Source organism: Pseudomonas japonica, assembly GCF_900188455.1.
GTDB lineage: Bacteria > Pseudomonadota > Gammaproteobacteria > Pseudomonadales > Pseudomonadaceae > Aquipseudomonas > Aquipseudomonas japonica.
In genome coordinates, this window is the sequence record NZ_FZOL01000001.1 from 1 (window position 1) to 115,343 (window position 115,343).

The 115,343-nt window shown below is 64.0% G+C and carries 90 protein-coding genes, 5 tRNA genes and 1 pseudogene (1 of these 96 running past the window's edge); 58 read left to right on the forward strand and 38 right to left on the reverse strand.

Features of this window, described 5'->3' with window-relative positions; all coding sequences use genetic code 11:
* Window positions 1–220 precede the first annotated feature (220 nt).
* Genes CHB99_RS00005 through CHB99_RS00015 form a run of 3 tightly spaced genes read left to right on the forward strand, consistent with a single transcriptional unit; the run spans window position 221 to window position 3,789 of the window.
* Complete coding sequence (locus CHB99_RS00005) at window positions 221–880, forward strand: paraquat-inducible protein A (RefSeq protein ID WP_042127480.1); 660 nt, start codon at window positions 221–223, stop codon at window positions 878–880.
* Entirely contained in the window at window positions 867–1,490 is a 624-nt protein-coding gene (locus tag CHB99_RS00010; RefSeq protein WP_042127408.1) for a paraquat-inducible protein A, read from the forward strand. The genes CHB99_RS00005 and CHB99_RS00010 overlap by 14 nt, the downstream gene beginning before the upstream one ends.
* The gene (locus CHB99_RS00015; RefSeq protein ID WP_042127410.1) at window positions 1,483–3,789 is read left to right on the forward strand and encodes a PqiB family protein; all 2,307 of its coding nucleotides are present in this window, start codon (window positions 1,483–1,485) and stop codon (window positions 3,787–3,789) included. The genes CHB99_RS00010 and CHB99_RS00015 overlap by 8 nt, the downstream gene beginning before the upstream one ends.
* Window positions 3,790–3,904: 115 nt before the next feature.
* On the opposite strand, the gene rpsT is transcribed toward CHB99_RS00015, so the two are convergent.
* Window positions 3,905–4,177, reverse strand: a complete 273-nt coding sequence (gene rpsT, locus CHB99_RS00020; protein ID WP_009403531.1) for a 30S ribosomal protein S20 — start codon at window positions 4,175–4,177, stop codon at window positions 3,905–3,907.
* Window positions 4,178–4,430: 253 nt separating this feature from the next.
* Between rpsT and murJ the strand changes: the two genes are divergently transcribed.
* The 6 genes from murJ (at window position 4,431) to ispH (ending at window position 11,766) form a co-directional block, all read left to right on the forward strand.
* Window positions 4,431–5,969 carry a murein biosynthesis integral membrane protein MurJ gene (murJ, locus tag CHB99_RS00025; protein WP_042127413.1) on the forward strand — a complete coding sequence of 513 codons (1,539 nt, stop codon included), beginning with the start codon at window positions 4,431–4,433 and terminating at the stop codon, window positions 5,967–5,969.
* Window positions 5,970–6,087: 118 nt separating this feature from the next.
* Window positions 6,088–7,038: a bifunctional riboflavin kinase/FAD synthetase gene (gene ribF, locus CHB99_RS00030; RefSeq protein WP_042127415.1), complete on the forward strand. Its 951-nt coding sequence runs from the start codon at window positions 6,088–6,090 to the stop codon at window positions 7,036–7,038.
* A complete protein-coding gene (gene ileS, locus CHB99_RS00035; protein ID WP_042127417.1) occupies window positions 7,035–9,866 on the forward strand; it encodes an isoleucine--tRNA ligase in 2,832 nt (943 codons plus the stop codon). The genes ribF and ileS overlap by 4 nt, the downstream gene beginning before the upstream one ends.
* Window positions 9,859–10,374 (forward strand): signal peptidase II, encoded by a 516-nt coding sequence (lspA, locus tag CHB99_RS00040; protein ID WP_042127418.1) that lies wholly within the window; start codon window positions 9,859–9,861, stop codon window positions 10,372–10,374. The genes ileS and lspA overlap by 8 nt, the downstream gene beginning before the upstream one ends.
* Complete coding sequence (fkpB, locus tag CHB99_RS00045; protein WP_042127420.1) at window positions 10,367–10,804, forward strand: FKBP-type peptidyl-prolyl cis-trans isomerase; 438 nt, start codon at window positions 10,367–10,369, stop codon at window positions 10,802–10,804. The genes lspA and fkpB overlap by 8 nt, the downstream gene beginning before the upstream one ends.
* 14 nt (window positions 10,805–10,818) lie before the next feature.
* A complete protein-coding gene (ispH, locus tag CHB99_RS00050) occupies window positions 10,819–11,766 on the forward strand; it encodes a 4-hydroxy-3-methylbut-2-enyl diphosphate reductase (protein WP_042127422.1) in 948 nt (315 codons plus the stop codon).
* On the opposite strand, the gene CHB99_RS00055 is transcribed toward ispH, so the two are convergent.
* Window positions 11,759–12,262: a GspH/FimT family pseudopilin gene (locus tag CHB99_RS00055; RefSeq protein ID WP_042127423.1), complete on the reverse strand. Its 504-nt coding sequence runs from the start codon at window positions 12,260–12,262 to the stop codon at window positions 11,759–11,761. The genes ispH and CHB99_RS00055 overlap by 8 nt on opposite strands.
* A gap of 106 nt (window positions 12,263–12,368) precedes the next feature.
* On the opposite strand from CHB99_RS00055, the gene pilV reads away from it, so the two are divergent.
* From pilV to thiO, 5 genes are read left to right on the forward strand one after another with little or no spacing between them, the layout of a single operon-like run.
* The gene (pilV, locus tag CHB99_RS00060; RefSeq protein WP_042127425.1) at window positions 12,369–12,722 is read left to right on the forward strand and encodes a type IV pilus modification protein PilV; all 354 of its coding nucleotides are present in this window, start codon (window positions 12,369–12,371) and stop codon (window positions 12,720–12,722) included.
* A gap of 8 nt (window positions 12,723–12,730) precedes the next feature.
* The gene (locus CHB99_RS00065; RefSeq protein ID WP_245655639.1) at window positions 12,731–13,369 is read left to right on the forward strand and encodes a PilW family protein; all 639 of its coding nucleotides are present in this window, start codon (window positions 12,731–12,733) and stop codon (window positions 13,367–13,369) included.
* Between the two features lie 5 nt (window positions 13,370–13,374).
* On the forward strand, window positions 13,375–13,857 hold the full coding sequence (locus CHB99_RS00070; protein ID WP_042127429.1) for a pilus assembly PilX family protein: 483 nt from the start codon (window positions 13,375–13,377) through the stop codon (window positions 13,855–13,857).
* Entirely contained in the window at window positions 13,857–14,267 is a 411-nt protein-coding gene (locus CHB99_RS00075) for a type IV pilin protein (RefSeq protein WP_042127431.1), read from the forward strand. Before CHB99_RS00070 ends, CHB99_RS00075 begins: the two co-directional genes overlap by 1 nt.
* Window positions 14,268–14,296: 29 nt before the next feature.
* Window positions 14,297–15,400 (forward strand): glycine oxidase ThiO, encoded by a 1,104-nt coding sequence (thiO, locus tag CHB99_RS00080; RefSeq protein ID WP_042127433.1) that lies wholly within the window; start codon window positions 14,297–14,299, stop codon window positions 15,398–15,400.
* A gap of 15 nt (window positions 15,401–15,415) precedes the next feature.
* Here thiO and CHB99_RS00085 read toward each other — a convergent pair whose 3' ends face one another.
* Together CHB99_RS00085 and CHB99_RS00090 are read right to left on the reverse strand one after the other, a co-directional pair.
* Window positions 15,416–15,646: a PP0621 family protein gene (locus tag CHB99_RS00085; protein ID WP_042127436.1), complete on the reverse strand. Its 231-nt coding sequence runs from the start codon at window positions 15,644–15,646 to the stop codon at window positions 15,416–15,418.
* A gap of 105 nt (window positions 15,647–15,751) precedes the next feature.
* Entirely contained in the window at window positions 15,752–16,768 is a 1,017-nt protein-coding gene (locus CHB99_RS00090; protein ID WP_042127438.1) for an outer membrane protein assembly factor BamD, read from the reverse strand.
* Between the two features lie 151 nt (window positions 16,769–16,919).
* On the opposite strand from CHB99_RS00090, the gene rluD reads away from it, so the two are divergent.
* The 8 genes from rluD (at window position 16,920) to CHB99_RS00130 (ending at window position 24,294) form a co-directional block, all read left to right on the forward strand.
* Window positions 16,920–17,882 (forward strand): 23S rRNA pseudouridine(1911/1915/1917) synthase RluD, encoded by a 963-nt coding sequence (rluD, locus tag CHB99_RS00095; protein WP_042127440.1) that lies wholly within the window; start codon window positions 16,920–16,922, stop codon window positions 17,880–17,882.
* Entirely contained in the window at window positions 17,879–18,619 is a 741-nt protein-coding gene (pgeF, locus tag CHB99_RS00100) for a peptidoglycan editing factor PgeF (RefSeq protein WP_042127442.1), read from the forward strand. The genes rluD and pgeF overlap by 4 nt, the downstream gene beginning before the upstream one ends.
* 125 nt (window positions 18,620–18,744) lie before the next feature.
* Complete coding sequence (gene clpB / locus CHB99_RS00105; protein ID WP_042127444.1) at window positions 18,745–21,309, forward strand: ATP-dependent chaperone ClpB; 2,565 nt, start codon at window positions 18,745–18,747, stop codon at window positions 21,307–21,309.
* Window positions 21,310–21,602: 293 nt separating this feature from the next.
* Window positions 21,603–21,678 (forward strand) — tRNA-Asn (locus CHB99_RS00110).
* 10 nt (window positions 21,679–21,688) lie between these two features.
* Window positions 21,689–21,765, forward strand: a tRNA-Pro gene (locus CHB99_RS00115).
* Window positions 21,766–21,770: 5 nt separating this feature from the next.
* Window positions 21,771–21,846: transfer RNA gene (locus CHB99_RS00120), tRNA-Lys, on the forward strand.
* Window positions 21,847–21,944: 98 nt separating this feature from the next.
* Window positions 21,945–22,021, forward strand: a tRNA-Pro gene (locus CHB99_RS00125).
* 248 nt (window positions 22,022–22,269) lie between these two features.
* On the forward strand, window positions 22,270–24,294 hold the full coding sequence (locus CHB99_RS00130; protein WP_042127446.1) for a multicopper oxidase family protein: 2,025 nt from the start codon (window positions 22,270–22,272) through the stop codon (window positions 24,292–24,294).
* A gap of 42 nt (window positions 24,295–24,336) precedes the next feature.
* On the opposite strand, the gene CHB99_RS00135 is transcribed toward CHB99_RS00130, so the two are convergent.
* From CHB99_RS00135 to CHB99_RS00145, 3 genes are all read right to left on the reverse strand, one after another.
* The gene (locus tag CHB99_RS00135) at window positions 24,337–25,632 is read right to left on the reverse strand and encodes an NAD(P)/FAD-dependent oxidoreductase (RefSeq protein WP_042127448.1); all 1,296 of its coding nucleotides are present in this window, start codon (window positions 25,630–25,632) and stop codon (window positions 24,337–24,339) included.
* Window positions 25,633–25,716: 84 nt separating this feature from the next.
* On the reverse strand, window positions 25,717–25,890 hold the full coding sequence (locus tag CHB99_RS00140; protein ID WP_042127450.1) for a DUF3094 family protein: 174 nt from the start codon (window positions 25,888–25,890) through the stop codon (window positions 25,717–25,719).
* 177 nt (window positions 25,891–26,067) lie between these two features.
* Window positions 26,068–26,697 carry a DUF1780 domain-containing protein gene (locus CHB99_RS00145; RefSeq protein WP_042127451.1) on the reverse strand — a complete coding sequence of 210 codons (630 nt, stop codon included), beginning with the start codon at window positions 26,695–26,697 and terminating at the stop codon, window positions 26,068–26,070.
* A gap of 139 nt (window positions 26,698–26,836) precedes the next feature.
* Here CHB99_RS00145 and CHB99_RS00150 point away from each other — a divergent pair, with 139 nt between their 5' ends.
* Window positions 26,837–27,520, forward strand: a complete 684-nt coding sequence (locus tag CHB99_RS00150; RefSeq protein ID WP_042127453.1) for an energy-coupling factor ABC transporter permease — start codon at window positions 26,837–26,839, stop codon at window positions 27,518–27,520.
* Here CHB99_RS00150 and yacG read toward each other — a convergent pair.
* The 4 genes from yacG to CHB99_RS00170 are packed head-to-tail and all read right to left on the reverse strand — an operon-like array spanning window position 27,517 to window position 30,420.
* Window positions 27,517–27,723, reverse strand: a complete 207-nt coding sequence (gene yacG / locus CHB99_RS00155; protein WP_042127454.1) for a DNA gyrase inhibitor YacG — start codon at window positions 27,721–27,723, stop codon at window positions 27,517–27,519. The genes CHB99_RS00150 and yacG overlap by 4 nt on opposite strands.
* Window positions 27,720–28,343: a dephospho-CoA kinase gene (gene coaE / locus CHB99_RS00160; protein ID WP_042127456.1), complete on the reverse strand. Its 624-nt coding sequence runs from the start codon at window positions 28,341–28,343 to the stop codon at window positions 27,720–27,722. The genes yacG and coaE overlap by 4 nt, the downstream gene beginning before the upstream one ends.
* A complete protein-coding gene (locus CHB99_RS00165; protein WP_042127457.1) occupies window positions 28,343–29,212 on the reverse strand; it encodes a prepilin peptidase in 870 nt (289 codons plus the stop codon). The genes coaE and CHB99_RS00165 overlap by 1 nt, the downstream gene beginning before the upstream one ends.
* A 2-nt stretch (window positions 29,213–29,214) precedes the next feature.
* Window positions 29,215–30,420, reverse strand: a complete 1,206-nt coding sequence (locus tag CHB99_RS00170; protein WP_042127482.1) for a type II secretion system F family protein — start codon at window positions 30,418–30,420, stop codon at window positions 29,215–29,217.
* Window positions 30,421–30,632: 212 nt separating this feature from the next.
* Here CHB99_RS00170 and CHB99_RS00175 point away from each other — a divergent pair, with 212 nt between their 5' ends.
* The 9 genes and pseudogenes from CHB99_RS00175 (at window position 30,633) to CHB99_RS30435 (ending at window position 44,916) form a co-directional block, all read left to right on the forward strand.
* Window positions 30,633–31,049 (forward strand): pilin, encoded by a 417-nt coding sequence (locus CHB99_RS00175; protein WP_042127459.1) that lies wholly within the window; start codon window positions 30,633–30,635, stop codon window positions 31,047–31,049.
* Between the two features lie 56 nt (window positions 31,050–31,105).
* A tRNA-Thr gene (locus CHB99_RS00180) sits at window positions 31,106–31,181 on the forward strand.
* A 164-nt stretch (window positions 31,182–31,345) separates the two neighbouring features.
* Window positions 31,346–32,674 (forward strand): tyrosine-type recombinase/integrase, encoded by a 1,329-nt coding sequence (locus tag CHB99_RS00185; RefSeq protein WP_042127461.1) that lies wholly within the window; start codon window positions 31,346–31,348, stop codon window positions 32,672–32,674.
* 896 nt (window positions 32,675–33,570) lie between these two features.
* On the forward strand, window positions 33,571–34,551 hold the full coding sequence (locus CHB99_RS00195; protein WP_042127463.1) for an integrase domain-containing protein: 981 nt from the start codon (window positions 33,571–33,573) through the stop codon (window positions 34,549–34,551).
* Entirely contained in the window at window positions 34,548–34,835 is a 288-nt protein-coding gene (locus CHB99_RS00200; RefSeq protein WP_042127465.1) for a hypothetical protein, read from the forward strand. The genes CHB99_RS00195 and CHB99_RS00200 overlap by 4 nt, the downstream gene beginning before the upstream one ends.
* Before the next feature lie 725 nt (window positions 34,836–35,560).
* Window positions 35,561–39,379: a nucleoside/nucleotide kinase family protein gene (locus CHB99_RS00205; protein WP_042127484.1), complete on the forward strand. Its 3,819-nt coding sequence runs from the start codon at window positions 35,561–35,563 to the stop codon at window positions 39,377–39,379.
* 549 nt (window positions 39,380–39,928) lie between these two features.
* Window positions 39,929–42,085, forward strand: coding sequence for an AAA family ATPase (locus CHB99_RS00210; RefSeq protein ID WP_042127467.1), 2,157 nt, complete (start codon window positions 39,929–39,931; stop codon window positions 42,083–42,085).
* An 833-nt stretch (window positions 42,086–42,918) separates the two neighbouring features.
* A pseudogene (locus tag CHB99_RS30430) lies at window positions 42,919–44,058 on the forward strand (methyl-accepting chemotaxis protein); the annotation flags it as partial.
* A 102-nt stretch (window positions 44,059–44,160) separates the two neighbouring features.
* Complete coding sequence (locus CHB99_RS30435) at window positions 44,161–44,916, forward strand: methyl-accepting chemotaxis protein (RefSeq protein WP_377697527.1); 756 nt, start codon at window positions 44,161–44,163, stop codon at window positions 44,914–44,916.
* 78 nt (window positions 44,917–44,994) lie between these two features.
* Here the strand turns inward: CHB99_RS30435 and CHB99_RS00220 are convergent, their stop codons facing one another.
* Both CHB99_RS00220 and CHB99_RS00225 read right to left on the reverse strand, forming a co-directional pair.
* Window positions 44,995–45,579 (reverse strand): hypothetical protein, encoded by a 585-nt coding sequence (locus CHB99_RS00220; RefSeq protein WP_042127471.1) that lies wholly within the window; start codon window positions 45,577–45,579, stop codon window positions 44,995–44,997.
* Window positions 45,576–46,355, reverse strand: coding sequence for a hypothetical protein (locus CHB99_RS00225; protein ID WP_042127473.1), 780 nt, complete (start codon window positions 46,353–46,355; stop codon window positions 45,576–45,578). The genes CHB99_RS00220 and CHB99_RS00225 overlap by 4 nt, the downstream gene beginning before the upstream one ends.
* Window positions 46,356–46,819: 464 nt before the next feature.
* Here CHB99_RS00225 and CHB99_RS00230 point away from each other — a divergent pair, with 464 nt between their 5' ends.
* The 3 genes from CHB99_RS00230 to CHB99_RS00240 all read left to right on the forward strand — a co-directional run bounded on the left by CHB99_RS00230 (window position 46,820) and on the right by CHB99_RS00240 (window position 65,738).
* Window positions 46,820–64,471 carry an autotransporter-associated beta strand repeat-containing protein gene (locus CHB99_RS00230; protein WP_042127475.1) on the forward strand — a complete coding sequence of 5,884 codons (17,652 nt, stop codon included), beginning with the start codon at window positions 46,820–46,822 and terminating at the stop codon, window positions 64,469–64,471.
* 146 nt (window positions 64,472–64,617) lie between these two features.
* Window positions 64,618–65,178 (forward strand): hypothetical protein, encoded by a 561-nt coding sequence (locus tag CHB99_RS00235; RefSeq protein WP_042127477.1) that lies wholly within the window; start codon window positions 64,618–64,620, stop codon window positions 65,176–65,178.
* On the forward strand, window positions 65,178–65,738 hold the full coding sequence (locus CHB99_RS00240; protein WP_042127478.1) for a nucleotidyltransferase family protein: 561 nt from the start codon (window positions 65,178–65,180) through the stop codon (window positions 65,736–65,738). Before CHB99_RS00235 ends, CHB99_RS00240 begins: the two co-directional genes overlap by 1 nt.
* Window positions 65,739–66,151: 413 nt before the next feature.
* Here the strand turns inward: CHB99_RS00240 and CHB99_RS00245 are convergent, their stop codons facing one another.
* The 4 genes from CHB99_RS00245 to CHB99_RS00260 form a co-directional block, all read right to left on the reverse strand.
* A complete protein-coding gene (locus tag CHB99_RS00245) occupies window positions 66,152–66,493 on the reverse strand; it encodes a HopJ type III effector protein (RefSeq protein WP_042122867.1) in 342 nt (113 codons plus the stop codon).
* Window positions 66,486–66,782: a DUF1244 domain-containing protein gene (locus CHB99_RS00250; protein ID WP_042122868.1), complete on the reverse strand. Its 297-nt coding sequence runs from the start codon at window positions 66,780–66,782 to the stop codon at window positions 66,486–66,488. Before CHB99_RS00250 ends, CHB99_RS00245 begins: the two co-directional genes overlap by 8 nt.
* 13 nt (window positions 66,783–66,795) lie before the next feature.
* Complete coding sequence (folM, locus tag CHB99_RS00255; RefSeq protein WP_042122869.1) at window positions 66,796–67,488, reverse strand: dihydromonapterin reductase; 693 nt, start codon at window positions 67,486–67,488, stop codon at window positions 66,796–66,798.
* Window positions 67,489–67,570: 82 nt separating this feature from the next.
* Window positions 67,571–68,152: a putative antibiotic biosynthesis monooxygenase gene (locus tag CHB99_RS00260; protein WP_042122870.1), complete on the reverse strand. Its 582-nt coding sequence runs from the start codon at window positions 68,150–68,152 to the stop codon at window positions 67,571–67,573.
* Window positions 68,153–68,368: 216 nt separating this feature from the next.
* Here CHB99_RS00260 and CHB99_RS00265 point away from each other — a divergent pair, with 216 nt between their 5' ends.
* Window positions 68,369–69,319, forward strand: coding sequence for a MerR family transcriptional regulator (locus tag CHB99_RS00265; protein ID WP_042122871.1), 951 nt, complete (start codon window positions 68,369–68,371; stop codon window positions 69,317–69,319).
* A 138-nt stretch (window positions 69,320–69,457) separates the two neighbouring features.
* Here the strand turns inward: CHB99_RS00265 and CHB99_RS00270 are convergent, their stop codons facing one another.
* The gene (locus CHB99_RS00270; RefSeq protein ID WP_042122872.1) at window positions 69,458–70,066 is read right to left on the reverse strand and encodes a hypothetical protein; all 609 of its coding nucleotides are present in this window, start codon (window positions 70,064–70,066) and stop codon (window positions 69,458–69,460) included.
* A 57-nt stretch (window positions 70,067–70,123) separates the two neighbouring features.
* Complete coding sequence (locus CHB99_RS00275) at window positions 70,124–70,585, reverse strand: PAS domain S-box protein (RefSeq protein WP_042122873.1); 462 nt, start codon at window positions 70,583–70,585, stop codon at window positions 70,124–70,126.
* Between the two features lie 124 nt (window positions 70,586–70,709).
* Here CHB99_RS00275 and CHB99_RS00280 point away from each other — a divergent pair, with 124 nt between their 5' ends.
* The 4 genes from CHB99_RS00280 to CHB99_RS00295 all read left to right on the forward strand — a co-directional run bounded on the left by CHB99_RS00280 (window position 70,710) and on the right by CHB99_RS00295 (window position 73,710).
* A complete protein-coding gene (locus CHB99_RS00280; protein WP_042122874.1) occupies window positions 70,710–71,165 on the forward strand; it encodes a flavodoxin in 456 nt (151 codons plus the stop codon).
* Between the two features lie 200 nt (window positions 71,166–71,365).
* A complete protein-coding gene (locus CHB99_RS00285) occupies window positions 71,366–72,271 on the forward strand; it encodes an alpha/beta fold hydrolase (RefSeq protein ID WP_042122875.1) in 906 nt (301 codons plus the stop codon).
* A gap of 109 nt (window positions 72,272–72,380) precedes the next feature.
* Window positions 72,381–73,295, forward strand: coding sequence for an SDR family oxidoreductase (locus tag CHB99_RS00290; protein WP_042122876.1), 915 nt, complete (start codon window positions 72,381–72,383; stop codon window positions 73,293–73,295).
* A 73-nt stretch (window positions 73,296–73,368) separates the two neighbouring features.
* Window positions 73,369–73,710, forward strand: a complete 342-nt coding sequence (locus CHB99_RS00295; protein WP_042122877.1) for a hypothetical protein — start codon at window positions 73,369–73,371, stop codon at window positions 73,708–73,710.
* A gap of 287 nt (window positions 73,711–73,997) precedes the next feature.
* On the opposite strand, the gene CHB99_RS00300 is transcribed toward CHB99_RS00295, so the two are convergent.
* The gene (locus CHB99_RS00300; RefSeq protein ID WP_042122878.1) at window positions 73,998–74,780 is read right to left on the reverse strand and encodes an IclR family transcriptional regulator; all 783 of its coding nucleotides are present in this window, start codon (window positions 74,778–74,780) and stop codon (window positions 73,998–74,000) included.
* Window positions 74,781–75,021: 241 nt separating this feature from the next.
* On the opposite strand from CHB99_RS00300, the gene hmgA reads away from it, so the two are divergent.
* From hmgA to maiA, 3 genes are read left to right on the forward strand one after another with little or no spacing between them, the layout of a single operon-like run.
* A complete protein-coding gene (gene hmgA / locus CHB99_RS00305; protein WP_042122879.1) occupies window positions 75,022–76,323 on the forward strand; it encodes a homogentisate 1,2-dioxygenase in 1,302 nt (433 codons plus the stop codon).
* Between the two features lie 2 nt (window positions 76,324–76,325).
* Window positions 76,326–77,618, forward strand: a complete 1,293-nt coding sequence (gene fahA, locus CHB99_RS00310) for a fumarylacetoacetase (RefSeq protein ID WP_042122881.1) — start codon at window positions 76,326–76,328, stop codon at window positions 77,616–77,618.
* 12 nt (window positions 77,619–77,630) lie between these two features.
* Window positions 77,631–78,266 (forward strand): maleylacetoacetate isomerase, encoded by a 636-nt coding sequence (maiA, locus tag CHB99_RS00315; protein WP_042122883.1) that lies wholly within the window; start codon window positions 77,631–77,633, stop codon window positions 78,264–78,266.
* Window positions 78,267–78,446: 180 nt separating this feature from the next.
* Here the strand turns inward: maiA and CHB99_RS00320 are convergent, their stop codons facing one another.
* Window positions 78,447–79,253 (reverse strand): transglutaminase family protein, encoded by an 807-nt coding sequence (locus tag CHB99_RS00320; protein WP_042122885.1) that lies wholly within the window; start codon window positions 79,251–79,253, stop codon window positions 78,447–78,449.
* Window positions 79,254–79,368: 115 nt separating this feature from the next.
* On the opposite strand from CHB99_RS00320, the gene CHB99_RS00325 reads away from it, so the two are divergent.
* Window positions 79,369–80,391 carry a Leu/Phe/Val dehydrogenase gene (locus CHB99_RS00325; RefSeq protein WP_042122887.1) on the forward strand — a complete coding sequence of 341 codons (1,023 nt, stop codon included), beginning with the start codon at window positions 79,369–79,371 and terminating at the stop codon, window positions 80,389–80,391.
* Window positions 80,392–80,394: 3 nt separating this feature from the next.
* Here CHB99_RS00325 and CHB99_RS00330 read toward each other — a convergent pair whose 3' ends face one another.
* Complete coding sequence (locus CHB99_RS00330; protein ID WP_042122888.1) at window positions 80,395–80,661, reverse strand: YebG family protein; 267 nt, start codon at window positions 80,659–80,661, stop codon at window positions 80,395–80,397.
* 242 nt (window positions 80,662–80,903) lie between these two features.
* Here CHB99_RS00330 and CHB99_RS00335 point away from each other — a divergent pair, with 242 nt between their 5' ends.
* The 9 genes from CHB99_RS00335 (at window position 80,904) to CHB99_RS00375 (ending at window position 91,181) form a co-directional block, all read left to right on the forward strand.
* Complete coding sequence (locus CHB99_RS00335; protein ID WP_042122890.1) at window positions 80,904–81,374, forward strand: phosphate-starvation-inducible protein PsiE; 471 nt, start codon at window positions 80,904–80,906, stop codon at window positions 81,372–81,374.
* A gap of 91 nt (window positions 81,375–81,465) precedes the next feature.
* Entirely contained in the window at window positions 81,466–82,407 is a 942-nt protein-coding gene (locus tag CHB99_RS00340; RefSeq protein ID WP_042122893.1) for a fatty acid desaturase, read from the forward strand.
* 12 nt (window positions 82,408–82,419) lie between these two features.
* Window positions 82,420–83,199 (forward strand): phosphate/phosphite/phosphonate ABC transporter substrate-binding protein, encoded by a 780-nt coding sequence (locus tag CHB99_RS00345; protein WP_042122894.1) that lies wholly within the window; start codon window positions 82,420–82,422, stop codon window positions 83,197–83,199.
* A 108-nt stretch (window positions 83,200–83,307) separates the two neighbouring features.
* Entirely contained in the window at window positions 83,308–83,820 is a 513-nt protein-coding gene (locus tag CHB99_RS00350) for a sigma-70 family RNA polymerase sigma factor (protein WP_042122895.1), read from the forward strand.
* A gap of 1 nt (window position 83,821) precedes the next feature.
* Entirely contained in the window at window positions 83,822–84,763 is a 942-nt protein-coding gene (locus CHB99_RS00355; protein WP_042122896.1) for a DUF4880 domain-containing protein, read from the forward strand.
* A gap of 116 nt (window positions 84,764–84,879) precedes the next feature.
* Window positions 84,880–87,555: a TonB-dependent receptor gene (locus CHB99_RS00360; RefSeq protein ID WP_052419394.1), complete on the forward strand. Its 2,676-nt coding sequence runs from the start codon at window positions 84,880–84,882 to the stop codon at window positions 87,553–87,555.
* Window positions 87,556–87,706: 151 nt separating this feature from the next.
* Window positions 87,707–88,711, forward strand: a complete 1,005-nt coding sequence (locus tag CHB99_RS00365) for an ABC transporter substrate-binding protein (RefSeq protein WP_042122898.1) — start codon at window positions 87,707–87,709, stop codon at window positions 88,709–88,711.
* Complete coding sequence (locus CHB99_RS00370) at window positions 88,711–89,730, forward strand: ornithine cyclodeaminase family protein (RefSeq protein WP_245655589.1); 1,020 nt, start codon at window positions 88,711–88,713, stop codon at window positions 89,728–89,730. The genes CHB99_RS00365 and CHB99_RS00370 overlap by 1 nt, the downstream gene beginning before the upstream one ends.
* Complete coding sequence (locus CHB99_RS00375; RefSeq protein ID WP_042122901.1) at window positions 89,727–91,181, forward strand: HAL/PAL/TAL family ammonia-lyase; 1,455 nt, start codon at window positions 89,727–89,729, stop codon at window positions 91,179–91,181. The genes CHB99_RS00370 and CHB99_RS00375 overlap by 4 nt, the downstream gene beginning before the upstream one ends.
* Before the next feature lie 9 nt (window positions 91,182–91,190).
* Here CHB99_RS00375 and CHB99_RS00380 read toward each other — a convergent pair whose 3' ends face one another.
* The gene (locus tag CHB99_RS00380; protein WP_042122903.1) at window positions 91,191–91,490 is read right to left on the reverse strand and encodes a DUF3509 domain-containing protein; all 300 of its coding nucleotides are present in this window, start codon (window positions 91,488–91,490) and stop codon (window positions 91,191–91,193) included.
* Window positions 91,491–91,615: 125 nt separating this feature from the next.
* A complete protein-coding gene (locus tag CHB99_RS00385) occupies window positions 91,616–92,074 on the reverse strand; it encodes a universal stress protein (protein WP_042122904.1) in 459 nt (152 codons plus the stop codon).
* A 153-nt stretch (window positions 92,075–92,227) separates the two neighbouring features.
* Between CHB99_RS00385 and CHB99_RS00390 the strand changes: the two genes are divergently transcribed.
* The 5 genes from CHB99_RS00390 (at window position 92,228) to CHB99_RS00410 (ending at window position 98,163) form a co-directional block, all read left to right on the forward strand.
* Entirely contained in the window at window positions 92,228–93,133 is a 906-nt protein-coding gene (locus tag CHB99_RS00390; protein ID WP_042122905.1) for a LysR family transcriptional regulator, read from the forward strand.
* A 106-nt stretch (window positions 93,134–93,239) separates the two neighbouring features.
* The gene (locus CHB99_RS00395; protein ID WP_042122906.1) at window positions 93,240–94,778 is read left to right on the forward strand and encodes an MFS transporter; all 1,539 of its coding nucleotides are present in this window, start codon (window positions 93,240–93,242) and stop codon (window positions 94,776–94,778) included.
* 26 nt (window positions 94,779–94,804) lie between these two features.
* The gene (locus tag CHB99_RS00400) at window positions 94,805–95,866 is read left to right on the forward strand and encodes an HlyD family secretion protein (RefSeq protein WP_042122907.1); all 1,062 of its coding nucleotides are present in this window, start codon (window positions 94,805–94,807) and stop codon (window positions 95,864–95,866) included.
* Window positions 95,863–97,311, forward strand: coding sequence for an efflux transporter outer membrane subunit (locus CHB99_RS00405; protein ID WP_042122908.1), 1,449 nt, complete (start codon window positions 95,863–95,865; stop codon window positions 97,309–97,311). The genes CHB99_RS00400 and CHB99_RS00405 overlap by 4 nt, the downstream gene beginning before the upstream one ends.
* Before the next feature lie 57 nt (window positions 97,312–97,368).
* Window positions 97,369–98,163, forward strand: coding sequence for an SDR family NAD(P)-dependent oxidoreductase (locus tag CHB99_RS00410; protein ID WP_042122909.1), 795 nt, complete (start codon window positions 97,369–97,371; stop codon window positions 98,161–98,163).
* An 86-nt stretch (window positions 98,164–98,249) separates the two neighbouring features.
* Here the strand turns inward: CHB99_RS00410 and CHB99_RS00415 are convergent, their stop codons facing one another.
* From CHB99_RS00415 to CHB99_RS00480, 14 genes are all read right to left on the reverse strand, one after another.
* On the reverse strand, window positions 98,250–99,074 hold the full coding sequence (locus CHB99_RS00415) for an SDR family oxidoreductase (protein ID WP_042122910.1): 825 nt from the start codon (window positions 99,072–99,074) through the stop codon (window positions 98,250–98,252).
* 52 nt (window positions 99,075–99,126) lie between these two features.
* A complete protein-coding gene (locus CHB99_RS00420; RefSeq protein ID WP_052419395.1) occupies window positions 99,127–101,916 on the reverse strand; it encodes an RHS repeat domain-containing protein in 2,790 nt (929 codons plus the stop codon).
* Between the two features lie 31 nt (window positions 101,917–101,947).
* Entirely contained in the window at window positions 101,948–102,295 is a 348-nt protein-coding gene (locus tag CHB99_RS00425; RefSeq protein WP_042122911.1) for a hypothetical protein, read from the reverse strand.
* Between the two features lie 78 nt (window positions 102,296–102,373).
* A complete protein-coding gene (locus CHB99_RS00430; protein WP_042122912.1) occupies window positions 102,374–102,838 on the reverse strand; it encodes a hypothetical protein in 465 nt (154 codons plus the stop codon).
* Window positions 102,839–102,910: 72 nt separating this feature from the next.
* Window positions 102,911–104,362 (reverse strand): mannose-1-phosphate guanylyltransferase/mannose-6-phosphate isomerase, encoded by a 1,452-nt coding sequence (locus tag CHB99_RS00435; RefSeq protein WP_042122913.1) that lies wholly within the window; start codon window positions 104,360–104,362, stop codon window positions 102,911–102,913.
* A 33-nt stretch (window positions 104,363–104,395) separates the two neighbouring features.
* The gene (locus CHB99_RS00440; protein ID WP_042122914.1) at window positions 104,396–105,052 is read right to left on the reverse strand and encodes an alginate O-acetyltransferase AlgF; all 657 of its coding nucleotides are present in this window, start codon (window positions 105,050–105,052) and stop codon (window positions 104,396–104,398) included.
* A gap of 13 nt (window positions 105,053–105,065) precedes the next feature.
* Entirely contained in the window at window positions 105,066–106,223 is a 1,158-nt protein-coding gene (locus CHB99_RS00445; protein WP_042122915.1) for an alginate O-acetyltransferase, read from the reverse strand.
* Window positions 106,224–106,234: 11 nt separating this feature from the next.
* Window positions 106,235–107,692, reverse strand: coding sequence for an MBOAT family O-acyltransferase (locus CHB99_RS00450; RefSeq protein ID WP_042122917.1), 1,458 nt, complete (start codon window positions 107,690–107,692; stop codon window positions 106,235–106,237).
* Between the two features lie 224 nt (window positions 107,693–107,916).
* Window positions 107,917–109,008 carry a mannuronate-specific alginate lyase gene (locus tag CHB99_RS00455; RefSeq protein ID WP_042122918.1) on the reverse strand — a complete coding sequence of 364 codons (1,092 nt, stop codon included), beginning with the start codon at window positions 109,006–109,008 and terminating at the stop codon, window positions 107,917–107,919.
* A 7-nt stretch (window positions 109,009–109,015) separates the two neighbouring features.
* A complete protein-coding gene (locus CHB99_RS00460; protein ID WP_042122919.1) occupies window positions 109,016–110,443 on the reverse strand; it encodes an alginate O-acetyltransferase in 1,428 nt (475 codons plus the stop codon).
* A 13-nt stretch (window positions 110,444–110,456) separates the two neighbouring features.
* Window positions 110,457–112,019: a mannuronan 5-epimerase AlgG gene (gene algG / locus CHB99_RS00465; RefSeq protein ID WP_042122920.1), complete on the reverse strand. Its 1,563-nt coding sequence runs from the start codon at window positions 112,017–112,019 to the stop codon at window positions 110,457–110,459.
* Window positions 112,020–112,037: 18 nt separating this feature from the next.
* Entirely contained in the window at window positions 112,038–113,516 is a 1,479-nt protein-coding gene (locus tag CHB99_RS00470; protein ID WP_042122921.1) for an alginate export family protein, read from the reverse strand.
* Complete coding sequence (gene algK / locus CHB99_RS00475; protein ID WP_042122922.1) at window positions 113,513–114,919, reverse strand: alginate biosynthesis TPR repeat lipoprotein AlgK; 1,407 nt, start codon at window positions 114,917–114,919, stop codon at window positions 113,513–113,515. Before algK ends, CHB99_RS00470 begins: the two co-directional genes overlap by 4 nt.
* Before the next feature lie 127 nt (window positions 114,920–115,046).
* Window positions 115,047–115,343: the final stretch of an alginate biosynthesis protein Alg44 gene (locus CHB99_RS00480; RefSeq protein WP_042122923.1), read on the reverse strand. It continues 870 nt past the right edge of the window; only the last 297 of its 1,167 coding nucleotides appear in the window; its start codon lies off the right edge, out of view; it ends in the stop codon at window positions 115,047–115,049.

The window sequence follows — 115,343 nt, forward strand, 5'->3', positions numbered from 1 at the left end:
GTAGTGAAACGACGCATCGCCGATGGTAGTGTGGAGCTTCTCCATGTGAGAGTAGGTCATCGTCAAGATTCAATTCCGAAACCCCTATCTGCTGATGCAGGTAGGGGTTTTGTCTTTGCTCGATATCATTTTCCTATCGGGTGCGGGCTCTGGTGGCGCTCCCACAAATCAGAGCAAGAGCACTAGAATAGAGCCCGACGCCGTTACTCAGAATTTTCCTATGTCCGACTCTGTTGATTCCCGGCCACTTGCGAACCTGCCGCTGGATGAGCTGGTGGCGTGTCACGAGTGCGACCTGCTGATGCGCAAGCCGGTGCTCAAGCGGGACGAGAAGGCTCATTGCCCGCGCTGTGGCTATGAACTGTATGCCCATCGGCACAACGTAGTGCATCGCAGCCTGGCCCTGGTTCTGGCTGCTCTGATGCTCTACGTCCCAGCGAACTTTCTGCCCATCATGCAGCTCCATTTGTTGGGGCAAAGCGCCAACGATACGGTGTGGGGCGGTGTGCTGGGCTTATATGACTCTGGCATGCGTGGCATCGCGGTGGTGGTGTTCCTCTGCAGCATGGCTATCCCGCTGCTCAAGTTGCTGTGCCAGCTTGCGGTGCTGTTGAGCATTCACTGGAATATCGGCAGGAGCTATGGATTGCTGCTCTATCGTATTTATCACCACCTTCGCGACTGGGGCATGCTCGAGGTCTACTTCATGGGGGTGCTGGTCGCGATCGTCAAGTTGGTGGATCTGGCGGAGCTTAGTCTTGGTCTGGGTCTGTTCTGTTTTATCAGTCTGTTGCTGGTCCAGGTGTGGCTGGAGGTGGTGATGTCGCCCCACCAGATCTGGGTGGCATTGTCGGGAGAAGATCTACGTGCGGGCGATTGATGCCGGAATCCTGATTTGCTGCGAGTGTCATGAGCTCAACCGGCAAGAGCCTGGCGCCACGGCACAAACCTGTACACGTTGCGGTGCAATCGTGCATGCGCGCCGGCCGAACAGTCTCGTCCGGACCTGGGCGCTGCTGATCACCGCGGCGATCCTCTACATCCCTGCGAACGTGCTGCCGATCATGACCGTCAGTGCCCTGGGCCAGGGTAGTCCTGACACCATCATGTCCGGTGTCATCACCTTGATGAAGCACGGCATGCTGCCGATTGCCGCGGTGGTGTTCATCGCCAGTATCCTGGTGCCGACCTTCAAGCTGGTCGGCATCGCCTTGCTGCTCTATTCAGTGCAGCGTCACCAACCCTTGTCCGCTCGCCAGCGTATCCTGATGTACCGCTTCATCGAGTTCATCGGGCGCTGGTCGATGCTGGACATCTTCGTCATCGCCATTCTCGTGGCGGTGGTGAATTTCGGGCGCATTGCCAGTGTCGAGGCCAATCTGGGGGCTGTCGCCTTTGCCAGTGTGGTGATACTGACGATGCTCGCAGCAGTAACTTTCGATCCCCGACTGATCTGGGATAACACGGAGTCGGACGACGACCATGAGTGATGATTTGCCTACGGCGAGAACCCGTCCAGCCTCGAACTGGTCGGCCATCTGGATTTTGCCCCTGATCGCGCTGGTGATCGGTGGCTGGCTTGGCTGGCAAGCCTACCGGGATTCCGGTGTGAACATCGAGGTTCGTTTCCAGAGCGGCGAGGGTATCGTCGTCAACAAGACCGAAGTGGTCTACAAGGGCATGCCGGTGGGCAAGGTCAAGCACCTGGTGCTGGATGCCGAGGGCAGCAATACCGGTGTGATTGCCACCATCGAGATGAATCCCGCGGCGGAACCTCACCTGCTGAGCAATACTCGCTTCTGGCTGGTCAAGCCCAGTGTGAGCCTGGCCGGTATCACCGGCCTGGAGACCCTGGTTTCCGGTAACTACATCGCGGTCAGTCCCGGCGATGGCGAGCCGACCAAACGCTTCGTCGCCTTGCCGGAGGCGCCGCCGCTATCCGATAGCGAGCCGGGCCTCCACGTCACCCTCAAGGCCGATCGACTGGGTTCGCTGAACCGCGACAGCCCGGTGTTCTACAAGCAGATCCAGGTCGGCCGGGTGAAGAGCTATCGCCTGGCCGAAGATCAGGGCACCGTGGAAATCAAGATCTTCATCGAGCCGGCCTATGCGTCCCTGGTGCGCAAACACACGCGTTTCTGGAATGCCAGCGGTGTCACTGTCGATGCCAGTCTGTCCGGTGTGAAGGTCCGCAGCGAGTCGCTGGCCAGTATCGTCGCCGGTGGTATCGCGTTCGCCACTCCGGAGCATCGCAAGGACAGCCCTCCCACTGATCCGAGCCTGCCGTTCCGTCTGTTCGAGGACTTCGACGCGGCTCAGGCCGGTATCCGGGTGAAGGTCAAGCTAAGCGATTTCGAAGGTCTGCAGGCCGGTCGTACGCCGGTGATGTACAAGGGGATTCAGGTTGGCACATTGAAGGCCCTGAAGGTCGAATCCGATCTGAACAGCGCCATGGCCGAACTGACCCTCGATCCATTGGCGGAAGACTACCTGGTCCAGGGCACCCAGTTCTGGGTGGTCAAGCCATCGATTTCCCTGGCCGGCATCACTGGCCTGGAGGCCCTGGTCAAAGGCAACTACATTGCCGTGCGTCCGGGCGACAAGGGGGAGGCACCACAGCGCGAGTTCGAAGCCAGGGCCAAGGCGCCACCCCTGGACCTGAAAGCGCCGGGCCTGCATCTGGTGCTGTTCAGTGACAACCTTGGTTCCCTGGAGGTCGGCAGTCCGATTCTCTATCGCCAGGTGAAGGTCGGTACCGTGCAGAGCTACCAGTTCTCGCGCAAGCACCAGAAGCGCCTGCTGATCGGGGTGCATATCGAGCCGGAGTACGCTGGCCTGGTCAACGGTTCCACGCGTTTCTGGAACGCCAGCGGTATCACCCTGACGGGAGGTTTGTCGGGCATCCAGATCAAGAGTGAATCGTTGCAGAGCCTGATGGCGGGCGGTATTTCCTTCGATACGCCAACGCCGAACGTTGCGCTCAAACGGCGCATTCCGACTTTCCGTCTGCATGAAAATCAGGAAGCGGCGAACCTCTCGGGCATTCCGATCACTATCAGGGTGGCGGATGCCGATGGCTTGAAAGTGGGAACGCCGATTCGCTTCAAGGGGCTGGATATCGGCAAGGTGGAAGGCGTCGATCTGAGTGCCGATCTGCAATCCGTGCTGCTCAAGGCACGTATCACGGAGGTTCCGGAACGCATCGCCCGGGTCGGTACGCAGTTCTGGGTAGTCAAGCCGGCACTGGGGATCGTCAAGACCGAGAACCTGGCGACACTGGTCACCGGTCAGTACCTGGAGGTGCAGCCCGCCGCGGTCAACAAAGGACCGCAACGTGATTTCACCGCCTTGCCCGAAGCGCCTGAGGTCATTGGTCCACCCGAAGGTCTGGCCTTGACGTTGAGCGCAGCGCGGCGTGGCTCGATCAAGGCGGGTGTGCCGGTTACCTATCGCGAGATTCCCGTAGGCAAGGTCACCGGCTTCGAGCTGGGGCAGACCGCCGACCGGGTGCTGATCCATGTCCTGATCGAGCCGCGCTATGCGCCCCTGGTACGTGGCGGTAGCCGCTTCTGGAACAGCAGTGGTTTCGGCTTCGAGTTCGGTCTGATCAAGGGGGCGACGATCCGCACCGAGTCCCTTGAAACCCTGATCCAGGGCGGTATCGCCTTCGCCACGCCGGATGGCGAGCAGATGGGCAAGCCGGCGCTGCCGCAACAGACCTTCGCCCTGTTCGACAAGGCGGAGGAGGAGTGGCTGCAATGGGCGCCGAAGATTCCGCTCGGTAAATAGACAAAAGGCCCGGGTGAGTGATCACCCGGGCCCTTGTCCTTGGCGTTGCCGCCAACGAATCGCAACCAATAAAAAACCGACCCTAAGGTCGGTTTTTCAACAACAAGCTTGTCGCTTAGGCAGCAGCTTTCAGCGCCTTGATGTGGCCATTCAGACGGCCTTTATGGCGAGCAGCCTTGTTCTTGTGGATGATACCCTTGTCGGCCATGCGGTCGATTACAGGTACAGCCAGGATGTAAGCAGCTTGCGCTTTTTCGGCGTCTTTTGCGTCGATGGCTTTGACTACATTCTTGATGTAGGTGCGAACCATGGAACGCAGGCTGGCGTTGTGGCTGCGACGCTTCTCAGCCTGTTTTGCACGTTTTTTGGCGGAAGGTGAGTTGGCCACCGTCGAGCTCCTCGAAAGACTTGGTAAATAGCAAACAAAATAGGCCGCGAATCATGCCGATGAGTTGACCGGTTGTCAAGGCCATGGACGGGGTTCCGCCCAGTGGTCAATCTCTCCATCGGGATGATTCCCTTCTGGTGCACGACCTGTAAACTCGGGAGCTTTTGCGCTGCCTGTTTTGCGCGGCGCGCATTATTGCATATCCGGATGACATTCGGCCTGCACTTCATCCCAACGGCGTGAAAAACTTTCGATGAATCTCCTCAAATCCCTGGCTGCGGTCAGCTCCATCACCATGGTGTCGCGGGTGTTGGGTTTCGTCCGTGACACCATCCTGGCGCGGATTTTCGGTGCCGGAGTCGCCACCGACGCCTTCTTCATCGCCTTCAAGCTGCCCAACCTGTTGCGACGGATCTTCGCCGAAGGCGCGTTTTCCCAGGCGTTCGTGCCAATCCTCGCCGAATACAAGACCCAGCAAGGCGAGGAGGCCACCCGCACGTTCATCGCCTACGTTTCCGGCCTGCTGACCCTGGTCCTGGCGCTGGTCACCGCCCTGGGCGTGCTGGCCGCGCCATGGATTGTCTGGGCCACGGCGCCGGGTTTTGTCGACAGCGAGGAGAAATTCCAGCTGACCACCGACCTGCTGCGGGTGACCTTTCCTTATATATTGCTGATTTCGCTGTCGTCCCTGGCCGGCGCCATCCTCAATACTTGGAACCGCTTCTCGGTCCCGGCCTTCGTGCCGACCCTGCTCAACGTTGCGATGATCTTCTTCGCGCTGTTCCTGACCCCGTACTTCGATCCGCCGGTGATGGCCCTGGGTTGGGCCGTGCTGGCGGGCGGTCTGCTGCAGTTGCTGTATCAACTGCCGCACCTGAAGAAAATCGGCATGCTCGTGCTGCCGCGGGTGAACCTGCGCGACACCGGGGTCTGGCGAGTCCTGAAACAGATGCTGCCGGCGATTCTCGGGGTTTCGGTCAGTCAGATCTCGTTGATCATCAACACCATCTTCGCGTCGTTCCTGGTGGCCGGTTCGGTGTCCTGGATGTATTACGCCGACCGCCTGATGGAGCTGCCATCCGGGGTGCTCGGTGTGGCACTGGGGACCATCCTCCTGCCGACCCTGGCCAAGACCTACGCCAACAAGGATCGCCAGCAGTATTCGCAGATTCTCGATTGGGGCCTGCGCCTGTGCTTTCTCCTGGTGCTGCCGTGTTCCCTGGCCCTGGCGATCCTCTCCGAACCGTTGACCGTGGCGCTGTTCCAGTACGGCAAGTTCAGTGCCTTCGACGCGCAGATGACCCAGCGTGCGCTGATCGCCTACTCGGTGGGCCTGCTCGGCATCATCATGGTCAAGGTCCTGGCGCCCGGCTTCTATGCCCAGCAGAACATCCGCACCCCGGTGAAGATCGCCATCTTCACCCTGGTTTCCACGCAATTGCTCAACCTGGTTTTCATCGGCCCTCTGCAGCACGCCGGCCTGGCCCTGGCGATCAGTGTCGGGGCCTGCCTGAATGCCGGGTTGTTGTTCTGGAAGCTGCGCCAACAACACCTGTTCGAGCCACAACCGGGCTGGACCGGCTTCCTGGTCAAGCTGGTGGTCGCGGTATTGCTGATGTCCGCCGTGCTGCTGGTCGGCATGCATTTCATGCCGCCCTGGGAGGACGGGCAGATGCTGATGCGCTTCCTGCGCCTCGGCGCACTGATTGCCGCCGGCGTCGTGACCTATTTCGGCAGCCTGTTCCTGTTCGGCTTCCGCCCCCGGGACTTCGCCCGCAAGGCGCTGCACTGACGGACGGCGCGGGCCGGGCGTCGGTTTTGCACAATCGACGTCCCGGCATCGCGCTGTTGCCTGTCGTCAGCGCCCGGGTGTGGTTATAATCGACCACTTTATGAGCAAGAAGCGCGTTATGCAGCTGGTTCGAGGCCTTCAAAACCTTCGCCCCCGGCACCGGGGCTGCGTTGCTACTATCGGCAACTTCGACGGAGTTCACCGCGGTCACCAGGCTATCCTGGCGCGTCTGCGTGAACGAGCGGCGGAGCTGGGCGTGCCCAGCTGCGTGGTGATTTTCGAACCACAGCCGCGCGAGTATTTCGCCCCGCAAAGCGCTCCGGCCCGACTTGCGCGCCTGCGTGACAAGGTCGCCCTGCTGGCCGCAGAAGGCGTCGACCGGGTCCTGTGCCTGGCGTTCAACCAGCGGTTGAGCAAGCTCAGCGCCGACGAGTTCGTCGAGACCATTCTGGTCGACGGCCTCGGCGTGAAGCACCTCGAAGTGGGCGACGACTTCCGTTTCGGCTGCGACCGCCTGGGTGACTTCGCCTTCCTGCAGAACGCCGGCCAGCGCCACGGCTTTACCGTGGAAGCGGCGCAGACCGTCGAGCTGGATGGTCTGCGGGTCAGCAGCACCCAGGTCCGCGATGCCCTGGCCGCCGCGGATTTCGCCCTGGCCGAGCGTCTGCTGGGGCGGCCGTTCCGCATCCGCGGGCGGGTTCTGCACGGCCAGAAGCTGGCCCGGCAGTTGGGTACGCCGACCGCCAACGTACAACTCAAGCGCCGCCGCGTGCCGCTGAGCGGGGTCTACCTGGTCAGTGCGCAGGTCGATGGCAAGGTGTGGCCAGGTGTCGCCAACATCGGCGTGCGCCCGACCGTTGCCGGCGACGGCAGCGCTCACCTGGAAGTGCATTTGCTGGATTTCGCCGGTGATCTGTATGGCCGGCGCCTGACGGTGGAATTCCACCACAAGCTGCGCGACGAGCAGCGCTTCGCCTCCCTGGAGGCGCTCAAGTCGGCGATCGATGCGGATATCGCCGCCGCACGTGCCCATTGGCACGCTCAACCGCTAACGAAGAGCCTGAAATGACCGACTATAAAGCCACGCTAAACCTTCCGGACACCGCCTTCCCGATGAAGGCCGGCCTGCCACAGCGCGAACCGCAGATCCTGCAGCGCTGGGACAGTATTGGCCTGTACCAGAAGCTGCGCGAAATTGGCAAGGATCGTCCGAAGTTCGTCCTGCACGACGGCCCGCCCTATGCCAACGGCAAGATTCATATCGGTCATGCGCTCAACAAGATTCTCAAGGACATGATCGTCCGTTCCAAGACCCTGTCCGGTTTCGACGCTCCGTACGTCCCGGGCTGGGACTGCCACGGCCTGCCGATCGAGCACAAGGTCGAGGTCACCCACGGCAAGCACCTGACCGCGGACAAGACCCGCGAACTGTGCCGCGCCTATGCCGCCGAGCAGATCGAAGGGCAGAAGGCCGAGTTCATCCGCCTGGGCGTGCTGGGTGAGTGGGACAACCCGTACAAGACCATGAGCTTCGCCAACGAGGCTGGCGAGATCCGCGCCCTGGCCGAGATGGTCAAGCACGGCTTCGTGTTCAAGGGGCTGAAGCCGGTCAACTGGTGTTTCGATTGCGGTTCGGCGCTGGCCGAGGCCGAAGTCGAATACGCCGACAAGAAATCCCAGGCCATCGACGTGGCCTTCAAGGTCGTCGACGAAGACAAGCTGGCTGCCGCGTTCGGCCTGTCGGCGCTGGCCAAGCCAGCGGCCATCGTGATCTGGACCACCACCCCGTGGACCATTCCGGCCAACCAGGCGCTGAACATCCATCCGGAGTTCGCCTACGCCCTGGTCGACGTCGGCGACAAACTGCTGATCCTCGCCGAGGAACTGGTCGAGTCCTGCCTGAAACGCTTCTCGCTGGAAGGTTCGGTGATCGCCACCGCGCCGGGCTCGGCCCTGGAACTGATCAACTTCCGCCACCCGCTGTACGACCGCCTGTCGCCGGTCTACCTGGCCGACTACGTCGAGCTGGGCGCCGGTACCGGTGTGGTCCACTCCGCACCTGCCTATGGCGAGGACGACTTCGTCACCTGCAAGCGCTATGGCATGGTCAACGACGACATCCTGACCCCGGTGCAGAGCAACGGTGTCTATGTCGATTCGCTGGAGTTCTTCGGCGGCCAGTTCATCTGGAAAGCCAACCCGCATATCGTCGAGAAGCTGACCGAAGTCGGCGCGCTGATGTTCACCGAGACCATCAGCCACAGCTACATGCACTGCTGGCGCCACAAGACCCCGCTGATCTACCGCGCTACCGCGCAGTGGTTCGTCGGTATGGACAAGCAGCCGGACAACGGCGATACCCTGCGCGAACGCGCGCTGAAAGCCATCGAAGAGACCAAGTTCGTCCCGGCCTGGGGCCAGGCGCGTCTGCACTCGATGATCGCCAATCGTCCCGACTGGTGCATTTCGCGTCAGCGCAACTGGGGTGTGCCGATTCCGTTTTTCCTCAACAAACAGACCGGCGAGCTGCACCCGCGCACCGTCGAGCTGATGGAAGCAGTGGCCAAGCGCGTCGAGCAGGAAGGCATCGAAGCCTGGTTCAAGATGGACGCCGCCGAGCTGCTCGGTGACGAAGCCGCGCAGTACGACAAGATCGCCGACACCCTCGACGTCTGGTTCGACTCCGGTACCACCCACTGGCACGTACTGCGTGGCTCGCACAGCATCGGTCACGAGACCGGCCCGCGCGCCGACCTGTACCTGGAAGGCTCCGACCAGCACCGCGGCTGGTTCCACTCGTCGCTGCTGACCGGTTGCGCCATCGACAACCACGCGCCGTATCGCGAGCTGCTGACCCACGGTTTCACCGTCGACGAAAACGGTCGCAAGATGTCCAAGTCGCTGGGCAACACCATCGAGCCGCAGAAGGTCAACGACACCCTGGGTGCCGACATCCTGCGCCTGTGGGTCTCCGCCACCGACTATTCCGGCGAGATGGCGGTGTCCGAGCAGATCCTTCAGCGCAGCGCCGATGCCTATCGCCGCATCCGCAATACCGCGCGCTTCCTGCTGTCCAACCTGTCCGGTTTCGACCCGGCTCGCGACCTGCTGCCGGCCGACGACATGCTGGCCCTGGACCGCTGGGCCGTCGACCGTACTCTGCTGCTGCAGCGCGAGCTGGAAGAGCACTACGGCGAATACCGCTTCTGGAACGTCTACTCGAAGATCCACAACTTCTGCGTGCAGGAGCTGGGCGGTTTCTACCTGGACATCATCAAGGACCGTCAGTACACCACCGGCGCCAACAGCGTCGCGCGGCGCTCCTGCCAGACCGCGCTCTACCATATCGCCGAGGCGCTGGTGCGCTGGATCGCGCCGATCCTGGCATTCACCGCCGACGAGCTGTGGCAGTACCTGCCGGGCGAGCGCAACGAGTCGGTGATGCTCAACACCTGGTACCAGGGCCTGAGCGAGCTGCCGGAAGGCACCGAGCTGGATCGCGCCTACTGGGATCGCGTGATGGCGGTGAAGGCGGCGGTCAACAAGGAACTGGAGAACCAGCGTTCGGCCAAGGCCATCGGTGGCAACCTGCAGGCCGAAGTGACCCTGTTCGCCGACGAGGCTCTGGGCAACGACCTGGGCAAGCTGGGCAACGAGCTGCGCTTCGTGCTGATCACCTCGGCCGCCAGCGTCGCACCGTTCGTCGAAGCGCCGGCCGATGCCGTGGTCACCGAAGTGGCTGGCCTCAAGCTGAAGGTGGTCAAGTCCGGTCACGCCAAGTGCGGTCGCTGCTGGCACTTCCGCGCCGATGTCGGCGTAAACCCGGAGCATCCGGAAATCTGCGAACGCTGTGTCGACAACATCAGTGGCAGCGGCGAGGTGCGTCACTATGCCTAATGTGGCTGCGGGGCGTTTCGGACGCCTTGCCTGGCTGTGGCTGAGCCTGCTGGTCCTGGTCCTCGACCAGGCCAGCAAGTTCTACTTCGAAGGTTCGCTGAGCCTGTACCAGCAGATCGTGGTCATTCCCGACTACTTCAGCTGGACCCTGGCCTACAACACCGGCGCTGCTTTCAGCTTCCTCGCTGACAGCTCCGGCTGGCAGCGCTGGCTGTTTGCCCTGATCGCCCTGGTGGTCAGCGTGGTGCTGGTGGTCTGGCTCAAGCGCCTGGGTCGCAACGAAACCTGGCTGGCCGTTGCGCTGGCCCTGGTCCTCGGCGGCGCCCTGGGCAATCTGTACGACCGTATCGTGCTCGGCCACGTGATCGATTTCATCCTCGTTCACTGGCAGAACCGCTGGTACTTCCCGGCCTTCAACCTGGCCGACAGCGCCATCACCGTCGGTGCGGTGATGCTCGCGCTGGATATGTTCAAGAGCAACAAGTCCGGAGAAACTGTCCATGAGTGACACCCGTATCGGCCAGAACACCGAAGTCACCCTGCACTTCGCGCTGCATCTGGAAAACGGCGATACCGTCGACAGCACCTTCGACAAGGCTCCGGCGGTGTTCAAGGTCGGCGACGGCAACTTGCTGCCCGGCTTCGAGGCGGCGATCTTCGGCTTCAAGGCCGGTGACAAACGCAATGTCACCGTTGCCCCGGAGAATGCCTTCGGTCAGCCCAACCCGCAGAACGTGCAGGTCATGCCACGCTCGCAGTTCCAGGACATGGAGCTTTCCGAAGGCCTGCTGGTCATCTTCAACGATGCCGCGAACGCCGAGCTGCCGGGTGTGGTGAAAGCCTTCGACGACGCTCAGGTGACCGTCGACTTCAATCATCCGCTGGCTGGCAAGACCCTGAGCTTCGAGGTGGAGATCCTCGAGGTGAAGGCCATCTGAGCCGGGAGTTCCTCATGCAGATCAAACTCGCCAACCCCCGTGGCTTCTGCGCCGGTGTGGACCGGGCGATCGAAATCGTCAATCGTGCGCTGGAGGTCTTCGGACCACCGATCTACGTCCGCCACGAGGTCGTGCACAACAAGTTCGTCGTCGAAGACCTGCGCGCTCGCGGCGCCATCTTCGTCGAGGAGCTGGACCAGGTGCCGGACGATGTCATCGTCATTTTCAGCGCCCACGGCGTTTCCCAGGCGGTGCGCCAGGAAGCGGCCGGTCGTGGCCTCAAGGTGTTCGACGCCACCTGCCCGCTGGTGACCAAGGTGCATATCGAAGTCGCGCGCTACAGCCGCGACGGCAAGGAGTGCATCCTCATCGGCCATGCCGGGCATCCGGAGGTCGAGGGCACCATGGGGCAGTACGATGCCAGTAATGGCGGTTCCATCTACCTGGTCGAAGACGAGGAAGATGTCGCCCAATTGCAGGTACGCAACCCAGAGAGACTGGCGTTCGTCACCCAGACCACCCTGTCGATGGACGACACCAGCCGCGTCATCGACGCCCTGCGCGCGCGCTTCCCGAGCATTGGCGGACCGCGCAAGGACGATATCTGCTATGCCACCCAGAACCGCCAGGACGCGGTCAAGCAACTGGCCGACGAGTGTGATGTGGTGCTGGTGGTCGGCAGCCCGAACAGCTCCAACTCCAACCGCCTGCGTGAGCTGGCGGAGCGCATGTCCACCCCGGCCTACCTCATCGATGGTGCCGAGGATCTGCAGCGCGCCTGGTTCGATGGGGTCGAGCGGATCGGCATCACCGCCGGTGCCTCGGCGCCGGAGGTGCTGGTGCGCGGCGTGATCCAGCAGTTGCGCGACTGGGGTGCCAGCGGCGCGCAAGAGCTGGATGGGCGTGAAGAGAATGTGACGTTCTCCATGCCCAAGGAGCTGCGGGTTCGTAACGTCAGTTGATGCGCTCGCACAGGGGCTTGTTCGTGGGCGCATGACGCACCCGGACCCGCCCGCTGGGTGACAGCACGACCTGATACAACCTGTCCTGGCCGGGCGCCGCGCACACATGCAGCGTCCCGGACAGGAAAGCGCCACTTTCACGCAGGGGCACCCCCAGCCCCGAGAAGCGCACTCGCTGCGCGACCGGTTGATTGCCCACCACCCTGATGTTTCCCCTTGCCGAATACTCTCGTAACAACGGCATGTCGCTACGCTCCAGCAGTATTTGCCAACCCTTGCTCCAGTCACCCTCGATCGCTCGCAGCATGACCACCTGGTTACGCAGCAAGGCCTCGCTGCGTGCGACGCGCAGGGCTTGGGCGAGGCTCTCCGCGATGGCTTGTTGCTGAAGGTCGTGGCTCATTCGGCTGTAGGTCGATGTTCCGAGCGATGTCAGTAAGGCCAACAGCCCCACGGCGAAGAGCATCTGGATCAGTGTTACTCCCTGTTGCTTCATCGTGCATTCCTCCCTGGAAGTGCTTCGCTTAGGTTCCGGCATGGCCTGACCGGCGTCGAGTCGGCCGGGTTGGCAGTGGGTCGAGGAAAATTCGCGGGAGGTGGGGATGACAAGGAAGGGGCAACGGGGCCTGAGTCTGCTCGAAGTGCTGGTGGCACAGGTGTTGATAGCGGTGGGGCTGATAGGCGCGGCGGGGCTGCAGATGCGTTCCCTGCAAGGGACCGATGGCGCCCGCATGGCCAGCCAGGCGGCCTGGATTGCCCACGGCATGCTGGAGCGGGCGCGTTCGACACGGGGTGTCGATGGCGCCGATCAGCTCGAGTTTCAGCGGCAGATCGAGTCCTTCGCCGGCGCTGCCGGGCGGGGCGAACTCCGGCAGGGTGGCCATCAGGTGAGGGTGGGCTGGAGCGATGAGCGAGCCGGCGGAGGTTCACGGGCCATCGAATTGGGGGCGCCATGATGAGGGCAATGGCGGGATTCAGTCTGCTCGAAGTGTTGCTCGCCATGAGCCTCGGGTTGCTGCTTCTGTTGGGTGGCAGCCGGATTTTCATCGGCGCGCTGCACAGTTGGCAGGCGCAGCAGGCGGCTGCCGGCTTGCAGGAAGATGCGCGCCTGGTCTTGCATCGGCTGGCCCGGGATATCCGCATGGCAGGCAGTTTCGGTTGCCTGCGGCAGGAGGCGACGACCTTCGCCGATGCGGCCACGGCCAGTGTGTTTGCCCAGCCGGTCGGGCTCGAAGTGGCAAGCGATGGCAATCTGCGCAGCCTGACCCTGGTCAGCGCGCAAGCGGGCGAGTTGGGAGGGCGGCATGACTGGACCCTGCTCACCGACTGCCAGACCCGGGCGCAGGTCGTCGCGGGGAATGCCAGCCCTGGTCCGGGCATGTTCGCGATTCCCGTACGCGAGCAGCTCTATCGGCTCGACGCGGACCGGTTGCGGTTGCGCAGTGGTGGTGCCAACGCCGTGCTGGTCGACAATGTGCGGCGATTCGAGGTCCGTCGGGACGATGACCGGATCAAGCTCGGCCTGACCCTGGGCGATCCCGGGCAGCGGGTGCGGGCCCAGACCTACGAACTGGTGGTTGCCTTGCGCAACCCGCGGCCATGAGGGGCATGAACAGGCAGCGCGGCGCGGTGCTCGCATTGAGCGTCATGCTCGTCGCGCTGCTGGGCTTGCTTGGTCTGCTGGCGCTGCAGGCGAGTACGCAGCAGACCCGCATGGCCGGCAACCTGCTGGCATCGCTGCAGGCACTGGAAACCGCTGAAAGCCTACTGCTGGCTGGGGAATCCCGGTTGCCTGGCGCAGCCCCTGGGCCATGCGGCTTTTGCCTGCCACCTTTCGATGTGGCGAACCCTGGCGCGGGACTTCCTTGGCAGCAGCAGGGTTCAGGGCGTTACCTGATCCAGAACCTGGGGCGGAGCGAGCGTGCCCGGGGTATGGCGGATGGGCTGCCGGTTACCCTGTTTCGCGTCACCGCCGTAGCCGAGGAGCGCCAGGCGCGGGTGGTGCTGGAAAGCGTCGTGGCCGTGCCGTTGCCACCGAATGATGGGCCTGCCCGGCGTATCGCCTGGCGCGAGATTTCCCGGGAGTCCTGATGCAGCGCACGCAGATTGGCCTGAGTCTGATTGAAATGTTGATTGTCGTGGCCCTGGTCGGCATGCTGGCGGGCATTGCCTACCCCAGCTACAGCGAAATGGTCCGCAAGGCCGCGCGCACGGAAATAGCCGGGATCCTGTACGAAAGCGCGCAGCACCTGGAGCAGCACCATTCCCGGACCGGTCGCTACCTCGACAGCGACGCGGCCACGGTCCCGCTGCCGGACGGCAACGTCCATTACAGCCTGCATGCCCGGCGCGAAGCCGACAGCTATCTGCTGAGTGCCACCCGGCGCCCTGGTGGTGCGATGGCCTTCGATGTCTGTGGCGATTTCGAACTCGATCACCGTGGCGTGCGTGCCAATCCAGGACGCGGCGCGGCAGCCGAGAGGGACTGCTGGGGCGGCTGAAGTCATTCATTCGGGTACTGGATCTACAGATGACCAAGCAAGTAGTGATTGTGGGTGGCGGTGTGATCGGTCTGCTGACGGCATTCAATCTGGCCGCGGAGGTCGATCGGGTGATCGTCTGTGACAAGGGCGACCTGGGCGGCGAATCGTCCTGGGCCGGTGGCGGTATCGTTTCGCCGCTCTACCCATGGCGCTACAGTCCGGCGGTGACGGCCCTGGCTCACTGGTCGCAGGACTTCTATCCACAGCTTGGCGAACGGCTGCATGCCAGCACCGGGATCGATCCGCAGGTGCATGTCACCGGTCTGTACTGGCTCGACCTGGATGACGAGGCCGAAGCCCTTGCCTGGGCGCAGCGGGAAGGGCGGCCGTTGAGCAAGGTGGCGGTAGCCGAGGCCTATGCCGCGGTGCCTGTTCTCGGTCCTGGTTTCGAGAGTGCGGTGTACATGGCTGGCGTTGCCAACGTGCGTAATCCACGCCTGTTGAAGTCGCTGAAGGCAGCGCTGCAGGCGCTGCCCAATGTCACCCTCAAGGAGCATTGCGCGATCACCGCATTCGTCCGCGAAGGCGAGCGGATTGCCGGTGTGCAGACCGACGAGGGCATCATCGAGGCTGATGAAGTGGTGCTGACCGCCGGTGCCTGGAGCGGCGACCTGTTGCGCTCGCTGGGCTTCGACTTGCCAGTGGAGCCGGTCAAGGGCCAGATGATCCTGTTCAAGTGCGCCGAAGATTTTCTGCCGAGCATGGTCCTGGCCAAAGGCCGTTATGCGATTCCCCGGCGTGATGGTCACATCCTGGTGGGCAGCACCCTGGAACATGCCGGCTACGACAAGACGCCGACCACCGAAGCCCTGGAAAGCCTGCGTGCCTCCGCGATCGAGCTGTTGCCGGCGCTGGCCGACGCCGAGCCGGTGGGGCACTGGGCCGGGCTGCGTCCGGGTTCGCCGGAGGGGATTCCGTACATTGGCCGCGTACCGGGTTGCGAGGGGTTATGGCTGAACTGCGGGCATTACCGCAATGGTCTGGTGCTGGCGCCAGCGTCCTGCCAGTTGTTCAGCGATCTGCTCGTTGGTCGTGAACCGATCATCGACCCGGCGCCCTACGCGCCCGCGGGTCGTCTGCAGGCACGCTGAGCGATGCTGGAGGCCTCAGTGCTTGTCGCTGGGGCCTTGTTCCAGATGAGCGGTACTGCAATACCACTCGTTACCGCGATGCAGGGCCCGGTCGTTCGGCAGGTGCACGCCGCAATGGGCGCAGCGCACCATCTTCAGCGTGGTGTCCTGCGACGGGGTGGATGAGGCGGCGTTGCCGGCCTTGAACTTGCGCCACAGCCAGAAGGCGGCGGCGATCAGGGCAATCCAGAAAAGTAGACGAACCATGGTGTCCAGCTTATTTCGATGAAGATGCGCCAGTGTAGAAGAGCGCTCATCCGCGGCCAATAAAAAAGGGAAGCCCAAGCTTCCCTTTTTTCGTTTTCGTCGCGGTCAGTCAAACACGCCAAAGGTCATGTAGCTGAACCAGGAGCGGTCATCGTTGTTGCCTTCCGCTTCGTGGTTTTCTTCCTGAACGGCGTCACCATCTTTCGGTAGCAGTTCTTCCGGGATGGCTTCCTTGGCGTCTTCGTACTGCTTGATCACGTCCTGGTTGGCGCGGGTTTCGCCCGGAGGCAGCGGCGTCGCGGTGTTGATCAGGCCCAGGGTGGCACGGGACAGCCAGCCGCGGTTGTCGGCTTCTTCCTGGCGCGGTACGAACTGGCCGTCGACCAGGCTCGGATGGTCAGGGTAGTTCAGCTTCAGGGTTTCCAGGCTGGTGGCAGCCAGTTCGTCCAGGTGCAGGCGCTGATAGGCCTCGACCATCACTGCCAGGCCGTCGCCGACGGATGGAGTTTCCTGGAAGTTCTCGACCACGTAGCGGCCGCGGTTGGCGGCGGCGACATAGGCCTGGCGGGTCAGGTAGTAGTCGGCGACGTGGATTTCGTAGGAAGCCAGCAGGTTGCGCAGGTAGATCATGCGCTGCTTGGCGTCCGGCGCGTAGCGGCTGTTCGGGAAGCGGCTGGTCAGTTGGGCGAACTCGTTGTAGGAGTCGCGGGCGGCACCCGGGTCGCGCTTGGTCATGTCCAGCGGCAGGAAGCGTGCCAGCAGGCCGCGGTCCTGGTCGAACGAGGTCAGGCCCTTCAGGTAGTAGGCATAATCGACGTTCGGGTGTTGGGGGTGCAGGCGAATGAAACGCTCGGCGGCGGACTTGGCGGCCTCCGGCTCGGCATTCTTGTAGTTCGCGTAGATCAGTTCCAGCTGCGCCTGGTCGGCGTAGCGGCCGAACGGATAGCGCGACTCCAGGGCCTTCAGCTTGGCCGTGGCGCTGGTGTAGCTGTTGTTGTCCAGGTCGGCCTGCGCCTGCTGGTACAGCTCGGCTTCGCTCAGGTTTTCGTCGACGACTTCCTTCGAAGAACAAGCAGCGGTCAGTCCGAGGATGGCGATCAGCAGCAGGTGTTTCACTTGCATGGCGGCTTGCGTCCCTATGACGGCCGCTGTCTTGGGCACGGCCGTCCTGTTATGATGAGCACCCCGCGGAGCACACCCGGGGTAAAAGACGCCGTATTTAACCACAAGCGCGCAGCCGAAACCAAAGGCTGTGCCGTCGCCTTGTCAGAGCATGTCCGAGATCATTCAACTTAGCGCAGAGGTGCCGTCCGAATTGGGCGGTCAACGCCTCGACCAGGTCGCCGCCCAATTGTTCGCCGAGCATTCGCGCTCGCGCCTGTCCGCCTGGATCAAAGAAGGCCGGCTGACCGTCGACGGCAACGTCATGCGGCCGCGCGATATCGTCCACAACGGTTCCGTGCTGGCCCTGCAGGCCGAGCAGGAGGCCCAGGGCGAATGGGTCGCGCAGGCGATCGAACTGGATATCGTCTACGAAGACGACCAGATCCTGGTGATCAACAAACCCGCCGGTCTGGTGGTCCACCCGGCGGCGGGGCATGCCGACGGCACGCTGCTCAATGCGCTGCTGCACCATGTGCCGGACATCGTCAACGTGCCGCGCGCGGGCATCGTCCACCGTCTCGACAAGGACACCACCGGGCTGATGGTGGTAGCCAAGACCCTGCAGGCGCAGACCAGCCTGGTCACCCAGTTGCAGAGCCGCAGCGTCAGTCGCATCTATGAATGCATCGTGGTCGGCGTGGTGACCGCGGGCGGCAAGATCGACGCGCCCATCGGTCGGCATGGCGGCCAGCGCCAGCGCATGGCGGTGACCGAGGGCGGCAAGCCGGCGGTCAGCCACTACCGGGTGCTGGAGCGCTTCCGTTCCCATACCCATGTGCGGGTCAAGCTGGAAACCGGGCGTACCCACCAGATTCGCGTGCACATGGCTCACGTCAATTTCCCGCTGGTCGGCGATCCGGTCTATGGCGGGCGTTTCCGCATTCCGCCGGCGGCCAGCCCGACCATGGTCGAGGCGGTCAAGACCTTCCCGCGTCAGGCTCTGCACGCGCGTTTCCTGGAGCTGGAGCACCCGGTGACCGGGGAACGCATGAAATGGCAATCGCCGCTGCCGGACGACTTCGTCTGGCTGCTGTCCCTGCTCAAGCAGGACCGCGAGGCCTTCATCGGATGAGCGACCTGAGCCCCAGCCTGCTGCTGCCGAACTGGCCCGCGCCGGCCGGAGTACGTGCCTGCGTGACCACGCGGGCGGGTGGGGTCAGCCAGTCTCCCTACGAGACGTTCAACCTCGGTGACCATGTCGGCGATGCGCCGGATGCGGTCGCCGAGAACCGTCGGCGCCTGACTGCTGAATGCGCCGCGCGCCCGGCCTGGCTCAAGCAGGTGCACGGCCTGGCAGTGGCTTACGCCGATCCCCAGGTGATCGCCGAAGCGGACGCCAGTTGGACCGACACCCCGGGCATCGCCTGCACGGTGATGACCGCCGATTGCCTGCCGGCACTGTTCTGCGACCGCGCCGGTACCCGCGTCGCCGCGGCCCATGCTGGCTGGCGCGGACTGGTTGGCGGCGTGCTGGAGGCGACCCTCGATTCCCTGGCGCTGGATCCGGCCGAAGTACTGGTCTGGCTCGGCCCGGCCATCGGCCCGCAGGCGTTCGAAGTCGGGGCCGAGGTGCGCGAGGCGTTCATCGCGGTTCACCCGCAGGCCGACGCCGCCTTCGTACCGGGCGCGCAGCCGGGCAAGTTCATCGCCGACATCTATGCCCTGGCCCGTATCCGTCTCGCGGCCCGTGGCGTCAACGCCGTATACGGTGGCGGTTACTGCACCGTCACCGACCCACGCTTCTTCTCCTATCGCCGAGCCGCCACCACCGGCCGCTTCGCCTCGCTGATCTGGCTTGCCCCCCGCTGACCTGAATCAACCCGGCTACGCTTGAATCTTCCAGAATGATCCACATCTATTGTGGTATCTCAGGCAGGCTTTTCTTCATCAGGTGTGTCCATCGCTCCGGCCTGCCCTTTAAAGGAAGGTAACTCATGCGTATAGACCGTTTGACCAGCAAACTTCAGCTGGCGCTATCCGATTCCCAATCCCTGGCCGTGGGTATGGATCATCCGGCCATCGAGCCTGCGCACTTGTTGCAGGCGCTGATTGACCAACAAGGCGGTTCGATCAAACCGCTGCTGATGCAGGTGGGCTTCGATGTTCCCAGCCTGCGCGCGGCGCTGAGCAAAGAGCTCGATCAACTGCCGAAAATCCAGAACCCCACGGGCGACGTCAACATGTCGCAGGACCTGGCGCGCCTGCTCAACCAGGCCGACCGCCTGGCCCAGCAGAAGGGCGACCAGTTCATTTCCAGCGAACTGGTGCTGCTCGCCGCCATGGACGAGAACAGCAAGCTGGGCAAGCTCCTGCTCGGACAGGGCGTGAGCAAGAAAGCCCTGGAGAACGCCATCGCCAACCTGCGTGGCGGTGAGGCGGTGAACGACCCCAACGCCGAGGAATCGCGTCAGGCCCTGGACAAGTACACCATCGACCTGACCAAGCGTGCCGAGGAAGGCAAGCTCGATCCGGTGATCGGCCGTGACGACGAGATCCGCCGCACCGTGCAGGTCCTGCAACGCCGTACCAAGAACAACCCGGTACTGATCGGCGAGCCGGGCGTCGGCAAGACCGCCATCGCCGAAGGCCTGGCCCAGCGCATCATCAATGGTGAAGTGCCGGACGGCCTGAAAGGCAAGCGTCTGCTGTCCCTGGACATGGGCGCGCTGATCGCCGGCGCCAAGTTCCGCGGTGAATTCGAGGAGCGGCTCAAGGCGCTGCTCAACGAACTGTCGAAGCAGGAAGGCCAGATCATCCTGTTCATCGACGAACTGCACACCATGGTCGGTGCCGGCAAGGGCGAGGGCTCGATGGATGCCGGCAACATGCTCAAGCCGGCCCTGGCCCGCGGCGAGCTGCATTGCGTGGGGGCCACCACGCTGAACGAATACCGCCAGTACATCGAAAAGGACGCGGCCCTGGAGCGGCGTTTCCAGAAAGTGTTGGTGGAAGAGCCGAGCGAGGAAGACACCATCGCCATCCTCCGCGGCCTGAAAGAACGCTATGAAGTGCACCACAAGGTGGCGATCACCGACGGTGCGATCATTGCCGCGGCCAAGCTCAGTCATCGCTACATCACCGATCGGCAACTGCCGGACAAGGCCATCGACCTGATCGACGAAGCCGCCAGCCGCATCCGCATGGAGATCGACTCCAAGCCTGAAGTGCTGGATCGTCTGGAGCGCCGTCTGATTCAGCTCAAGGTCGAATCCCAGGCCTTGAAGAAAGAGGACGACGAGGCGGCGATCAAGCGTCTGGAGAAGCTCACCGAGGAAATCGCCCGGCTTGAGCGCGAGTACGCCGACCTGGAAGAGGTCTGGACCTCGGAGAAGGCCGAAGTGCAGGGCTCGGCGCAGATTCAGCAGAAGATCGAGCAGGCGCGCCAGGAGCTGGAGTCCGCCCGTCGCAAGGGCGATCTGAGCCGCATGGCCGAGTTGCAGTACGGGGTGATCCCGGACCTGGAGCGCAGCCTGCAGATGGTCGACCAGCACGGCAAGTCGGAAAACCAGTTGCTGCGCAACAAGGTCACCGAGGAAGAAATCGCCGAGGTGGTGTCCAAGTGGACCGGTATTCCGGTTTCGAAGATGCTCGAGGGCGAGCGGGAAAAACTGCTGAAGATGGAAAACCTGCTGCACGAGCGGGTGATCGGCCAGGACGAGGCGGTAGTGGCCGTGGCCAACGCGGTACGGCGTTCCCGTGCCGGGCTGTCCGACCCGAACCGCCCAAGCGGCTCGTTCCTCTTCCTCGGTCCGACCGGTGTCGGCAAGACCGAGCTGTGCAAGGCGCTGGCGGAGTTCCTGTTCGACACCGAGGAAGCGATGGTGCGCATCGATATGTCCGAGTTCATGGAGAAACACTCCGTGGCGCGGCTGATCGGTGCTCCACCAGGCTATGTCGGTTATGAAGAAGGTGGCTACCTGACCGAGGCCGTTCGTCGCAAGCCGTACTCGGTGGTGCTGCTGGACGAGGTGGAGAAGGCTCATCCGGATGTGTTCAACGTGCTGCTGCAGGTGCTGGAGGACGGCCGCTTGACCGACAGCCACGGACGCACGGTGGATTTCCGCAATACCGTGATCGTCATGACCTCCAACCTCGGTTCGGCGCAGATCCAGGACCTGGTGGGCGACCGTGAGGCGCAGCGTGCCGCGGTCATGGACGCGGTGGGCGCGCACTTCCGGCCGGAGTTCATCAACCGGATCGACGAAGTGGTGGTGTTCGAGCCGCTGGGCCGCGAGCAGATCGCCGGCATCACGCAGATCCAGCTCGGCCGCCTGCGCAGCCGTCTGGCCGAGCGCGAGCTGAGTCTGGAGCTGAGCCCGGAGGCACTCGACAAGCTGATCGCTGTCGGCTACGACCCGGTCTACGGTGCGCGGCCGCTGAAACGGGCGATCCAGCGCTGGATCGAGAACCCGCTGGCGCAGTTGATCCTGGCTGGTCGCTTCCTGCCGGGCACCTCGATCACCGCGAAAGTAGAGGGCGAGGAGATCGTCTTCGCCTGAGTTTTCGCGGTCTGGAGATAAGGCCTCGAAATTCGAGGCCTTTTTTCTTTGCATTTTCTTTCGAGTGCTTGTAAAGTGCGCCCCGCTGTAGGTCATCCCGGTTTTCCAGCAGTTTTGGGAAATCTGAAAACAAGTTGCAAATCAGTAAGTTGAATGCAAATTTGGGGTTGACAAAGGTTTTGAAGGTTGTAGAATGACGCGCCTCAGAGACATGAACGCAGCGATGCACAAGGTCGAAGGGTTCGAAGCGGTAGTGATACAGCGTTCGAAATTGCAGTACTGAAATTGATAGTTCCGCGATAGCTCAGTCGGTAGAGCAAATGACTGTTAATCATTGGGTCCCTGGTTCGAGTCCAGGTCGCGGAGCCAAATTTCAAGCCGGGGTATAGCGCAGTCCGGTAGCGCGCCTGCTTTGGGAGCAGGATGTCAGGAGTTCGAATCCCCTTACCCCGACCATTTTTGGGTCGTTAGCTCAGTTGGTAGAGCAGTTGGCTTTTAACCAATTGGTCGTAGGTTCGAATCCTACACGACCCACCATTTTCGAATCCGGTTCGCTGGAATCGAATCTTAAAAGGCTGGAACGCCATTAGCGCCCAGCCAATGAAAAAGGCGCCTTATGGGTGCCTTTTTTTTACCGGGGTATAGCGCAGTCCGGTAGCGCGCCTGCTTTGGGAGCAGGATGTCAGGAGTTCGAATCCCCTTACCCCGACCATCTTCAGAAGAAGGGCACCTCACAAGGGTGCCCTTTTTCGTTTGTGCCTCGATCTTTTTCTGTTGCGCTCTAGCCCCTGTTTTCACTAGGGTTGGCTGCGCAGGGATAGCACTTAGCCACAGCATTCTCCGGCCCGGGTCCATGACTCGCGCTTTCCCCTGCGCCAATAGCGGCCATGACAGGCGGGGGAGCCTGCCCATGTCCGCTTCACCTTCGTTTCCCGACGAAATGATGCAGGAGCAATCGGCATGACAGGACTTCACCGACACCGGCCATTCTGCCTGAGCGCACTGGCACTGATGTGCGCCGCCGCTACGGTCCAGGCGGACGAGCAGGCCAGGACGTTCAGCAACCCGCCTTCCATCCAGCAGCTTGCGCCGACCCTCAAGGAGGCTCGCGGCACCCTGTTGATGAAATCCACGGCGCCGGCCAATGCGGTGCTCAATCCGCACGCGGGTCATGAGCGGCTGCTGGACCTGACCATCGAGTACACCAACAACTTCATCTACGATCCGGCCACCCAGCAGCAGGTGCCGGTCTATCTGCGCAGCTACCACGGTACCGACGTCGATCCGCGCACCCCCTTCGTCGCGCCGACCATCGAGGTCACGCCGGGCGATACCGTGCGGATCAATCTCGACAACCGCCTGCCGACAGACCCGAGCTGCCAGGTCAGCGGCCTGCCGGTCAACACCCCGCATTGTTTCAACGGCACCAACCTGCATTCCCATGGGTTGTGGGTCAGCCCGACGGGCAACAGCGACAACGTGCTGCTGAAGATCAAGCCACAGCAGAAATTCCAGTACGAATACAACATTCCCTCCGATCACCCGGCCGGTACGTTCTGGTACCACCCGCACCTGCATGGTTCCACCGCGTTGCAGGTGGGCAGCGGCATGGCCGGCGCCCTGATCATCCGCGGCGATCGCTTGCCGACTGACGCGTCCAACGGCGACATCGATACGCTGCTCAAGCCGATTGCCGGTCAGGACTTCATCGAGCGCCTGCTGGTTCTGCAGCAGATCCCCTACGCCTGTGTCGGTGCCGCGGGTCATGGTCCGATCAAGAAGAAAAAGAACGACAAGGGCGAGGACGTCGTCGACTGGAGCTGCAACAAGGGCGAGGTCGGTGTGGTGGAGTCCTACGACCAGTTCGGACCGGGTGACTGGGCAACCTCCGGCCGTTACACCAGCGTCAACGGCCAGGTGCAGCCGACCTTCGAAGCCCGTACCGGCGAAGTCCAGCGCTGGCGCGTCGTGCATGCCGGTGTTCGCGACACCGTCAATCTGCGCTTCGTCAAACTCAAGGACAGTGCCGTCCAGCAGAGCATCAAGGGTGTGGCGGCGGCCAAGGCGGCGGACTTCATCGCACAGAACTGCAGCGGCACTGCGCTGCCCTATGAAGTGATCGCAGCCGACGGCCTGACCTACGCCAAGGCGCAGCACAAGGATCAACTGACCCTGCAACCGGGGTATCGCAACGATCTGCTGGTGGCGTTCCCGGAAAAAGGCCGCTATTGCGTGCTTGACCTCGCCGAACCGCCTAGTGGTGGTGTGACCCAGCTCAGCAACGATCACCAGTTGCTCGGTTTCGTCGATGCCGAAGGCGGACAGCCGGTGACCAATCGCGACAACTACATCCGCGATACGCTGGTCGCCGCAGCGAAGGTGAACATGCCGGAAGGTAGCGTTCGCGACAAAGTGGTCGCTGATCTGCAGAAAGACATGTCGCTGGCCAGCTTCGTTCCCCACCGTACCATCGAGGACGGCGAGTTGGTCGGGGAAGAACAGCGTCTGGTGTTCAACATCTTCCAGAAGGACGGCCAGACCCAGTTCGCCGTGGGTACCACTGCCGACAATGCCGCGCCTTACGACCCGGCACAGGTCCAGCGTGAGCTGAAACTGGGTGACACGCAGCGTTGGGTGCTGCAATCGGCGGTGGCCGGGCATCCGTTCCATATCCACGTCAACCCGTTCCAGATCGAGAAGATCATCGGGCCGGACGGTACCGACCTGAGTGCGCCGGGCGCCAAGGACCCCGTGGATGGCGATACGCAGTACGCCGGTCTTCAGGGCGTGTGGAAGGACACCTTGTTCGTCAAACCGCTGAACAAGGACAGCAAAAAGTACTACACCGTCTACGTGAAGACCCGTTACCAGCGCTACATCGGTGAGTTCGTGCTGCACTGCCACATCCTTGACCACGAGGACCAGGGAATGATGCAGAACGTGCGGATTTCGCTGGATGGCAAGGCGGGTGACGCCCACCATTGATACAAGCAGTCGGGGCCGCACAGCGGCCCCGACCGGTTTACATCAATGCAGTTTCAGGCGTGGTTCCGTGCCACGTCCGATGCGGCTGCCGATCATCAGCATCAGGGTGCGGAAGGTGCCATACAACGCCATCTGGTGCATGCGGTACAGCGACACGTAGAACATCCGCGCCATCCAGCCTTCGAGCATGACACTGCCGGTCAGGTTGCCCATCAGGTTGCCCACCGCCGAGAAGCGCGACAGCGAAACCAGCGAGCCGTAATCACGGTAGGCGTAGCTTGCCAGTGGCTTGCCTTCCAGACGCGCCTTGAGGCTCTTCGCCAGCAGCGAAGCCTGCTGGTGCGCGGCCTGGGCCCGGGGTGGCACGTTGCGGTCGGTGCCCGGTTGCGGGCAGGCAGCGCAGTCACCGAAGGCGAAAATATTGTCGTCCAGAGTGGTCTGCAGTGTAGGACGTACCACCAGCTGGTTGATTCTGTTGGTTTCCAGCCCGTCGATATCCTTGAGGAATGCTGGCGCCCGAATACCCGCGGCCCAGACCTTCAGACCAGCCTCGATGACATCGCCGTTGGCGGTCTTCAGGCTGTCGGCGGAGACTTCACTGACCGCCGCGTTGGTCATCACCTTCACCCCGAGTTTCTCCAGGGTCTTGTGTACCGGCACGCTGATACGCTCCGGCAGCGCTGGCAGGACCCGCGGACCCGCCTCGATGAGGGTGATGTGCATGTCTTCCGGTTTGATCCGGTCCAGACCGTAGGCCGCCAGTTCATGGGCCGCGTGATGCAGTTCGGCGGCCAGTTCGACACCGGTGGCACCGGCGCCGACGATGGCGACGCTGATCTTTTCCTTGGCCTGGTCGCCGGCATGGGCGCGCAGGTAGTGGTTGAGCAGTTGCTGGTGGAAGCGCTCGGCCTGCTTGCGGGTGTCGAGGAACAGGCAGTGCTGCGCCGCGCCCAGGGTGCCGAAGTCGTTGGTGTTGCTGCCGACGGCGATGACCAGGGTGTCGTAGCCCAGGGTGCGCGCGGGCAGCAGCTCACGGCCCTCTTCGTCGAGGGTGGCGGCCAGTTGGATCTGCTTGCCGGCGCGGTCCAGGCCGCTCATGCGGCCGAGCTGGAACTGGAAGTGATTCCACTTGGCCTGGGCGACGTAGTTCAGCTCGTCTTCCGAGGAGTTCAGCGAGCCGGCGGCCACTTCGTGCAGCAGGGGTTTCCAGATATGGGTCAGGTTGGCGTCGACCAGGGTGATCTCGGCGCTGCCCTTCTTACCCAGGGTCTTGCCCAGGCGGGTCGCCAGTTCCAGGCCGCCGGCGCCGCCGCCGACAATCACGATACGGTGAGTCATGGGGATATCTCATAAGGTTTACGGAATTCGGGTCCTGAGTGGCCGGCCGCGCGGGGCGGGCGGAGCGGGCGAGCGCGAGGCAGCTCATAGCACCAACATACTCAGGAGGCGGCTCAACAGGCCCAGACCTATGGTCACGCCGACCACCAGAGCGAGGAGCAGCCATGGCCGGAAAGGCCTGCGCTCGACTCGATGGTGGGGGGCTTGCAGGTACTGGTCGACACGTCGCTGGTCTTCGGGGGTCAGGCGGCTGGTCATGGTGGCCTCGGCAAGTAGACGCTTGTGACTGTGGGAAAGCTACAGCGTTCACTGTAGCCGTTTGCCACTGGCGTACCTGCCGGCAAATGCCTGGTTCAATCACGAATGATTGCGCTTTTTATCACCGCTGGGGGATTTATGCCATCCCGCGTTGGCAGGACGGCAGCGAGCGCGGGGTCAGAGGCTGATGCCCACGTCGAAGACGATGCTGCGCCCCAGATTGCTGCGCAGAAACTCCGGCGCATCGGGGTGGGCGAAGATGACCCGGGCAAAGGTCGGTCCGACCAGCGACAGCGATCTCCAGCCCTGGCGCAGATACTCGGTGGGTGGCGGGAAGTGACTGTTCAGATCCAGCGTTTCCCTTTTCAGACTGGCGAAGGCAATGATGTCCAGCTCTCCCAGGTCCAGCCCACGTTCCCGGTAGTTGTGCGCCTTCTTGCGCAAGGTCGGCGCCAGGCGCTGCAACAGTTCCGGCGCGCCGATGCGCCGCGGACGCGCCTCGCGCCTGACCAGTTGCGCCAGGGAAAACGCACTGCGCCGCCGCTGCAGTTCCTCGCGCCATTCGTCGTTCAGGCGGCGCCCTTCGTCCAGCACGAAAAACACCTCGAACGCCGCGTCGCGAAACAGTACGTCCGGCGGCTCCTGCCCGGCGGCGGTGAAGTCCTCGCTGTGGTAGGGAATGTTCAAGCCTTGCAGCAGGCGCTGGCAAACCCAACGCTCGCGCTCCCATTTGCGGGCATTGGACAGGAACGCATTGGCTTGTTCGGCCTGAATCGTGAGCAGGCGCAGGTAGTCTGAGTCGTCCATGGGAACAAGCTTAGCGCTCAATCATTACATTCGGGGAGCAAGTGGCTGATTCTGGTCGACTTTGCTTGCGCCAGCGCAGGGCGGGCTGGTGGACGGGGTGTAGACTGCAGGGATTCCTCGTGAAGAAGGATTACCTGTCGTGATTGCCGCGCACCTGTTGTCGGATCTCAGCCTGACCCTTGGCTGGCTGCTCTTCGTGCCGCTGCTGGCGTGGGCGGCGGCGCGCGCGCCCTGGGTCGAACTGTGCACCGACAGTCGGCGTCAGCACCTGTTCTTCGGCACCGTATTCGCGTTGTTCGCGCTATGGCTGGTAAGGCGGGAGTTCGATACGGGGGTGTCGTTCCACTTCATTGGCATGACCGCCGTGACCCTGTTGCTGGACTGGCCGCTGGCGGTGCTCGGTGCGGGGCTTGCGCAACTCGGCCTGATCGCCCTCGGTCGCCAGGACCTTGCCGCCATGGGGGTCAATGGCGTGCTGCTGATCGGCCTGCCGGTGCTGGTCACCGAATGCTGCGCGATCCTCGTCGAGCGGGCGCAGCCGCGCAATCTGTTCGTGTATATCTTCTGTTCGGGCTTCTTTGCCGCGGCGCTGTCGGCATTGCTGTGCCTGCTGGCGAGCCTGGGCGTGCTGTGGCTGGACGGGCGTTTCGCCATGCCGGTCTGGCTGGAGGACTTCATCGGCTATCTGTGGCTGATCATCTTTCCCGAGGCCTTCATCAACGGCATGGTGGTCAGCGCGCTGGTGGTGTTCTGTCCGGAATGGCTGGAGACCTTCAACAGGACCCGCTATCTGCAGGCCCCGTGGAAAGACGACGAGCGTTAATGCGGCTCGCGCGGGATGAGTTCGCCGGAGAACAGTTCGTCTTCGGCATCCGGGGCGACCGGGATCTTGTGCTCCTCGGCGGCCCAGGCGCCAAGGTCGATCAGTTTGCAGCGATCGGAGCAGAACGGCCGCCAGGTGCTGGCGCTGGTCCATTCGACGGGGGCGCCGCAGGTTGGGCAATCAACGGTAACGGGCTGGCTCATTCGCGGCCTCCTCGCAAAGTCAGGTAGAAGTTGTGCAGGCGTTCGACCTCGCTGTGCAGCCAGGCGATATCGCGATCGTTGACCAGCACATCGTCGGCATGGCGCAGACGCTCTTCGCGACTGGCCTGAGCCTTGAGGATGGCCTGGACTTGTTCGGGGTCGGTCTGGTCGCGCAGCAGGGTGCGCTCGATCTGCAGGCTCTGCGGCGCATCGATCACCAGCAGGCGGTCGGTGCGTTGATACTGACCGGACTCGATCATCAAGGGCGAGACGAACACCGCGTAGGGCGACTCGGCCTTGGCCAGATAGCTGAAGATCTCCTGGCCGATCAGCGGGTGCAGCAGCGCCTCGACCCAGCGGCGTTGCTCCGCGTCGGCGAAGATCAGCGCGCGCAGGGCGGCGCGGTTCAACTGGCCGTCATCCAGCAGCACACCGGGACCGAAGCGCTCGACGATACTGGCAAGGGCCGGGCGGCCGGGCTCGACCACCCAGCGTGCGGCCTGATCGGCGTCCACCAGGTGCACACCCAGTTCGACGAAGCGTTGCGCGGCAGCGCTCTTGCCGCTGCCGATGCCTCCGGTGAGGCCGAGAATCCAGGGGGTGAAAGCAGGCGTTGTCATCAGGATCCAGCGAAATGCAGATAGGAAGTGGGTATTTGACCACCCCAGAGCAGCGCGATCCAGCCCGTGAGCGCCAGATAGGGACCGAAGGGAATCGGCGTACTGGTCTGTTTGCCGCTGACGCGCAGCAGGATCAGGCCGACGATGGCGCCGAGCAGCGAACTGAACAGCAGGGTGAACGGCAGAATCTGCCAGCCACCCCAGGCGCCGAGCATCGCCAGCAGCTTGAAGTCGCCATGGCCCATACCGTCCTTGCCGGTGACCAGGCGAAACAGCCAGTACACCGACCACAGGATCAGATAGCCGCCGACCGCGCCCCACAAGGCCTGGTCCAGCGGCACGAAGAGCCCGAAGGCATTGACGATCAGGCCCAGCCACAGCAAGGGCAGGACCAGCGCATCGGGTAGCAGTTGATGGTCGATATCGATCAGGCTCAGGGCCAGCAGTCCCCAGCTCAACAGCATGAACCCCGCCGCGCTGGCGCTGACCCCGAAGTGCCAGGCGGCGAACAGCGCCGCGCCGGCACCGGCCAGTTCCACCAGCGGATAGCGCGGGCTGATGCGCGTCCGGCAATGGCCGCAGCGTCCGCGCAGCAGCAGGTAGCTGAGCAGCGGGATATTGTCTCGCGGGCGGATGGGATGCCGGCAATGCGGACAATGGGACGACGGCAGAAAAAGATCGAAGCGCCCCTCCGCGGGTTGCTCCGGCAATGCCAGGACTTCGCGGGCCTCCTCTTGCCAGCGGCGCTGCATCATCAAGGGCAGGCGGTGCACCAGCACATTGAGGAAACTGCCGACGAGCAGGCCCAGGAGCAGGGCGCTGCCAAGGTAGATCGACGGCTGGCTGGCAAAAAGATCCCACAGGCTCATGGTCAGATCACATCCCCCAACTGGAAGATCGGCAGATACATGGCGATCACCAGGCTGCCGACCAGCAGGCCGAGCACCAGCACGATGACCGGTTCGAGCAGGCTGGCCAGGTTTTCCATCAACTGGTCGATGGCCTGTTCGTGGTGGTTGGCGATGCGATTGAGCATATCGTCGAGCGTGCCGGATGTCTCGCCGATGCCGCACATCTGCACGCAGAGATTGGGAAACAGCGGATTGGCGCGCATCGCCGTGCTCAATGCCAGGCCGTTGCCGAGATCCTGGCGCAGGCGGCGTATGGCCTGTTCGTACAGGGCATCGCCGCAGGCCCTGGCCACCGGCAGCAGAGCTTCCGCGAGGGGAATGCCGGCGGCGAAGCAGGTATGCAGGGTACGGGCGAAACGGGCCATCGCCGCATGCCGCAACAGCGTGCCCATCACCGGCAGGCGGTGGCCCAGGCGCAGCAGCCAGAGATGAAACAGGGGATTGTGGCGAAAGGCCTGGCGTACCCCCATGGCCGCCAGCAGCAGACTCAGGCTCAGGGCGAGCACATGTGCCGACAGCCAGTCCGCCAGGCCGATGACCATTCGGGTGAAGGCCGGCAGCTCCGAGCCCATTCCGGCGAACAGCACCTCGAATTGCGGCACCACCTGCAACAGGAGCAGGCTCGAGACGCCCAGCCCGACCATCAGCACCAGCAACGGATAGATCATTGCCTTGCGCATGCGTGCGCGCAGGGTGGCGCGTTTTTCCTGATAGGTCGCCAGTTGGTCGAGCAGTGTGTCCAGGCGCCCGGAGGCTTCGCCCACCGCGACCAGATTGCAGTACAGCGTGTCGAAGTAGCGCGGATGCTTGCGCAGTGCCTCGGCCAGGCTGTTGCCGGCGCTGATATCGCGCTTGAGGGCGTCGAGCAGGTGGAGCATCCGCGGGTGGCGGCTGCCGTCGGCGATGATGTCGAGGCCGTGGAGCAGGGGAATGCCAGCCTGGAACAGGGTGGCGAGATGGCGGCTGAGTTGAGTGAGCTGCGCCGCGTTGATGTCCCGCGACAGCTTGAGCGCCGCGAGCCGTCGCGAATGGCGGATGCGGGTGGTGCGGATACCGCGTTTGTGCAGCATGGCCTTGACCAGCGCCGGGCTTTGCCCGTCACTGCGGCCGCTGACCCGGGCGCCGTTACGGTCGACTCCCTGCCAGCTGTAGGTTCTGGTTTTCATGATGGTGGCGACGTCCTTGTTGCGATTGGGCAAGCACAATTTCCGTTACAGCTCCAGCCGGCAGCGTTGCCTGGCCCGCACTAGAGTAGACGAGCCATCCCGCCTGACCCGGTTCAGCGAGGTGACAAAAGATGTCGGTTCGGGCCTACTGGCGCGCCTGTCGGTATCACCGGCCGAAATGACTTGCGCAATCGTGAAACGGGAGTACGCCCATGCGGGTGCAACGCGGTATTACTTTGATCGAACTGATGATCGTGGTGGCCATCATTGGCCTGCTGCTGACCATCGCCTTGCCTCTCTACACCGACCATCAGGCGCGGACCAAGACCACCGCCGGCCTGGCCGAGATCAGTGCGTTGAAGAGCGCTTTCGAAATCCGTCTCGGCCAGGGCCAGGACATCACCAGCGCCACCCAGCTTGGCGGCCAGGAGAGCACCGCCAACTGCACCATCAGCGCCTCGGCGGTGGCTGCCAGCGGCACCGGCAGTCTCGTTTGCACCCTGCGAGATGCCCCGGCCCCGGTGCAGGGCAAGTCCCTCACCCTGAACCGTTCCGCCACGGGCTGGGCCTGCAGCACCGACGCCAGCGCCGACCACACGCCCAAGGGCTGCACCAGCACGGCCCAATAGTCTTTATGAAACAGTCAATTGCGTAAGCGTGTCGGCAGTGATAGCGTTGTCACCACGCCGGTGTAGCTCAGTCGGTAGAGCAGCGCACTCGTAACGCGAAGGTCGCAGGTTCGATTCCTGTCTCCGGCACCACATCCAGCTCCACTGCATTCCGCTGAATGCTTTGGAAGCCCTTTAAACCGGCCTTATGGCCGGTTTTTCGTTTCCACGACCCTCCGTCGGGAACCAACAAAATCCCCAATAACCGGGGGTATTTTTGGGGTACAGCGTCTTTCCTGAATGGAGAACGTACCCCTATGCCACGCCTAGCCACTCCGCTCAGCGACCTCAAATGCCGCACGGCCAAACCGCGTGAGCGCGCCTATAAACTGTTCGACGGCGGGGGCATGTACCTGTACGTCACGCCCAGCGGCTCGAAGACTTGGCGGCTGCGGTATTTCAAACCCAACGGCAAGGAAGGCACGCTGATCATCGGCAAGTACCCCATCGTTTCGTTGGCCGTCGCGAGGACCAAGCGCGATGAGGCCAAGGCCCTCTTGCTCGACAACCTTGATCCGATGGAAGAAAAGCAGAAGGCCAAGATCGCAGCCCAGCGGGCGAGCCTTCTCTTTGAAACCGTTGCCCTGGAGTGGCACGTCGAAATGTCCCGACGGTGGACTGAGAGCCATGCCAAGACGGTGCTGAGCAGGTTGCGCACCCATGTGTTTCCACTGATTGGTCAGCGGCCTATCGCTGAACTCGACACCCATGATCTGCTTGAGGTCACCCAGCGGATCAAGGATCGCGGCACCATGGATGTAGCGCTGCGTGTGCAGAACTATCTCTCCACGATCATGCGGGGTGCGAAGCGGGCGCGGCAGATCACTCAGAATCCGGCGCTCGATCTGGCCGGCTCGATTCAAGCACCGCGTACGGTGCACCGTCCTGCACTCTCGCTTAACCGCCTTCCTGAACTGTTAGATCGAATCGACAACTACACCGGTCGCGAACTGACGCGGCTCGCAGTGCTGTTGACGCTTCATGTATTCGTGCGCTCCAGCGAACTGCGCTTTGCACGGTGGGATGAATTCGACCTGCAACGGGCGATGTGGGAGATCCCCGATACCCGCAAGCCGATTGAAGGCGTCCGCTATTCCACACGCGGGACCAAGATGAGTGGGGACATTCAGATAGTGCCGCTGTCGCCTCAAGTCATCGAGATCCTTGAACAGCTGCGCAGTTTGAATCGCTTCTCTGAACTCGTGTTGCCCGGTGACCACAGGTATTGGAAACCCTTGTCGGAGAACACGGTTAACCAGGTGCTGCGCAATATGGGCTACGACACCACCAAGGACGTGTGCGGCCATGGTTTCCGGACCATGGCTTGTAGTGCTTTGCTCGAATCAGGGCTGTGGACGGACGCGGCGATTGAGCGGCAGATGAGCCATCAGGAGCGTAACCGCGTGCGCGCTGCGTACATCCACAAGGCCCAGTTTCTGGAGCAGCGTCGGTTGATCATGGCGTGGTGGAGTAACTACATCGATGCCAACAGAACGGGCCACGTCACCCCGCATGAGTTTGCCCATCCGGTAGGCGACAACGTCACCGCCTTACCAAATGGTCATGGCGCGTTCAATCGCGGGTGAGCCTGCAAGATCGGCGCTGGCTGCTCTTTCACCCGGGTCCATCCAAACAGGGCTGCAAAGCCGCCCTGTTTGGATGGACCTCACTTTGAAGAGCTAAAAGCCACCAAGTTGTCCAGGGTTTACCACGGAATGCCAGCGGTGGATAACCGTTCTTCAAGCACAAAGTGGAGCTGATTTCGAACCTTGACCGGGTTTATCCACAGGCGTAGAACTGGCCGTGCAAGCGCTGTCGATGACAGCAACCCAGGTGGCCCGAACCTTGAAGGTCACGCCGCTCCCGCGGTGGTTCTCCCCCCCAAATGGCGATTCGCGTCCGGCAGCTCGCCCGGTCACCATCCCCGGTGATGGATGCCTACTTCAGATCATGGCCCTCGTGCGCCAGACGACACTTCCAACTTCGCTGCCCAGCAGCAACCTATTCGCTTGGCCGAATCTTGCGCCAACCTGCGCTCGTCTCTTTCTCTGGAAAGAGACGGGCGCTTCTACCACTGCTGCAGCCCTCATAGCCCTTGGCTTTGCGGCAACTTCACTTGTGACAATCGGCGTGACAAACGCCGATGTCACCAGCAACAGAGCTGTAGATGATGGTGCCGCAGACCACGGAATGGACTGCACCTGACTGACCGTCAGGCATGCCCCCGTCATCGCATTGCTGCTTGCCACCTGGCTCAGGATCTCGCGGCACTGGTCTCGTCAGCCAATGCAGCCTCTACCCGCCCACCGGTAACGGTGCTCAGGAGGCCAGATCATGAGATGCCCTTGCTCCCGGTCGTAAGGAGCCGCCGGTCCCGCGTAGAGGACATTCCCCACAGGTCGCAGGGGCCTTGATCCCTGATAACACTAAGCATTCTTGGCGGGATTACGTGGGGCGAGGATCGGAAGATGAGGTGACAGGTATGGCATTGGTGGGTAGACGCGATGGTCGTAATTTCGGCTACGGCAGGCAGTTGAGCTACGCGGGGCCGCAAGCGCTGAAAGACATGTTCGGCGGTGGTCACTATGGCACGGTCAAGGCGCACTGTGATCGATGGCAGGCATTCGTGAGGTGGTGCCGCTCAGTTCAGGGGCCGGTTATCAATGATGCGCGGCAGATTGATCGGAAGGTGTTGGCCGACTATGCGGCGTATCTGCGTGACGTGGTTGGGCGCGGTGACCTTGCTGTCAGCACCGCACAAAATCGACTATCCAGCGTTAACAGGACCATGGCAGCGCTTCGCGGTGATCAGTGCGTGAAGTTGCCAAGTCCGAGCAGGGCGTTGGGTATTCAGCGCACCGGGGTTCGACAGTCGGTGCCGCAGGGCCAAGACCACGAACAGGTTAAGCAGATCGTCGATGCGCTTTGCAGCCAACATCAGCTACGAGCCGCAGCGATTGTTTTGTTGGCGCGAGCCACCGGCATGCGGTTGCGTGAGGCCATTTTGGCTGATCTGCCACGGCTACGCCGCGAGGCTAACGACCTAGGCAGGATTAACATTCAGGATGGCACCAAGGGCGGCCGCGCCGGCGCCTCGGCACCACGTTGGATTTCGATGGATGAGCATGTTTTAGGCGCGCTTAGATTCGCAGAGCAGGTTTCGCCTGAGGGCAGCCGCAACCTGATTGCGCCACACGAAAGCTACTTTGACGTTCTGCAGAGCATCGTCCGCCCGGCACGGCACATCCTGCATGCACAGAGTCTCAAAGGCTTCCATGAGCTACGAGCGGCGTACGCATGTGAGCGCTACGAGCAGATCACCCAACACCCCGCGCCAATCAATGGTGGCAAATGTTGCCAGGTAGATAGCAACCTTGATCGCGAGGCACGGAGGCGAATCAGTTACGAGCTTGGGCACGGTCGGATCGACGTGGTCGCGGCCTATATTGGGGAACGGACATGAGCAAGCCATTCGATATGGAGTTGTTCTTGGCTGGCGTGCTGACCGGGTCGCCCGCGACCCGGAAACGCCATCTGCGGCAGGCGAGAATCATCCAAGCTGAAATCTCCGAACGCTGGCAGCGACAGACGCCTTGGGCTTGGCAGAAAAAGCATGTGGCTTGGTTCCTAGAACATTGCCTAGATCGACACAGCAGAATGACGCGGTACTACTACTTTCTGACCGTGCGGTTACTCGTTCTTCGTTTACAAAAAACATGGGTGTTCAACCTCCGAGCGAGGATCTGATTTTGATAGGCACGATTGACAGCAATCGAACCGAAGTTGCCATTCGCGGAAATTGGCAATCGGGTAGAAGAGAGCTATATTTCTAGCTAAAAATTTCTGGGGGAAAGTTATGTTTTGGCTGCAGATTTGATGCGTATCTATTAATAAGATATACCAACTGATGGTCTACTATGTTGTGCTGCGTCGTCTGTTGATGAGTGCTATAAGAGCGATCTTAATGGTTATTTGCTTGTTCTATTTATCGGGTGACCGCATCTGGAAAGTGTTTTGGGTGCCATTATATCTGCAAGGGATTTTGGTGCGAACAATGGAAGGTTATCTGTGATGAGGTATTGGCTGATAGTGTTTTATGTTGTTGCGTAAGCAAAGCTACGCATGCAGGCTGATGTAATATAAATTATAAAAATGGCGACGATTTTTATTTAATTACACAAATGCTATGCTTATAGGTTGACGCAGAGACGCATTGGTATATGGCGCAGAGTAGAGGTTCCCATACTGTATAAGGTTACGGTATGCTTATGGTTCATCGTTAAGCTGCCACAAGGGGCAATGCAGGTTCGCATGTAAGGCGGTAAATCACGCTCTATTTAACCGTTCGCAAAGATTGCACCAATAATTACATGTATTCACCTTGATTCAATGTCCACAAATTGCGCCTAAAAAGTTAAGCTGCTTTGAGATTTTTAATTTTTAAGGCTAACTCAGAACTAATCGAGAATCCCATGCGATTTTATGAGCTTGAAAAAACTGACATATCTAATCTCAATGACGGTGATCTTAGGGAGCTAGTCGCTCGGCTATGCGAGGCGGAGTTAGCGCAGCAAGGAGTCGGGCCGGTTTGTGTGCTATGGGGGGGAGCACAGGAAGCTGCAGATGGTGGTTTGGATGTTCATGTGAAAAATGCGGGAAATCTCACGAGCTCAGGCTTTGTTCCTAAGGCGAACGTAGGCTTTCAAGTAAAGAAAAATAGTATGAGCAGAGCAGCTTGTACTAAGGAAATGTTAGACAAAACGGGTTTGCCTAAAGAGGTAATCTCCGAGTTAGCAAAAAATGATGGGGCATACATAATTGTTAGTGGGAAGGATGATTGTAGTGAAAAGATGCTTGTCGACCGAGTTTCAGGAATGCAAGCCGCAGTTGTAAGTTTGGTGGGTAAAAGCGATTTTCTAGTTGATTTTTATGGTAGAGACCGTTTATTGGCTTGGCTAAGACTGTATCCAGGTGTTGCTCTTTGGGTTCGTTCACGTCTAGGAAAGCCTTTAACAGGATGGAAACCTTTCGGACGGTGGGCTCAAACTCCAGTAGATAAAGACGACGAGTTTTTGTCGGACAGTCATCCCTGTGTAATCGATACAAGTTCAAAAAACAAAACTCCACTGGCAATGGCTGAGGGGATATCGCTACTGCGTGACAGGCTGCGTGAAGTCGGTAGCGCTATCAGGATTACCGGACTTTCGGGTGTTGGTAAAACTCGATTAGCCCAAGCTCTCTTTGAACCGAATGTGGCTGAAGGTGCGTTATCTGCAACAAACGTAGTGTATGCAGATTTGGGGGATGAGCTAACTCCGACAGCATCAGAATTTATATCCTATCTCATTGCGAATAATCTCTCCGTCAACGTAATTTTGGATAATTGCCCATCCGATGTACACGGAAAGCTACAAAGGCAGATATCTCAACACACGTCGAAAATTTGTCTTCTTACTATTGAATATGATATTTCAGATGATACACCTGAAGAAACGCATGTAATTCATATTGAGCCATGTAGCGAGGAAACTGTAGCGTCTCTAGTACGTAGGCGATTCCCTGAGCTCCAAGAAATTAACGCAAGGAAAATATCGGAATTTGCGGGTGGTAACGCAAGGGTCGCCTTGGCGCTTGCCAGCAGAGTGAAGCCCGACGAGACATTATCCAAGTTTACGGATGAAAGTCTATTTAATCGACTGTTTGAGCAGCGGAAGGGTAAGGCCGGGAGTTTATTGGATGATGCTGCAGTTTTGTCGCTTGTTTATTCTTTTAATGTTTCTCAAACAGAATTTCATGATGAGCTTGAAAAGTTATCTCTGATCAGTGAAATTCCACGTGCGAGGCTTTATCAGTCTCATGCTGAGCTATTAAGGCGTCAGTTGAGCCAAAAGCGTGGAGATTGGCGTGCAGTACTACCTCATGCTTTGGCAAATCGCCTTGCACGTAGAGCGCTTGAGAATATTACCCCGCATGACATCAACTCAGAACTATTCAAACCTGAAAGTTTTCGCCTTTTTAAGTCTTGTGCTCATCGCATCGGTTACTTGCATGATTTTGATTTCGCACAAAAATTAGCTTGGACATGGATACAGCCTGGAGCACCGTTGTATGATCTTACTGCTTGTAGTGATGAGCAGCTCCAGGTGGTCGATTATATAGCGCCAGTTTTCCCTGATGCCGTCATAAATGCTATCGAAGTTGCAGTCGATAGCCAAAGTTTCGAATCTGATGGCAAGGAGCATTTCGATAAATTTATTGATTTGCTTTGTAAGTTGGCCTACGAAGATCGTAATTTTGATCGGGTAATTAATATAATTTTTAGGTTTGCAACGCCAGCTTCTACTTTGGGTGACGATGCCATTTTTAATGGCGTGCGAGATCTATTCTCGTTGTACTTGTCGGGGACTCAAGCTTTGCCCAGTCGTAGGCAACATGCTCTCGGTCGCTTATTGATGTCAAGCAATAAAAGACATCAAGATATTGCAGTGCTGCTTTTTCAATCCGCATTTCAATCTGTGCACTGGTCATCCTCTAAAGGTTTTAATTTCGGCGCCCATATTAGAACATACGGATGGGAGCCTAAGACAAATCAAGACGCTTTAGAATGGTATGAGGGTTTTATCAACGTTTTACAACCTTGCTTACGCTCTGGCGAGCTTGATAGAAGATCTCGAGCACGGAAAATTATAGCTAGTCATTTTAGAGGTTTATGGTCTTTTGTAGGTTGCTATGATGTATTAGAGGAATTGGTGGTTTCACAATGCAAAATAGATCAGTGGGTTGAGATCTGGCAACCTATAAAGCAAACTATAAATTTTGATGGTAAGGCTTTTTCCCCATTGGTTCTCAGGCGTCTCGAAGCTTTAGAAACGCTTACCTATCCATCAGATTTGCGTGCTGAGATAGAAGCTTACGTGTTTCGTCCAATATGGGATCATCTATATCAGACCAATGAAGATTTTAATGAGGTAGAAAAGAGAGTAAGTGAAAAGATTGTTGAGCTTGGACGGCAGGTTTCTTCCGACCTCCGATATTTGGAGTCTCTTGGTAGTAGACTATATCAAAACGATAATGCACCTTTGTTTTTATTCGGGAGAGGTTTGGCCAAGGGCGCGCTGTCGCAAGGAGATATGTTCGACTTCCTGGTTAAGTTATTGCAGTCTCATGACTGTGAGCTGAAGAGGCCTCATATATTTTCCGGATTGATCAATGAAATTCATAGCTCTAACCAGGTATTAGCACGCCAGCTCCGAGAAAAGGTGGTAGATACTCCTAAGTTGTCATCGCATTTTGTTGAGTTGCTAATATCGACAGATCTTGAACCTTGGGGGGTTGAGCTACTTATTGAAATGGCTCGGAAAAAAGATCTAGCTGCATGGGAATTGCAGATATTAGGTCATGGCCGGGTTCACGCAAAAATATCCGATATGAAACTAGCTGAGCTCATTGAGGAAACTATCAATCTTGAGTTCGGTGCTTCTGTAGCTTTAGATATTTTGTCAATGCGTTTTTTCACTGAAAATAGAAGCGCTCCTCCAGATGATACGCTTATTGTTGCTGGTAGATCTGCGATCAGTCGTTATTTGGAAACTCATGCTAATGGTGCAAGTAGAGCTATTCCAAGTGGGATAGAGCGAGTGTTGCAAATTTGTATAAATCAAAATTCCCCTAAAGAATTCATATCTAGGGTGATTGAATGTATTGGCGAAGGTTTGAAAGTTGGCCGGTTTTACAGTCATGATGTTCCAAGTATTATAAAGGCAGTCGTAATCTCGTTTCCGGAAATGCTGTTAGATTATTGCTACGCTCCTGAAAACATCTCACGATTATCGACCAGGTTGTTTAAGGATGCGGGTGGAAGGGATCAGCCTTCTTTAAATTTGGTATCCCCCGAGCGTTTGATTGCTTGGTGTAATAGCGATCATAACAAAATCGAGTATCTGATTGGTGCGATTCAAATCTACGTGTCTTCCGATACTTCAGATGACATGCTCAGTGTTCCGAAAGAGGTAAACATTAGTCTTCATGCTCTAGAACTTCTTCGAGTGGCCGCGAATAAAGCCAAAGCTCTTGAGGTTTTCGTAAGAAGAATGATGCCAAGTTGTTGGTCTTCTCTAGCAGATATTCTGGAAGTAAGAACGAGAGCATTTGCTACGCTTGTAGATCATGACTTATCTGAAGTGCGTGAGTTTGTTCAAGCTAGGCTTCCAATAATTGAGGCATCAAATCAGCGGGAAAGAGAGTCTGAAGCTGTCAGGAATTCTGAAATGGAACAACGTTTCGAAAGTTAAATGATATTCGCTTTGTTTGCGCGCCTCAACACAACGCTGTGTTGAGGCTATTTATGTGAGTTTTCAATTTCCCTTGATGCTTTTTGATTAGCGATCTTCATGCGGGTATCGTGCGTCGGTCCTATCATTTCACTAACGTCACCGCTGCGAGAACCACCAGCGTCCCAGAACCACACACATTTCCAGCATTACTCCCTCCATGGGAGCTGCGCTTGCGGGTGGTGGGCTGCGAAGCAGCCCCAGTGCCCCTGACTGATAGGCACTGATGTGTACGAGCTTGATCAGGATGTCAGTCAGAATACTCATAGCCGTTGTGCGGAAAGTGGCCAGTGGAGGTGGGCTCGGGTGATTCGTCACGCTCAAGGCCAAGGCCTGCCCGCAGACGCCGGCCAAAGCTTCCCATCGGTTTCTGGGCTGCTCAGCGACGTAACACGAAGTGCTTTGATACCACTCGCCTAAGGTCGATGTGGCAGACGTTTCTGTGCTCGCCTATGCTCGTGGTCGCCGACAGAGATGGCGCAAAGCCACTTAACACTCAGGAGTCAGGTTGTGATCACGGAATTGAACATCGATGGCGTTACTAGCTACAAATCCAAATCTACCCTCTCACCTACCAACAAAACGTCCCTGATTTATGGGCTGAACGGTGCAGGAAAGAGCACCATCTCTGAGTATTTGTACAATCAAACTGATCCTCGGTTCGCTAAATGCAGCCTGAAAACTAGCCAGCCATGTGAAATTTTGGTCTATAACCAAAGCTTCCTGAATGACTACTTTTATGAGGAGGATAATTTAAGAGGCATTTTCACCCTCTCGAAAGAGAACAAGGTTGCACTCCAGCAAATCGAAGTTGAAACCAAAGAGCTGGAGAAGCATCTGGCTGCTCAGCAGGCCAACTCAGATCTTGCGACTCAAAATTCCACTGCACTCGACCAAGAAAAATCCAAGGCGAGCAAAAAAGTCTGGGAAATTAAAACTAATTTCGCAGGTGGTGACCGTGTTCTGGAATTCTGTTTGGATGGTTTGAAAAAGACGGAACCTCTATTTCAGCATATTATTGGTCTGCCGTTACCGGAGGCCGCACCTGGTTATACGGCAGATGATTTGAAGGCCGAGGCCTCGTCAATCGAGGGTGAGGGTGCAGCTCCGTTCGCAAAAGTCCCACCACTTTCGGCTGGCTGGTTTGGAATTGAAGAGGATTCGCTCTGGTCCAAGATCATCGTTGGTAGTCAGGAGGGTTCAGTTGCTCAGTTCATATCCAAGGCCGGAAACTCGGACTGGGTAAAGCAAGGGCTTCGGTACATTGAAGATGATCAGGGTCCTCAAGCCTGCCCGTTTTGTCAGCAGGAGACGATTACTCAAAGAGTCATCGACTCGATCAGACAAGTATTCGATGAGGCCTATGAACTGGATGTTAATCAGCTGGAGTCATACAAGACAAGATATGAAACGCTGACCTCCAGCCTGAACCTTTACGATATTTCAAACTCTCCGCTTGCCAGCAAGGAGCTTGTGGACGCTTGGAGCATCGCATGCGAAGCTCTGAAGGCGTCAATCCGCGAAAACGTTCTTCTCATCGGCAATAAACTCAAAAGTCCAAGCACGCCGGTTGCTCTCACAGATACACAGTCTACCGCCAACACGATTAATGAATTAATCGGCGGTCTGAACGAACTGATCGATGCCCATAACGCCAAACTGGCGAACAAGAAAAAGACTCTGGATGACATCAGTTCGCGGTTTTGGGCTCTGATGCGATGGGATTATGACCAAACAATTTCTGCTTATTCGCATTCAGCTTCTGAACTTAGCGTCAAGGCAAAAGAAATCCGTCAAGATGGCATTAAGATAAATTCAGATGTGGCGGTGGCTAATAGTAATCTTGCCGCTCTTAGGAAACAAACGGTCAATATTGAAGAATCGATTGAGAACATCAACGCTGGGTTAGTAGAGATAGGCATTGATGGTTTTTCTGTCGTGCCATACGGGGATGATTTTTATCGAGTTTCAAGGGCAATTGATCAGGCGAATGCGTTTCACTCGCTTAGCGAGGGCGAGAAAACGGTCATTAGCTTTCTATACTTCATGGAACTTTGCAAAGGGCAGAAGACCGCTGAAGCGGTACCTCAAGCCAAAGTCGTAGTAATTGACGACCCAATTTCCAGTCTTTCTCATCTCTATGTGTTCAATATCGGTCAATTGATTAAAAAGTACTTTATTAACGATAATCTCTACAAGCAAGTCTTCGTATTGACTCACAGCTTGTATTTCTTCTATGAGTTAACGCATACCAATAAGGAGAATCGTGCGAAAACTCAACATCTCTTTAGAGTCCTCAAAAATACGAATGGAAGCTCCGTGATTCCGATGAAGTATGAGGAGATTCAGAACGATTATCAATCATACTGGTCAATCATAAAGGATCAAGCCTCACCACCCGCGCTGATTGCGAACTGTATGCGGAATATTGTCGAGTACTTTTTCAATTTTGTTCAGAAGAAGGACTTTAACAACGTTTTCCAGAAGCCAGCCTTGTCGACGGATAAATTTACGACGTTCTACAGGTATATGAATCGAGAGTCTCATTCCTTGGGCCAGAATATTTTTGACATAAAGGAATTTGATCATGACGTATTCAAAGACGGCCTCAGGCTGATTTTTGAGGAGTGTGGATATGCTGAACACTACCAGGCTATGAGCAAGTAAAATTGTCTTGGGCCTGGCATTCGCAAATGAGGCGAATGCTCGGTCCCGTGGCTACTCACGCAAGTTCTGAGCGAGTGCCAGTCCAACCTGCATCATTCCTGAATTTTTTGAGAGCAGCGCAGGCGCTGAAAGTTGCCACTGGGGTATTGGTGGAGGGGAGTCTTGTTATTAGGCTTGTGCCGTCCCGTGATGCCAGATAGGGCGCGTTGGGCATGGCTTTTGTAGGCACCCATGTCCACTTCTGGCCATTTTCTGCCGTTCCTCACCTAGCATTTGAAGAAGGCGAGCTCAGCTCTCACTGGATCGTCACAAGTCCCGATTCGATTCCACTGAAAGCCATAACTAGCTGATTTGTTTATAGACACCCTATGAGGTACATCAAAAATCCACCAAATTCCAGCCCCGCGAAAACCGGGTCCTCACAACCAACAACCGTCCGTCTGTCTCCGCACCAAAAAATCAAGGCTTGCAGCGATGCAGGCCTTTTTTGTTTTTGGGACGGGCCAGCAGAAATCGACGTTTCTGTTTCACCGCGAACCTCAACGAGCAGAGACTGAGCACTCCGCCAAATCAGGACGTTTGTCCAGGATTTCCCTAAAGTTTTCGGGGAGATGACCCGATATCGCTGAACGAACCTGGCGTATCGAACCGCCAGGCTTAATAAGAAAAGCCGTCATCAGCGAGTGCACGCCATGTTCGACACGCTCTCTATCCGTCTGAAAATCGTCCTGCTGTCCGGGATCAGTCTGTTGGGCGTCGTCGCCCTGGTCGTCGGCATCAACCTCTACCAGTCACGCCAGAGCGACGCGCTGGTGGGCGAAGCCAGCAGCGCGATGCTCACGCGCAATGTCCAGGCCCTGCTGCTGGCCCGCGCCAGCGAGAAAGCCGAACAACTGCAACGCGCTTTCAGCGACAGCCAGACCGTGGTCACCGCCCTCGCCGACCAGGTGCTCGACCTCCGACACCTGGGCCAGCGCCAGTCGATCCCGGCCGGTGACCTGCGCCAAGCGGCCGACCAGGCCCTGCGCACCACCTTCGACCGCAATCCCGAACTGCTCGGCGTATGGATGGCCTTCGAGCCCGACGCCTTCGACGGAGACGACAGCCAGTTCGTCAACGACGAGGCGCACAAGGGCAGCGACAAAGGCCGTTTCGGCAGCTACTGGAGCCGGGCACAGGGCAGCGTCCTGAACACCCTCATCGGCAGCAACGAGTTGGACAACACTGCCCTGACCCTCAACGGTTCGCCGTTCAACATCTGGTACACCTGCTCGCGGGACAGCGCCAAGCCCTGCCTTCTGGAGCCCTACGCCGACACCGTCGGCGGCAAGACCGTGCTGATGACCAGCATCACCCTGCCGCTGCTGGAAAACGGCAAGGTCATCGGCGTCACCGGTGTCGATATCGCCCTCGACTCGCTGCAAGGTTCAGCGGTGAGCGCCCAGCGATCGCTGTTCAACGGTGCCGGGCAACTGACCATCGCCTCGTCCACCGGCGTGCTGGCGGCCAGCAGCAAAGATGCCGCCCTGGTCAGCAAGAAGATCGACGACGCCTTCGGTGCATATGGCAAGCCGCTGCTGCAAGCCTTCGCCAGCGGCCAGCCACAGGTGTTCGATCAGGAACAGAACGTTCGCGCCCTGTTCCCGGTGCAGCCCATCAGCGGCAGCAAGCCCTGGGGCATCATCATCGACCTGCCGCGCAACGTGCTACTGGCCGATATCATCAGCCTGCAGCAGACCCTCGACGACGCCCGCACCGCAGGCACCCTGAAGGTGCTGTTGCTGGCGACCCTCGCCGGCCTCGGCGGCCTGGCGCTGATGTGGCTGACCGCCAGCGGCGTGACCCGCCCGCTCAACAGCGTGGCGCACATGCTCGAAGACATCGCCAGCGGTGAGGGCGACCTGACCCAGCGCCTGAATTACACCCGCCGGGACGAACTGGGCCGCCTGACCCAGGGCTTCAACCGCTTCCTCGACAAGCTGCAGCCGACCATCGCGCAGATCAAGCAGAGCATCAGCCAGACCCGCGCCACCGCCGACCAGTCCTCGGAAATCGCCCGGCGAACCAGCGACGGCATGCACCTGCAATTTCGCGAAATCGACCAGGTCGCCACCGCGTCCAATGAAATGAGCGCCACCGCCCACGACGTCGCCAACAGTGCCGCCAGCGCCGCCGAGGCTGCCCGCGGTGCCGACCACTCGGCCCGCGAGGGCATGGCGATCATCGAGCGCAGCACCCGCGACATCGCCCAGCTGGCCGATACCGTCAGCCAGGCCGTCGGTGAAGTGGAAACCCTGGCCAGCACCAGCGAGCAGATCGGCTCGGTGCTCGAAGTGATCCGCAGCATCGCCGAGCAGACCAACCTGCTGGCCCTCAACGCCGCCATCGAAGCGGCCCGGGCGGGCGAAAGCGGGCGTGGGTTCGCGGTGGTCGCCGATGAAGTACGCAACCTGGCCAAGCGCACCCAGGACTCGGTGGAGGAAATCCGTCACGTGATCGAGCGCCTGCAAAGCCATACCCGCGACGTGGTCGCCAGCATGCACGCCAGCCACGGCAAGGCCCAGGAGAACGCCGACCAGATCACCCAGGCGGTGCACGCCCTGGACCGCATCAGCGAGGCCGTCACGGTGATCACCGACATGAACCTGCAGATCGCCAGCGCGGCCGAGCAACAGAGCGCGGTCGCCGAGGAGGTCAACCGCAACGTTTCGGCGATCCGCGGCGTCACCGAGACGCTGACGGGCCAGGCCGACCAGTCGGCGCAGGTGACCAGCCAGCTCAACAGCCTGTCGGCACAGCAGATGAAGCTGATGGATCAATTCAAGGTTTGACCGGCTGATCAGATTGCATCGAGTCCTGCCTCAACCTCTGGAACTCAACTAAAACCCGCCTTACGGCGGGTTTTATCGCTATGGCTCGTAAAAACACCCACCCAACGGATCAGTCCAGACCAGATCCCCAGTAGCGGGGCGTCTCATCAGATTGTCGAGCCTGGCGTCGACGCTGCATTCATGACGCTCGGCAAACTCCGCCGCGCTGGCCAGCGTCATCAGGACTCCCGCAAAGTCTGGATGCACATCGGCCAAGGCCAGGCATTGTTCGTAAAGGGCGTCGTTGGCCGGCAGTTCGTCATTGTCGTCGAGCAACCCCGACAACAATCCGGCAAGCACCGGCTCACTGGCCTCATCCACACTGACCAACCGCTCCACTTCGGCCAGCCAATAGAACTCGTCTTCGCTTCCCGGGAGTGAAGAATCAGAAGGGCCTACAGCGCCATAGTCATGAATGGTCTCGACAACGCTACGGTTGCCGTCGGCCCACTGCCGGGCGAGAAAGTTGTGGCCGCATCCTTCGATCGTCAGGCGATACAGACTGTCGCCGCGCTCGAACAACATGCTGTTCGAACCCTGGCAAAGGAACGTGGCCTGGTTCAGTGGTGCTTGTTCAAGCAGCGCCCGAAAGTTCGGTCCATTGAATATCGGTTGTTCGATCATGCTCGTCCCCCGACTCCCGACGCTGCGACCGCAGCCCTGGAGAGCAGGCCAAGTTCGCTTCTTGGATGAGGTTTTTCCCCCAGCCAGTTGGGAATCAGAGCACCCTGGGCCGCGAAATGTTCGACATGAACCACGGTGATTTTTCCATCGGTGTAGGCCACCGCGTTGAGCATTTTCCAGGCACCGGGGCGGGCGCGGCGAAACAGGCCGTAGGCGGACGCTACGTAGTTCAGGCCCGTGCCGAGTCCAAACATGACAATGAGCCGGGTTTCCTCCGGCAGATCACGAAGAAAAGCCGTGGTGCAGTTGGTCGCGACCAATGTGCCGAACGGGGTAGCGATGAATTTGTCCAGCATCCCGCCACCCGAGCCTTTCCAGGACGCTGAGTTGCGATCGTAGCGCTCCACACTGCAACGAACGAGTGATGCGAAATGAAATCGCCCGGACGTGTCCGCGATCAGGCGGTCTACCTGTTTCTTCAGCCTGCCGGGCTCGTCGGTGGGGATGAGGCCGACGTGGGCCAGAATCTTGCCGACGTTGAGACGACTGCCCTTGAACGCAATGTCGTCATGCGGTGTGGAGGCGAGGGCGCCAGCCTGGGTCGGCCCCTTGGAGAAGCCCAGTACCACGATCTCTGGCCGGGTGCTGCCCCAGGCCAGAGGGTTTGCCGTGATTCGCCAATCGCCTTCCGTGTGTCTGGACACATCGAACTGTGGCGCAGCATCACGATGGCACCGCGTGCAGGTGACGCGGCCATGACTCGGTAAGCAACTCATCAATCCTCCCGGGCTCCCGCGTCGCGCTGCGGAAAACTTGAATGGCAACCATCAATGCGATGGGTCAAGTGGCTTATAGAAAGGTAGACGCTCGCCTCTCGGGCAGCTCTGGCTTAAAGGTTTCACCCGGGTTCTTCGCATGATTGAAACAAATTGAAACAATCATTTTGATTCTATTGAGCGTAAAGAATTTTCCCCGGGTTGCTGACCGCTGGTCGCCTGAAAGCCATATGGCGCTTCGCCTTCATTGTCTTTTTCCGGGGATTATCACCAAAGAATTAATACTAAGTACATGTACGAATTGTCCGACGTGGATCCAATTTTTCCGCTACAAATCCCACCCAAATGGAACCTGTAGTCGCCAAGGTCAGGCTGTTCGACACAAGCAGTGTGTGTAGTTCCCGAGGGATAGACCCCGCACGCATCATCGCGCTTGAATTGCCTGATCCACGAAGGAGTCACCCGTGGACAGAAGATTCGCCAAGTCACTTTTTGTACGTCGTTCCACTCTGCCTCTGGCGATCAGCCTGGCGGCCGCCGGCCTGCTTTCGACGTTCACCGCTGAAGAGGCGCTTGCCGCGTGCCTTGTTGCGGCGCCAAACATCACCTGTGACGGGGTCATCCTCTCGACGTTCAACAGCGCGCTGACCAACCCGGTGGTGATTGTCAACAATGGTGCACAGATGTCCACGACACTGGGCGCCGTGCTGAACCTGAGCGGCAACGGCGTCAACCTCACCAACTCCGGCACCATCGGTCCGACCTTCCTGGGTTCGCTGGTCAACTTCACCTCCGGCGCGGTCATCGGCAACACCAACAACAGTTCGGTTGTGATCAATAACGCCGGGCTGATCAGGGCGGTCGGCGACACCCTGTCGAGCAACCTGCTCACCCTGACGGGCATGGCGCTGGAGGTGAAGAACGGCTCGAACGGCTTCGTCACCATCAACAACAACAGCGGCGGTGTCATCGACGCGGCGCCGCTGATCACCGCGGGGGTGCTGGCGGGCGCTGACATTCCCAGCGTGGTGGTCTACAACCCGTTGAACGGCGCGGCGGGTGTCGGCCCGAAAGTCACCTTCAGCAACGCCAGCACGGCCAGTATCACCGGGCGTATCGCCCTTCAGGGTTCATCGCTGGGCAACACCTTCATCAACGCCGGCACCCTCACCGGCAGCCTGGCGATGGGCGCTGGCGGCACCACCCCGAACACCTTCATCGCAGTGACCGGGTCGCAGGTGCAGAAGGGCGCGGGCATCGGCGTCGACCTGGGCGTGATCGGCAAGCTGGGGGTTGCCTTCGCGGCCGCGGGCATCGTCGACGGCGGTCTCAACGGCAGCAACACCCTGGTCCTGCAGAACACCTCTGATCCGCTCAACCCCGGCAGTGGTGCAAGTGGCAGCGGCAGTGTGTCCGTGGCCAACTACAAGAACTTCCCCAACCTGAAAGTCATCAGCGGCACCTGGAGCGTGTTCGGCAATCTGCTGGACGGGCTCGCCAGCCCTTCGGTCGAGCTGACCGGCGGTGTCCTGAGCATCGACGATTCCGCGGTCTTCGGCAGCGCTACCGTCGTGGCCAACGGCGGCAACCTGCGGTCCCTGGACTCGAGCGTCACCCTGAGCAACCTGATCACCATCGGTAGCAGCGGCCTGACCGTTTCCGGCATCCAGCAGTTGGCCATCTCCGGTCAGTTGACCGGCAGTGGCGCACTGACCAAATCGCAGGCCAGTACCCTGGTCCTGAGCAATGCCAGCAACAACTTCAGCGGCGGCGTCATCCTCGACGGCGGCACCCTGTCGCTGACCAACGCCGCGGCGTTGACGGGCGGCGCCGTGTCGGTGACCGGCGCATCGACCCTGCAGGCCAGCGCGCCGATGACCCTGAGCAACGGCATCAGCCTGGCGGCGGCGCTGGGCGTGAACGGCGGGGTGAATGCGCTGACCCTGAGCGGCAACATCACCGGCGCGGGATCGCTGAGCAAGATCGGCAGCGGCGACCTGACCCTCAGCGGCAGCAACAACTTCTCCGGTGGCTTCGCCCTGGGTGGCGGCAACGTGATCTTCGCCAATGCCGCGGCAATCGGCAGCGGTGGGCTGAGCCTGACGGCGAACTCCACCCTGACCAATACCGCCGCGGTCAGCCTGAGCAACAACATCGCCCTGAGCAACCGTGTCCTGACGCTCAGCGGCGGCAACGCCGTGACCCTGAGTGGCTCGATCTCCGGTAGCGGGAGCCTGATCAAGCAGGGGACCGCCGACCTGACCCTGACCGGCACCAACACCTTCGGCGGCGTCAGCCTGCAAGCCGGCAAGCTGATCATCGGCAGCAACAGTGCCCTCGGCGTTGGCACGTTCAATGTCTCCGGCGGTACCTCGCTGGACACCAACGCGACGCGTACCGTCACCAACAACGTGACGCTCGGCGGCACCGTCAGCGTGGCCGGGAGCAACGACCTGACCCTCGGCGGCTCGATCACCGGGGCGGGAGGCATCAGCAAGAATGGCAACTCGACGCTGACCCTCATCGGCAGTAACAGTGACTTCGTCGGCGGGGTGGCCCTCAATGCCGGTACGCTGCTGGTCGATAAAGCCGCGTCCCTGGGCGCGGGCGCGCTGACCACTGCCGCCGGTACCACACTGGGCGCCCGCAGCAACGCGACGGTGAGCAACCTGGTCAACCTCAACGGCGACCTGACCTTGAACGGCCCGGCCAACCTCGGCCTGAGCGGGGTGATCAGCGGCACCGGCAACCTGATCAAGAACGGCAGCACGGCTGTGCAACTGTCGGGGGCCAACACCTTCCAGGGCAACACCCTCCTCAATGCCGGCACCCTGTACTTCGGCAATGCCGGGGCGCTCGGGCAGGGCCGCCTGATTGCCGCCGGCGGTACGCTGGATACCTTCTCCGCCGTGGCGATCGCCAATGCCGTCACCCTCAACGGCGCGACCACTGTCGGCGGCACCGCCGACCTGTCTCTGCAAGGTGTCATCGACGGTACCGGCAGCCTGGTCAAGAATGGCAACGCCAACCTGACCCTGACCGGCACCAACGTCTACAGCGGCGGCACCACCCTGAACGCCGGTGGTCTGATCATCAACAATGCCAGCGCGATCGGCTCCGGCGACCTGACCGTCGGTGGCGCGGCCCGCCTGACCGTGGCGGCGCCGCTGACCTTGAACAACGCGGTGCACCTGACCGGCAGCCTGACGTTGCAGGGCAACAGCGCGCTGACCCTCGGCGGGCTGATCGACGGTTCCAGCGGCCTGGTCAAGTCCGGCACCGGTGTGCTGACCCTGAACGGCGCCAACACCTTTGGCGGTGGCACCACCCTCAACGGCGGGGGCCTGGTACTCGGCACCGGTACCGCGCTGGGCAGCGGCACCCTGAGCGCGGCCGCGGGCACTTCGCTGGACAACAGCAGTGCGCTGAGCCTGGCCAACAATGTCACCCTCGGCGGCAACCTCAACGTGCTGGGCAGCAACGACCTGACCCTTGGCGGCACCGTCAGCGGTGCCGGCGGCCTGACCAAGACCGGCGGCTCCAGCCTGATCCTGAACGGCAACAACAACTATCACGGCGCCACCCAACTCAATGGCGGCACCCTGATCCTGGGCAGCAACACCGCGCTGGGCGACGGCGCCCTGAATGCCGCGGCCAACGCCACGCTGGATGCCAACACCGCGGTGGCGATCAACAATCAGGTCAACCTCGCCGGCAACCTCAACATCGGCGGCAACGCCAACCTGGCACTGAGCAACATCGTCAGCGGACTGGGCGGCCTGACCAAGAACGGCCTGGCGACCCTGGCCCTGAACGGCGCCAACCTCTACCAGGGCGGTACCACCCTGAATGCCGGCGGCCTGCTGCTGGGCAACGACCTGGCCCTGGGCAGCGGTGCGCTCAATGTGGCGGGCGCCGCGACCCTGGACAGCGGCTCGGCGCGCAACCTGGCCAACGCCATCAACCTGGGCAGCGACCTGACCCTTGGCGGCAGCAGTGCCCTGACCCTCGGCGGCACCATCGGCGGTGCCGGCGGGCTGATCAAGAACGGTTCCGCCGACCTCACCCTCGGCGGGGCCAACAATTACCAGGGCAATACCCGGCTCGACAGCGGCAAGCTGATCGTCGGCAATGCCAGTGCATTGGGGCAGGGCGCGCTGATCGCGGCACAGGGCACCGTCCTGGACTCCAGCACCGTGCTGACCCTGGCCAATGCCATGACCCTGAACGGCGTGCTCAGTCTCGCCGGCAGCACCGACCTGACCCTGCAGGGCGCCATCACCGGCACCGGCGGCCTGATCAAGAACGGCAGCGGCAACCTGATTCTCGCTGCCAGCAATGGCTATGGCGGCGGAACCACGCTGAACGCCGGTACCCTGACCATCGCCGGCGCTTCGGCCCTGGGCAGTGGCGACCTGACGGTCGGTGGTAGCACCACCCTGGCCAGCAGCGGCGCGCAGTTGCTGGCCAATGCCGTGCATCTGAATGCCGGCCTGACCCTCAACGGCAGCGGCAACCTGACCCTCAATGGTGTCATCGACGGGGCGGCCGGCCTGACCAAGACCGGCAGCAGCAGCGTCACCCTCAACGGTGCCAATACCTACGCCGGGGGCACCAGCCTGAACGGCGGCACCCTGGTGCTCGGTGCGAACACCGCGCTGGGCAGTGGCACCCTGAGCGTCAACGGCGGTTCGCTGGATGCCAACAAGGTGCTCAGTGTCGGCAACGCACTCACGCTCAATGGCAACCTCACCGTGCTGGGCAGCCGCGACCTGACCCTGGGCGGCAACATCACCGGCGTCGGCGGCGTGAACAAGGCTGGCGGCGCGACCCTGGTGCTCAACGGCAACAACAGCTACCTGGGTAACACCAACCTCAACGCCGGTATCCTCGTGCTCGGCAGCAACAGTGCGCTGGGGCAGGGCGTCCTGAATGCGGCGGCCAACACCGCGCTGGATGCCAACACCGCGGTCAGCATCAACAACCAGGTCAACCTGGCCGGCAACACGCTGATCGGCGGCAGCGCCGACCTGACCCTGAACGGTACGCTCAGCGGTGCCGGCGGCCTGACCAAGAACGGCACGGCCAGCCTGGTCCTGAATGGCGCCAACACCTACGTCGGCGGCACCACCCTGGTGGGCGGCACGCTGTCGCTGGGCAACAACCAGTCGATCGGCAACGGCGCCCTGACGGTCGGCGGCAATGCCAGCCTGGACAGCAGCAGCGCGCTCAACCTGGCCAACCAGATCAACCTGGGCAGTGCCCTGAGCCTGGCCGGCAGCAACGACCTGATCCTCTCCGGCGTGGTCGGCGGCAACGGCAGCCTGATCAAGAACGGCGTGGGCAACCTGACCCTGAACGGCGTCAACGGCTATGTCGGCGGCACCACCCTCAATGCCGGTAGCCTGACCCTCGGCAATGCCGGTGCGATCGGCAGCGGCAAGCTGACCGTGGGCGGCGCGGCCAGTCTGAACAGCACTTCGCCGTTCGTCCTGGGCAATGCCATCACCCTGAATGCCGACCTGAACCTGGCGGGCGGTTCCGACCTGGGCCTGAACGGCGTCATCGACGGCAGCGCCGCGTTGCTCAAGAACGGCGCGGGCAATCTGTCCCTGAACGGCGTCAACAGCTACCTCGGCGGCACCACCCTGGCCGCGGGCAGCCTGACCCTCGGCAACGCCAACGCCATCGGCAGTGGCGCGCTGAACGTCAGCGGCGCGGCCACCCTGGGCAACAACGCGGCCTTCGCCCTGGGCAATGCCATCAATCTCGGCGCCGACCTGACCCTGGCCGGCAACAATGCCCTGACTCTCGGTGGCGTCATCGGCGGTAACGGTGGTCTGGTCAAGAGCGGCCTGGCCGACCTGACCCTGAGCGGCGCCAATACCTTCAGCGGCGCGCTGAACATTCTCTCCGGTAGCGTCAGCACCGTCGGCAGCGGCGCCCTGGGCAACACCTCCGGGGTCAATGTCGGCGCCGGCGCCAGCCTCAATCTCGGCGCCAGCGCGGCCATCGGCGGCCTGAGCGGCGCCGGTGCGGTCAACCTTGGCGCGGGCAGTGACCTCACGGTCGGCACCGGCAATGCCAGCAGCGTGTTCAATGGCGGCCTGGCGGGTGCCGGCGGTCTGATCAAGGTCGGCGGCGGCAGCATCGAGCTGGCCGGGGCCAATGCCCTCAGCGGCACGACCCGGATCGATGCAGGCGTGTTGAACGTCAGCGGCTCGCTGGCCAGCGGCCTGGTCCAGGTCAACAACGGCGGTACCCTGGGCGGTGGCGGCACGCTGAGCGGCGCGGTCAATGTGCTCGATGGCGGCCACCTGGCGCTCGACAGCGGCAGCACCCTGCGCGTCGGTTCGCTGACCCTGGGCAACGCCGCCAACCTGGATGTCGGCCTCGGCTCGCCGTCCACCGGCGGTACCGCGCTGCTCAATGTCGGCGGCAACCTGACCCTCGACGGCACGCTGAACGTCAGCGATATCGGCGGTTTCGGCGCCGGCATCTATCGCCTGGTCGACTACAGCGGCGTACTCACCGACAACGGCCTGGTGTTCGGCAGCCTGCCGGGCAGCGTCAGCGCGGCTGACCTGCAACTGCAGACCGCCATCGGCGCGCAGGTCAACCTGCTGGTTGGCGGTGCCAACGGCGCCGTGCTGTTCTGGGACGGCGGCAACACCGGCAGCGACGGCGTGATCCAGGGCGGCAGCGGTACCTGGGACAGCCTGAGCAACAACTGGACCACGGTGAACGGCACCGGCAACCGCGACTGGAGCGGCAACTTCGCGGTGTTCCAGGGCGCGGCGGGCGCGGTCTCGGTCAACGGCACCCAGGCCACCACCGGCCTGCAGTTCGTCACCGACGGCTACACCCTCGGCGGCAGCGGCCAGTTGCAACTGGTCAACAACGGCAGTGGCACCACGACCGTCCGGGTCGACCCGAATGTCACCGCGACCCTCGCCCTCGGCCTGAGCGGCAGCGGCACGCTCAACAAGGTCGACAGCGGTACCCTGGTGCTCACCGGTGGCAACAGCTACAGCGGCGGCACCCGGCTCAACGGCGGCACCCTGGTGCTGGGCAACGACGCGGCGTTGGGCAGCGGCGCGCTGATCGCCGCCAACAACACCACCCTGGACAGCAACAGCGCAGTGACGCTGGCCAACGGCATCAACGCCCTGGGCATCCTCAACCTGGCCGGCGGCAATGCCCTGACCCTGAACGGTGCGGTCACCGGCGGCAGCCTGGTCAAGAACGGCGCGGGCCTGCTGACCCTGAACGGTGCCAACGGCTACAGCGGCGGCACGACCCTGAACGCGGGCGGCCTGGTCCTGGGCAATGCCCTTGCCCTCGGCAGCGGCACCCTGCGTGTGGCAGGCGCGGGCACGCACCTGGACAGCAACGCCGCGCTGAGCCTGGCCAACCTGTTCGACCTGAGCTCGACCCTGACCCTCGATGGCAGCAACGACCTGACCCTGAACGGTACCGTCAGCGGTGCCGGTGGCCTGCTCAAGAACGGCGCGGGCACCCTGACCCTGAACGGCGTCAACAGCTACGTCGGCGGCACCACCCTGGCCGCCGGTGGCCTGGTGCTGGGCAACAGCGCCGCGCTGAGCAACGGCGCCCTCAACGTCAGCGGCGCGTCCAGCCTGGACGCCGGCACTGCGCTGGTGCTGAACAACGCCATCAACCTCGGTGCCGACCTGACCCTGCCGGGCACCGCGGGCCTGACCCTGAACGGTGTCATCGGCGGCAGCGGCGGCCTGAGCAAACTCGGTGGCGGCAGCCTGACCCTGAATGGCAGCAACACCTACCAGGGCGCCACCCAACTCACGGGCGGCACCCTGGTACTCGGCAACAGCGCCGCGCTGGGCAGCGGTGTGCTCATCGCCGGTGCCGGTACCACCCTGGACAACAGCACCGCGCTCAACCTCGGCAACGCCATCAACCTGCTCGGCGGCCTGACCCTTCGCGGCAGTGACAACCTGACCCTGAGCGGGGTCATTTCCGGCGCGGGCGGCCTGGTCAAGAACGGCGCGAGCGTCCTGACCCTGACCGGCGTCAACGGCAACCTCGGCGACACCACCCTGAACGCCGGTACCCTGGTGCTCGGCAATGGCGCCGCGCTGGGCAGTGGCGCCCTGAACACCGCCGATGGCACGACCCTGGACGTGCTCGGCGGCACCGTGCTGAGCAACGCGCTCAACATCGCCGGCAACCTGACCTTCACCGGCAGCAACGACCTGACCCTGATCGGCGCGGTGAATGGCGCGGGTGGCCTGACCAAGAACGGCAACGGCAACCTGACCCTCAACGGGCTCAATGGTTACCTGGGCAACACCAACCTGAACGGCGGCGGCCTGACCCTGGGCAACAGCCAGGCCATCGGTGGCGGTGCGCTGAATGTCGGTGCCGCCTCGACCCTGAGAAGCACGTCGGCGATCAGCCTGGGCAACCAGGTCAACCTGAATGCCAACCTGACCCTCAACGGCACGGGCGACATCGGCCTGAACGGCGTGGTCGCCGGCGCGGGTGCATTGAACAAGACCGGCAGCGGTGTGCTGACCCTCAATGGCGCCAACACCTACCAGGGCGGCACCAACCTGGCCGCCGGCACGCTGGTGCTGGGCAATGCCGGCGCGCTGGGCAGCGGTGCCCTGAGCGTCAGCGGTGCCTCGACCCTGGACAGCAACGCCGCGCTCAGCATCGCCAATGCCATCGCCCTGGATGCCAACCTCACCGTGGCCGGCAGCAACGACCTCGGCCTTGCCGGCAACTTCGCGGGCAACGGCAAACTGATCAAGAACGGTGTTGGCAGCCTGACCCTGACGGGCAGCAACAGCTACCGCGGCGGCACCGACCTGAATGCCGGCACCCTGGTGCTGGGCAATGCCGCCGCACTGGGCAGCGGCACCCTGAACGTAGCGTCCGCTACGCTGAGCAACAGCGCCGTGATGACCCTGGCCAACGCCGTGCAAGTGAGCGGCAACCTGACCCTGGCCGGTGCGCAGAACCTGGTACTGAGCGGCATCCTCGGCGGTGCCGGCAGCCTGACCAAGACCGGCGCGGCCGACCTGACCCTCACCGGGACCAATACCTATGGCGGCGGTACCCGCCTGGACGGCGGTCGTCTGATCCTCGGCAACAGTGGCGCGATCGGCAGCGGCGATCTGACCGCGGCGAACAACACCGTGCTCGACAACAGCACCAGCGTGACCCTGGGCAACGCGGTCCACCTGAATGGCGCGGTCGGCATCGGCGGCAGTGCCGACCTGACCCTCAACGGCGTGGTCGACGGTCCGGGCAGCCTGATCAAGAACGGCGCCGGCAGCCTGACCCTCAGCGGCGCCAACACCTACCTCAGCGGCACGACCCTCAACGCCGGCACCCTGGCACTGGGCAACAATGCCTCGCTGGGCGTCGGTGTCCTGACGGTCGGCGGCGCGTCCTCGCTGATCGCCAACGCTCCGGCCATCACCCTGGGCAACACCCTCGCGCTGAATGCCAACCTGACCCTGCCGGGTGCCAACGACCTGGCCCTGAACGGCGTGGTCAGTGGCGCTGGTCAACTGGTCAAGTCCGGCAGCGGTACCCTGACCCTGAGTGGCCCCAACAGCAGCTTCAGCGGTGGTGTGGCACTGAGCGGCGGCAGCCTGATCGTCGGCAACAACAATGCGCTGGGCACTGGCGCGCTGGTCACCAGCGGCAGCGCGACCTTGCGCGGCACGGGGGTGCTGACGCTCACCAACGACCTCGTCGTCAACGGTGAGCTGAACCTGGTAGCCAACGACACGGCGATGATGAGCGGCCTGCTCAGTGGCAGCGGTACCCTGATCAAGACCGGCATCGACGAACTGGCGCTCCTCGGCAGCAGCACGTTCACCGGCACCCTGGATCTGCGCGACGGTTTCGTCACCACCTTGAACCCTAACGCGCTGGGCAACCCGGGCAATGTCATCCTGGGCAGCGGCACCACCCTGAACATGAACGGCAACAGCAGCATCGGTGGCGTGGCAGGTTCCGGTGTGCTGAACATCGGCAACGGCAGCACCGTCTCCGTAGGCGGCAGCAACGTCGACAACGTGTTCAGCGGTGCGCTCCTGGGTGGCGGTACGCTGAGAAAAGTGGGCAGCGGCGTGCTGACCTACAGCGGGACCTCGGTCGCCAGCCACAACATCCAGGTCAATGGCGGTACGCTGAAGGTCGACGGCGTCCTCAACAGCAGCGGCAATAGCATTACCGTGAACAGCGGTGGCACCCTCACCGGCAGCGGTTCGGCCAACATGATGACCATCGTGCAGAACGGTGGCCACCTGGCCGGCACCAGCGGCAGCACGCTGACCCTGAAAGACCTGATCCTCAGCCAGAACTCCAACATCGACGTGGCGCTCGGCTCGCCGCTGACCGGCAACGTCCCGCTGTTCAACGTCACCGACAACCTGACCCTCGATGGTGTGCTCAACATCACCGACGACGGTGCCTTCGGCAATGGTGTCTATCGCCTGTTCGACTACACCGGCGGTCTCACCAACAACATCGTCGACTTCGGTCTCCTGCCGAGCAACGTGCTCACCACCGAGCTGAGCCTGCAAACCGTGACCCCTGGCCAGGTCAACCTGCAGGTCAACTCGCCGAACCTGATCATCCAGTACTGGGACGGCGCCAATATCACTGCCAACGGCGCGATCGATGGCGGCAGTGGTGTCTGGGACGCCGCCACCAACAACTGGGTGGCCCAGGATGGCAACGGCAACAGCGCCTGGGCCGATCAGTTCGCGGTATTCATGGGTAACGCCGGTACCGTCACCGTCGATAACGCGCAGGCCGTCAACGGCATGCAGTTCATGACCGATGGCTACCAGCTGGTGTCCGGCGGCAATGGTTCGCTGGACATCTCCAACCGCAACGACGGCAAGTTCGCCGTGCGGGTCGACCCCAACGTCACCGCGACCCTGGACCTCGACCTCAACGGCAGCGGTACCCTGCAGAAACTCGACCTCGGCACCCTGGTGCTGAACGGCAACAACGGCTACACCGGCGGCACTCTCCTGCGCAACGGCACTCTGGTGGTCGGCAGCGACAGCGCGCTGGGGACCGGCGCTCTGAGCACCGCCGCCGGCACCGTGCTGGACAGCAATACGGCGGTGACCCTGGGCAACAACATTGCGGTCACCGGCCAGCTGACGCTGCCGGGCAGCAACGACCTGACCCTCAACGGCAACGTCAGCGGCACCGGCAGCCTGCTCAAGGGTGGCGCCAGCCGCCTGACCCTGGGCGGCAGCAACAGCATCAGCGGTCCGCTGGCGTTGAACGCCGGTACCCTGGTGCTGGCGTCGACCGGCGCCCTCGGCAGTGCCACCCTGAACGCCGCCAACGGCACCAGCCTGGACAACGGCCTGGACCTGACCCTGAGCAATACCGTCAACCTGGCCGGCAACCTGACCCTGCTCGGCAGCAACGACCTGACCCTCAGCGGCCTGGTCAACGGTAGCGGTCGCCTGGTCAAACAGGGCGTCAACCGCCTTGCCCTGAATGGGGTCAACGGCTTCAGCGGCGGCGTCGAGCTGCAGTCGGGCACCTTGAGCCTGGGCAATGCCGGGGCGCTGGGCAGTGGCGCGCTGACCGTCAGCGGTACCTCCATACTGGCCAACAGCAATGCTTTCGCCCTGGGCAACGCGTTGCAACTGAACGCCGCGCTGATGCTGGCCGGCAGCAACGACCTGACCCTCAACGGCGTGATCAGCGGCAGCGCGACCGCGCGCCTGATCAAGAACGGCGCCGCGCGCCTGACCCTCAACGGCGCCAACGCCGCATTCAGTGGGGGGACCACCGTCAATGACGGCAACCTGACCCTGGGCAATGCCCTGGCTCTGGGCACCGGCGATCTCAGCGTCACCGGCACGACCCGCCTGGATACCAGCGCGCCGATGACCCTGGGCAACAACGTGGATGTCAGCGGTGTGCTGTCGCTGGCCGGCAACAACGACCTGACCCTGTCCGGCGTGGTCAGCGGCAATGGCACCCTGAACAAGGACGGCCTGGCCAGCGTGACCCTGAGCGGCAACAACAGCTTCGCCGGCATTCTCAACATTCTCTCGGGCACCCTGCGTACCTTGGGCGGCAACGCACTCGGCAACCCGTCGCAGCTCAACCTGAGCAGCGGCGCCAACCTCGACCTGGGCGGCAGCCTCGCCCTGGGTCAACTGGTCGGCAGCGGCGGCGTGATCATCGACGGCGCCAATACCCTGAGCGTCGGTGGCGGTACGTTCGCCGGCAGCCTCGGCGGCAGCGGCACGCTGGACAAGGTCGGCAGCGGCACCCTGACCCTCACCGGCAGCAACAGCCACAGCGGCAACACCCTGATCAGCGGCGGCAGCCTGATGGTCGATGGCAGCCTGGCCAGTGCCAGCGTGGCCGTGGGCAACGGTGCCAGCCTGGGCGGCAGCGGCAGCCTCGGCGGAACCGTGACCGTCGCCAATGGCGGCAACCTGACCCTGCGAGGCGGCACGACCCTGAGCGTCGGCGCGCTGCTGCTGAACGACACCGCCAACCTGAATGCCTCGCTCGGTAGCGCCATGGCGGGCGAACCGGCGCTGGTCGATATCGCCGGCAACCTGACGCTGGATGGCCGTCTCAACGTGACCGATATCGGCGGGTTCGGCGCCGGGGTCTATCGCCTGATGAACTACGGCGGCAGCCTGACCAACAATGGCCTGGTGCTCAACACCCTGCCGGGCTCCGTGCAGGTGGGCGATGTCAATCTGCAGACGGTGATCAACAACCAGGTCAACCTGGTCGTTGGCGGCGCCGGCAACGTCCTGTTCTGGGACGGCAGCCAGATCGTCGGCAACGGCGGCATCGAAGGCGGCTACGGGGTCTGGGACAACAGCAACAGCAACTGGACCAACACCAACGGTACGCTCAACGAGACCTGGAACGGATCCTTCGCGGTGTTCCAGGGCAACGGCGGCACGGTAACCGTCAACGGTGCGCAGAGCATCACCGGCCTGCAGTTCTCCGGCAACGGCTACACCCTCAACGGCGGCGTCGGCGGTCAGTTGCTCACTGCCGCGGGTGCCACCAGCGTGCGTGTCGACAGCGGCAATACCGCGACCCTCGGCGTGGCCATCAATGGCGCGGGGACCCTGACCAAATTCGACAGCGGCACCCTGGTGCTCAACGGCGCCAACGGCTACACCGGCGGTACCGTGCTGAACGGCGGCACCCTGGTGGTGGGCAACGACGCGGCCTTGAGCAGCGGCGCGCTGACCGCGGCCGGCGGCACCACGCTGGACAACAGCAGCGCCGTCACCCTGGCCAACAACGTCACGCTCAACGGCGCCCTGGCGATTGGCGGCAGCAACGCCCTGACCTTGAACGGCGTGCTCAGCGGTAGCGGCGGCCTGATCAAGAACGGTGCGGCCAACCTGACCCTGAACGGCGTCAACACCTACGGCGGCGCGACCTCGCTGGCCAGCGGCAGCCTGACCCTGGGTAACGACAGCGCGATCGGCAGCGGTCCGCTGAACGTCAGCGGCAATGCCACCCTGGCCAGTACTTCCGCCTTGCAACTGGGCAATGCCATCGACCTCGGCGCGGGCGCGCAACTGACCCTGGCCGGTGTTCAGGACACCACCCTCGGCGGCGCCATCGGCGGTACCGGCAGCCTGGTCAAGAACGGCAATGCCGCGCTGCGGCTCGGCGGCAACAACACCTACAGCGGCGGCACCACCATCAACGCGGGCAGCGTGACGGGCACGAGCGCCAGCCTGCAGGGCGCGATCCTCAACAACGGCGCGCTGACCTTCGAGCAGAACGCCGACGGCAGCTACACCGGCAACCTCACCGGCAGCGGCAGCCTGACCAAGACCGGCAGCGGCCAACTGCTGCTCACCGGCAACAACGGCCTGACCGGCAACACCCTGGTCAACGCCGGCAGCCTGGTCAACAACGGCACCCTGGCCAGCGTCAACGTACAGGTCGCCAGCGGCGCCAGCCTCGGCGGCAGCGGCACCTACAGCGGCACCGTCAGCCTCGCCGACGGCGCCAGCCTGAATGTCGGCAGCGCCACCGCGCCACTGTCGGTGGGCAACCTCAACCTGTCCTCGGGCAGCAACCTCAACGTCGCCCTCGGCGCTCCGGGCAGCGCCAGCACCGTGGTTCAGGTGGGCGGCAACCTGGTGCTGGACGGCACCCTGAACATCAGCAATGCCGGTGGCTTCGGGATCGGCGTCTATCGACTGTTCAGCTACGGCGGCAGCCTGACCGACAACGGCCTGGTCTACGGCAGCCTGCCGAGCGGTATCGCCGCCGGCGACCTGACCCTGCAGAGCGCCATCGCCAACCAGCTCAACCTGGTGGTCAGTGGCGCCGGCAACCTGCTGTTCTGGGACGGTAGCCAGACGGTCGGCAACGGCATCATCGACGGCGGCAACGGTGTCTGGGATGCCGTCGGCAGCAACTGGACCAACGCCAGCGGCAGCGTCAACGAAAGCTGGAACGGCACCTTCGCGGTGTTCCAGGGCAGCGGCGGCACGGTGACCGTCAACGGTGCGCAGAACATCACCGGCCTGCAGTTCGCCGGCAACGGCTACACCCTCAACGGCGGCGCGGGCGGTGAACTGCGCACTGCCGCGGGCGCCACCAACCTGCGTGTCGACAGTGGCAACACCGCGACCCTCGGCGTGGCGATCAATGGCGCCGGCACCCTGACCAAGCTCGATGGCGGCACCCTGGTGCTCAGCGGTGCCAACGGCTACACCGGCGGTACCGCGCTCAATGGCGGCACCCTGGTGGTCGGCAATGCCGCGGCCCTGGGCAGCGGCGTGCTGACCGCGGCCGGCGGTACCACGCTGGACAGCAACAGCGCCATCGCCCTGGGCAACGCCGTGGTGCTCAACGGCGCCCTGGCGATCGGCGGCAGCAACGACCAGACCCTCAGTGGCGTGGTCAGCGGCGCGGGCAGTCTGGTCAAGAACGGCAACGCTGCGCTGGCGCTCAGCGGTGCCAACGGCTACACCGGCGGCACCGCGCTCAATGGCGGCACCCTGGTGGTCGGCAACGCCGCGGCCCTGGGCAGCGGTGTGCTGACCGCGGCCGGCGGTACCACGCTGGACAGCAACAGCGCCATTGCCCTGGGCAACGCCGTGGTGCTCAACGGCGCCCTGGCGATCGGCGGCAGCAACGACCTGACCCTCAGTGGCGTGGTCAGCGGCGCGGGCAGCCTGGTCAAGAACGGCAACGCTGCGCTGGTACTCACGGCGGCCAACACCTACAGCGGTGGTACCACGATCAACGCGGGCAGCGTGCGCGGCACGACCAGCAGCCTGCAGGGCGCGATCCTCAACAACGGCGCGCTGACCTTCGAGCAGAACGCCAACGGCAGCTACACTGGCAACCTCACCGGCAGCGGCAGCCTGACCAAGACCGGCAGCGGCCAACTGCTGCTTACCGGCAATAACGGCCTGACCGGCAACACCCTGGTCAGTGCCGGCAGCCTGGTCAACAACGGTACTCTGGCCAGCGCCAATGTGCAGGTCGCCAGCGGCGCCAGCCTCGGTGGCAGCGGCACCTACAGCGGCACCGTCAGCCTCGCCGACGGCGCCAGCCTGAATGCCGGCAACACCAGCACGCCGCTGTCGGTGGGCAACCTCAACCTGTCCTCGGGCAGCAACCTGAACTTCGCGCTCGGCGCGCCGGGCAGCTCGACCACCGTGGTACGGGTGGGCGGCAACCTGGTGCTGGACGGCACGCTGAACATCAGCGATATCGGCGGCTTCGGGGTCGGGGTGTATCAACTGTTCAGCTACGGCGGCAGCCTGACCGACAATGGCCTGGTCTACGGCAGCCTGCCGGGTGGCATCAGCGGTGCCAGCCTGGCCCTGCAGAGCTCCATCGCCAACCAGCTCAACCTGGTGGTGGGCAGCGACAGCGATCTGCAGTTCTGGAACGGTGGCAAGACCAACCCGGACGGCACCATCGCCGGCGGCAGCGGCACCTGGGGCCCGGACACCAACTGGACCAACTCACGTGGCACCAGCAGCAGTGGCTGGGGCGGTACCTTCGCGGTGTTCGGCGGCGCGCCGGGCACCGTCACCGTGGCAGGACTGCGGACCTTCAACGGCCTGCAGTTCCTCAGCAGCGGCTATCAAGTGGTCGCCGGCAGCGGCGGGGCGCTGGCACCGGTCAACGGCAGCGCTGGCAGCCTGGCGGCGGTCCGCGTCAATGCCGGCGCCAGCGCCAGCATCGCGGCGCCGCTGGTGGGCACTGGCGGTATCGAGAAACTCGACACCGGCACGCTGATCCTCACCGGTGCCAACACCTACAGCGGCGGCACCACCGTCAGCGGCGGTACCTTGCAGGGCAACACCAGCAGTCTGCAGGGCCGCATCCTCACCAATGCGGGCGGCACCCTGGTCTTCGATCAGGGCAGCAACGGTCAGCTCATGGGCACCCTCAGCGGCACCGGTGCCATTGCCAAGCGCGGCAGCGGCAGCCTGCTGCTGACCGGCAACCAGCCGGCCAGCGGTACCTTCGCCGTCGATGCGGGCACCCTGATCGTCGGCAACGCGGCCAATCCGGGCAGCGTGCTCGGCTCGCAGGTCACCGTCGCCAACGGCGCCGCCCTGACCGGTACCGGCACGGTCGGCTCGCTGGTCAACCATGGCACCGTGGCCACCGGTCTCGACGGCGGCAACCTGAGCGTGGCGGGCAACTTCACCAACGCCAGCGATGGCACCCTGAGCGTGGCCATCACGCCGTCCCTGACCAACTACCTGAACGTGGGCGGCACCGCGAACCTGGGCGGCACCCTGCAGGTGCTGAACCTCGGCAGCTACACCGGCGATACCCGCTACACCCTGATCAACGCCGCCGGTGGCGTGACCGGCACCTTCGCCAACGCCAGCGGACTGTCGAGCCTGCTGTTCCTCGACTCGGCGCTGACCTACGGGGCCAACACTGTGACACTGTCGGTTGCGCGCAACGGGGTGGCCTTCGCCGACGTCGCCGAAACCAGCAACCAGCGCAACGTCGCGGCCGCGCTGGACACGGCGGCGGCACCGGCCAGCCTGCGCAGCGCGATCATCACGGCCGACCGCGCCACCGCGCTGGCGGCGTTCGACAGCCTGTCGGGCGAGATCCACGCCAGCACCGCCAGCGTGCTGATCGAGGATTCGCGCTATGTCCGCGATGCGCTCAACGACCGCATGCGCCAGTCCGGTTGCAGCAGCGACCAGGATCCGCGTCGCGCGCTGGCGCCGAGCGGCAACCAGCAGGCTACCAGCCAGGGTTGCCAGGGCGAGAGCGTCGGCTGGATCCGCGCGCTGGGCGGCTGGGGTGACTTCGAAGGCGGCCACGCCGCGGCCAATATCGATCGCGACCTGTCCGGTTTCATGCTCGGTATCGACAACAACCTCAACGACGAATGGCGTCTGGGGATCGCCGCCGGCTACAGCAACAGCAGCATCAACGCCAAGGGCCGCGGTGCCGACTCGTCGGTGGACAGCTATCACCTGGCGAGCTACCTGAGCTATCAGATGGACGCGTTCGCCGCGCGCCTGGGGGCCGCCTACACCTGGCACGACATCGACACCAAGCGCGACATCAGCGTGGGCAGCTACAACGACCGCCTGAAAGCCGGCTACAAGGCGCGCAGTGCCCAGGTCTTCGGTGAAGTGGGTTATGCCATCGATGCGGGCGGCGTGGCCCTGGAGCCGTTCGCGGGCCTGGCCTACGTCAACTACGACAGCGACACCGGCCGCGAGAAGGGCGGGGCGGGGCGGCTGGAGGCCAAGGCCGACCAGGACGTGACCTTCTCCACCGTCGGCCTGCGCGTGGGCAAGGCGTTCACGCTGGCCAACGGCGCGGAACTGACGCCACGCGGCAGCCTCGGCTGGCGGCATGCCTTCGGCGATACCAAGCCGGACGCGGACCTGACCTTCGTCGAGGGTGGCGCCAGCTTCAGCAGCCAGGGCGTCCCGATCGCCCGGGATGCCGCGGTGGTCGAGGCGGGGCTGGACCTGAGCATCGGCAGCGCCGGCAAGCTGGGCGTGGGTTACTCGGGGCAGTTGTCCAGCGAGAACCGTGACCATGCGGTGACGCTGACCTTCAGCATGGGCTTCTGATCCGTTGTAGCCTTCGCCGTGGTTCGGCACACCGACAAGCCAGTTCCTACGGGAACGAGCTTGTCGGTGCGCCGAACCACGGCGAAGGGCCGCAACGCGATGCCGATATACGGTATCGTCGCGAACTCACTTGTCCGAGATCGCCCATGGCGCGCTTCTACATCCCTCTTTCCCTGCTGTTCTATCTCCTGGCCCTGTGTTTCGACGCCGTCGAACTGAGCGGCGGCAGCCAGCTGTCGTCCCTGCAAGTGCTCCTGCAGGGCCCATGGGGCATCGTCTTCGGTCTGTTCGGCTGGTTCGCCAACCCGTTGTTCGGCCTGGCCCTGCTGGTGCGCCGGCGCTGGCGCTGGTTCGCGCTGGTCCTCGGCCTCTGCGCGTTGTACCTGGCCATTGGCAGCCATGCCATCGAACGTCTGCCGGACAACCAGAGCTACACCTTCCACGGCGTCCTGCACTTCGCGCCTGGCTACTACCTGTGGGTCTTCGCCATCGCCGTGTTCTGCGCCGGCCAGGCCTGGTGGTGCAGCCGCGGGCGCAACGTCGAGGTGCCGCGCTGGGGACTGGTCGAGGGTGGTTTGGCGCTGTTGCTGCTGGCGGTGGTGCTGATCGGTCTGCGCGACGAAAGCCTGCGCTTCGATATCGAGCGAGCCCTGGAGTGGCCCTCGGGGTGGGAGATGCGGCCACCCGTGCGCGGGGAGTCGATCTGATGAGCGTGCTGACTGACGAAGCGCTGGTCGCCATGGCCCTGAAGAACCCGGTCAATGTCGAGCTGCTGCGGGTGCTGGTGGAACTCGACCTGCCGCAGTGCATGCTGACCGCCGGTTGCCTGTTCCAGGCCCTGTGGAACCTCAGGAGTGGCCGCGAGCCGGACTGGGGGGTGAAGGACTACGACGTGATCTACTTCGACAGCGACCTGTCGTGGGAGGCGGAAGACCGCGTGATCCAGCGCGTGCGCCAGGCCTGTGGCGCGCTGGCCGACAAGGTCGAGGTGCGCAACCAGGCGCGGGTGCACCTCTGGTATGAGGACAAGTTTGGTGTGCCTTATACACCGCTGCTCAAGGTCACCGACGGCATCGACCGCTATCTGGTGCGCTCCACCTGCCTGGGGCTGGATGTGCGCAGTGGCGAGCTGTACAGCACCTGGGGGCTGGATGATCTGCAGCAGGGGGTGTTGCGCAGCAATCCGTTGAATCACCAGCCGCCGTTGTTCCAGGAAAAGGCCAGGAAGTACCAGGAGCGCTGGTCGTGGTTGACGATCGAGGATTGAGGGGGGGGGGGGCCAAGTGCTCGCCGTGACAGGTGCGGGGCCCTTGAGATCGAGCGCCGCCCGCGCGGCGCATCGCGGTGCATGACGATGCTCTTATAGCGCCCTTCAGATCGAGCGCCGTCCGCACGGCGCTTCGCGAGCAAGCTCGCTCCCACAGTTTGTTGCAACGCGCCATGGCTTGTGGGATTTGAGTTGTCAGCCCTTGGTGCTTGGCGATTTATTGCGGGGAGGCTGTTGGGCCCGACTTGATATCGCATCGTAAAAACAAGGCGGACAACCATGGCCTATCAGACATAGGTTCGTTGCAACAAACTGTGGGAGCGAGCTTGCTCGCGAAGCGCCGTGCGGACGGCGCTCGATCTCAAGGGCGCTGCAAGACTCAAGACAGGCAGCCGGTAGTTGCAACCGATCCCTCAAGCCTTGCGCTTGAGCGGTTCGCCGTCGAACTTCACCCCAGCCAGGCCATGGGCGATCAGTGCGCGGATATTGCCGTGGTCGCTGCCTTCGGGGGTGGCCAGCACCGAGCGGTAGTGCTCGCCGAAGGCCAGCAGGGTTTCCTGATCGCTCAGGCCTTCCAGCAGGGCCAGGCCGAGGGTCTTGCACGAACCTTCGTTCTGCCCGGCGGCGCTGGCCACGCCGCCGTTGTCGAAGGCGGTCTGCTGGTAGTCATAGTGTTCGGCGACGAAGGCCAGGGTGTCGGCGAAAACGTGTTCGCCGGTGTCGAGGCTGGCGCGCAGCCGGGTCAGGTCAGTCATGGGTTTTTCCTTTGGCGAACGCGGCCTGCTGCTCGGCGCTGGCCTCTTTCTGGTATTGGTTTTTCCACTGCTCGTAAGGCATGCCGTAGACCACCTCGCGGGCGTCATCCAGGCTGACGTCTATCTGGCGGTCGTCCGCGGCCGCCTTGTACCACTTGGACAGGCAGTTGCGGCAGAAGCCGGACAGGTTCATCAGGTCGATGTTCTGCACGTCGCTGCGCTGGCGCAGGTGTTCGACCAGGCGACGGAACGCCGCTGCTTCGAGTTCGAGTTGTTCTTGCGGAGTCATGGCTTTCTCGGTTTCAGGCGATTCGGTTCTTCAGGTGGCGGCCACCGTTGATGACCACGTTGCTGCCGGTGCTGTACTGACTTTCGAGGAGGAAGAACACCGCGTCGATCAGCGGCTGGGCGCCGGGCTCGAATTCCAGCAGGGCCTTCTTCAGGGTCTGCTGGCGGTACTGCTCGTCGCCGCCTTCCTTGAGGATCAGCAGCCCCGGCAGCACGGCATTCACCCGCACCGTGGGCGCGTACTTCTCGGCGAACGACAGCACCATGTTCTGCAGCGCGGCCTTGGTCGCGGCGTAGCCGATATGGCTCTTGCTGCCGCGCGACGAGGTCTCGTCGCAGATATGGATGATGTCCGCCTTGTCCAGCTTCAGCAACTGCTCGCCGAGGGCCAGGTTGAGGTGGTACGGCGCCTCGACGTGGAGCTTGAACATGGTGGTGAGGTTGTCCAGGTCGTCGTCGAGCCACAGCGAAGCGTTGTGGACGATCGCGCGCAGGCCATCGTAGTGGTTGCGCAGGTGCTCGATCAGGGCTTCGCGGTCGTCTTCGCGGCACAGGTCGGCCTGGAACGGGATGATGTTCGGATGCGCCGGAGCGGTGATCTTGCTGCGGCTGGCGCTGACCACCGTGTGGCCGGCCTGCGCCAGTTGCGTGGCCAGCGCCAGCCCGACTCGCTGGCTGCCACCGGTAACTAGGATTGGGCTGTTCATATGCGGGGACGATCAACTTTTTCAGGTTCGCGGTCAGTCGCCAGCATACCCGAACTCGCCTGGAATGACCGCCCCCGGCCGGTCAGCGGCTTTCCAGCGATTCGCCGGCGTTGCCCGGCGCCGGTGCCACCGCTGGGCGGGCATTGAGCCAGCCGGCCAGGCAGCGGGTCGACAGGGGAATGAACAGGTACACCATCAGCGGCGTCAGCCCCAGGGTGCTGAGCAGGATGCGCGGCAGCAGGCTCAGTTCCGCCAGCCAGTGGCCGAACAGCAGGTTGAACGCCAGCGACACCGGAAAGAACGCCAGCCAGATCGCCACCGCCTGTTTCCAGCGCGGCGGACGCTGCGCGGCGTCGTTGCCGAACCAGCCTTCGATACCGCTCACGCGTTTCTCCGTCGGCTGTTCGAACAACCCGTTGCCGCGGGCCAGCCAGGCGCTGCGCGAGGCGGAGAACTCCCAGGCATGCAGGGTCTTTTCGTCGACGAAGCGGAAGATGATCTGGAATTCGTCGCCCTGGGGCGGCGGGGCCAGCACGCCGGAGCCGAGGTAGCCGGGAAAGTCGGTGGCCAACTGCTCGCCTTCGTGCAGCCAGGCGATCATGTCCTGATAACGGCCCTCGGCAGCACGCCGGGCAAGCATCAGGGTAACGGGTGGGGTAGACATCGTGTATCTCCTGGCAACGGGTCGCGGCGGGTAGCCATGACCACGGATCGCCGCCCGGGGTGTTGGGCGGCGTCCGAAAACAAGCAAGGATTATTCCGTAAATATTGTGACTCGTCAGTGTCGGTTTTGACCTGGTTCACAGTGATGTTTGGTCCTGCTTCCTCTCGCCGGGCTAGAATGGTCATCCTTTTCCTACAACCTGCGGCGTGTCAGGCGATGATCGAGCTTTCCCCGGCTTCACTCAGCGAGCGTGGTCTGGACCATGAGGAGCTGTTTCCCATTCGTGAAGTGGCACGCCTGACGGGCATCAATCCGGTCACCCTGCGCGCCTGGGAGCGCCGTTATGGCCTGATCCAGCCGACACGCACCGAAAGTGGGCATCGCTTGTATTCGCGCTCCGATATCGACGACGTCCGCCATATCCTCGGCTGGATCGAACGCGGCGTGGCGGTGAGCAAGGTCGGCAAGATCCTCGCGCGCGACCGCGCGGCGCAGAGCCAGCCCGAGCAGAGCGTCAGCCCCGCGCCGGTCAGGGACCACGAGCAATGGCGCAATCAGCTGCGCCAGGCAGTGCAGGGGTTCGACGAAAGCCGGCTGGAGCGGGTCTACGGCCAGGTGTTCGCCAGTTATCCCCTGGCCGTGGTGTTCCAGGACATCCTCATGCCGCTGTGGCAGGAACTGCGCGTGGCCCATGACGGTTTCGGCCGCCTCAGCGAATGGCTGTTCCTCGATACCTTTCTGCGTGCCCGCGCCTGGCAGCGCCTGCAACTGGCGCGGGAAGAACAATCCACGCGAGTGCTGCTGGCCGCGCTGCCGGAGCAGTGCCGCGAGCTGGAACTGCTGGTCTGCGCTCTGTTGCTGGGCAGCAGCGACGTGGCGGTGAGCGTGCTGGCGCCGGGGCAGCCGCTGGAGGAGTTGAGCCTGGTCTGCGAACGCATGGCCCCCGATGCGCTGGTGCTGTTTTCCAACCACGCTCCCGCCGCCGACCTGGCCAAGCGTCTGGCACGCCTGGCGCTGGCCCTGGATTGTCCGTTGCTGTTCGCCGGCGAGGCGTCGGAAATGCTTCAGGACAACCTGGTCGGTTCACAGATCGTCTGTCTGGGCGGGGAAGGGCGCTTGATGCGCCGGCGTCTGCAGCAGTGCCTCGAAGGCCACCTCGACAGTTAGGCTCTGTACGAAATGCATCCGAGCTCGCCCATGCTGCGTTGAAAACGGGCTCGGAATGCTCATTTACTCCAGTAAACTCCGCTTCCTCGCCCGTTTTCGCCTTGCCTGGCCTTCGCTCGAATACATTTCGTACAGAGCCTAGCTGCAGTGCACTTGCGGATGGGTGCGGCGGTGCTGCTGCAACATGTACTGGCGCAAGCGCTCGATCTCTTCCGGCTGGCGCTGGCTCAGCTTGTAGGCGGCCAGGCCGTCCACGGTGAGCCGCTGCAGGGTGCCGCGCAGGGCGATGGGGGCGATGCCGTCCGGGGCGAACCAGAGATTGAAGGTTTTCGGCGCCTTGCGCCCTGACGGCAGTTCCAGCAGCACGCCCTTGAAGGAGATTTCCCGGACTTTCAGGCCGCTGCTCAGGCCCAGCTGGTCTTCCAGCATCACCGGCGTGTCCAGGCTCAGGCGCCAGGGCCGCACCACCGCGCCTTCTTCATAGATGCTCGGCGCGCCCACCTGCAGGTGCAGGGCGTGGAACTCGTCCTCCACCAGCAACAGCGGAAAACTCATCTGCTGGTTGTCCAGTTGTGCCTGCACGGTGACCTGTTCGTTGGCCACCAGGCGGGTGAGCAATTGCTGGACGTCGCTGCGACCGTTGAGGCGCAGCGTGGAATTGGGGTCCACGCGGTTGAGCTGGGGCGAGCGGTGCACGCTCTGGATGAAATCCAGCTCGTCCTGGGTCAGAAGGGCATCGGCTTGCATGATGATTACTGCTGCGATTTTTCCGGGTGATGAATGGACAGCGAATCGGTGCCTTTGTTAGGACCGTTGGTCGCTTTCCAACTGCTGGATGCGAGCCCGCGCTTCGGCCAGCTGTCGCTCCAGCTCGGTCACCCGCTGCTCGGCCTCGACCTGGCGGGTGACATCCTTCTGGATGCCGATGAAGTAGGTGAGCTGGTCCGCTTCGTTGAACACCGGGGTGATCGACAGCTCGTTCCAGAAAGCGCTGCCGTCCTTGCGGTAGTTGCGCAGGATTTCGCGGCACGGCTGGCGGCTTTCCAGGGCCCGGCGGATCAGCGCGCGGGCCGGCTGGTCGCGGTCGCTGCCCTGGAGGAAGCGGCAATCGCGGTAGAGGATGTCATTGGCGTCGTAGCCGCTGAGGCGCTCGAACGCCGGGTTCACGTAGATCAGGATGGTGTCCTCGTCGCCTTCCTGTTCGGCGACCACGATGCCGTCGTTGGAGGCATCGATCATGCGTTGCAGCAATGTGGCGTTGATCATCGGGGGAACCGGCGCGAGGGCTGTTGGGAGGGGCGATTCTAGTGCATGTCAGGCCAGCGGATAAGGCCTTTTGCCAGCCATCGGTGCTAGTATCCTACGCTTTTGCTCAGATACGGTATTCGTCATGAAAGTGGTCATCCTGTCCGGTTCGGTCTACGGCACCGCCGAAGAAGTCGCACGTCACGCCCAGTCTCTGCTCAAGGCCGCGGGTTTCGAGGCCTGGCACGCGGCTCGCGCCACGCTCGCCGATGTCCAGGCGTTCGAGCCCCAGGCATTTCTCGCCGTGACCTCCACCACCGGCATGGGCGAGCTGCCGGACAGCCTGGTGCCGCTGTTCAGCGAGATCCGCGACAGCCTGCCCGCGGCCTGGCGTGGCCTGCCGGGCGCGGTGCTGGCGCTGGGCGACTCCAGCTACGGTGACACCTTCTGCGGCGGCGGCGAGCAGCTGCGCGAGCTGTTCGCCGAGCTGGGGGTCGAGGAAGTCCAGCCGATGCTGCGCCTGGATGCCAGCGAGACGGTGACCCCGGAAGTCGACGCCGAGCCCTGGCTCGCCGAGTTCGCCGCCACGCTGCGCGGCTGATCGCCCCAGGCGGCGCGGCAACCCCAGCCGCGCCGCCGCCTGACCTTCGCGCCGTTCGGCGCCTGTCCTGCAAGGTCATCAAGCTGGCTGCCAAGGAAACTTTCGCTTCTTCCAGGGCTGACTATGCTGTCCCACAGAGCACGAAAATGTGCCGCCGTGACCAACACTTGAAACAATCCACCACCAGCCGAGATCTCCCAATGCCACTGGCAGAGATTCCTCTGTGCGTCTGGCGGACACGGAGCCTGGGATTCACGTTCCGCGGCCAGAGCATTCGCTACTGGACGGCAGGGCAGGGAGAGCCACTGCTACTCATTCACGGATTTCCAACCGCCAGCTGGGACTGGCACTACCTCTGGCAGCCACTGGCGCAGCGCTTTCGCCTGATCGCCTGCGACATGCTCGGCTTCGGCGATTCCGCCAAGCCGCCCGGGCACCACTACAGCCTGCTGGAGCAGGCCGATCTGCAGCAGGCCCTGCTGGGGCACCTGCAGGTCCGGGAGCCCGTGCATATCCTCGCCCATGACTATGGCGGCAGCGTGGCTCAGGAGCTGCTGGCGCGCCATCAGGAAGGGCGGATCGAGATCGCCAGTTGCGCCTTTCTCAACGCCGGGCTGTTTCCCGAGTGCCATCGTCCATTGCTGTTCCAGCGGCTGCTGCTCAGTCGCCTGGGTTGGCTGGTGGCGCGGACATTCGACCGCGACGGCCTGGTGCGCAGTGTCGGGCAGACCTATGGCCCCTCCACCCATCCCAGTGAAAGCGCGCTGGATGACTGCTGGAGCCTGATCGCCTCGAACCGCGGCAACCGCATCCTGCACCGCCTGTCGGGTTACCTGATCGAGCGCAAGGCGCATCGCCAGCGCTGGGTCGGTGCGCTGCAGACCGCGGGAATGCCGTTGCGCTTCATCAATGGCGCGGCCGACCCTGTTTCCGGCGCGCACATGGTCGAGCGCTACGAGGAACTGGTGCCGGAGCCCGACACCGTCCTGCTCCAGGGCATCGGTCATTACCCGCATACCGAGTCGCCAGGCCAGGTGCTGCGGCATTACCTGGATTTTCGCCACCGACCGCTGGCGTGGTGTCCGCAGAAGGTCGCCTGGTCCTGACCCAGGCCTGGCTTATCGCCTGCCATTCAGCGCCCACCCGGTTCGTTGTCCGGGGCCGGGCGCTGGCCGACACTGCCGCTTCCGTTCCCTGTTCAGTTGGAGTTGCGTCATGAGCGATTCGGTTCGCCTGGAAAATAGAGTGGTGATCGTCACTGGCGCCGGTGGTGGCCTCGGCCGCGCCCATGCCCTGTTGTTCGCCCGTCACGGGGCGAAGGTGGTGGTCAACGATCTGGGCGGTTCGACCCATGGCGAAGGCGCCAACGCTTCGGCCGCCGACCGCGTGGTCGCGGAAATTCGCGAGGCTGGCGGCGAGGCGGTGGCCAACCACGATTCGGTGACCGACGGTCAGCGCATCGTCGAGCAGGCCCTGGACAGCTTCGGCCGCGTCGATGTGCTGGTGAACAACGCCGGCATCCTGCGCGACAAGACCTTCCACAAGATGGAAGACGCCGATTGGGACCTGGTCTACAAGGTCCACGTCGAGGGTGCCTACAAGGTCACCCGCGCCGCCTGGCCACACCTGCGCGAGCAGAACTGGGGGCGGGTGATCTTCACCTCGTCCACGTCCGGGATCTACGGCAATTTCGGCCAGGCCAACTACGGCATGGCCAAGCTCGGTCTCTACGGCCTGACCCGCACCCTGGCCCTGGAAGGCCGCAAGAACGGCGTGCTGGTCAATGCCATCGCCCCGACCGGTGGCACGCGCATGACCGAAGGGCTGATCCCGCAGCAGGTGTTCGAACAGCTCAAACCTGAACTGATCAGCCCGCTGGTGGTGTACCTGGGCAGCGAGCAGTGCCAGGACAGCGGCAACCTGTACGAGGTCGGTGGCGGCTGGGTCGGCCAGGTGCGCTGGGAGCGCAGCCTGGGTGTCGGCTTCGACCCGCAGGGCGGTTTCAGTGCCGAGGATGTCGCGGCCAACTGGGGCCGGATCGGTGACTTCGACGGCGCCGAGCATCCGTCCGACAGCCTGCAGGCGATGCAGCAGATGCTGGCCAACCTGCAACGGTTCGCAAAACCCTGACACTGCGTTTTCTGTCGCGATCGGCGGATCTTTCCTAAGCTGGAAAGCTTTGATCGCGACAGGAGTGCGCAGCATGTACGAATCGAAGAACGACGAGGTCCTTTCCAGCGAAGCCTTCCGCAGCCGGCTGCTGCTGCATGCCTTGGGCGCGGTCCTGCTGCTGTTCGGCTCGATCCTGATCGGCGTGGTCGGGCACCTGCATTTCGAGGAAGGCGTGACCTGGTACGACGCGGCGTTCAACGCCACCCTGCTGCTGGGCGGCATGGGCCCGGTGAACCTGCCGCAGACCCATGGCGGCAAGCTGTTCTTCGCCGTGTATGGGCTGTATGTGGGGCTGGTGTTCGTCGCCAGTATCGGCCTGATCCTGGCACCGGTGGCGCATCGCTTGTTGCACCGGTTTCATTGCGACGACTGAGCGGGAATAAAAAAGGCCGCTGCACAGGCAGCGGCCAAGTAGACGCAGATCAAGGAGCTTCAAAATCAACGTCGGTGAACTGAAGGGTGGCGCTTCGAAACGACGATCGAGGAGCACTCTAGGGGGAGAGCATTAACCGACCGTTAAGGGGGCCGAAGCGTCAACTTCGCGCCTTGGCGAACACCGGGTCGTCAAGGCAGGAGAAGGATAGTCAGAGGCATCCCGCGGAAAAATAGCGCTTTCTGACATTCACTGTTGCATCGTCGGCAACAGTGCACCAATCCGGTTCACCGTGCCCCTTCGTAGCCCATTCGCCAGCTGATGGCCTCGGCCGCCGCCCGCAGGCGTTGCGCCGCCGGGCCCTGTTCATCGGCATGGAAGATCGAGGTCGGACCGACCACGGTGAGCACCGCGACGATCTGCCCCATGGCATTGAACACCGGCGCCGACAGGGCATCGACCCCCGGCATCAGCAGGCCGTGCACGTGATGCAGGCCGCGTTCGCGGATGCTGGCGAACAGCGCGTCGTAGTGGCTGGCGTCGTGATCCAGGTGCGTCAGTTCGCGGTCGCGCAGTTCGAGGGTTTCCCGTGCTGGCAGATAAGCGCCGAACACCAGCCCGGTGGACGAACTGAGCAGCGGCAGCACCGAGCCGATCTGGGTGACCACGGTCACCGCGCGCACCGCCGGTTCGATATTCACCACGGTGGCGCCCTGATTGCCCCATACCGCGATGAAGCAACTCTCGTTGAGCTGGTCGCGCAGTTCCGAGAGCGGTACCGCCGCCACCTTCAGCACATCCATCCCGCCCAGTGCCGCCAGACCCACGCGCAACGCTTCGCGGCCCAGGCCGTAGTGGTTGGTGGCCGGGTCCTGCTCGGCGAAACCGCTGGCGATCAGCGCCTGCAGGTAGCGATGCACCTTGCTCGCCGGCATGTCCACATGCTCGGCCAGGCGCGACAGCGACGTGGCCGGTGACAGTTGCGCCAGGGCCTTGAGGATATCGGTGCCGACCTCCGCCGAGCGGACCTTCTGTTTGCCGTTGTCGGCGGGGGGCGTGGCTTTGCTCATGGCTGCATTCACTGTGCGGGACGGGGGAGGAGGGTAAGGCCTGGCTGTGAGTGTTTCAACTTTTCGGAGCACTGGGTCTGTGGGAGCGAGCTTGCTCGCGAAGGACCGCAACGCGGTCCCGTTTACCTCTGATGGGTGTCAGCGGGCTTCTCTGGCGCTTGACGGTCCAGGTCAATCAAATTACGTTATACGTAATCGAATTACGCATAACAATAACCGGCCCACGCGGCCAGGAGGCTCGATGAACTCCGATTCCACTTCCGCCCTCGCTTACCAGAGCGGCTTCGGCAACGAATTCGCCAGCGAGGCGCTGCCCGGCGCCCTGCCGGTCGGCCAGAACTCCCCGCAGAAAGCCCCCTACGGCCTGTACGCCGAACTGCTCTCGGGCACGGCGTTCACCATGAGCCGCAGCGAGCAGCGGCGCACCTGGCTGTACCGCATTCGTCCCTCGGCGCTGCACCCGGCGTTCGAGCGGCTGGAGCGGCAGCTTGCCGGTGGCGGGCTGGGCGCGGTGACACCCAATCGGCTGCGCTGGAGCCCCCTGGAGATGCCGGGCGAGCCCACCGACTTCATCGATGGCTGGGTCACCATGGCGGCCAACTCGGCGGCGGAAAAACCGGCGGGCATCAGCATCCACTGCTATCGCGCCAACCGGTCCATGGAGCGGGTGTTCTTCAACGCCGATGGCGAGCTGCTGCTGGTGCCACAACTGGGGCGCCTGCGCCTGGTCACTGAACTGGGCGTGCTGGACGTCGAGCCGCTGGAAATCGCGGTGATTCCCCGTGGCATGAAATTCCGCGTCGAACTGCTGGACGGCGAAGCCCGCGGCTACATCGCCGAAAACCACGGCGCGCCGCTGCGCATCCCGGACCTCGGCCCGATCGGCAGCAACGGCCTGGCCAACCCGCGCGACTTCCTCGCCCCGGTGGCGCACTACGAAGAGCAGGATGGCCCGTTGCAACTGGTGCAGAAATTCTGCGGCGAGCTGTGGGGCTGCGAACTGCAGCACTCGCCGCTGGACGTGGTCGCCTGGCACGGCAACAACGTGCCGTACAAGTACGACCTGCGTCTTTTCAACACCATCGGCACGGTCAGCTACGACCACCCCGATCCGTCGATCTTCACCGTGCTGACCTCGCCGACCAGCGTGCCGGGCATGGCCAACATCGACTTCGTGATCTTCCCGCCGCGCTGGATGGTGGCTGAGAAAACCTTCCGTCCACCGTGGTTCCACCGCAACCTGATGAACGAGTTCATGGGCCTGATCAAGGGCGAGTACGACGCCAAGGCCGAAGGCTTCCTGCCTGGCGGCGCCTCGCTGCACGGCTGCATGAGCGCCCACGGTCCCGACGCCGAGACCTGCGCCAAGGCCATCGCCGCGGACCTGGCGCCGAACAAGATCGACAACACCATGGCCTTCATGTTCGAGACCAGCCAGGTGCTGCGTCCGACCCGCCATGCCCTGGACTGCCCGCAGTTGCAGAACGACTACGATAGTTGCTGGGCCACGCTGCCGAGCACCTTCACCCCGAATCGGAGATGAACATGAACCAGACCGCCATTGCCCGCAGTTGGGTCGATACCGCCAACGGGCATAGCGATTTCCCCCTGCAGAACCTGCCGCTGGGGATCTTCAGCCGCGCTGGCGGCGAGCGCCGTTGTGGCGTGGCCATCGGCGACGCCATTCTCGACCTGGAGGCGGTGCTGGCCGCCGGCCTGTTCGAGGGTGAAGCCCGGGTCGCCGTCGAGGCCACCCGTGGGGGGGCGCTGAACGCCTTCTTCGCCCTCGGCCGTGGCGCCCGCGTGGCGCTGCGCGAACGACTGCTGGAACTGCTCGCTGAAGGCAGCGAACACCAGGCCGCGCTGCAGGCGGCGCTGTATCCGGCCAGCGCCTGCGCGCTGCACCTGCCGGCGCGGATCGGCGACTACACCGACTTCTATGTCGGCATCGAACACGCGAAGAACGTCGGCAAGCTGTTCCGCCCGGACAACCCGCTGCTGCCGAATTACAAGTACGTGCCGATCGGCTACCACGGCCGTGCCTCGACCATCCGTCCGTCCGGCACCGACGTGCGCCGGCCCAAGGGCCAGACCCTACCGGCCGGGCAGAGCGAGCCGAGCTTCGGTCCGTGCGCGCGCTTGGACTATGAACTGGAGCTGGGCATCTGGATCGGCCAGGGCAACGAACTGGGCCAGTCCATCGCCGTGGGCGATGCCGCCGAGCACATCGCCGGTTTCTGCCTGCTCAACGACTGGTCGGCGCGGGATATCCAGGCCTGGGAATACCAGCCGCTGGGCCCGTTCCTGTCCAAGAGTTTCATTTCCACGGTCTCGCCGTGGGTGGTCACCGCCGAGGCCCTGGCGCCGTTCCGCTGCGCCCAGCCAGCCCGTCCGGACGGCGACCCGCAACCGCTGTCCTACCTGCTGGACACCCGTGACCAGGCTGCTGGCGCGTTCGATATCGAACTGGAAGTGCTGCTGCTCACCGAGCGCATGCGCGAGCAGAACCTGCCGGCGCATCGCCTGACCCTGAGCAACACCCTGAGCATGTACTGGACCGTGGCGCAGATGGTCGCGCACCACAGCGTCAACGGTTGCCAGTTGCAGTCCGGTGACCTGTTCGGTTCCGGCACCCTGTCCGGGGCCGAGCCGGGGCAGTTCGGCAGCCTGCTGGAGATCACCGAGGGCGGCAAGCACCCGGTGGAACTGGCGTCGGGCGAGGTGCGCAAGTTCCTTGAAGACGGTGACGAAATCATCCTGCGCGCCCGCGCCAGGCGCGATGGCGTGGCCAGCATCGGCTTCGGCGAATGCCGCGGCAAGGTCGTGGCGGCGCACTGAGAGGCCTGAAGCATGGAACTGTTCACCTATTACCGCTCCACCTCGTCGTATCGGGTGCGGATCGCCCTGGCGCTGAAGCAGCTGGAGTTCCAGTCGGTGCCGGTCAACCTGCTCAAGGGCGAGCAGCACGAGGCGCATTTCCTCGCGCTCAACCCGCAGGGCCGGGTGCCGGCGCTGAAGGCCGACTCCGGTGAACTGCTGCTGCAGTCGCCGGCGATCATCGAGTACCTGGAAGAGGTTTATCCACAGCCGGCGCTGTTGCCCCACGACCCGGTGCAGCGTGCCCGGGTCCGGGGGGTGGCGGCGCTGATCGGTTGCGATATCCATCCGCTGCACAACGTCAGCGTGCTCAAGCGCCTGCGCGAGCAGGGCCAGGATGAGGCGGCGGTGAACCAGTGGATCGCCCACTGGATCGGCCAGGGCCTGGCGGTGGTTGAGCAACTGATCGGGGATGAAGGTTTCTGCTTCGGCGAGGAACCGGGACTGGCCGATGTGTACCTGATTCCGCAGGTGTACGCGGCCCAGCGCTTCAATGTCGACCTCGGTGGTTTTCCGCGGATCCTGCGGGTGGTGGGGTTGGCGGAGGAGCATGCGGCGTTTGTCATGGCGCATCCCGCGCGGCAGGCGGATGCGCCGGCTGAAGGGTGAAGATGCCGGGGCCGCTTTGCGGCCCTAGGCTCTGTACGAAATGCATCCGAGCTCGCCCATGCTGCGTTGAAAACGGGCTCGGAATGCTCATTTACTCCAGTAAAGTCGGGCGCGACCCCGGCCGTTCCTCGCCCGTTTTCGCCTTGCCTGGCCTTCGCTCGAATACATTTCGTACAGAGCCTAATGCACCGACCTTTTCCCCACCGGCAAATGACTCAGGCGCTCGGTCAGGCGCAGGCGCTGGATCGGATCATCGGTCAGCAACAGTGCATGTTCCAGGTCGAAGCGCTCCGCCTGCGGGCATTCCAGATGCTGGTACAAGGTCGCTCGCGCCAGATAATCGCTGGCCAGCGCCGGTCCCAGTTGCAGCACGCGTTCGGCGTCCTTCAACGCTGCCAGGTCATCATCATGGGTCGAGTGCAACTGGCGCAGATTGCGTGACAGCCGCTGGATCATCTGCATCGGCGTAGCGGTCTGCAGATGCTCCCGGCTCAAGGCCACCTGCGGGCCGAACTGCCTGCCGAGCAATTCCCGGCAATCCGCCGGATACAGACGCCGTCCGCCACAGGGATCGAGCAGATGATCGGCACCCGGCACACGCAGCAGGAAATGCCCGGGAAAATTCACCCCTTCCAGCGGAATCGACAGGCCCCGCGCCAGCTCCAGACCGAGCAGGGCCAGCGCCAGCGGTTGGCCGCGACGCCGCAGCAGGAGTTGATCGAGCAGGGCGGCCTGGGGGCGCAGCGGGTGATATTCGTCTTCCTGGAAACCCAGCGCACACAGCTTGCGCAGCAGCGGCTGGGCCAGTTCGTGCAGCGGCAGCAGCGGCAGGTCGTTGCTGATCTCGTGCTGCAGGTCTTTCAACGCGCGCATCACCTGTGCCGGTTCGACCGCTTCGTCGTGCTCGACGGCAACCCACAACCCCGCCTCGAACAAGGCCGGGGGAGTGCGTTCGAGGCAGGCCAGGCAGGCTTGGCGTGGGGTCATGACGGTCTCCGCTGAGACTACTGTTTTAGACCTGGGGAATCGTTTCGTCCAGTGTCCGCGCAGGTGCCGGAGTGCCACCTATACTGGTGGAAGCACTCTGAACGAGGGCCCGCAGATGTTCGCTCTCATGCAAAGCACCCGCACCCAGTCCCTGCACCTGTGCATCGACCCGGCCACCGGCCTCAAGGCGGTGATCGCGATTCACAACGAACGGCTGGGTCCCGCGATGGGCGGTTGTCGTTACCTGGCCTATCCCGACGACGACAGCGCCATGACCGATGCCATCCGTCTGGCCCAGGGCATGACCTACAAGGCCGCCCTGGCCGGCTTGCCGCTGGGCGGTGGCAAGGCGGTGATCATCCGCAATCCTCATGTGGAAAACCGCGCAGCGCTGTTCGAGGCGTTCGGGCGTTTCGTCGACTCCCTCGAAGGCCGCTACATCACCGCGACCGACAGCGGCACCTCGACCCTGGACATGGACTGCATCGCCCAGTCCACCCCGCATGTCACCAGCACCACCCGCGCCGGCGATCCGTCGCCGCATTCGGCCATGGGCGTGTTCGCCGGCATTCGCGCGACGTCGATGGCACGGCTGGGCAGCGACAACCTGGAAGGCTTGCGGGTGGCGGTACAGGGCCTGGGCAATGTCGGCTATGCGCTGGCCGAGCAGTTGCATGCGGCGGGGGCCGAGTTGCTGGTCAGCGACCACGACCAGGGGCGGGTGCAACTGGCGATGGAGCAGTTCAACGCGCAACCGGTGGCCTCCGAAGCGCTGGTCGGTACGCCGTGCGATATCTTCGCCCCGTGCGGGCTGGGCTCGATTCTCACCGGGCAGAGCGTGATGCAGCTGCGTTGTGCGGCGGTGGCCGGTTCGGCGAACAACCAGCTGACCAGCCTGCAAGTGGCCGACCAACTGGAGAACCGCGGCATTCTCTATGCCCCGGACTACATCATCAATTCCGGCGGGCTGATCTACGTGGCCCTGACCCACCAGGGCGTCGAACCCGCCGCCATCACTGCGCACCTGGCGCGGATTCCCACCCGGCTGACCGAGGTGTTCGCCCACGCCCAGGCGGAAAAGCGCTCACCGGCGCGCGTCGCCGAGCAACTCGCGGAGCGCCTTGTATACGGCGGCTGAGGCTCACTCCTCGGCAGGCGACCCGTCGAGCAACTCGGACAGGGCATCCGGCTGGCTCTTGAACGCCTTGGCGAACACGTCGCGGTTTTTCGCCATGTAGATACCGATGTCGTCGACCTGCTGCTCATCCAGCGACGGCACGGCTTTCTTCAGGACTTCGGCGAGCATTTCCGCCAGCTCGAGCATCTTGTCGTGACGATCTGCTTCGGCTTTATCCATGAACAAACGCTCCAGGTCGCGGCTGCTGCGGTACACCACTTCGACGGCCATTCATCACCTCACGCCTTTTCGAAAAATTGAAGAATACGAATACTGGGTATTTATACAGTAATCATCCGGCATTGAATAGTGGCCTTTTTATAGCCCAGTTTTTTCGACCTGATACGGGAGACACGTGCCTTGCGGCAATCGGTCGCCTTCTCAAGCCTGGCCGCTGGCCTTTTTACTGCATGCAGGCAAAGCGTCATGTGTCTGCCGCATCCTCCTCCAGGCCGTATCAGGGAAATCGCATCGTGAACATCAAATGGGCTGAAAAACTGCGCAAGGGCCTGCACGGCACCGCCGACTCGCTGGGCAATCTGTGCGTCGAGTCGTTCCACTACCTGGCCCTGTTCGGCATCGGTGGCATCACCGCCTGGGCAGCGGTGACGACCTTCTTCGACATGCTCGGCAAGGGCGGGGTGAGCGTCGACGATATCCTGCTGCTGTTCATCTACCTCGAACTGGGGGCGATGGTGGGGATCTACTTCAAGACCAACCACATGCCGATCCGCTTCCTGCTGTACGTGGCGATCACCGCGCTGACCCGCCTGCTGATCGGCGACGTATCGCACCACAAGGCGCCGGACGAGGGGCTGCTGTACCTGTGCGGCGGGATCCTGCTGCTGTCGTTCTCGATCCTGGTGGTGCGCTATGCCTCGTCGCGCTATCCGTCGAGCCGGGCGATCGATGCCAGTGGCAAGGACGTGGACGACGGTCGCTGATTTCGGCATGACGCTATAACCAAACGATCTGCAAGATTCAGCCGCTTCAAGCCACAGGGGGTCACAGCCATGACTCGGGACCCCCACGCCAATGTCCAACTACCTCGACGACGCCCAGCGCGACGACGTGCTGCGCCTGCAGGCCAGCTTTCTCGGGCGCAGCGAGTGGCCCACCTGGTTGCTGCTGATCGGGGTGTATGGCGGCTGGTTCGCCCTGGTGCTCGGCAGTCCGCTGCTCGGCGCCTGGCCGACCACGCTGCTGCTGATACCGCTGCTGGTGCTGTGGCTGTCGCTGCAGCACGAACTGCTCCACGGCCATCCGACCCGCCTGCCGTGGCTGAACAAGCTGCTCGGCTACGCGCCCTTCGCCGTCTGGTATCCCTACACCCTGTACCGCGACAGCCACCTGCTGCATCACCGTGACGAAGACCTGACCCTGCCCGGCCGCGACCCGGAAAGCCGCTACCTCGACCGCGACCGCTGGCAACGCACGCCGCGCCTGGCCCGCGCCTTGCGCTGGCTGGACAAGACCGTGGCCGGGCGTCTGCTCACCGGCGCGCCCCAGGCCCTGTTCGGTCTGGCCCGCGAGGAATTCGCCCGGCTGCGCAAGGGCGACCGCCAGGCCTGGCGCATGTGGCTGACGCACGGTGTGTGTGTCGCGCTGATGTTGGCCTTCATCGCCGAATACAGCGCCCTGTCGATCAGCCAGTACCTGTTCTTCGCCAGCGTCCCGGCGCTGTCCCTGGCGATGCTGCGTTCCTTCTACGAACACCGCCCCGCCGAGCGCCCGGAACAGCGCACCGTGCTCAACGAAGCCGGCTGGCCCTGGACCTGGCTGTTCCTGCACCTCAACCTGCACCTGGTGCATCACGACCTGCCGGGCTTGCCGTGGTTTTTCCTGCCCACCGTCTACCGCCAGCGCCGCGAGCAGTGGCTGGCGCGCAGCGGCGGCTTTCTGGTGCGCGGCTATGGTGAGTTGCTGCGCCGCCACGGCCGGCGCCCCGTCGACAGTCCCGAACATCCCTTTGCCTGACCTGGAGTGCCCATGGCTTACGCCGAACTGTTGATGTACGTGGCGCCGCCACGGGTCCGCGAGGCCAGCGAGGCCTGGTTGCAGTCCACCCTGGAGCACCTGGGCGCGCGGCGCGAGGACGCCAGCCACCTGGACCTGGCGGCGCTGTGGCTGTCGCCGCACCTGCTGTTCACCCAGACCTGCGGCTATCCGCTGATGACCCTGTTGCGCGGCAAGGTGCGGGTCATCGGCCGCCCGCGTTACGAACTGCCCCACGCCAGCGCCGGCACGCATCGCAGCCTGCTGCTGGCCCGCGCCGACGATCCGCGTGACGAGCTGCACGCGTTCTTCGGCAGCCACGGCCTGGTCAACAGCCCCGACTCCAATTCCGGGATGAACCTGCTGCGCCACCGCCTCGCGCCCCTGCAGCGCGACGGCCGCTTCTTTTCCACGATCAGCTATACCGGCGGCCACCGCGACAGCCTGCGTGCCCTGCGCGAAGGGCGCGGCGACCTCGCGGCGATCGACTGCGTCACCCATGGCTACCTGGCCCGGGATCACAGCGAGGAAGTCGCGGGTCTGAAACTCGTCGCGCTCAGCGCGCCCAGCCCGAGCCTGCCGTTCATCGGCCCGGCGCATCTCGACGCGGCGGGCGCCGAGCGTATCCGCGAAGCCTTGAACCACACCTTGCCGGCGTTCGCCGAGACGCTGGCGATCGGCGAGATCCTCCCGGCCAGCGAAGGCGATTACCAGATCCTCCTGGATTACCAGGACGAAGCGGCACGCCGGGGATTGGCGCAATTAATTCCATAATCGAATAAATGAATGCGATTTAAATATTTTTAAAGAATAAGCAGTCCCTCTAGCATGGCGTCACCGGACCACCGGACATTTCACGCAATCCTCCTTCTGGAGTCATTCATGTCCGGTTTCGACACTTCGCACAGCGATTACGTTGGCGGTCTATTCCGCAGCCATTACTCGTGGTTGTGTTCACGCCTGCGCCGGCATCTGGGCGACGGCAGCGGGGTGGCGGAAGACATCGCCGCCGACACCTTCGTGCAACTGCTCAGCGCTCCCGCCGTGCAACCGATCCGCCAGCCGCGGGCGCTGCTCACCACCATCGCCCAGCGCCTGATGTACCAGCTCTGGCGACGCCGCGACCTGGAACGCGCCTACCTCGACGCCCTGCTGCATGACGACGAGGCCCAGGCGCCGTCGCCGGAAGAACTGGCGCAGATGCTCGAAGCGCTGCAGATCATCGACAACCTGCTCGACGGCCTGCCGGCCAAGGTCAAGGCGACCTTCCTGCTGTCCCAGGTCAACGGCCTGACCTACCCGGAAATCGCCGCGCAACTGGGCATCTCGCAACGCTCGGTGAGCGACTACATGGCCAAGGCCATCCACCGTTGTCTCAAGGCCAGCCTGGAGTGACATGAGCGCCGAACAGGACCACCTGATCGAACAGGCCACGCGCTGGATCGTCCTGCTGCGTTCCGGCCATGCCAGTGAGGCGGAGCGCCAGGCCTTTCTCGCCTGGCGTGCCCGCGACCCGCGGCACGAAGCGTTGTGCAAGCGCCTGGAAGGCACGCTCGGGGTGTTCCAGGTGCCGATCGCCCAAGGGGTCGACGGCGCCCTGCTGCAGCGCGCACTGGAGGCGCCGGCGAGTCGGCGCAAGGTGCTGCAGCGGGCATTGCTCGGGGCGGGCCTGATGATCGGCGGCGGCTGGGCCCTCAGTCCGTCGCTGCAGGTGCTGAACGCCGATATCGCGACGGGCATCGCGCAGCGCCAGCGCGTGCGCCTGGACGACGGCAGCGAGCTGCTGCTCAACGCCCAGAGTGCGGTGGACGTGCGTTTCGACGGGCACCGTCGGCTGCTCGAATGGCGCGGCGGGGAAGGGCTGATCCGGGTGGTCGGCGATCCGCGGCCGTTCATCGTGCGTACCAGTGGCGGCGACCTCTGCGCCGGCGTGGCCCAGGTGCTGTTGCGCGATCGCGGCACGCAATGCCGGGTCGGAGCGCTCGACGCGGCCTTGCAGATCGTCACCCGCGGCGGCGACCGCCTGCAGTTGCAGGCGGGCCAGGAGGTCAGCTACGACCGCTATCGCTTCGGTCCGCTGCACGCCGTGCGCAGCGGCGACAGCGCCTGGGTCAACGGCCTGCTGGAAGTGCGCGACAGCCCGTTGAGTGAGGTGATCGAGGCGCTGCGCCCGTATCGCCACGGCATCCTGCGCCTCGATCCGGCCATCGCCGGGCTGCGGGTCAGCGGCCTGTATCGCCTGGACCAGAGCGACGTGGTGCTGGAGGCCCTGAGCCGCACGCTGCCGATCCGGGTCAATCGCCACAGCGCTTACTGGGTCACCCTGGTCCCGGCCTGAGCACGGTTCTAAGACCATAACCAAACGATCTGCAAGTTTTCCCCGCGCCGCGTCACAACCCTCACGTAAGCGCTGCCGAGGGAGCAGCGTCGTTTGATTCCGTGGGGGGAATCGCAGTGCGCAAGAACGATCACAACAACCGCCGCAACACGACTGTCCGCAACGCGTTCGCCATCGGCCCGCTGGTGGGGCTGCTGCTCAGCGCCTCGGCATTCGCCGACGAGGCCCGGCAGCGTTATCACATCAACCCGGGTCCGCTGGACGAAGTGCTGCTGAACATCAGCCGGCAGAGCGGCCAGGTGATTTCCTTCACCCCGGAGCTCGGGCGCTATTCCTCGGCCCGGGTCGACGGCGACCTGTCCGCCGAGCAGGCCATCAGCGCGGCCCTGCGTGGCACCGGCCTGGCCCTGGAAGTCAGCCCGACCGGCGCCTTCATCATCAAGGACCGCCGCGCCGAGCCCTCGGCCAGCACCGCCGCCGCCACGAGCCGGGTGGCCAGCCACGACAGTGCCGGGGCCAGCGTGCCGACCCTGGACCGGGTGGTCGCCCTGGGTACCCGGCGCAGCGACGCCACCGCCCTGACCAGCGCCGCGCCGGTGGATGTGATCAACAACGAGGAACTGGTGCAGACCGGCGCCACCACCCTGAACCAGGCACTGTTCCAGTTGCTGCCGTCGTTCAACTTCCCGCAGAACCAGAGCGCCACCCGCGGCCAGAACCCCAAGGGCGCCTCGCTGCGCGGCCTGGCCCCGGACCAGACCCTGGTGCTGGTCAACGGCAAGCGCCGGCATGCCTCGGCGGTGGTGAACATTTCCGGTGGCGTGCCGTTCATTGGTTCGCAGCCGGTGGATCTGGACATGATCCCGATCAGTTCCATCGACCATGTGGAAGTGTTGCGTGATGGCGCCTCGGCCCAGTACGGTTCCGACGCGGTGGCCGGGGTGGTCAACATCGTCCTCAAGGAGCGCGACAGCGGCGGCCAGCTCAACACCCAGGTGGGCAAGTACGGCCAGGGCGATGGCTTCAGCAAGAGCGCCGACGGCTGGTACGGCCTCGGTCTGCCCGGCGACGGTTTCCTCACCCTGAGCTTCAACGGGGTCAACACCAAGCCCACCGATATCGGCGACGAGTACCAGGCCGGCGGCACCTGGCAGGACCCGCGCTGGGGCGGTGCCTCCCGTGACAAGTACAACCTCGCGGCCAACGCCGAGGTGGGCCTGAACGACCAGTGGCGGCTGTACAGCTTCGCCACCTTCGGCCAGGACAAGTCGGTGAACAACACGCCGCCGTTGCTGGCGTCCAACCCCAACAACGTGGCGGCGCTGTACCCCAACGGGACCATTCCCAAGTACCGCTATCGCTACGAGGACGCCTCGTTCACCGTCGGCTCGCGCTTCGAGGACGCCACCCTCGGACGCCTGGATATCAGCGCCACCTATGGCCGCGACAAGCATGACGAGCTGGCGTTCGATACGGTCAACCCGAGCTACGGTGCCAACAGCCCGACCAAGTTCGACGTCGCCACCCTGATCAACGAACAGACCAACCTCGGCGTCGACTACGCCAAGGACCTGGCCGTGGCCTGGTCGGACAACCCGCTGACGGTGTCCGCGGGGCTTGCCTACCGGCACGAGCAGTACCGTCTGGAAGAGGGCGACTACGACTCCTATTCCTTCGGCGGCATCGGTGGCGTGCAGGTCGGCGCGGTGCAGGCCTCCGGCCTGACGCCGGACGACGCCGGGCGCTACCGGCGCGATGTCGGCGGGGTGTACTTCGGCCTGGAGAACCAGCTCACCGACAAGTTCCAGGTGGGTATCGCCGGGCGTACCGAGAATTACTCGGACTTCGGTTCGGCGACCACCGGCAAGGTCTCGGCACGCTACGAACTGACCCCGGAAATCGGCGTGCGCGCCACCATCAACAGCGCCTACCGCGCACCGACCCTGGGGCAGATCGGCACCTCCTGGACCACCACCACCAACGTCGATGTCAACGGCAATCCGGTGCTCACCCGCATGCTGCCGGTGGACCACCCGGCGGCCCAGGCCCTCGGCGCCGAGGCGCTGAAGCCGGAGAAGTCGACCAACTACTCGCTGGGCCTGGTGCTGCGGCCGAGCGAGCAGGCCTCGCTGACCATCGACGCCTACCAGATCACCATCCGCGATCGCCTGCTCTACAGCGGCGGCATTTCCGGTCCGGACGCCGAGCGCATCCTCGCCGCCGCCGGCTACGGCCAGTACAGCTGGGCGCAGTTCATGACCAACGCGGCCAATACCCGCACCCGTGGCGTCGATATCGTCGGCAAGTACAACCTCGACCTGCAGCGCTTCGGCAACCTGGCGCTGTCGGCGGGCTACACCAAGGCGCGCACCACCATCGAGTCGGTGAATGCCAACCCCTATGGCTTCGATGTACTGACCCGCGAGGCGCGTGGCTATCTGGAGCATGGCTACCCGGAGGACAAGCTGGTCCTGGGCGCGGTGCATCGCTATGGGCCATGGACCGTCAGCCTGGCCCAGACCCGCTATGGCGAATACCGCAAGTACGCGGCCTCGGCGGCCAATGCGCGGTACGACCAGACCTTCTCGGCGCAGTGGAACACCGACCTGGACGTGAACTATGCGTTCAGCAAGCAACTGAAACTGTCGGTGGGCGCCAACAACCTGTTCGACAGCAAGCCGGATGACTTCAATCTCCGCCTGCGCCAGACGCCGGGGCAGCAGTACAGCTACCTCGCGCCGTCGGCGCCGGAGGGGGCGTTCTACTACACCAAGCTGACTTACGACTTCTGACCTTTTCGGGGCCGCCTTGCGGCCCTTCGCGGTGGTTCGTCACACGACAAGCCGCGCTCCTACGAACGCGCAACCCCGTAGGAGCGTGGCTTGTCGTGTGACGAACCACCGCGAAGGACCGCAGAGCGGTCCCCTCGGCACCGAGGCACCCATGAAACGACTCAAATCCCTGCTGGCCACCTCACTCCTGGCCCTCTCCCTGACCACTCACGCCAGCGACCAGGCGCAACCCATCCACTTCGGCGACATCACCTGGGAAAGCGGCAGCCTGATCACCGAACTGCTGCGCACCATCGTCGAAAAGGGCTACGGCTACCCCACCGACACCTTGCCGGGCAGCACCGTCAGCCTCGAAGCGGCGCTGGCGAAGAACGATATCCAGGTCATCGGCGAGGAATGGGCCGGGCGCAGTCCGGCCTGGGTCAAGGCCGAAGCCGAAGGCAAGGTGTTCGGCCTCGGCGACACGGTCAAGGGCGCCACCGAAGGCTGGTGGGTGCCGGAATTCGTCATCAAGGGCGACCCCGAGCGCGGCATCCGGCCCCTGGCCCCGGAACTGAAATCGGTGGCCGACCTGCCGCGCTACGCCAGCGTCTTCCGCGACCCCGAGTCCCCCGACAAGGGCCGCTTCCTCAACAGCCCCACCGGCTGGACCTCGGAAATCGTCAACAGCCAGAAACTCAAGGCCTACGGCCTGAACGACAGCTTCGTCAACTTCCGCACCGGCTCCGGCGCAGCGCTGGATGCCGAGGTAGCGACCTCGATCCGCCGCGGCAAGCCGGTGCTGTTCTACTACTGGTCGCCGACCCCGCTGCTGGGCCGCTACAAGCTGGTGAAGCTGGAAGAGCCGCCGTTCGATGCCGAAGCCTGGAAGACCCTGTCCAACGCCAGCCACCCCAACCCGCGAGGCAGCCGCTCGATGCCGGCGCGCCTGGCGATCGGTGTGTCGGCGCCTTTCCATGCGCAGTATCCGGAGCTGGTCGAGTTCTTCAGCAAGGTCGACCTGCCCATCGACCTGCTCAACCAGACCCTCGGCCAGATGAGCGAAAAGCGCCTGCAACCGCGTGCCGTGGCCCAGGCCTTCCTGCGTGAGCATCCACAGGTGTGGAGCGCCTGGGTGCCGGCGGACGTGGCGGCGAAAGTCAGCGGGAGCCTGTGATGAGCGAGGCTGCCATGGCACCGATCCATATCGATTTTCTCAACGGCCTGGACATCGCCGAACTGAACCTCGACAACGACGAGATCCTCGCCGCCGTCGAGGCCGGGCTGACCCTGCAAGGGCGCGGGGAGGCGGTGATCGAGCCGCGTACCCACCTGATTCCCGGTCAGGGCGTCAACGGTCACTTCAATGTCCTGCGTGGCGTGCTGGGCGGCGACATCGGCCGCGCCGGGGTCAAGGTGGTCGGCGATTTCGTCGACAACTACCGCCTGGGGCTGCCCTCGGAGCTGGCCATCCTCAACCTGATGGACCCGGCCACCGGCGTGCCCCAGGCGATTCTCGACGCTTCGGCGATCACCGACATGCGCACCGGCGCGCTGACCGCCATCGGTGCCCGTCACCTGGCCCATCCGCGCAGCAAGGTGCTGGCGCATATCGGCGCGCGCGGCACGGCCTACTGGAATGTGCGCCTGCTCGATCACCTGTTCGATTTCGACGAGATCCGCGTGCACTCGCGTCGGGTGGAAAGCCGCGAGGCCTTCGCCGAGCGCCTGCGCCGCGACCTGGGCAAGCCAGTGCGGGTCACCGAGGACTGGGAAAGCACCGTGCGCGGCGCCGATATCGTCGTCGAAGCCTCGCGCCTGGAACGTCCGCAACCCCTGCTGCGCACCGAGTGGATCAAGCCCGGGGCCTTCGTCGTGCCCTACGGGACCATGAGCGCGGTGGAACTGTCGCTGACCGATATCATGGACAAGCTGGTGGTGGACGACTGGGGCCAGTGCAAGGGCGGGCAGTTCGGTGCGCTGCGCGCCCATGTCGAGACCGGCAGACTCAGTGCGCAGACCCTGCATGCCGAGCTCGGCGAGATCGTCGCCGGGCGCAAACCGGGCCGTGAGCATCCGGGGGAAACCATTCTGTTCTGGCATCGCGGCCTCAGCCTCAGCGATATCGCCCTTGGCCATGCCTTGCTGGAAAAAGCCAGGCGTCTGGGCATCGGTCAGCGGCTGCGCTTTGCATGAGTACGCTGGAACCGGGGCGCGGCGGCTTCACGCTGACGCAATTGCTGGCGGTGGTGGATGACGGCGCGCCGTTGCGCCTGAGCGAGGCGGCGCGGGAGCGCATCGCGGCTGGGCACCGTCTGCTGCTCGAACTGATCGCCGCGGGTATCCCGATCTACGGCGTGAGCACCGGGCTCGGCGCGGCGGTGGATCAGCGCCAGGACGATGGCGACTTCCAGCGGCGCATCGCCGCTGGGCGCGCGGTGGGTGTGGGGCGCCTGGCGTCACGCCGCGAAGTGCGCGCGATCCTCTGCGCGCGCCTTGCCGGGCTGGCCCAGGGACGCTCGGGGATTTCCCTGCGCGGTGCCGAGGCCTTGCAGGCCTTGCTTGAGCACGACATCCATCCCGAGGTGCCCTTGCTCGGTTCGCTGGGTGAAAGCGACCTGGCGCCATTGGCCCATGTGACCCTGGCCTTGCAGGGGCAGGGCTGGGTCGAGTATCGCGGCGAGCGTCTGCCGGCGCTGGAGGCGCTGCGTCGTGCCGGTCTGCCGCCGTTGCTGGCGAGGGACAAGGACGGTCTGGCCCTGGTCTCGGCCAACTCGGCGAGCATCGGTCTGGGGGCCTTGCTGGTGGCCGAGGCGGGGCGTCTGCTGGAGCGGCAACTGGCGGTGCTGGCCTTGTCCTGCGAGGGCTATCGCGCCAGCCTCGTGCCGTTCCAGCCGTGGGCCGCGCGCCTGCGGCCGGCGCCGGGGCAGGCCGAGGCGTCGGCGGCCTTGCTGGGTTTGCTGGCGGGTAGCGCTCTGCTCGATCCGGGCGCGGCGCGGCGTCTGCAGGACCCCTTGAGTTTCCGCTGCGCCAGCGTGGTGCTGGGTGCGGCGCGACACGCCTGGGAGCAGGCCCGCGAGGTACTGGACATCGAGCTGGGCAGTGGCGCGGACAACCCGGCGCTGGTCGAGGAAAACCGCCAGGTGCTGGTCACCGCCAACTTCGACAGCACCCATCTGGCGCTGGCGTTCGAGGGCCTGGGGCTGGCCTTGAGCCGGGTCGCGGTGGCGAGTGCCGAGCGCATGGCCAAGCTGTTGTCGCCGTCATCCAGCGAGTTGCCGCGGGCGCTCAGTCCCAGGCCGGGACAGGTCGGCCTGGCGGCCTTGCAGCGCACCGCGGCGGCGCTGGTAGCGGAGATCGTGCACCTGGCCAATCCGTTGCCGGCCCTCAGCGTGCCGGTGGCGGACCGGGTCGAGGACTATGCCGGGCAGGCGCTGGGCGTGGTGGAAAAGACCGCCACGCTGCTGCAGCGCCTGGACTGGCTGACCCGTATCGAAGCGGTGATCGCGGCGCAGGCGGTGGATCTGCGTGGTGACATCCGCCTGGGCGAGGGCGCCGCGCAGCTGTACCGGCAGGTGCGGCGGCGGGTGGCGTTTGTCGATGAGGACCGGGCCATCGATGTCAGCGGGGTGTTCTGGGGGGACTGAGCCGGCCTATCAATGGTGGACACCGCTGTTCCAGCGACGGGCACCCGCCTCGCGTTCGGTCATCGCCGCCAGCACCTCCAGCGCACTGTGCCCCTGCTCGATGGCAATGCCGAAGTTCACGCTGTCGATCAGCCGTTCCAGGCGTTGCGGATCGTTGCGCTGGGCCGGGCTGATCAGGCGCTTGGCGACGACGCTGCCATCGTCGTCGGACAGGGTCAGCATGATGCTGCCATCCAGGCGCTCGATGCTCAGGTTGACCCGGTAGCGCGCCGAAAACGCGGCGCTGATCTGTTGAAAGGGGTTGTGCATGACGCTTCACCTTGCAATGACAGTCATCGATTGACTGGCCGAAAAAGGGGGAGTTCAGATCCTTAGCAAGGTGCGGGCCGAGTGGGCGACGAAAGGCGCAGGAGTGACAACCTGCGGGAAGAGCATCACGCTGCGCCAGCAACACCCACCAGCACCGGACAGGCCACCCGATCGATCACCTTGGCGCTGATCGACGGATCCAGCAGCCGCCCGAAGCGCGACAGGTGGCGGTGGCCCATCACGATCAATTCACAGCCCAGCTCCCGCGCCCGGTCGACGATGGCCTCGACCGGCTCCTTGGCCACCATGCTGCCCACGCAGCTCCCGAACCCGCTGTCGCGCAGCGCCCAGACCACCTCCGCCACCGCGCGCTCGGCCTGCTGCTGCTCATCGCAGGCCGCTGGGTACTCCGCCAGCTCGCCACGGGTATAGGGCGCGGCATGGTCATGCACGGCGAAGCTGCTGTCGATCGCCAGCAGCACATGCAACTGATGCTCCCGTGGCCGGCAGTAACGCCGCACCAGATCGAGCAGGGCAGTGCGGGACGGTGAGGCATCGATGGCGATCAGAACCGGGCTGGGCATGGGCAACTCCTTGGAAAACGGCGAAAGCAGGGCATTCTCGATCTATACCACTGCCCTGATAAATGGCCTGGCATGCACTGGAATGTTGCGTCCGACGCAATCCACCGAGCTGCTACCATCGCCTTTCCATCATTCGCCAAACGGAATCTGGCCATGCAACTCCCGGACATGAACCTGCTTGTCGCCCTCGATGCGCTGCTCGACGAGGGCAGCGTGGTCGGTGCCGCCCAGCGCATGAACCTCAGCCCGGCGGCGATGAGCCGGACGCTGAGCCGGATCCGCGAAGCCCTCGGCGATCCGGTCCTGGTCCGCGCCGGTCGCGGTCTGGTCCCCACGCCGCGGGCCCTGGCCCTGCAGGAACAGGTGCGGACCCTGGTGGAGCAGGCCGGCCAGGTGTTCCATGGTGGCGACGAGGTGCACCTGCCGACCCTGGATCGTGCCTTCAACATCCGCACCAACGACCTGTTCATCGCCCTCTATGGCGCCCAGTTGCTGAGCATGATGCATGAGCAGGCGCCGCGCACCGTGCTGCGCTTCGTCCCGGAGAGCGGCGGTGACGACGACCTGGTGCTGCGCGACGGACGCACCGACCTGATCATCAGCTCGACCATCGACCTGGGCCCGGAGATCAAGGTGCAGAGCCTGTTCAACACCGTCTATGTCGGCCTGGCGCGGCGCGACCATCCGATCTTCGACCGCGACATCACCCCCGAGACCTTCGCCGCCTACCCGCAGATCAGCGTCTCGCGGCGCGGTCGGGCCAACGGGCCGATCGATGTCGAACTGGCCAACTACAAGGTGCAGCGGCGGGTGGCGCTGATCACCCCGAGCTTCCACTCGGCGATGTTCTCCCTGCCGGCGTCGGACCTGATCCTGCCGATGCCGGCCAATATTCTCAACAGCGTGCAGCGCCTCGGCCTGCCGCTGCGCTCCTTCGAGATCCCGCTGCCGCTGGAGCGGGTCACCGTGATGCAGGCCTGGCACCCGCGCTTTCACAACGATCCGGCCCACCGCTGGCTGCGCCAGACCCTGAAAACCTGCTGCGAAGTCGACCCGTGACCGGCGGATTGCGTTTCGTGCAACTGTAAACTGCCAATAAGTCAGTTTTCGTCAGCATTACGGGTTTCTAGACTCTCTCCAGTCAATTTGTTGCTGGAGATTTCTGATGACGTCCCTGTCCGCGCCCCTCGCCGCGCCGGCTGCCGCTCCCGTAGCGGCGGCCCCCGCGCAGCCGTTCGGCCCGCGGGTGGTGGTGGGGCTGTTCGGTGTGCTGCTGGCGGTACTCTGTGCCGGGCTCAACGAGATGGTGACCAAGGTCTCGCTGGCCGATATCCGTGGCGCCATGGGCATCGGCGCCGACGAAGGCGCCTGGCTGGTGGCGGTGTATGCCGCCGCCTCGGTGTCGGCCATGGCCTTCTCGCCGTGGTTGGCGGCGACCTTTTCCCTGCGCCGTTTCACCCTGTCCGCCATCGGCCTGTTCGCCGTGCTCGGGCTGGTCCAGCCCTATGCGCCGGACCTGCACAGCCTGATGCTGCTGCGCATCCTCCAGGGCCTGGCCTCCGGCGCGCTGCCACCGATGCTGATGAGCGTGGCCCTGCGTTTCCTGCCGCCGGGGATCAAGGTCTACGGCCTGGCCTGCTACGCCCTGACCGCCACCTTCGGCCCCAACCTCGGCACGCCGCTGGCCGGGTTGTGGACCGAGTATGTCGGCTGGCAGTGGTCGTTCTGGCAGATCATCCTGCCCTCGCTGCTGGCGATGATCTGCGTCGGCTGGGGCCTGCCGCAGGACCCGCTGCGCCTCGAACGTTTCCGTCAGCTGGACTGGCGCGGCGTGCTGCTCGGCCTGCCGGCGATCAGCTCGCTGGTGCTCGGCCTGACCCTGGGCGATCGCTGGGGCTGGTTCGATTCGCCGCTGATCAGCTGGCTGCTCGGCGGCGGCCTGGTCCTGCTGGTGCTGTTCCTGTTCAACGAGTGGTCCGAGCCGCTGCCGTTCTTCCAGTTGCGCATGCTCCAGCGGCGCAACCTCAGCTTCGCCCTGCTGACCCTGGCCGGGGTGCTGATCGTGCTGTCCGCGGCGATCAGCATTCCCTCCGCGTACCTGGCGCAGATCCAGGGCTATCGCCCGGCGCAGACCAGCCCGCTGATGCTGCTGGTGGCCATGCCGCAGTTGCTCTCGCTGCCGCTGGTGGCGGCGCTGTGCAATATCCGCGCGGTGGACTGCCGCTGGGTCCTGGCCTGTGGCCTGGGCATGCTGATGCTCGCCTGCATCGGCGGCACCCAACTGACCTCGGCGTGGATTCGCGACAATTTCTATGTCCTGCAACTGCTGCATGTGTTCGGCCAGCCGATGGCGGTGCTGCCGCTGCTGATGCTTTCGACCAACGGGATGACCCCGCAGGAAGGCCCGTTCGCCTCGGCCTGGTTCAACACGGTCAAGGGCCTCGCCGCGGTGGTCGCCGGTGGTCTGCTCGACGCCCTCGGCACTGTGCGCCGGCATTTCCATTCCACGCATCTCGCCGACAGCCTCGGCAACGCACCGCTGATCGACGACAGCGTCGCCGGCCTGGCCCGGCGCATTCATGAACAGGCCCTGGTACTGACCTCGGCCGACCTCTACCTGGTCATGGCCTGCATCGCCGCGGCCCTGATCTGCCTGATTCCTTTCGTGCCCACCCGGGTCTATCCACCGCGCGCGGTGGCCTGAGCCTGGACGAACAAGAGATTGTCGCTATGACCAACACACGCAAGAACATCCTCATCGGCTCGCTGCTCGCCATCGCCGTGTGCGCGGCGATCGTGGGCCCGCACCTGCTGGGCAACGATCATTCGCAAAGTACCAACGATGCCTATGTCAGCGCCGACTACACCGTGGTCGCGCCGAAGGTGGCCGGCTTCATCAAGGAAGTCCTGGTGGAAGACAACCAGCAGGTCCAGGCCGGGCAGTTGTTGGCGACCATCGACGCCCGCGACTACCAGGCCGCGCTGGATGCCGCCCAGGCCCAGTTGCTGGTGGCCCGGGCGCAGAGTGCCGATGCCCGCGCGACCCTGGAGCGGCAGGCCGCGCTGATCGCCCAGGCCGCGGCCGCGGTGAAGGCGGCCCAGGCCGAGGCGGCCTTCGCCGATCATGAAGTGACCCGCTACAGCCGCCTCGCCGAGCAGGGCGCCGGCACCGTGCAGAACGCCCAGCAGGCGCGCAGCGGGGTCGATCAGGCCCGCGCCCGCCTGGCCAATGCCGAGGCCGCGCTGCTGGCGACGCGCAAGCAGGTGGATATCCTCGAAGCCCAGGTGGCCAGTGCCGACGGCCAGCTCAAGCGCGCCGAAGCGGGGCTGGAGAAGGCCAACCTGGACCTGTCCTATACGCGCATCGTCGCCCCCGTGGACGGCATGGTCGGCGAGCGCGCGCTGCGCATCGGCGCCTACGTCAACCCGGGGGCGCGCCTGCTTTCGGTGGTGCCGCTGAACCGCGCCTACGTGGTCGGCAACTTCCAGGAAACCCAACTGACCCACGTGCAACCGGGGCAGCCGGTGCAGATCAGCGTCGATACCTTTTCCGGCGAGACCCTGCGCGGTCACGTCGAGAGCATCGCTCCGGCGACCGGGGTGACCTTCGCCGCGGTCAAGCCGGACAACGCCACCGGCAACTTCACCAAGGTGGTCCAGCGCATTCCGGTGAAGATCGTCTTCGACGCCGACCAGCCGCTGCTGCAGCGCCTGCGCGTGGGCATGTCGGTGGAAGCGCGCATCGACACCCAGGGCGATGTCCTCGCCGGCAAGGAGGTCAGTGCGCGATGAACAGCCTGTTTCGCATGAGCCCGTTGCTGCTCGGCGTGGTCCTCGCCGGCTGCACCCTGGGGCCTGATTTCCAGCGACCCGACAGCCAGGCGCCACAGCAGTGGGCGCCGCTGCAGGGCGAGGCCGCGCCCAGCCAGGCGCAGGCCGAGCCGCTGGAGGCGCGCTGGTGGGAGAGTTTTCACGACGCTCGGCTCAGTGCGCTGATCCAGCGCGTCGCGCAGAACAACCTGGACCTGCGCATGGCCAGCGCCCGTCTCGTGCAGAGCCGCGCCCTGCGCAGCAGCATCGCCGCCGAGCAGACCCCGGCGCTGGACCTGAACGCCGGCTACAGCCGCGCGCGCAACAGTGCCGAAGGCCTCAGCGACCCGTCGGGCAATGCCGGCCGCAAGGTCTACAACCTGTGGCAGGGCGATCTGGTCGCCGGCTGGGAACTGGACCTCTGGGGCCGCGTGCGACGTCAGGTGGAAGCCGCCGATGCCAGCGTCGAAGTCGCGGAAAACGACCGGCGCGGCGTGCTGCTGGCACTGCTCGCGGAAACCGCGGGCGACTACATCCAGCTGCGCGCCGTGCAGCACACCCTGGCGGTGACCCGCGACAACCTCAAGGTGGCGCGGCACAGCCTGGAACTGTCCAACGACCGTCTGGCCCAGGGCGTCGCCACGCGCCTCGACGTGGCCCAGGCCAGCGCGCAGGTGGCGTCCATCGAAGCCCGCCTGCCCACCCTGGAAGCGCGCGAAGCGGATCTGATCAATGCCCTCGGCCTGCTCGCCGCCGAGCCGCCGCGCAGCCTGCAAAGCGAACTGCTGGCGCCCGCCGAACTGCCGGCGCCGCGGCAGCGCTTCGCCATCGGTGTGCCGTCGGAACTGGCCGAGCGGCGCCCGGACATTCGCCAGGCCGAGGCGCGCCTGCATGCCGCCACGGCCAGCATCGGCGTGGCGAAGGCCGACTTCTATCCGAGCATTCGCCTGTCCGGCAACCTCGGCTTCCAGGCCATGCAACTGAGTGATCTCGGGGCCTGGGACGCCCGTCGTTTCGCCATCGGCCCGCAGATTTCCCTGCCGTTGTTCGAAGGCGGGCGCCTGAGTGGCGTGCTTGAACTACGCGAGGCGCAGCAGCAGGAAGCGGCGCTGAACTACCGCCAGGTGGTGCTGCGGGCCTGGCATGAAATCGACGATGTGCTACGCCTGTACAACGCCAGTCAGCTGCGTCGCGATCACCTGGCCGAGGCGGTGCAACAGAACCGCATCGCCCTGGAGACCGCGCAGCGCCAGTACGTGGAGGGGGCGGTGGACTTCCTCAACGTGCTCAGCGTGCAAAGTGCGTTGCTGGCCAGCGAGGAGCAGTGGATCGACAGCTCGGCGGCGGTGTCCCAGGCCCTGGTGGGCCTGTACAAGGCCCTGGGCGGTGGCTGGCAGGCGTTCGATGAACCTGTGGCCAGTCATTGATTGCACGCTCCCACAATGATGTTTTCCACGAATTTCTGATCAACCGGGAGGCAGATCATGCACATTTCCCTGAACGGCAAACGCGCCATCGTCAGTGGTTCCACCGCCGGCATCGGCCTGGCCATCGCCATCGGCCTGGCCGAGGCGGGCGCCGAGGTGGTGCTCAACGGGCGCACCCAGGCGCGGGTCGACCAGGCCCTCAAGCAGGTGCGCGAGCGCGTGCCGGCGGCGCGGATCATCGGCGTCGCCGCCGACCTCGGCACGGCCGAAGGCGCCCGCAGGTTGTTCGACCTGGTGCCGCAGACCGACATCCTGGTCAACAACCTGGGCATCTTCGAGCCCAAGGGCTTTTTCGAGATCAGCGACGAAGAGTGGCAACGCTTCTTCGACGTCAACGTGCTCAGCGCGGTGCGCCTGTCGCGGCACTACGCGCAGGGCATGAAGGAGCGTGACTGGGGCCGGGTGCTGTTCCTGTCCAGCGAATCGGCACTGCAGATCCCCACCGAGATGATCCACTACGGCACCACCAAGACCGCGCTGCTCGCGGTGTCCCGCGGGCTGGCGGAAACCCTGGCCGGTACCGGGGTGACGGTGAATGCCGTGCTGCCGGGACCGACCCGCTCGGAAGGGGTGGGCGATTTCTTTGCCGAGATGGCCAGGGCACAGGGTGTGTCGACGGCCGAGCTGGAAGCCGGCTTCATCGCCGAGCACCGCCCGAGCTCGATCATCCAGCGCCTGGCGACGGTGGAGGAAGTGGCGAACCTGGTGGTCTACCTGGCCTCGCGCCAGGCCAGCGCAACCACCGGGGCGGCGATGCGGGTGGACGGCGGGGTGGTGCGGTCGATCGCCTGAGTCTTTCGTTGGTCTCATCGCGGGCATCCTGTGCACCGCCGAACCTTGTGGGAGCGGGCGTTGCCCGCGATGAGGCCGCAAAGGTATTACAACTGCCGATCCAGCCCGAATTTCTTCTTCAGCACCTTCTGCAGCAACCCGCTCGGCAGCCAGCTGGCCAGCAACGGCAAGGCGCGGCTGCCATTGCCCAGCCTGACCAGCCCCGGCGTCGGCGATTGGCGCACGGCCCGCAGCACGCCGGCGGCGAACGCGCTGGCCGGGGTCGGCCGGTCCTGCGAGGCCCGGGCCCGGGCGCGGATGTTTTCGCGCAGCGGCCACCACGGTGACTCCGGTGTCAGCAACTGCTCGGCGCGGTGTCCGGCATTGCTGGCGAAACTCGACTGGATCGCACCCGGCTGCACTTCCATCACCCGCACCCCGAACGGCGCCAGTTCCAGGCGCAAGGCATCGCTCAAGGCATGCACCGCGGCCTTCGAGGCACAGTAGGCGCCGGCGAACGGAGTCACCAGGACCCCGGAAACGCTGCCGATGTTCACCACCAGGCCGCGGCTGCGGCGCAGCAGCGGGAACAGCGCGCGGGTCACGCCGACCACGGCGAAGACGTTGGTTTCGAATTGCTGGCGCATCGCTTCGACGCCGCCGTCGAGCAAGGGCCCCATGGCACCGTAGCCGGCGTTGTTGATCAGCACGTCGAGGCCGCCGTGTTCGGCTTCCAGCGCCTCGGCCAGGAGGGCCAGGGACTGGGCGTCGTTGACGTCCAGCTTCCACGCGCGAAACCCCGCCGCCAGCAGCAGGTCGACGTCCTCGCCACGGCGTGCCGTGGCCCAGACGCTGAAACCGGCATCGCGGAAGGTGTCGGCAAGGGCGCGGCCAATGCCGCTGGAACAACCGGTGATCAGGGCAACGGGCATGGATCGATCCTTGTAAGGGGAAGCAGCGATCATAGCCCGGATTGGCGGCCCTTCAACGTCCCACGCATTTGCGCAGCACATCGAAGAACCCGCCCGACCGACGTGGCACCACGGCGCTTTGCCGCGAGGGTGGCGGCGGGTTGCTCGGTCGCGGGCGCTGGCGCCGCGGTGTGGCCGAGGTCGCCGCGGTCTGGGCCTCGGCACGGCGACGCTGATGGACCTGGTCGGCGCTCAGGCCGTGGTCGGCCATGTCGAACAGCACATTCAGGACCTCGTTGTCCTGGTGTTCGGCACGGGCGGCGTCCCACAGTTCGTTGCTCTTCAGGTAATCGATGAGCCTGGACTTGTCGGCGCGAAAGGCTTTGACCAGGTCCGCGTAGGCCTCGGGCCCCGTCACCTGGTCGAGCCGCGGTCGCGTTGCGAAGTCGGCGGACTCGGCAATCGGCGCGTACCGCAGGGCGGCGGTGGGCGCCAGTTCGTTCAGCAGCGCTGTCACCTCGGCGACGGCGGCCGGCGGTTTGTAATGCCCGGAGTGATTGCTGAAGACGACCTGGCCGTCGCCACCGCGCTGGATCAGCCCGGCGAACAGGGGCAGGCCCATGTCGGGCTGGATGCCCATGTGCTGATGAAAGGTGTTGGCGAACAGGCGCAGGCTGCCTTGCTGATCACGGAACAGGGCCACCGCGCTGCCTTCGTCGGATAGCGACCATTGCGCCTCGGCGCTGCCCAGCGGCGCCATGCCCCGGCTGTACACCGTGCGCGACGGCATGAAGCCATGGCTGCCGGCCTCCCAGCGCAGTTCCTCGTACCAGCCGGTGCCGATCGACTCGCTGATCGGGTCGAGGACATCCACCAGCAGGATGTCCACCGGAATCTTCACCTTGCCCTGATGGTCGCCGAAGTTCAGCGGGTCGTTGCCGACCATCCGGTACAGGTTGAGGCCGTCGACCGGGCCGGCCGGGTCCGGGCTGATCCAGCGCTGCAGCCACGGCGCGTAGTAGCGCTGGCCGTAGTAGTACAGGCCGCTGGCGTCCATTTCCCTGGCGGCATGGCGACGCCATTTGCAGCGTGCCTGGCTGCTGTTCGCAGCGGCCCACCAGGCCGTGCCGCCGAAGGGGTAGTGGATCTCGTGAGTGAGCAGCGTGGCCTGCGCGTCCAGCTCCAGGTTGTGCGAGCCCAGGTGGTCGCGCAGCGGGTAGCGCTGCTGGTCGTTGGCGAGCCGGGACGGCAAGCCCTGCTCCCAGTGCAGAACCTCCGCCACCCCGCAGCGCATGACCTGCAGGCGTTCGCCGCTGGCATCGTCGCTGCGCAGTTCCAGGCCCGGCAGGTAGCGGACCTCGGCCAGCAGGGTACGGCCCGACGCCAGGCGCCGGGTGGTCTTGCGCAGGCGCTGGCCGGTGCTGTCGTAGCGGTAGCATTCCTCGTCGTCCGGCGCCTGCTCGCGAGTGACCGGCCGGATCCGTTCGAGCTGGTTGCGCGGATTCCAGGTCAGGTCCTGGCCGGGAAGCAGGCCGAGCAGGTTGCCGGCGGCATCGAAAGCGCTGTCGAAGTCGGCCCGTGCGGGGGCGATGGGCAGGGCGCGGTTGCTGTCGCTGGCCACTTGCATGCCGCGGGTGTAGCAGTGCTCGCCGACATGGCGCAGGCGCACCAGGTTACCGGCGGCGTCGTAGTCGTAGTACTGGCGGTAGTTGCGCTGCCGTGTCGGGTCGACGGGCAACGGCTGCAACGGCGGCAGGCCCGGGCCCGGGACGGTATCGGCGAACTCGTGGCCGCTGGCCTCGACCAGTTGGTAGAGGCTGTCGTAGCTATAGGTGCAGCGCGGTTCGATGCGCTGGTTGGCGAAATGCCGGACCGGCATGGCCGCATCGACGATCTCGACCAGGTTGCCGCGCGGATCGTGCTGGTAGTGCAGGTCCTGCAGCGCGGGCAGCCCCGGGACGCCGTGCTGCAGGCGCAGCAGGCGGCCGCTGGCCGGATCGCGGGTGTAGTGGCTGAGCACGCCGTTGCCGGCGGTCTGCTGCTCGACCTGGCCCCAGGCATCGTAGGTCACGCGGGTCAGCAGCGGCGTGGCGGTGCTGGCCCCGGCCTGGCGCAGGGCAATCGGCCCGGGGCGGGCGTCGAGGGTATGGCTGAACAGGGTCTGGTTGCCCCGCGCATCCGTGCGTGAAATCAGCTGGCTGGTGGCGTCATGGGTCTCATGGCTGGAGAAACCGTCGCCAGGCTCCAGCAAGGCGTCGCGCTCGGCGGCCGCGATCGGCCAGTCCACGGCGTCGAGGGCCTGGAGGAAATGCCGGGTCTGTCGGCACAGTGCACCGCCCAGGGCATAGCCGCGCAGGTGCAGGGTGCCGCCGGGATCGTCATGACGCAGCAACCGTCCACACTGGTTGTGCGCGGTGAAGCCGCTGTCGGCGCCGGCATACTCGTAGCGCTCGCTGACTTTTTCACCGCCCTGGACCGGCGTCTCGGCGATTTCCACGGGGCGCAGCCGTTCGTCGTAGCCCAGACGTCGACGGCTGCCGCGGGCGTCCCAGGCGAGCACGGGCAGAGTGCTTTCGGCGAGCAGTCGCAGGGACCAGCCGGCATCCACGCTGTCGTTCAGCAGCAGGCGGCCGGACAACCCGTGTACCTGTTTCAGGTTCGCCGCGCTGCCCTGGGCCCACAGGCGCGGGTCCCAGCTGGTCTGGCGCTGGCCGGCGGCGTTGTACGCGTAGCGCTCGACCCGCGCGGCGGGCGTCTGCTCGCTGCTCGCCCGGCAGTAGCCGACGCTGCGCAGCGCCAGGCCGCGGGGATCGACGGCGGCCAGGGTCGGCGTGGCGGTATGCGGGGACGCGGGGGCGGTCATGGGCGAGTTCCGTCTGGCGTCCGGGGAAGCGTCAGTACAGCCGCTTCAGTGCCTTGTCGATGTCTTCGCCGCGGGTGGCGTGCAAGGTCGTCGGCGGGCAGTTGCTGGGCAGCAGGATCTGCGCCGGTGCATCGATGTGCAAGGCCTGCAACAGCCGGTTCAGGGCCTGTGCCCGGCGCGGCGCGCGGTAGTCGTCGAGGTCGAGGGCGTAGAACACGAATTGCGGCAGCAGGTCGGCCAGCTCCTCGATGTGCGGGAGCAGGGCGAAGGTCTGCGGCACGGTGGTGGCACCGACCAGGATCAATCCGGGGCGCTCGCGTTCATCGGTTTGCAGCAGTGCTTCCAGTGAGTCGAGGGATGTCAGGCGACGCACGTCCATGGGGGCCTTCCTTGCCGGCAGGCGGTTCATGAGCGTCATTCAACACCTGTGCGGGATTTCGCGAAACTGACAAAAATGCTAGTCGGCGAAGCTGCCCTGCAGATGTTCGGCACGAAATTCGAGGGATTGCGCACGGTAGCCCGGACGCAGGGGCGGCAGTGGCAGGCAGTCGCTCCAGTCGGCGCCGGCCTGGAGCTCGCCGGGGCCGCGATAGCGCGGCGCGGCGTAGGTGTTCTCGGCGAGGTTGACGGTATCGCCGGGGGCATAGGCGGCGACGCGCCAGCGCAGTTCCACCAGCGGCACGTCGTTGCCGTTGTTCATCCTCACCCGCAGCGGGCGCCCGGCGGGGCACTCCCGCGGGGCGTAGTCCAGACGCAGTTCCAGGCGCGCCAGCTGGCGTGCCTCGCGGTTGTCCAGCCAGACCACCCACAGCCCGACCATGACCAGCCCGAGCAGCGCCGCCAGCGACACCGGCAGCGCCTTGGCCGGGTAGCGCAGGAGCAGGACCAGCCAGGTCAGGATGAGCAGGATGCCGATGATCATGTGCAATGCCCCGGGAAAGACGATCCCCTGATCCTAGTCGTCAGGCAGGGGATCTGTCATTGCCCGCCGGCGCTACTGGGCGATGGTCTTGATCGACACGCCGCGTTCGAGGGGCGTCGAGCGCCCGTAGATATCCTCGAAGCGCTCGATGTCGTCCTCGCCCAGATAACTGCCGGACTGCACCTCGATGATCTCCAGCGGGATCTTGCCCGGGTTGCGCAGGCGGTGGATGGAGGCGATCGGGATGTAGGTCGACTGGTTCTCGGTGAGCAGGAAGACGTTCTCGTCACAGGTCACCTCGGCGGTGCCGGAGACCACGATCCAGTGCTCGGCGCGGTGGTGGTGCATCTGCAGCGACAGGCTGGCGCCCGGCTTGACCGTGATGTGCTTGACCTGGAAGCGCCCGCCCATGTCCACCGAGTCGTAGGAGCCCCACGGCCGGTACACCTCGCAGTGGGTCTGGGTTTCGCTGCGGCCCTGGGCGTCGAGGGTGTTGACCAGTTGCTTGACCCCCTGAACCTTGTCCTTGTGGGCGATCATCATGGCGTCCTTGGTCTCGACCACGACGATGTTCTCCAGGCCGATCACCGAGACCAGCTTGCCGTTGCCGTGGATCATGCAGTTGCGGCTGTCCTGCACCACCACGTCGCCCTTGGTGACGTTGCCGTGGTCGTCCTTCGGATGCACGTCCCACAGCGACGACCAGCAGCCGACATCGCTCCAGCCGGCGCTCAGCGGCACCACGCAGGCGCGCTGGGTCTTTTCCATCACCGCGTAGTCGATGGAGTTGTCCGGGCAGCAGGCGAAGGTGGCGTCGTCGATGCTGATGCTGTCGCCGTCTTCGTGGCTGCGTTCGAGGGTCAGCAGGCAGGTGTCGTAGATGTCCGGGTCATGTTTCTTCAGCTCTTCGAGGAAGCGGCTGGCGCGGAACAGGAACATGCCGCTGTTCCAGAAGTAGCCACCGGCCTGGACGAATTCGCGGGCGCGCTTTTCGTCCGGTTTCTCGACGAACTGGGCGACCCGGCTGACCCCCTCGGGGAGCAGTGCGTCCTGGCTGGAGCGGATGTAGCCGTAGCCGGTTTCCGGCTTGGTCGCGGGGATGCCGAACAGGACCATCTCGCCGCGTTCGGCGGCGATGGTGGCCAGGGCCAGGGCGCGTTGCAGGGCCTTCTGGTCATCGATCACATGGTCGGCGGGGAGCACCAGCATCAGTTCGTCGCGGCCTTCGTTGACCAGCTTCATCGCGCTCAGCGCCACCGCCGGCGCGGTGTTGCGGCCGAAGGGTTCCATGAGGATGGCCTGGGTCTCCAGCTTGAGGGTGCCCAGCTGCTCGTTGACGATGAAACGGTGGTCCTTGTTGCACACCACGATGGGCGCGTCCATGCCCTCGAACACCAGGCGCGAGAGGGTCTGCTGGAACAGCGTGTGCTCACCGGTGAGGGCGAGGAACTGCTTGGGGAATTGCTTGCGCGACAGCGGCCACAGGCGCGAACCGTTACCACCGGACAGGATGACTGGGATCATGAGTGTTCTCCAAAAAACTGCGAATAGGGTGGATTAACGGGTCGCCACTGGGCGCTTGACCCAGACCGGCGAGAGGTTGCCGCCGGAGCCGGTGACGTAGAGCACCGCCGCCTCGCCGCGTTCGAGGGCGACCGGCTTGACGTCGCTGACCTTCTTGTCGCCTTCGTACAGGGCCAGGCTGACTTTCACCGGGTTGATCTCGCGTTCGCCGCGGCCGCTGGCGGCCACCGGCTTGACCACCTCGGTCTTGCCGTCGGCGGTCTTCAGGGTCAGGGCCTGGTCGCTGAGGTTCTGCACCCGCACCAGGGATTTCTGCTTGTTGCGAAACGGCGGTTCTTCCACCAGCTGGGCCTTGCCGTCGGCATGGTTGACCAGGGTGTAGTAGTGGTCGGCGGCGAGTTTCACCGGCAGGGTCTGACTGCCTACCTTGGCGCTGTAGTCGCCTTGCGGCATGAAGCTGAAATCGCTGCTGGACTGGGCGCCGACCTGGTTGATCGGGGTGTTGCCGACGTTGGCGGCGACCGGTTGGCTGGCGGCGTTGTACAGGCGCACGAAGGTCGAGCCCTTGGGCGCGCTGGGGCCGTAGAGCGCGGCGTCGGCGCCGGCCCAGGCCTGCAGCGAGGCCAGGGTCAGGCCGGCGGCCAGGGCGCAGGCTTTGGCGATGCGGTGCTTGGAAGTGTGCAAGGTCATGTGCGTTTCCTCTTCAGTGTTCCGTCCGATGGGACGACAGGGCCAGCTCTTGATTGGCATTGCGGGTTTGTTTCAGTTGCGCGATCCAGTGCGGATCGAAGCCGCTGAGATCGTTCTTGATTGGCAGATAACGCTCGGGGAACTCCCACACCAGCAACTGCGGTGGGTGGTTCTTGAATTCGTCGCTTTGCAGGTACTTGAGCATCGGCAGGATCGGCCCGTGGCCGTCCTCGGCGTAGTTGGCGACATCGCTGTGCAGCGCCTGCTGCAGGGCGCCGAGGAAGTTCCAGCTGGGGTTGGCGCTGTAGCTGGTGCCGACCAGGGCGACCGGGATCTGCTTGTCGCCGAACAGCGCGTCGCCGCCTTCCTCCGGCTCGGCGACCGGACGGGTACTGCGCTGTTGCAGCGGGTCCGGGGCCGGCATCAGCTCGCTGAACAGCGGGTCCAGGGGCAGGAAGTTGGTCAGGTCGCCCTTGTGAGAGGTCTGGCCGGTGTTCTCGGTGATGAAGGTCTGCGGCTCGCCGCTGAGCAGGGCCTGCCGGGCCACGGCCGCGGCCAGTTCCTGGGCGGCGACTTCCGCGCCCAGCGGGGTCCAGTGGCTGTCGGTGCGCAGGAACACCTGGCCGCGGGACTTGGCCGCCTGCAGCGGGCCGAACAGGTCGGGGGCGAAGATGCTGGCCTGGCGCGCCTGGGCGTGGAAGGCGTTGTACAGGTCGTGGTGAACGCTGGCCGGGGCCTGCACGCCGAGGTACTCGGGGTACACGCGGACCTTGGCCGGGATGATCGCCAGGACCAGTTCCACGCCGTGCTCGCGCAGGGTGTCGCGCACGCCGCGGAGCAGGGCGAGGTTTTCCGCGCGGTTCAGGTCGGAGTGCGCCGCGGGCTTGAATTCCTCGTCGCTGAACAGCCACTGCTCGCGGCCGAGGACCACGCCGGGGCGGCCTTCGTTGAACAGCTTGAAGTCCAGCGCCGCCCACAGGTTGGTGCCGATGCGCTTGAGCGGGAACTGCTCGTCGTAGTGGGTTTCCGTGGCCTTGGCCAGCTTGCCGTCGAGCAGGCTCATCTGCGCCGTGCGCTGGAACCCGGCGAACCCGCCGAGGGACCACAGGCCCAGCGCCGTGAGCAGGGCGAGAAACAGCAGGGAGTAGAGGATGCGAAGTGATCGGGTCATGGTCGGCTCGCTCAGAACTGGAAGTAGAGGAAGGGCGAGTAGCTCTGCGCCGAGAGCTTGAGGATCGAGGCGACGAACAGCAGCAGGACCAGCACGCGGGTGGCGTACAGGCGCCAGTCCAGGCCGACGCTGCCGTCGGGGTGGACCACCACCGGGCCAGCCTTGGCCGCGGGCCTGGCGTTGCGATGGAAGTCGCGCAGGCCGAACCAGGCCAGGGTGATGTAGGCCAGCACCAGGGTCGCCACCTGCAGGCCGGTGAGGTTGGCGCGGTTGAGTTCCGACAGTTGCCAGTCACCGAGGCTGAACATGGCGGCGTACATGCGTCCGGCGACGTGCAGGTTCTCGGCGCGGAAGATCACCCAGCCGATCACCACGAGCAGGAAGGTGAAGGCCCACTTGACCGGGTTGAAGCGCTGCGGGTTGGTGTCGAGGCCCAGGGCCCGTTCGATCGCCAGCCACATGCCGTGCCAGGCGCCCCAGAGGATGTAGGTGAAGTTGGCGCCGTGCCACAGGCCGCCCAGGAGCATGGTCAGGAACAGGTTGCGGTAGGTGGCGAAGGTGCCGCCGCGGTTGCCGCCGAGGGTGATGTACAGGTAGTCGCGCAGCCAGGTCGACAGGCTGATGTGCCAGCGCCGCCAGAACTCGGTGATCGACTGGCTGATGTAGGGCTGTTTGAAGTTCTCCATGAAGCGGAAGCCCATCATCAGGCCCAGGCCGATGGCCATGTCGCTGTAGCCGGAGAAGTCGAAGTACAGCTGCGCGGTGTAGGCCAGGGCGCCGAGCCAGGCGTCGCCGGTGCTGGGGTTGTCCAGGGCGAAGCAATGGTCGGCGACCACCGCCAGGGTGTCGGCGATGAACACCTTCTTGATGAAGCCCTGCATGAAGCGCGTGCAGCCCTCGGCGAACTTGTCGACGGTGTGGGTGCGGTGGTTGAACTGGTCGGCGAGGTCCTTGAAACGCAGCACGGGGCCGGCGATCAGGTGCGGGAAGATCGCGACGAAGGCGGCGAAGTCGATCAGGTTGCGCGTGGCCGGGGTGTCGCCGCGGTACACGTCGATGATGTAGCTGATCGACTCGAAGATGTAGAACGAGATACCGATCGGCAGCAGGACGTGGGTGAGGATGAAGGGTTCGAGACCGAAGGAGGTCATGAGCGCGTTGAGGCTGTCGACGCCGAAGTTGGCGTACTTGAAGTAGCCGAGGATGCACAGGTCCACTGCCACGCCGAGCAGCAGCCAGCGCTGGGCCGGCTTGCTGCGCACGCCGGCGGCGCCGACCTTGAGGCCGATCCAGTAGTTCCACAGGGTGACCCCGGCGAACAGGGCGAGGAAGTCCACCCGCCACCAGGCGTAGAACAGGTAGCTGGCCACGAGCAGCAGCAGGTTGCGGTAGCGTTGCCCGCTCAGGTAGTACAGGCCGAGGAAGGTCGGCAGAAACAGGAACAGGAACACGTTGGACGAGAAGACCATCCCGGTTCTCCTTGGTGGTCAGCTACGGGGCAACAGCGCCCCCCAAACCCCCCAGCCATCTGGCCGAGGGAAACCCATGCTTCAATGTCGCTGCGGTCCCTGTAGGAGCGGGCTTGCCCGCGAAAGGACCGCAAAGCGGTCCCCTAACGCGGTGAGGTCCGGGACCGCTGCGCGGTCCTTTCGCGGGCAAGCCGCGCTCCTACAAGATATTCGCGTCGCCGCGGCTATTTGCGTTCGGCCTGCGGGTCATAGATCCGCGTCACATCACCGCCCAGCCTGAAGCTGTTGAACGGCTGCATCCCGTGCCGGCGCTGCTGCACTTCGGCGTTGCACTGATAGAGGCTGCACCACGGCTCCAGCCAGACGTACTTGCTGTCGACCTTGAGGTCGGCCATGTCCTGCTTCTCGCCATTGCGGCTCCTGAACGGCGCCGGATCCTTCGCTCCGCTGAGCACCCGATCCCCGAGGCGCTTCAGCGCACCATGGTTCTCGTCACGCAGGTCGACGCCATTGACCTGGGCAAAACTGGCGATCATCGCCAGCGGCGGCAGGGCGTAGTTGTGGTAGGCGAGGGCACGCTGCCTGCGCTTCAGCTCGTTGGGCAAAAAGCCCTGTTCGTCGACCTGATTCGCCGCCACGCGATATTCCTTCACCGCCCAGTCGAACAGGTCGCGACGGTCAGTGACCACGGCAGTGGCCATCACCGACCAGGCCGCCCAGTAGCTGTGGTTGTTGATCTTGGCCAGGGGCAGGTCGCTCCAGTCGCGCACCACCTGGTCGGCGAGACGGCCGAACCATTTCTCGATTTCCTCGGCCTGGGCCTGATGCGCCGCCAGCGGTCGCGCATTGGAGAACTTCAGGCGCAGCCACGACCCGCTGAGGCTGCCCAGCGCCCATTTGCGCATGGACTTGCCGGTGTGGTTGAAGTCCTTCGACAGCAACGCATCGGCCCGCGCCCAGCTGTCCAGCCAGGTCAGCGCACAGTCCAGCTGCGCCGGACGGCCGTCGCGCAGGTAGCGGGTGACCTGTTGGGCGACGCCGCGCTCCAGGGTGGTGATGTCCTTGGTGGAGTCGCGGAAGGCCTGCTCCGAGTCATGGTTGAGGGTGGCGCGGGCGGCGTCCGAGCCCTCGTACTTGCTGCGGAAGCGCAGGCTGCCGGTGTACGGCTTCGGTGCGGCTTCGCACTGGAAATCGCCGTTGCCGGTCTTCTGCTTCTCGATGCCGGCGTAGTAGCCCGGTGGTGGAGCCAGCGCGGCCATGGCCTGCCCGGAAAGGGCCAGGAGCACCGCGCTGGCGAGCATGCTGAGTCTGTTCATGATGTCCTCACAATCCGGCCTGGGCATTGCCCGGGGCGCCGCGTCTGCACAGGGTGGCCTGGACGTTCTGGGTGCCGCTTTGCGGCCCCTGCAGCTCGACGGCGAGCAGGGTCTGTCCGGCCCAGTCCTCGTCCTCGCGCAACTGGAAGGCGAAGCGGCCGTCGGTGTCGGAGGTGGTCGGCTTCTCGATCTTGATGTCCTCGTGGCGGCCGTTGAGGTACCAGAGGGTGGCCTGCAGGACCTTCACCGAGGTGTCTTCGAAACGCACGTCGAGCTGGTGATTGCGGTTGGTCAGGTCCTTGATCACGCCGTTGCGGCCGTTGACCATCAGCTCGTTCTTGCCCGGCTTGAGCGCGGCGCTGGCGCTCATCTGCGCCGGCTTGCCCTCGCAGCCGTTGTCGAGCAGGGCGAGCATCTGCCGCCAGATGGTTTCCTGGTTCAGCGGGTACAGCGGGGAGAATTCCCAGACCAGGATCTTCGGCGGGTTCTTCCTGAATTCCTCGCTGCCCAGGTACTGGATCATCGAGCCTTCCAGGCCACCGCCGGGGAAGGCGACGTTGAGCACGTCGGCGCCGATGTACTGTTCGAGGAAGCCGGCGAAGTTGTAGTTCTTGCCGCTGTGGCTGGTGCCGACCAGGGTGATCCGGGCATTGCCGGAATCGCCGAACAGGTCGTCGCCGCCGCTTTCGCCCTTCGGCTCGGTGGCGAACTGGTCCATGTACTGCACCGCGTAGCTGGTGCCGCAGAGCTGCCCGGCGACGTTGTGCAGGGTGCCGGTCTTGCCCATGCGCCCGGCCTTCTTCGTCTCGAATTCCTTGCGCGGGATGCCTTCGAAGGCCGGCATGCCGTGCACCGTCTCGGCGACGATCCTGGCCGCGCGCTCGGCGCCGTACGGGGTCCAGTGCTGGTCGCCGCGGAAGTAGAAATCCTTGCCCTGGTCGGCGGCGGCCAGTTGCTCGTTGGTCAGCGGCGACAGGTCGGGAACGTTGTAGCCCATGGCGCGGAAGCGCTTGAGCATCGCCTGGTAGTTGCCCAGGGCTTTCTGGTAGTCGAACGCCGCCTTGTCCTCGGGGTTGAGCATGTTGCGGTTCACCAGGCCGCGGGTCGGCTGGTAGACCACCACCAGCTCGATGCCGCGGGCCTTGAAGGCGTCGTGGAGCTGCTGCAGGCGTTTGTAGCCGGCGGGGGTGGTGGTGAACTCGGTGCGCAGGTCCTCGCGGGTACGGAACAGCCAGTCACCCCTGGCCTGCACCAGGGTGGTGAAGTTCTGCTGGTAGCGGGTGGTGTAGCGGCTGGCGTCGTGGGCCTCGGGGCACAGCTGGCAGCACGGCTCGGCGTGGAAGGCCGGGGCCTTGATGTCGTCGGCATTGGCGTTGTTGCCCAGCGCCAGCAGGCTGGCACTCAGGCCAAGCAGTTTGATCAGGTGTGGGGTCATGGTCCGGGCTTCCTCAGTCGAGCATTTCGGTCTGGCGTTCGACCGGGTCGATCAGTACGGCTTTCTTCTGGCGCACCATCAGGTCGAGGATCTCGTCCTGACGCTCGCCGAGCACGCCGGAAAAACTGATGCCGCTGGCCTTGCTCGGGGCCAGCATCGAGACGCGGTACAGCTCGACGCTCAGCGGCGAGTCGATGGACAGCGGGCCGCTGCCGTTGGCCGCCAGCTCGCCGCCGACCACGATCAGCGAGACCTTGGTGTCGAAGGGGTCGAGGGCGATGTCGCGGTCGGTGTCGGAAAGGTCCTTGATGTGCCCGTAGACGCCGACCAGGCCGTTGGCCATGGCGAGGTTTTCGTAGAGACGGATGTTCACGCTGTTGCGCACGCGAATGCCGTGGCGGCGGTTGCTGATCAGCTTGTTGCCCCAGATCAGGTTGTCGCCGCTCTCGTACAGGGTGATGCCGTCGGTGTGGTTGCGGTAGATCTCGTTCCAGGCGATCAGGTTGTTCACGCTGTTGCGGTCGATGACCACGCCGGAGAGTTTGTTGTCATAGCTCTTGTTGTTGATGATCCAGCTGTCGTTGACCTCGCGGGAAATGATGATCCCGTGCTTCTTCTTCGTCCCGTACACGGTGTTGCCGGCGATGATCAGGCGGTGCGAGCGGTCGTGGGGGTCGATGCCGTAGACGATGTTGTCGTGGTAGGTGCTGTCCTTGACCACGAAGTCGCTGGTTTCGTAGCAGTAGAAGCCGTACCACATGTCGCTGAAGGTCGAGCCGATGATCCAGCCGGTGGGTTCGGCGCGGCCCATCTGCTTGGCCATGTTCGGCGTGTACTGGGAAATGCTCACGCCGTAGGACTTGCTCTTGGCGTAGCCGAAGCTGGCCATGGTGCTGTTGACGATGTAGGTCTCGGTGCCGCCCCAGGACAGCAGGAACGGACGGAATTCGTCGGCCTTGCGGAAGGTCGCCGGGCCGTTGTCCTGCTCGCGCCAGCCGATCACCCGGGTGTCGCTGACGAACAGCTTGCCGTCGTTGACCAGGAACGAGCCGCCTTCCTGGGACAGGCGCAGTTCCTTGACCTTGCCGTCGATTTCCAGGGTCGCGCCGTGGCCGACCACGATCGGCAGGCGGGCCAGGTACACCCCCGGCGAGACTTCGCGCAGGTAGCGCTCGGGGACTTTCTTCGCCAGCTCGGTGAAGTCGACATGGCCGCCGTCGACGAAGATCGCCTGGGGAATGCCGTGCTGGCGCACCACCCATTCGGCGCCCTTGTTGTCGCCGCCGATGAACTCCTTGAGGGTGTTCTCCTGCAGCATGCGCCGCACGGAGACCTTGCCCTGCTTCGAGCGGTCGATCTTCTTCCGCACCGCCTCGGCGGTGTAGCCGGACAGGTCCGGCGGCGTCGGCGGGTCCAGGTGCAGCGGCTCCACCGGCGCGCTGCTGACGGTGTAGGTCTTGGCCTGTTGCAGCCCCTTGGCCATCGGCGCCGCCGGGCCATTGGCCTGGGCGATGCCGGCGGCCAGCAGCAGGGTACCGGCCAGCAAGGCGTGAAGCCTGTTCGCGTGAAGGTTCATGTCAGTGCTCTCCGCCCATCAGAAGCGCCAGACCACGTCGACGAAGGCGCGGTGCATGTACGAGTCGGCCTCTTTGCCGTAGGCGTCGCCGGGCTTGAACACGCCGCCGCGAAAGCGCACCAGCGCCGAAGGTTCGTCGATGGATTTGCTCAGCGCCGCGGGCAGCAGGCCTTGCTTGAAGTACTTGGTGACGACCAGGTCCATTTCCTGGCCGAGGTCTTTCTCACCCTGTACCAGCGGGCGGTTGATGCCGTTGTCGGCGACCACCGCGTTGATCCCGCTGCCGCCGATGTTCTGCTCGCCGTCGACGCGCCAGAACTTGTGGTAGATCAGGCTGGCGTCGTAGTCGTCGCGCAGTTGCCAGGAGGTGAACAGGGTCGCTGCCTGCAGGTTGCCCAGCTCGCCGCGGAAGGCTTCGCCGAAGCGGTGCACGCGCGAGCGGGTGCCGGTGAAGTTGGAGCGGTTGGACTCCAGGCCGGTCTGCTCATAGTTGTTCGAGCCGTCGTCGCCACCCCCGCCGCTGCCACGGGCATAGGCGGCGCCCACTTGCCAGTTGGGGTCGAGGCGCAGGCGGATGCCGAGGTCGGTGGCCCAGGCGTTGACGTCGCCGCTCTGCTTGCCGCTGGCGACCTGTTCGCCACCCACCGTGGTGGTGCCGAGGGTGTCGCGGTCGCCGCTGAGCCAGGTCACGCTGCCCCAGTAGTTGACGGTGTTCTGGTTGCGCCAGTTGTAGGCGTCGCTGTTGGCTTCCAGGCCGAGCCAGGTGAGGTCGCCGGTGCGGGTCTTGTCCAGGGCGTCGACCGTCTCGCCGGGGCTCTTCAGCTTGCCGTCGTCGTGGCTGTGGTGGGCGCGCAGGCCGACCCAGTGGCCCGGGGTCCACTGCGTGGCGACATCGCCGTAGACGTGCAGGCGGTCCTTGTCCTCGGCGGCCAGCTCGGTGAGGTCGGTGCGGTATTCGCTGAAGCGCTCGGCGATACCCAGGTTGGCGCGCAGCAGGGTGGTGTCGAAGGTCCAGTTCAGCGCTTCGATGTTGGTGTCGCGCCACATGCCGTCGTCGTTGCGCAGGCGCTGGCGGCCGAACCGCAGTTCTTCGCCAGGGTAGGCGGTGAGGCCCTTGTAGCCGACCCAGAATTCGCGCATGGCCAGGTAGCTCTTGTCCGCTTCGCGGCTGTCGTCGCTGCCCTGCACTTCGCTGCCGTCGGCGGACTGGCGGCTGGTGTCGGTCTCGATGGTATCGGTCGCCGCCACGGCCTGGCCCATGGCGTAGGCGCTCCAGTTGCCGCGCTCGAAGAACACCCAGGGGCGCAGGTCGAGACCCAGGCCGTTGACGTCGCCGCCATCGCGGGTGCCGAGGTCGCGGTCGTCCTCGGACTGGCCGGTGACCTTCACTTCCAGGCCGAAGTTCTTTTCAGCGGTTTCGGCGGCCAGGGTCGGGCACGCCCAGAACAGGGCGAAGCCCAGGCCGAGACCGGCTTTCATCCACGGATTGAGCATCATAGGGAAGCGTCCTCACCTTCTTCTTCGGGGCTGTCTTCTGCGGGGCTGAGCACGGCTTGCAGAGCCAGGGCGCCGGGGCCCGGTCCCATCGCGCCACGGGCGGCGCGCTCCTGCTCCAGCAGGCGCTGCGCGCTGGCTTTCTGTTGCGGGTTCAGTTGTGCGTCCAGCGCGCCGGCGAGGGCGGTGGATTGTTCGCTCGGGTTGGCCTGTGCCAGTTGCGCGAAGACCCAGGCATTGACCGGGTCCTGGCGAATGCCGTGGCCTTCGCTGAACAGCTGGGCCAGGGCGTAGTCGGCGCTTAGCTGGCCGCCGCGGGCGGCCTGCAGCAGATGGTCGACGGCCTTCTGCGGCTCGACGGTGCCGAGGTAGCCGCGGCGGTAGAGCTGGCCCAGGTAGTAGTGGGCGCTGATCTCGCCGGCCTGGCCGGCGGCGAGCAGGTGGGTCTCGGCCTTCTGCGCGTCGGCGGGCAGGCTCTTGCCTTCGTAGTAGAGGCGGCCCAGCAGCAGTTCGGCGCGCGGCTGTTCGGCGGCGCGGCCCTTGTCGAGGTAGCCGAGCAGTTGCTCGCTGTCACCCAGTTCGGGGAAGTCGTAGAGCAGTTGCGCGAGGCTGACCCAGGATGCCGGGTTCTGCGGAGCGATGTCTTCCAGCAGGGCCTGGGCGGTCTTTTCGTCGGTCTGGCCCAGGCTGCGGTCGGCGAGCACGCGGGCCACGCTGTCGACCCGGCTGGTCGGGATCTGGCCGCGCTGGTGGGCGCCTTTCAACTGCTCCAGCAGCGCCGCCTGCTGCTCGGGCTGGGCGCGTTTCTGGTAGACGGTGGCCAGTTCGACGTAGCAGATGTCGGTGCTGTTCAGCGCCGCCTTGCAGATGCGCTCGACCTCGTCGAGGTGCTGGTCGTAGCTGCCCTGGGTACGGTACAGCAGGACCTGGGCCAGGCCGGCCTCGGCGTGGCCGGCGGCGCGCCATTGGTCGACCTGCTGCTGCGCGTTGATCCTGGGGAAGCTCTGCGGGTGTTGCAGGTAGAGCATCGCCAGGGGAATCAGGGTATTGCCCTCGCCGGCGGCGAAGGCTTGCTTGAGCAGGGCTTCGGCTTCCTGGCGTTCGGCGTCGCTGGCGTCCGGCCTGGCGGCGAGCAGGCGGCCGAGGCGCGCCTGGGCGCGGGACGAGGTTTTCGCCGCTTCGCGATAGGTCGCTTCGGCCTGCTTGAGCCTGGTCGGGTCGCCGGTTTCCATCTGGATATCGGCGAGGCCGACCTGGGCGTCGCTGTAGCCGAGCTCGGCCAGTTGCCGGTAGTTGCGCTCGGCGGTGGCGGTGTCGCCGTTCTTCAGGGCTTCGTTGGCCAGGCGCTGGTCGGGGAGGCCGGCGCAGCCGCTGAGGGCCAGGGCCAGCGTCAGGCTGCAAATCATGTGGGGGCAGGCTTTGCGGCCGCTGGCGCGTATGGGGCTTGGCGCCGATCCTGTAGGAGCTGGCTCGCCTGCGAAGGACCGCAAAGCGGTCCCGATCGGGTCAGGACTGATCATCGGACAGTCTCCCTCAGAGCCCATGCGCCATGGCGCTATCGATCAGCCAGTCGAACGACGGACCACGCTTGGCATTCACGCTGACCGGACGCCCGGCCATCTCGCTGGGCAGCGCCTCGTCCGGCTTGATCTGCACGCGGATATCCGAAGACAGGTCCGCGCTGTTCAGGCTGGCGCTGCTGACGATGATCCCGCTGCGTGCCTCGTCGTCGCCGGCGACCTGGAAGTTCACCCGGGTGCCCGGCTTGACGTCGTCGAACTGGCGATAGCTGAAGCGCGCATCGACGGTCGGGACATGGGTGCGCGGGAT

Excerpts from the sequence above, each read along its gene's own strand:
- CHB99_RS00270 (WP_042122872.1), bottom strand. The coding sequence starts at position 70,066 with ATGCAAGCCGATGCCCTTCTGACCCAGGACGAGCTGGATTTCATCCAG.
- thiO (WP_042127433.1), top strand. The coding sequence starts at position 14,297 with ATGACCAAGCAAGTAGTGATTGTGGGTGGCGGTGTGATCGGTCTGCTG.
- CHB99_RS00410 (WP_042122909.1), top strand. The coding sequence starts at position 97,369 with ATGCACATTTCCCTGAACGGCAAACGCGCCATCGTCAGTGGTTCCACC.
- CHB99_RS00460 (WP_042122919.1), bottom strand. The coding sequence starts at position 110,443 with ATGACCCCACACCTGATCAAACTGCTTGGCCTGAGTGCCAGCCTGCTG.
- CHB99_RS00300 (WP_042122878.1), bottom strand. The coding sequence starts at position 74,780 with ATGAGCAAAGCCACGCCCCCCGCCGACAACGGCAAACAGAAGGTCCGC.
- CHB99_RS00145 (WP_042127451.1), bottom strand. The coding sequence starts at position 26,697 with ATGGACGACTCAGACTACCTGCGCCTGCTCACGATTCAGGCCGAACAA.
- CHB99_RS00365 (WP_042122898.1), top strand. The coding sequence starts at position 87,707 with ATGAAACGACTCAAATCCCTGCTGGCCACCTCACTCCTGGCCCTCTCC.
- CHB99_RS00380 (WP_042122903.1), bottom strand. The coding sequence starts at position 91,490 with ATGCACAACCCCTTTCAACAGATCAGCGCCGCGTTTTCGGCGCGCTAC.
- CHB99_RS00295 (WP_042122877.1), top strand. The coding sequence starts at position 73,369 with ATGTACGAATCGAAGAACGACGAGGTCCTTTCCAGCGAAGCCTTCCGC.
- CHB99_RS00085 (WP_042127436.1), bottom strand. The coding sequence starts at position 15,646 with ATGGTTCGTCTACTTTTCTGGATTGCCCTGATCGCCGCCGCCTTCTGG.
- CHB99_RS00070 (WP_042127429.1), top strand. The coding sequence starts at position 13,375 with ATGAACAGGCAGCGCGGCGCGGTGCTCGCATTGAGCGTCATGCTCGTC.
- CHB99_RS00205 (WP_042127484.1), top strand. The coding sequence starts at position 35,561 with ATGCGATTTTATGAGCTTGAAAAAACTGACATATCTAATCTCAATGAC.
- CHB99_RS00285 (WP_042122875.1), top strand. The coding sequence starts at position 71,366 with ATGCCACTGGCAGAGATTCCTCTGTGCGTCTGGCGGACACGGAGCCTG.
- CHB99_RS00075 (WP_042127431.1), top strand. The coding sequence starts at position 13,857 with ATGCAGCGCACGCAGATTGGCCTGAGTCTGATTGAAATGTTGATTGTC.
- CHB99_RS00065 (WP_245655639.1), top strand. The coding sequence starts at position 12,731 with ATGGCGGGATTCAGTCTGCTCGAAGTGTTGCTCGCCATGAGCCTCGGG.
- CHB99_RS00235 (WP_042127477.1), top strand. The coding sequence starts at position 64,618 with ATGGCGCGCTTCTACATCCCTCTTTCCCTGCTGTTCTATCTCCTGGCC.
- CHB99_RS00220 (WP_042127471.1), bottom strand. The coding sequence starts at position 45,579 with ATGATCGAACAACCGATATTCAATGGACCGAACTTTCGGGCGCTGCTT.
- CHB99_RS00195 (WP_042127463.1), top strand. The coding sequence starts at position 33,571 with ATGGCATTGGTGGGTAGACGCGATGGTCGTAATTTCGGCTACGGCAGG.
- ispH (WP_042127422.1), top strand. The coding sequence starts at position 10,819 with ATGCAGATCAAACTCGCCAACCCCCGTGGCTTCTGCGCCGGTGTGGAC.
- CHB99_RS00355 (WP_042122896.1), top strand. The coding sequence starts at position 83,822 with ATGAGCGCCGAACAGGACCACCTGATCGAACAGGCCACGCGCTGGATC.
- CHB99_RS00345 (WP_042122894.1), top strand. The coding sequence starts at position 82,420 with ATGGCTTACGCCGAACTGTTGATGTACGTGGCGCCGCCACGGGTCCGC.
- CHB99_RS00200 (WP_042127465.1), top strand. The coding sequence starts at position 34,548 with ATGAGCAAGCCATTCGATATGGAGTTGTTCTTGGCTGGCGTGCTGACC.
- ribF (WP_042127415.1), top strand. The coding sequence starts at position 6,088 with ATGCAGCTGGTTCGAGGCCTTCAAAACCTTCGCCCCCGGCACCGGGGC.
- ileS (WP_042127417.1), top strand. The coding sequence starts at position 7,035 with ATGACCGACTATAAAGCCACGCTAAACCTTCCGGACACCGCCTTCCCG.
- CHB99_RS00240 (WP_042127478.1), top strand. The coding sequence starts at position 65,178 with ATGAGCGTGCTGACTGACGAAGCGCTGGTCGCCATGGCCCTGAAGAAC.
- rluD (WP_042127440.1), top strand. The coding sequence starts at position 16,920 with ATGTCCGAGATCATTCAACTTAGCGCAGAGGTGCCGTCCGAATTGGGC.
- CHB99_RS00405 (WP_042122908.1), top strand. The coding sequence starts at position 95,863 with ATGAACAGCCTGTTTCGCATGAGCCCGTTGCTGCTCGGCGTGGTCCTC.
- algK (WP_042122922.1), bottom strand. The coding sequence starts at position 114,919 with ATGATTTGCAGCCTGACGCTGGCCCTGGCCCTCAGCGGCTGCGCCGGC.
- CHB99_RS00005 (WP_042127480.1), top strand. The coding sequence starts at position 221 with ATGTCCGACTCTGTTGATTCCCGGCCACTTGCGAACCTGCCGCTGGAT.
- CHB99_RS00340 (WP_042122893.1), top strand. The coding sequence starts at position 81,466 with ATGTCCAACTACCTCGACGACGCCCAGCGCGACGACGTGCTGCGCCTG.
- pgeF (WP_042127442.1), top strand. The coding sequence starts at position 17,879 with ATGAGCGACCTGAGCCCCAGCCTGCTGCTGCCGAACTGGCCCGCGCCG.
- CHB99_RS00395 (WP_042122906.1), top strand. The coding sequence starts at position 93,240 with ATGACGTCCCTGTCCGCGCCCCTCGCCGCGCCGGCTGCCGCTCCCGTA.
- CHB99_RS00445 (WP_042122915.1), bottom strand. The coding sequence starts at position 106,223 with ATGACCCGATCACTTCGCATCCTCTACTCCCTGCTGTTTCTCGCCCTG.
- fkpB (WP_042127420.1), top strand. The coding sequence starts at position 10,367 with ATGAGTGACACCCGTATCGGCCAGAACACCGAAGTCACCCTGCACTTC.
- CHB99_RS00290 (WP_042122876.1), top strand. The coding sequence starts at position 72,381 with ATGAGCGATTCGGTTCGCCTGGAAAATAGAGTGGTGATCGTCACTGGC.
- CHB99_RS00330 (WP_042122888.1), bottom strand. The coding sequence starts at position 80,661 with ATGGCCGTCGAAGTGGTGTACCGCAGCAGCCGCGACCTGGAGCGTTTG.
- CHB99_RS00420 (WP_052419395.1), bottom strand. The coding sequence starts at position 101,916 with ATGACCGCCCCCGCGTCCCCGCATACCGCCACGCCGACCCTGGCCGCC.
- yacG (WP_042127454.1), bottom strand. The coding sequence starts at position 27,723 with ATGAGCCAGCCCGTTACCGTTGATTGCCCAACCTGCGGCGCCCCCGTC.
- CHB99_RS00165 (WP_042127457.1), bottom strand. The coding sequence starts at position 29,212 with ATGAGCCTGTGGGATCTTTTTGCCAGCCAGCCGTCGATCTACCTTGGC.
- CHB99_RS00450 (WP_042122917.1), bottom strand. The coding sequence starts at position 107,692 with ATGGTCTTCTCGTCCAACGTGTTCCTGTTCCTGTTTCTGCCGACCTTC.
- CHB99_RS00175 (WP_042127459.1), top strand. The coding sequence starts at position 30,633 with ATGCGGGTGCAACGCGGTATTACTTTGATCGAACTGATGATCGTGGTG.
- CHB99_RS00280 (WP_042122874.1), top strand. The coding sequence starts at position 70,710 with ATGAAAGTGGTCATCCTGTCCGGTTCGGTCTACGGCACCGCCGAAGAA.
- CHB99_RS00130 (WP_042127446.1), top strand. The coding sequence starts at position 22,270 with ATGACAGGACTTCACCGACACCGGCCATTCTGCCTGAGCGCACTGGCA.
- CHB99_RS00470 (WP_042122921.1), bottom strand. The coding sequence starts at position 113,516 with ATGATGCTCAATCCGTGGATGAAAGCCGGTCTCGGCCTGGGCTTCGCC.
- CHB99_RS00265 (WP_042122871.1), top strand. The coding sequence starts at position 68,369 with ATGATCGAGCTTTCCCCGGCTTCACTCAGCGAGCGTGGTCTGGACCAT.
- CHB99_RS00375 (WP_042122901.1), top strand. The coding sequence starts at position 89,727 with ATGAGTACGCTGGAACCGGGGCGCGGCGGCTTCACGCTGACGCAATTG.
- coaE (WP_042127456.1), bottom strand. The coding sequence starts at position 28,343 with ATGACAACGCCTGCTTTCACCCCCTGGATTCTCGGCCTCACCGGAGGC.
- CHB99_RS00325 (WP_042122887.1), top strand. The coding sequence starts at position 79,369 with ATGTTCGCTCTCATGCAAAGCACCCGCACCCAGTCCCTGCACCTGTGC.
- CHB99_RS00090 (WP_042127438.1), bottom strand. The coding sequence starts at position 16,768 with ATGCAAGTGAAACACCTGCTGCTGATCGCCATCCTCGGACTGACCGCT.
- CHB99_RS00385 (WP_042122904.1), bottom strand. The coding sequence starts at position 92,074 with ATGCCCAGCCCGGTTCTGATCGCCATCGATGCCTCACCGTCCCGCACT.
- pilV (WP_042127425.1), top strand. The coding sequence starts at position 12,369 with ATGACAAGGAAGGGGCAACGGGGCCTGAGTCTGCTCGAAGTGCTGGTG.
- clpB (WP_042127444.1), top strand. The coding sequence starts at position 18,745 with ATGCGTATAGACCGTTTGACCAGCAAACTTCAGCTGGCGCTATCCGAT.
- CHB99_RS00455 (WP_042122918.1), bottom strand. The coding sequence starts at position 109,008 with ATGAACAGACTCAGCATGCTCGCCAGCGCGGTGCTCCTGGCCCTTTCC.
- algG (WP_042122920.1), bottom strand. The coding sequence starts at position 112,019 with ATGAACCTTCACGCGAACAGGCTTCACGCCTTGCTGGCCGGTACCCTG.
- CHB99_RS00320 (WP_042122885.1), bottom strand. The coding sequence starts at position 79,253 with ATGACCCCACGCCAAGCCTGCCTGGCCTGCCTCGAACGCACTCCCCCG.
- CHB99_RS00260 (WP_042122870.1), bottom strand. The coding sequence starts at position 68,152 with ATGTCTACCCCACCCGTTACCCTGATGCTTGCCCGGCGTGCTGCCGAG.
- hmgA (WP_042122879.1), top strand. The coding sequence starts at position 75,022 with ATGAACTCCGATTCCACTTCCGCCCTCGCTTACCAGAGCGGCTTCGGC.
- CHB99_RS00400 (WP_042122907.1), top strand. The coding sequence starts at position 94,805 with ATGACCAACACACGCAAGAACATCCTCATCGGCTCGCTGCTCGCCATC.
- murJ (WP_042127413.1), top strand. The coding sequence starts at position 4,431 with ATGAATCTCCTCAAATCCCTGGCTGCGGTCAGCTCCATCACCATGGTG.
- CHB99_RS00225 (WP_042127473.1), bottom strand. The coding sequence starts at position 46,355 with ATGAGTTGCTTACCGAGTCATGGCCGCGTCACCTGCACGCGGTGCCAT.
- fahA (WP_042122881.1), top strand. The coding sequence starts at position 76,326 with ATGAACCAGACCGCCATTGCCCGCAGTTGGGTCGATACCGCCAACGGG.
- CHB99_RS00170 (WP_042127482.1), bottom strand. The coding sequence starts at position 30,420 with ATGAAAACCAGAACCTACAGCTGGCAGGGAGTCGACCGTAACGGCGCC.
- CHB99_RS00015 (WP_042127410.1), top strand. The coding sequence starts at position 1,483 with ATGAGTGATGATTTGCCTACGGCGAGAACCCGTCCAGCCTCGAACTGG.
- CHB99_RS00055 (WP_042127423.1), bottom strand. The coding sequence starts at position 12,262 with ATGAAGCAACAGGGAGTAACACTGATCCAGATGCTCTTCGCCGTGGGG.
- lspA (WP_042127418.1), top strand. The coding sequence starts at position 9,859 with ATGCCTAATGTGGCTGCGGGGCGTTTCGGACGCCTTGCCTGGCTGTGG.
- CHB99_RS00250 (WP_042122868.1), bottom strand. The coding sequence starts at position 66,782 with ATGACTCCGCAAGAACAACTCGAACTCGAAGCAGCGGCGTTCCGTCGC.
- CHB99_RS00275 (WP_042122873.1), bottom strand. The coding sequence starts at position 70,585 with ATGATCAACGCCACATTGCTGCAACGCATGATCGATGCCTCCAACGAC.
- CHB99_RS00435 (WP_042122913.1), bottom strand. The coding sequence starts at position 104,362 with ATGATCCCAGTCATCCTGTCCGGTGGTAACGGTTCGCGCCTGTGGCCG.
- CHB99_RS00245 (WP_042122867.1), bottom strand. The coding sequence starts at position 66,493 with ATGACTGACCTGACCCGGCTGCGCGCCAGCCTCGACACCGGCGAACAC.
- CHB99_RS00185 (WP_042127461.1), top strand. The coding sequence starts at position 31,346 with ATGCCACGCCTAGCCACTCCGCTCAGCGACCTCAAATGCCGCACGGCC.
- CHB99_RS00350 (WP_042122895.1), top strand. The coding sequence starts at position 83,308 with ATGTCCGGTTTCGACACTTCGCACAGCGATTACGTTGGCGGTCTATTC.
- CHB99_RS00370 (WP_245655589.1), top strand. The coding sequence starts at position 88,711 with ATGAGCGAGGCTGCCATGGCACCGATCCATATCGATTTTCTCAACGGC.
- CHB99_RS00415 (WP_042122910.1), bottom strand. The coding sequence starts at position 99,074 with ATGCCCGTTGCCCTGATCACCGGTTGTTCCAGCGGCATTGGCCGCGCC.
- CHB99_RS00135 (WP_042127448.1), bottom strand. The coding sequence starts at position 25,632 with ATGACTCACCGTATCGTGATTGTCGGCGGCGGCGCCGGCGGCCTGGAA.
- CHB99_RS00440 (WP_042122914.1), bottom strand. The coding sequence starts at position 105,052 with ATGACCTTGCACACTTCCAAGCACCGCATCGCCAAAGCCTGCGCCCTG.
- CHB99_RS00430 (WP_042122912.1), bottom strand. The coding sequence starts at position 102,838 with ATGATCATCGGCATCCTGCTCATCCTGACCTGGCTGGTCCTGCTCCTG.
- CHB99_RS00425 (WP_042122911.1), bottom strand. The coding sequence starts at position 102,295 with ATGGACGTGCGTCGCCTGACATCCCTCGACTCACTGGAAGCACTGCTG.
- CHB99_RS00390 (WP_042122905.1), top strand. The coding sequence starts at position 92,228 with ATGCAACTCCCGGACATGAACCTGCTTGTCGCCCTCGATGCGCTGCTC.
- folM (WP_042122869.1), bottom strand. The coding sequence starts at position 67,488 with ATGAACAGCCCAATCCTAGTTACCGGTGGCAGCCAGCGAGTCGGGCTG.
- CHB99_RS30435 (WP_377697527.1), top strand. The coding sequence starts at position 44,161 with ATGCACCTGCAATTTCGCGAAATCGACCAGGTCGCCACCGCGTCCAAT.
- CHB99_RS00140 (WP_042127450.1), bottom strand. The coding sequence starts at position 25,890 with ATGACCAGCCGCCTGACCCCCGAAGACCAGCGACGTGTCGACCAGTAC.
- maiA (WP_042122883.1), top strand. The coding sequence starts at position 77,631 with ATGGAACTGTTCACCTATTACCGCTCCACCTCGTCGTATCGGGTGCGG.